We start from the raw sequence: 115343 nt of genomic DNA on the forward strand, positions 1-115343 counted from the left end.
CGGCACCGAGATGGGCGAGATCGTCATGCGCGGCAATACCGTGATGAAAGGTTATTACGACGACGAGGACGGGACGCGGAAGGCAACCGAGGGTGGCTGGTTCCACTCAGGTGATCTGGGCGTCATGCATCCCGACGGATACGTGCAACTTCTCGACCGTGCGAAGGACGTGGTGATCTCCGGGGGAGAGAATATTTCGACGATCGAGGTAGAGCAAGCAATTCTGTCGCATCCGGCGATACTCGAAGCCGCCGTCGTGGGGGTACCTGATGACAGGTGGGGCGAACGGCCAAAAGCGTTCGTGATGACTGCCAATGGAGCGCACATCGACGAGGCCGAGGTCATCGCACACGTGAAGTCGCGAATCGCGTCATACAAGGCACCCAGATCGGTCGAGTTCGTCGACGACCTTCCCAGAACGTCAACCGGAAAGATCCGCAAGAACGAACTGCGTGACGCGGAGTGGAGTTCACGGCCAACCATGATCAACGGCTGAGAACTGTCGAGCTGTTGCACTGGCGGCGGCGCCCGCCACCGCACCGGGGCATGTCCGGCGCCGGGCGGCTATTCCTCGGGCCGACCCGCGTTTGCACCCTGACTCGTTCGCAGAATGCCTGCACCAGAACACTTCCGGCGTCTATCGGAGAGCACAGTGATCACGTCGCCGCGCCGCGGAGATCGCCGAAAATGGTGATCGTGCTTGGGCATTGTGCTCGCCCCCATCGAGGTTGCAGGCGCACTGGTGCGCAGAATGCTGAAGTCTTGCGATGGGTGTTGCACAAAGTACCTGCCGATGCTGAACTTTAGGCGAGTTCTGCACACGGAACTTTCTATTAGCAAGCGGATTCACCGACCGCCACCGGCGGCTTCGGGCTCTCACCAGAGCCGCCGGCTGACATCACCGACCGACGCTCACGACCTGAGTCTGGCCGTGTTCAGTCGGTCCCACGAATTCATAGGCAAGGACGCAATCTTATGCAGGGCACGAACACAGTCGACACCGGCATCAACACCACTCCCTCCCCGACCCCCGAGGCGCTCGTGGAGATCGAGCGACGCGTGTTGTGGCTGTCGACCGCGATGATCCACCACGCGAACCGGGTTCGCCCCAATCCCACGGGGCTGAAGGTCGGTGGCCACCAGGCGTCGTGTGCGTCGATCGTGACCATTATGACCTCGCTCTGGTTCGAGCAGCTCCGTCCCGGTGACCGGGTGTCGGTCAAGCCGCATGCCTCTCCGGTGCTACACGGCATCAACTACCTGCTAGGCGAGCTGGACGAGAAGTATCTGACGACGTTGCGGGAGTTCGGTGGGTTGCAGTCGTACCCGAGCAGGTCGAAAGATCCTGATCCGGTGGACTACTCGACCGGGTCGGTCGGGATCGGGGCGACGGCGCCGATTTGGGGTGCCATCGCCCGCCGCTTCGTCGACACCCATCTCGGCGGCGCCGGGACGGGCCGGCAGTATTCGCTAGTCGGGGACGCGGAGTTGGATGAGGGCGCAGTGTGGGAGGCGATCCTCGATCACTCCGTCGCCGAACTCGGGGAGATCGTGTGGATCGTCGACCTGAACCGGCAGTCCCTGGACCGGGTGGTGCCCAACATCGCCGCCGGCCGGCTCGAGGCGATGTTCGCTGCCGCCGGCTGGCAGGTACTCACCGTGAAATTCGGGACCCTGCTCGAATCGCTGTTCAGCCGACCCGGCGGGTCGGCGCTGCGCACCCGAATCCTGGACATGCCCAATCCCGAGTACCAGAGGCTGCTGCGCTGCACGGCCGAGCAGGTGCGGGACCGGCTGCCCGGCCGCGATCCAGCTGCGAGGGAGATCGCCGCCCTGATCGCCGGTCTTGACGACGACACCGTCCTGCGCGCCATTCGCAATCTCGGTGGTCACGACCTGGACGCCCTGCGCGCGGCGTACGCGCAGATCGACGACACCCGCCCGACGGTGATCATCGCCTACACCATCAAGGGCCGCGGCCTGCCCACGCAGGGGCACCCGCAGAACCACTCCTCGCTGCTGACCGTCGAACAGTACGAACAACTCGCCACCGAACTGGGCATGGACTCGAAGAACCCATGGGCCCGGTTCGACACCGACAGCACCGCAGGCCGCGTCTGCGCCGCCTCCGCCGAATGGCTCACCCGCGATCCCGTCGAACTGGCAACCCCGCCCGCGGTGCCGGCCGACATCGGCCGCACGCCGTCCGGCACATCGACGACGCAGGCCGCACTCGGCCGGGCGTTGCTCGACCTGAGCCGCCAAGCCCCGGACGCCGCGAAGCGGGTCGTCACCGTCAGCCCCGATGTCAGCTCCACCACCAACCTGGCCGGCTGGCTGAACAAGGTGGGGGTGTGGTCGCCGAACGAGCGGCGCAACTGGTTCGACGACGACGCCGAGACGATCATGCACTGGCGGGAAAAGCCCACCGGGCAGCACATGGAACTCGGCATCGCCGAGACGAACCTGGTCGGGCTGATGGGCGAACTCGGCGCGACGTGGAGTCGGTGGGGGCAGCCGCTGTTCCCGATCGGGGTGATGTACGACCCGTTCGTCGAACGGGCCCTGGAGCCGTGGTCGTACGGGATCTACGCGGGCGGGCAGTCGATCCTGGTCGGCACCCCTTCTGGGGTGACCCTGGCCGCGGAGGGTGGGGCGCATCAGTCGATCAAGACCCCGTCGATCGGCCTCGAACAACCCGGCTGCGTCAGCTACGAGCCCGCCTTCGCGATCGACACCGAGTGGACTCTGCTCGACAGCATCTCCCGCCTCGGCCGCCCGGACGGTTCCTCGTCGTACCTGCGCCTGTCGACCCGCCCCGTCGATCAGACCCTCGCCGCCGTCCCCACCGATCCCGCTGCGCGGGAACGTCGCCGCCGTCAGGTCGTCGCCGGCGCCTACACCCTCCGCCACACCGGCAATCCGGCCGTCACCCTGGTCGGGATGGGCGCCGTAATCACCGAAACCCTCACCGCCGCCGACCGGTTGGCCGATCAGGGCATTGCCGCCGACGTCGTGTGCGTCACCAGCCCGGGACTGTTGTTCGAGGCGGTGCAGGCCCGCCACGGACTCGCCGACGGCCCGTCGTGGATCCTCGACCAAGTGTTCCCCGCCGACCGGGCGGCACCGATGGTAACCGTCCTCGACGGCCACCCGCACACCCTCGCATTCCTGACCGGGATCAACAACGTCCCCGGCGCGGCGCTCGGCGTCAGCAAGTTCGGGCAGGTCGGCTCCCTCGACGACGTCTACCGCTACCACGGCATCGACACCGACAACATCGTCCGCGCCGCCCTCGACCTCACCGACTGACCCAGAGAGACATCACGAATGACCACGACACAGACAGGCACCACCGTGGTGTTGCCGTCGCTCGGTGAGAACGTCACCGAAGCCACGATCACCCGCTGGCTCAAGACCCGAGGGGACCGAGTCGAGGCCGGAGAGCCGCTGCTCGAGGTGGCCACCGACAAAGTCGACACCGAGGTCCCCTCCCCTGCCGCCGGCACCCTCCTCGAAATTGTCGCCCCGGAAGACACTGTCGTCGAGGTCGGGGCGGCAATGGCCATCCTCGGCCCACAGTGCAGCGATCCCCAGGACACGCCGGCGCCCGCTGCCGCTCCCGCGGGGCCTGCACCCACATCCCTATCGAACCCGGCTCCCCCTCCAGCTTCACCGCCTTCCGCAGGTGACCGGGTGGAGAAGCTGCCCCGCATTCGGCGAACCATCGCAAAGCGCATGCTCGAATCCCTGCAGACATCAGCGCAATTGACCACGATCGTCGAAGTCGACGTCACCGGCATCGCACGTCTGCGTCTCCGGGAGAAAGATGCGTTCCTGCGCCGCACCGGGGTGAAGCTGTCTTTTCTGCCGTTCTTCGTCACCGCCGCCGTCGAAGCGCTCGCCGAGCATCCCGTGATCAATTCGTCCCTGAACGCCGACTGCACCGAGGTGACGTACCACGGGGCGGTGCACCTAGGCATGGCCGTCGACAGCGACAAGGGACTGATGGTTCCCGTCATCCGCGACGCAGGAGCATTGCGAATTCCTGAGCTCGCGAATGCAATCGCCGTCGTCGCGGACAGCGTGCGGGACGGGACGATCCGGCCCGACGACCTCTCCGGCGGCACGTTCACCATCACCAACACCGGCAGCCGCGGAGCCCTGTTCGACACCCCGATCATCAACCAGCCGCAATCGGCCATCCTCGGCATCGGAACCGTCGTCGAACGCGTCGTCCCCACGCGCGGCGAGGGCGGCGCACTCCAGATCAGCGTCCGGTCGATGGCGTACCTCTCACTGTCATACGACCACCGCATCGTCGACGGCGCCGACGCTGCCGGCTACCTCGCCGCCGTCCGTCGCATCCTCGAAGGCGGATTTCTCCCCTCGGACCTGCAGTGAATGCGCAAGCACACGTCCCAGGTTCTATGCCCGGACACCGCACCAGTGACGATCACCGACTCGTCGAATTCGCCCTACGGTGGACACCGATAGTTGCCCTCAACGACGATTTCCCCGACTTCGACGAGTACATCTTGCCGGAGTTCGGACTGCAGCCAACGATGTACTACCGGAGACTCCTCACACTCCTTCTGACGCCCCCGTGCCCGCGCCTGGATCCATCGGACCGGCAACACATCATCGCACTCTGCCAGCACAAGTTGGACGCCTCACGACCGACAATCTGCAGTTGAGCGGAGCGAGCACCGAGTTCTCGAAGCGATCATGTCCGAACAAACGAAATCGAATAGCCGTTCGGAGTATCCCGAACGCAGCACTACCACCGGAAACCACACGTCCATGTCCTCAGATTCCCTCACCGACCAGCTGAGCGCCTACCGCCGCCGGCGCCGCGCTCGAATGTCCGAGAAACTGCGTCGAGCGCGACACCGCCAGTTACCAGACGAAAGCGTTGATCTCATACGTTTCGCACAGGCATGGGCGCCCTACGGAAAGGTGCCCACGGAAGAGATTTTCGCCCGATACGGCATGACAGTGGCGCGATACCTCGAGGTTCTTGCCGATGCCCTCTCAAAGCCGGACTGCGACCCCCAGATCGCCACCACGCTCCGATCCACTTACTTCCCACATCGCACATCACGGTCTGATGGGACCAAGCGACGCCTAGCTAGCTGAGCTGATGGCCGGACTGGTCGCAGACCCGCGATGTCTCGACCGCTCAATGTGTGATGGAACCCGCCGCCGCCAAGATGTTCGTGCGTCGAGGGAGGAAGTCGTCCTTGGTTCGGCGATCGCGGAGTGCGCTGCCTCCGAGTCGAGGGAGTGGCCCGGGGCGAGAACCGCGTGGGCGAGACCATGGCGTGGAAGGTGTTATCTGTTGTCGCATGGTTACATTCACCCCGCGAGGTCCCCATGAACGAGTGTGGCCAAAACGCTCCCCGCTCCTCAGCCAGCGGCTAAGTTACCGGTGATTAACATCACCAGTCCTTATCAATTCCTACAAGTGGAGCCCTACATGCCTCGTCTTCTACTCTCGCGTCTGTTCGCCGCCGTCGGCCTGGCCGCGGTGTCGTTGCTGATCGCACCCTTGGCGCCCGCTCACGCGACCGGGCACGATCCCATCCTCTTCGTGCATGGATGGCAGGGCAGCTCTTCGCAGTGGAACACCATGATCGCGGCATTCAAGGCAGACGGATGGACCGACGCCGAGCTCTTCAACTGGTCGTACAACTCCAATCAATCCAATGTCACGACCGCCGCACAGGTGGAGGCGAAGGTCGACGACATTCTCCGCACCACCGGCGCCGCCAAGGTGGATGTCGTCACACACTCGATGGGCGGATTATCCACCCGGTATTACGCCAAGAACCTCAGCGGCGCCACGAAAATCGACGATTGGATCTCCCTCGCGGGCCCCAACCACGGCACCGACACCTCCAACGGCTGCTTCACCGCTTCCTGCACCGAAATGCGGATCGGCTCGGCGTATCTGACGAGTCTCAATTCCGGAGACGAGACGCCCGGTGCGCCCGCCTACGGAACGTGGTGGTCGCCCTGCGACACGGTGATCAACCCCGACTCCAGCGTTTCCCTTGCCGGTGCGACCAACACGCAGACAGGATGCCTCACCCACAACGGGATACTCGAGAACTCCACGATCTACGGTCAGGTCCGCGACTTCGTCCGGTAGCACGCCGGTGTGGACCGGAATCGCGTTCCGCGCTTTCGGTCCACAACTCCGGACTCCCCACTGCCCATCTGACCGGTCACCATCAGGTGGGCCCAATCCAACAGTCGGTAGTGGGCGGCACGCTGGTACGCCGGCGGACCTGGTGGCTCGTCGCCGCGGCCTTCGGTGGCGCCCTCATCGACCGCCGCGCGTACGAGAACCTGCTGCAATGAGTGTCGGCGCGCAGGATGAGCCGGACGCATATGTGGCAGAACGTTTTTGGCGTGGCGGTGCGATCCCTTCCGCGTCTCAGTCCCGGCAGTCCGGCTCCGATGGATTCATCAGGTGCCGAAGCAGTCGAAGCTGCTCGGGCTGGAAGACCCAGGTGTTCTCGCCGCTCCTGTAGATGTTCGGCGCGGCGCGCTCCGAGAGCGAGTCCTGCTCGGTGTTTCGTGTGCGCAAGGCCGAGGCGTAGGACGACGAACGCCAATGCTGTGGCGTAGGCAGCCCACGGGATCCACTGAAGTGGTCCCGGGTGCTGATCATGCTCGACAGTGAGGACTGCGCCCACGATTGCAGCGGAAAGGACGATGCCCGGCAAGGTTGCGAAATCGGCCTCAGCAATCAGGCGGAAGCCGAATGCCCACAGACACATCATCGGCACAGCAACAAAAGCCACGACGTGCGCGGCCACGACAACCGCGTACGGCGCCTGCCACGCGCCGGCGAAGACGGCAACCGTCACGGCCGCGAAGCCGAGTCCAGCGGCAATTGTGTAGCGCCGCATCGCGATGCCGTGCCGCTACGGGACATGTGCCGCGGGCCCAACCGGTTCGCCCACGCTTGTGTCTCAGCCTCAGGTGATGGTGTAGCCGAGCTGATAGGCCGCGCTGTCGATCGGTCCGGACAACCCGGGATGCGACAACGGCAGCGACAACGCCGGCAACGCAGGGAACGCGTCGGTGGCGCGTTCGGTGATCGCGATACACACACTGCCGGCGAACCGGCCGCGGTAGATGATCCCGTCGAGATCGTCGTGGGCCCGGTGAATGGTGCGGGCCCAGTGCTGGGTTCGCCCGTGTGCGGCGGAGTCGAGGGCGTGGTTGCCGCCGACCCGGGTCGCCCACGTCCCAGTACCGATGCCGGAAACATCGAGCAGTCTCAGCGGCCGGGTGAATCGCAGCCCGGTCAGATACGGATCGCCGCGGTGGCGGTCGATCACCCGGGCGCTCTGAAACGCCTCGGCCAACCCGCCGCGGGGACTGGATGCGCCGTACCAGATGCCGTAATCGGGATGTTCGACCCGCGGGGGCGGGTGGTGGTCGAACCGCAGGATCGGCCCGAACGTGCGCAGTCCATTCCACGGCAGCACATGGGTGCCGGTGGTGCGATGCACCCGCCACACCACCTCGGCCGGTTGCCAGTCGATCACTTCCTCGGGGCGCAGTCCCGCGTCGCGGAGGTCGGCGATGGTCGGTGGTGTGGGCAGCATCGACCCCATCTATGCCGATTCCCATTCGGCGGCGGTGATCACATCGTGGACCTGTTCGATATCGGCGGCGGCTCCGGCGCTGCCGGTCAACCACGCCACGATCGACACCGACCGGCCCTCCACGGTCAGCGACGGCTGCGGAAGGGTGAGCAACGCCTGCACGGTCAGCGGGTGCAGATCCTTCGTCAACAACGGCATCACCTGATCGAGGTGCGGCACCGCACCGGTATCGGTGAACTGAGCGGGCGGCAGCAACCGGTTCCGACCCGACGCGAATGCCCACAGGGTGCCCTCGCCGAGGCGTTGCCGGATCCGGGCCGCGGTCACCCCGAGCCGGTCCGCGGCCTGCGCGATGGACAGGGAGCTGCGGACCAGCTCCTGCATGCGAATGTCGCGGTCCACCCGTGCGGCCGTCGCCGCGGCCGGATCGTCGACGAACCCGGCTTGATCGAGCAGCGCTGCGTCGTGGTCGGACAGAGGCGGCGCCGCCGGATTCCGGTCGGACAGGCTGTGCAGGATCTGGGCGAAGAACTTCCGGCCGACATCGGTGCCGGTCACCTCCCGCAGCGCGTCCTCGAAACCGAGATCCCCGCGCAGATAGCGGGCTTCGGTGCTGATATCGGTGGCCTCATTCATCACACCCACCCCTCGCTTTCACTGATTATCGGGCACAAATCCATGATAGCCCGAAGTGTGAGAGGTCGCTACCGCGCACCTGCGGTGGTGGCACATCCATCCAGCGGTGCCAGGACCCTGGTGATTCCCGAGGCCGCGATGTGGTCGAGTGACGCATTCACCGCACACAGCCCGCCCGCGGATACATCACTTCGCCGATAGTCATCAAAACCATGCCATTCGGTCGGTTTTACTGCACGATTCACCCAGCACCACCCACCCCGACGAACAGGACCACCCCATGCGCATGACCGTCCGCACCACACTCCTCGCCGCCGCGACCATTCCACTCGCCGTCGCAGTCGCCGCCGCGCCGGCATCAGCGGCCGAAGCCAGCGACGTCACCTACGCCTTCAGCGTCACCGGATCAACCGTGACCAACACGATCACCAACAACACCGGCGCGTCCATCGGCTGCACCACCTCCCTCGCCGCCGCCCCCGACGGAGAACTTCCACCGGTTGACGACATCATGCGTACTGGTCAGTCCCTGTACCAGCAGGGCGACATACCGCCCGGCACCACCACCCAAACGGTCACCGATATCCCCGACGGCTCCTACGTCGCCCTCGCTTCCTGCGGACGCGAGGGCACCGACCCCGCCATGTGGGTCTCCGCCTACCCCGGGATCGAGCAATACCTGGTCCAGTTCCCGATGACCGCCTACACCGTGCAACAAGCCTCCACCGTCGTCACCGTCCCCAACTCCGACCCTAAACGGGAGGACATACCCGATCTCAGCGAGCCGGGCACCCTCTTCGGCAGCTAACCCACTGCAGCACAAGCTAACCCACACCCAGCTGTACCTGGCCCCGGGAATCAAACCCTCAACCCCCGAACCGTCCCCCGCCCACCTCGTGCCGGGGCACGGGACGGGTAGGGCAAAGGCGCATCGCAGGGAGTCGTCGACGGCGAGGATGGTTCCATGCCGATGCCGGAGTGGAACCAGGACAGCTTGGTGTGGCGTTTTGCCATGACCGACGACGGTCCGGACTTCCACGACACCCAGGGCTTCGAGCCACCGGACCCGTGGCTACCCGCGATCGCAGCCGTTGTCCGTGATCTGCGCTGCCTGCGATACGGACGCGACGTGCAGGTAAGCCGTCTGGTGTGGGAACTCGCCATCAGCGACCAGTACGCCGTCACCCTCGGCTGGCGCGGACCAGGGGTCGGTGGGTTCAACCTCTGCCACGGCATATCGATGGATGCGCCCTACCCGCAGGTCGCAGCATGGGTCGCCGAGACCGCGCAAGGCGAGCTGACCGGATACGAATTCATCCAGTGGCCATCGCGAGGACGGCACATCCTCAATCCCCGCCTCCGCCAGGAAGGACCGGTGTGGGTCGACCCACACACCGACACCGCGGTCGCCGCCATCGGTGAACTGTGCACGCAGCGCGCCGCCTGGGACGCCCTCGACCGGCGCCAGGAAGGTTGAAGGCGGCCAAAGGTTCCTGGGGATTCGACTCGCTGGGGCCCGCAGACGGCGTTTCGCACACACCGGCCTTACCGTGGGCCACGTGAGCGCAACCCCGGTCGCCATCGACGAGACCCATCCCGACGGCATCATCTCGCTCCTGACATACGCGGTCGGATCGGAAGATCGGGACCGCCTCGACGTGGCGCTCGTGCCCTACCGGACCGGCTCCACGGTCCTCGCCGTCGCCCGAACCCGTCGCCTGCCGGTCGGTGTGATCGGATACAGCGCCGCACCGCATCGGGTGACGCTGTTGCACCTCGCCACCAACCCCCACTACCGGCAACAAGGTACCGGCACCGTCCTCATCTACTGAGTACAATCCCGCCACCCCAGCACCGGATCGTCGCCGAAACCGACGCCGACCCAGTGCGCTTCTACGAGAAGACCGGCTTCACCAGCACCTCGCTCGGCGAGAAGTACCCCGGCGTCGAAAGGTTCCTCATCCGCAGGCGCCCGGCCCAGCTACTCGCATCACCGGTGATCACCACGGCCGGAACGATTTTCGAGTACTTGTGACACCACGAACGCTGGTGGAGGACGATCCAAGCCATGAACAGCCGGGTGGTCGTCCTTTCGGGGACTGGCTGCTCGGCGCACTCGCGCCCGCCCACCACGTCTTGGCTCAGCTGAAACGGCCGGATCGCGATGTACCACAGCCTCCTCGAATCGCTGATCGTCCGACAGCTGATGCTCGACCAGGGCGCCACCGTCGACTGCGCGATCACTGGCACCGTCGCACAGCGGTGGCAACAAATCGCCGAGGACCACGATGCCCGGCTCCACATCGTCGAATGCGTCTGCAGCGACGAACACGAACACCGCCGACGTATCGAAGGCCGGCACCGCAACATCCTCGGCTGGCACGAAGTCGACTGAAACCACGTGCAGCGCATGCGCGCCGAAACACCGCCACTGAGCGTGCCCATCTGACCGTGGACGCCATCTCCCCGCTGGAGGACAACCTCGATCGCATCCGCACCTGGACCAAGCAGCAGTGACCAGCCGGCCGGAGCTCTGAGGGCTGCCGAAATGGTCGCCGACGTGGATTTTCGGCCACCGACGCGGGCGGATCCGCCATTGAAGTCGATCAGGATCGGGTCCCCTGCATGCCGCGACCGGGGGCCAGTCAGACTTACTCCGAACTTGAGAATGGAGTGCTGATGGACCTGACCAACCCTGACTGAGGACGCACTGAAGTGGCCGCGTGAAGTCTTCGTCGAGCTGCGTCCTGTCTACCCTCCGCATGGCTCGCAAGAACGAGATCACCAAGTTGCGACGGAGGATCGTGCTGGATGAATCCGGAACCCTGCGGTACGCAGGGTTCCGGACGCCCAAGGAACGACCTGCTGTTCTGCAACTGGATCCACGCCTGTTTCGTCGTGGTCGAACTGAAGATAGGCCGGTTCGAACCCGAGCACGTCGGCAAAACTCGACTTCTGCGTGTTCTGGATCGACGAGAACATGCGCGATCACACCCAGCACAGACCCACCATGGGATCCTGCTAGGCGCCGGCCACAACGACAACGTCGCCCGCTACTCCCTTGCCGGGACCACCGCACCTACGGCGGCGTCCAGATCAGCCGACACGCCCCGCCCGCGGCACCAAAGCCGCCGGCGTTGGGGCGAGAAACAGTTGCTAAAGTCATGGGCGGGAGAGACTGGTCACGCGGCTACCCCGGGGGCGAATTCATCGCATGGCGAAGGATCAGAAAGGGTGTGGCTTGTGACCACCGACCAAGAAGTTGTGCAGCTTCTGGCGACGCGGCATCCGTTCCACGATCTCGACGCAATTGACGCCGGCCAGTTGAGCGACGACGAGGTCGGCACCATCCCCCGATGGTGGATCGACGCGCAAACCTCGAGCAATCCCGTCGACGTCGCGCTCCGGGCATGGGAGAACGCGGTCCCCGGGCAACTCCCGCGCGTCACACGGATCATCCGGGACGCCGCACCCACCCTCAGACTGTGCCGCGCGACCCTCTCCGAGGGTGGTCGGACCGCCGTGGTGCTGGCCTACATCTTCGGGGAAGCCCACCCATCATACTTTCAAGTCGCATACGGGCTAGCGCCGCTGCCGCAGAACGAAATTCCGTTGTTCGCTGCGGGGATCGATCACGGGCTCAAGACCTTCTATACGACCGTGCAGAACGGATTCTTCAACGAGGACCCCATCGGCCTGATGCCAGCTCAAGACATGCCGCGGATTTCGAACTTCGGGGAGGCAGCCGATTTCGAGTACGTCGGGCAATCACGGGACCCGGTGAGCAACGAACTCCGATTCGTGGAGATCGTGGAATCCGAACTACCCGACATCGACCAACTCGTCGGCGTCTGCCGCGACGCCTCCGACAACGCAGTCGCTCTGGATACACGCGACGACACCGGTCGAGTCTGGGAAATGTGGCACGGAGGCCTCGAACGCGTCGACAAAACCCTTTGGGAGGCAATCGACGAATGGGTAACACGCCTGTTCGGCATCGATGACAACCAGTGACAACTGGTTTCACCTCCACGTGACCGGCACACAGGAACAACGCCTGATGCGGCGGCCCGCTTCTTGTCCTCACAGGGCGTTGCGTCCTCGACTCGAAAACTGGGAACAACTCGCCGTTCCCATGAAGTCTCGCTTTCCTCGCGGGACCAGAAGACAGCGAACGGTGACCGGGTTTCCCGCATTCGCAAGCCGGAGTTGATCCGGTATCCATCCACCCCGCCCAGCTTCGTGGTCCCTGCAGTCAAGAGCTTCGGACACCATATACGCGTGCGGAGTGCGTATTCATCACGTAGTGAGAACGCGGGCGACGAATCCGTCGAGTCGATGGCATAGCTGTGCGATACGCGTCTGTGTGGGGAGGGCATGTTCGGGTTGATTGTCCGGCAACAATTTCAGGCCCCGGGCATAGAGCGAGCAGCAGAAATCGGTGCACAGGTAGGTGCCGATGCTGTTACCTGCCTTTCCCGACGCGCCGGCCTTACGCGCGGTGAAAAGAGCAGTCCCGCCGTGACGATGTACTGCGTGGCAGAGGTTGCACATGGCACTGCGTGGACGAGCACCCTCGGAGTTCGCCCTCCGGAGTTCGATGCCAGTCGCTCCGGACGCGTGCGTGGTGACCAAATACGCCCGTTGGGGGGAGCGTGGATCGACCCATCCGTAGAAGTCCAACTCCTCCCACTCCGTCTCATCGAAGCTCGGAGGAAAGGCCACTGTCTTGATTCGGCTCTGGGAGCTGTTGACGAAGGAGCGAAGAATCTCCTTCTTCGTCAGGCTGTGCATGTCAATCCCCTTTTTGTACTACGAGCGATTCATGAACCGATCGTAGTATAAAATTGCCGGCATGGGTCGATACAAGGATGCCGCCAGGTACCGAGAGTTGCTCGACGGATGTACTGCATATGCCGAGGAGCACGGCTTGTTCGACCTGACGCTGCGCCCACTCGCCGAAGATCTCGGAACGTCAACTCGCAATCTCCTTCACCATTTCGGTAGCCGTGAGCTGTTGGTCGAAGCTGTGGTGGACAGGGTGCGCGCGTCCTACCTGGACATGTCGCGCGAGTTGATTTTCCGAATCCGTTGCCTCGCAGAGGAATCGGAGCAGCGATCGGGACCCGAAGCAGTTGCGGACGTCATTGCCGAAGGATTGAACCTGGCATGGGCGGAGGCTTCGACTCCTTCCGGGCGACGTCGAATTGCTCTGTTCTTCGAAATCTATTCAGCAGCAGCGCGAGATCCAGGGTTGCGTGAGAGCTTTCTCCGGCCCGCCGTGGACGAGTGGCTTACCCCGATGGCCGATGCGATCGAAAGAGCGGGGGCATCGCCTGGAGCAGCTCGGTCGATCGCTGCGCGGATCGTTGCGGTGCATCGTGGATTGCTCTTGGAATACCTTGCGCTGGGCCCCAATGGGGATACACAGTCCGCGCACGACGACGCGGTCGTTGCAGCGCGTGCAGAGATCCTCGCCGGTACCCTACCTACCGTGTCCGATTTCGCGGCCGAGGCGAAATGACAATGTCGAAGACCGAGAGAAACGAGGCAGCGGGAGGGCGCGCAATCCTTGTCCGCGAAGTGCCTGCCCCGCTGGCAGTCCTCTCGGTGATCGCGGCACTGGGTGGTGCCGTTACCCGCTCCGCGTGTGTGATCGCGATCGTGCCGTTCGTCTCTTCGCTCCTGTGACCGGGTCTGTCGGTGTCAATGGAAAAGCCGCTGAGCCCTCGTCGAGATTGCGCCGGTTGTAGGCATGGCCCTCGTTGCCGGGACTCACAGGTATGGCACTGGTCGGTGAGCAGGACCTGCCCCACGGAGCGGCAGACTTTCGGGCACTCTCACCTAGCGGACGGACGGCTGCCGTTCCTCGCTGTCGTCGGGGTCGCTGCCATCGGGTCCGCTGATGGCATCACGCACTGGACCGGGTGTCGCGAGGCGCGGCCCGATCACCGAGAGCGCCTCCGGCGTCGTCATCGTCCAGTGCGTCGCGTCGACGGGGTGCTCGTGAATGTCGCCGCCGACGTGCGGATTCCAGCACGTCACCGGATCGACGTGGAATCCGTCGTCCAGGGCAGCGGTGAAGAATACGAGGTCGCCGTCGAACATCCGCGGCTGGTGCCGATCGATCAGCTCCGGCGCCCGCTGCGCGTTTGCGTAAATACGGGCGAGTTGCGGCGCGGTGAGGCTCGCCAGCGGTCCCCCGATCGCGCCGAGGAGCGCTGCAGCTCGCTCTGCGTCGAATATGCCGTCCGGCGCGAGCTCGTCGAATCCGCCCGTCGTGGGCAGTTCGAGACCGAAACCGCCCAAGAGGTCCGCCACGGTAGCGGGGTTCTCGGCGCTCGCACTGCGATCGAGCCCGACGTAACTGTCGAGCAGCCCGAGAAGTCGGACGCTCTCGCCCGCCTCCTGCAGCTGTACGGCCATTTCCTGGGCGATCACCCCACCGAGGGACCATCCGAGCAGGTGATAAGGGCCGTGGGGCTGAATTGAGCGGATCTCGCGCACATACCGCGCGGCGAACTCGGTGATCGACGCGAGCGGCGCCTCGTCCTCGGTGAGTGCCGGGGACTGCAGCCCGTAGATCGGCCGATCCTGGGTCAGGTGCCCACTCAACCCGGCGTAACTCCACGCGAGCCCGATGAAGGGGTGGACGCAGAACAGCGGTTCCGCCGCTCCGCGGGTGCGGATCGGCAGGAGGACGTCGAGCGACGCACCGGTGTCGAGGACGCCGTCCGCCGTCGACTTCGCGATCCGCTCCCCCAACGACTGCGGCGTGGGGTCGGTGAACATCCACTGAAGCGGAAAGTCGATTGCCAGTTCATCGGCGAGTGCGGAGGCGACACGGGTCGCGATCAGCGAGTTGCCGCCCAGATCGAAGAAGTTGTCCGTGCGGCCCACCCGTTCCAGGCCGAGCACTTCCTCGAAGACACGGGCAACCATTTTCTCGGCCGCGGTGCGAGGCGCCGCGTATTCGACGGCAGCCGAGGACAGCTCCGGTTCGGGCAGCGCGGCGCGGTCGAGTTTGCCGTTCGCCGACAGCGGGAGGGCGCCGAGCTCGACGACGTGCGCCGGGATCATGTACGACGGGAGCCGCGCGGACAGGTGGGCGCGCACGTCGGGTGAATTCGGTGAGTGCCCTCGCACCAGGTACGCGATCAGTGCCTCGTCCCCACGGGAGTCGCGGTGCACGACCACCACCGCCTGGCTGACATCCGGATGCGCTTCGAGGGCTGTTTCGATTTCGCCGAGTTCGATGCGCTGGCCGCGCAGCTTCACCTGGAAGTCGCTGCGGCCCAGATACTCCAGCGCTCCATCACCCCGGCGTCGCGCGAGGTCACCGGTCCGGTACATGCGAGCCCCCGGCGTGTAGGGGTTGGCGACGAAGCGGTCCGCCGACAGGTCCGGCCGCCGGAGATAGCCGCGCGCCAGCTGGTCTCCAGCCAGGTACAACTCCCCCACCACACCGTTGGGCACCGGATGCAACCGCGCATCGAGGACGTGGAGCTGGGTGTTCCACACCGGACGCCCGATGGGCACCGCGTGGAGGTCGGCGGCACTTGTGGCCCAGTAGGTTACGTCGACGGCCGCCTCCGTGGGGCCGTACAGATTGTGCAGGTCCGCCCCACTGACCGACCGGAACCGCTGCACCTGCTCCGGGGTGAGAGCCTCACCCGAACAGAACACCAACCGTAGCGACTCACACTGGGCGGCAGAGGGTTCGGCGAGGAAGACGGAGAGCATCGACGGCACGAAGTGAATGGTCGTCACCTGCCGTTCCCGGACGAGCCTGGACAGATACCGCGGATCGCGGTGCCCGTCGGGTGCGGCGATCACCAGGCCGGCGCCCACCTGCAGCGGCCAGAACAATTCCCACACCGACACGTCGAATGTGACCGGTGTCTTCTGCAGAACGACGTCTTCGGCGGTGAGTCCGTATTCGTGCTGCATCCAGAGCAGCCGGTTCACGATCGCACCGTGGGTGACGGCGACGCCCTTGGGCCGGCCGGTCGATCCTGACGTGAAGATGACGTACGCGGTGTTCGCCGACGACAGCGGCGCCAGCCGTTCCCGGTCGGTGACGGCGACCCGGCTGTATCCGGTGAAATCCTCGGCGGCGATGTCGATGACCGGCACCGCGGTGTCCACGGTCTCACCGTCGACGAGCACACACACCGGTGCCGCCGTCTCGAGGACCGAGGCCGTGCGTTCGGCCGGGTGATCGGGGTCGACGGGAAGGTATGCGCCGCCGGCCTTTCCGACGGCGTAGATCGACACCAGCAGTTCGAGGGAGCGGCGCATGGCCACTGCGACCACCGATTCGGGGCCCACCCCCTGCTCGATCAGTCGGCGCGCGAGCGCGTTCGCGCGCGCGTCGAACTCGGCGTACGTCAATTCCTCCCCGTCGAAGACCAGGGCGGTTCGGTCCGGGGTGGCGGCGACCTGCGCACCGAAGAGCGACGGCAACGTTCCCGCCAGGACGTCGTGCGACGTCGCGTTGGTGCCGACGATCTGCTTCCGTTCACCGGCGCCGAGGACGTCGATGTCGCCGACCGGAACACCCGGATCGTCGACGGCGGAGGCCAGCACTTGCAGGAAGCGCTCACCGAAGACGTGCACGGTCGATTCGTCGAAGAGATCGGAGGCGTAGGTGAGCCGGGCGGTGATCCCGTCCGCGCGGCCGTCGGCGTCGAAGCGTTCCGTCAGCGTCAGCTGCAGATCGAACTTGGCCAGGGCGACGTCGACGTCGACACCGCTCACCGCCAGCTCCCCCAGCTCGAGGGTTGCCTGGTCCAGGTTCTGGAAGGTGAGCATCACCTGGAACAGCGGGTGCCGCCCGGTGGACCGCGCGGGATTGATCACTTCGACGAGACGCTCGAAGGGGACATCCGCGTGGGCGAATGCGGCCAGGTCGGTGTCGCGGACGTCTGCCACGAAGTCGGCGAAGGTGCGTGCGCTGTCGACCTGCTGTCGCAAAACCAGGGTGTTGACGAACATGCCGATCAGGTCGTCGAGTGCGCGCTCGCCGCGGCCGGCGACCGGGGTGCCGATCGCGATGTCGCTCGTCCCGGCGAGCCGGCTCAGCAGCACCGCGAGGGCCGAATGCACCACCATGAACAGGGTGGCGTTCGCGTCCCGCGCCGTCCGGTGGAGGCCGTGGTGCAGGGCGGCCGGAACGAGGAAGTCGATGCTCCGACCCCGGTACGACGACACAGCCGGACGTGGCCGGTCGGTGGGCAGATTCAGCTGGTCGGGGGCGCCCGCCAGGGTGCGGGTCCAGAACGCCAATTGCTGCGCCGCCAGCGAGGTCGGATCCGATTCGTCGCCGAGCAGATCCCGCTGCCACAACGCGTAATCCGCGTACTGCACCGGCAGCGGCGACCACTGCGGTGCGGCACCTGCCGAGCGGGCCGCGTACGCAGTCATCACGTCCCGCACCATCGGTGCCATCGACCAACCGTCGCCGGAGATGTGGTGCACGACGAGCGCCAGCACATGCTCGGTGTCGGACAACCGGAAGATCCGCACTCGCAACGGGACCTCGGCGGTGACGTCGAACCCGGTCGTGGCCACTGCGGCGATCAGCCCGGCCAGCTCCGGTTCCTCGGCGCTGACCACGGACAGTTCACCCCCGACCCGGTCGACGGGGAGGATCATCTGGTGCGGCCCCTCCGGGGAATCCGGATACACCGTCCGCAGCGACTCGTGGCGACCGACGACGTCGGTGACCGCGTGTTGCAGCGCGTCGACATCGAGGGACCCGGACAGGCGCACCGCCACCGGAATGTTGTCGGCGGCCGAGTCCGGGTCGAGCCGGTTGAGGAACCACATCCGGCGCTGCGCCGACGACAGCGGGATGCGTGCGGGGCGTTCGGCCGGTGCGAGGCGCGGACGGTCGGCGTCGGCGTTCTCCGTCGACTCGAGCAGCGCAGCGAGGCCGGCCACCGTCGGGGCCTCGAACAGCGTGCGGATCTCTACCCGGCGTCCCAGGGTTTCGGACAGCCGCGCCACCACCCGGGTGGCGACCAGCGAGTTGCCGCCGAGTTCGAAGAAGCTCGCGTCGGCGCCGACGCGTTCGACCCCGAGCACGTCCCCGAATGCCGCGGCGACCGCGGCCTCCATATCCGTTTCCGGGGCCCGGTACTCGTCGTGCGCGGTCCCGAACTCCGGTACTGGCAGCGCCTTGCGGTCGAGTTTTCCGTTGGCGGTCAGGGGCAGGGCGTCCAGGACGACGAGCGCTGCGGGCACCATGTACCCCGGCACTCGACGGGCCGCGTCCGCCAGCACGTCTGCGACGACGAGGGTGGCGCCATCCTCGGGCACCGCGTATGCGACCAGAGCCGTTCCGGTCGTCGGATCCTGATGCGCGACGACGACGGCCTGCTGCACGCCGGGGCACCCGCTCAGCGCCGACTCGATCTCGCCGAGTTCGATCCGGAATCCGCGCACCTTCACCTGGAAGTCGGAACGCTCGAGGTAGTCGAGCACGCCCTCGGTCCCGCGCAGGCGCCAGCGAACCACGTCACCGGTCCGGTACAACCGGGAGCCTGGCGCGCCGAACGGGTTGGCGACGAAACGCTCCGCGGTGAGATCGGGCCGGGCGACATACCCGCGGGCCAGCTGGTCACCGGCGAGATACAGCTCGCCGGCTACCCCGAGCGGAACCGGCTGCAGGCGCCCATCCAGCACGAACGCCTGCGTGTTCCAGGCGGGGGTGCCGACGGGAACGCTGTCGCGGTCGTCGACGGTGTGCTGCCAGGAGGTGACCGACACCGCGGCCTCGGTCGGCCCGTACAGGTTGTGCAGTGCAACGGCCGATCCGAACGCGCTGCGGGAGCGGGCGGCGAGGTCGGGGGGCAGGGCCTCGCCGATGCACAGCACACGGCGCAGGGCAGGCTGCTGCGCCGCACCCGGTGTCGCGAGGAACGCCTCGAGCAGGGATGGCACGAAATGCGCTGCGGTGACCTGTTGTTCGCGCATGAGTTCGGCCAGGTACGCCGGATCACGGTGGCCGTCCGGTCGGGCGATCACCAATCGCGCCCCCGAGACGAGCGGCCAGAACAGTTCCCACACCGAGAGGTCGAAGGTGACCGGTGTCTTCTGGACCACGGCGTCGGCGGTGTCGAGGGGGTACTGGTGCTGTTTCCACAGCAGTTGGTTCACGATGGCGGCATGGGGTACTGCGACACCCTTGGGTCGGCCGGTGGAGCCGGAGGTGAAGATGAGGTAGGCGGTGTTCTCGGGTCGCGGCGCCGCGAGGTTCGGCGCGTCGAACGGCGCTCCCGGGATCGGCGTGTCGAGGAAGGACCCGTCGATTTCGATGGTGGGCACGCCGTCGGCGACGAAACCGTCCGAGGACGTCGTGAGAACGCAGACCGGTGCCGCGACGTCGAGAACGTAGGCGAGGCGGTCCGCGGGGTGGGTGAGGTCGATCGGCAGGTAGGCACCACCGGCGCGCAGGATGGCGTACATTCCGACCAGAAGTTCGATGGACCGGTTCATCGCCAGCCCCACCACCGATTCCGGGCCCACCCCACGGTCGGCGAGGTGCCGGGCGAGCACGCCGACGCGGCGGTCGAATTCCGCATAGGTGACGTCGACGCCGTCGAACGACAGCGCGACCGCGTCGGGGGTGCGCGTCACCTGCGCGGAGAACAGGTCGACCAGTGTGGCGGCCGGCAGTTCAGCGGCGGTGTCGTTGAATCCACCGAGGATTCGCACCTTCTCCGCGCCGTCGAGGAGGTCGATACCACCGACCACGACATCGGCATCCGCGGCGACCGATCCCAGAATCCGCAGGAACCGGTCCGCGAAGGACTGCACCGTCGACTCGTCGAACAGGTCGGTGGCATAGGTGAACTGCGCCTCGATCACGTCCGGGTTCCGATCGTGGTCGTAGCTTTCCGACAACGTCAGGTGCAGATCGAAGTTGGAGACGGCACTGGGTACGTCCAGGCCCTCGACGTGCAGTCCGGGGAGTTCGAGGGCGGTCCGAGCGAGGTTCTGGAACGAGAACGCCACCTGGAACAGCGGGTGGTGCGCCCGGGAGCGGGCGGGGTTCAGCACCTCGACGAGCCGTTCGAACGGAATGTCGGAGTGCGCGAAGGCGCCGAGGTCCGTTGCTCGCGCGGCAGCGAGATTGTCGGCGAACGAACCACCCAGCTCGACCGAGGTGCGCAGCACCAGTGTGTTGACGAACATCCCGACCAGCTCGTCGAGAAACTGGTCACCGCGCCCGGCGACGGGAGCGCCCACCGCGATGTCGGTGTCGTTGCTCAACCGCGCCAGCAGCACCGTGAGGGCGGTGTGCATGACCATGAACAGCGAGGCGTTCTGACGGCGCGCCACCGCGAGCAGCGCGGTGTGGGTGTCGGCATCGATCGTGAACGTGACGTGCGCGCCGCGGTTCGACGCCACCGCGGGCCGGGGGCGGTCGGTCGGCAGCGAGAGCCGGTCCGGTATCCCCGCCAGCGCGGACTTCCAGTACGTAATCTGTTCGTTGGCAAGAGATTCGGGGTCGGTCTCGTCACCGAGCAGTTCCCGTTGCCACAGACTGTAGTCGGCGTACTGCACCGGCAACGGCGACCACTGCGGCGCGTGCCCCTCGGCCCGTGCGGTGTAGGCCAGCATGACGTCCCGCGCGAGCGGTGCCAGCGACCATCCGTCACCGGAGATGTGATGAGCCACCATGACCAGGACGTGGTCCTCGGCGGCGACGCGGTAGATGCGGGCGCGCAGCGGCACCTCCGCGGTGACGTCGAATCCGGTCGTCACGAAGTCGATTACCCGCTCGAGGACGTCGTCGGGATGCTCGGAAATCGGGGTCAGATCGGGTACCGCGCCCGCGGCGTCGACGACAACCTGATGTGGACCGGAGTCCGAGTCGGGGTAGAGGGTGCGCAGCGATTCGTGCCGGCCGACCAGGTCGGCGACAGCGGCGCGCATCGCGGGGAGGTCGAACTCCCCCGTCAACCGCAGTGCGATCGGCAGGTTGTAGGCGGGCGACGCCGTGTCGAACTGGTTGATGAACCACATTCGCTGCTGGGCGAGTGACAGCGGAATGTGCTCGGGGCGGGGCCCGGCGACGAGCGGCGGGCGGCGCACACCGTGGCGGGCGGACTCGGTGAGACGGGCCGCGAGCGCCGCGACCGTCGGCGCTTCGAAGATTTCGCGGACGCCGACGTGCACGTCGAGAGCGGCGTTGATCCGCGACACCACCTGCGTGGCCAGCAGGGAGTTGCCGCCGAGGTCGAAGAATCCGTCGTGGATTCCCACTTCCGGCAGCGCCAGGACCTCCGCGAAGACACCCGCGACGATCACTTCGAGCGGGTTGCGGGGCTCCTCGAAGGGGCGGTCCGCGGCGGCGAACACCGGCTCGGGCAGTGCGGCGCGGTCCAGTTTGCCGGCGGGGGTGAGCGGTAGGGCGTCGAGGATCGTGATCGACGACGGAATCATGTACCCCGGCAGGGTTGCGCCGATGAACTTCGCCACCTCCACCCGGTCGACGTCCTCGCCGCTGAACGGCAGCACGTACGCGACGAGGGAAGTGTCCCCGTTGGGATGCTGGTGACCGATCGTGGTGGCGTACTCGAGCTGCGGGTGCGCGGTCAGCGCGGCGTCGATCTCACCGAGTTCGATTCGGAAGCCCCGAATTTTCACCTGGTGGTCGGTACGGCCGACGAAGTCGAGAACCCGATCCTCGCGCCACCGGACGAGGTCGCCGGTGCGGTACATCAGTGCCCCGGGTTCGCCGAAGGGGTCGGCCACGAACCGTTCGGCGGTGAGACCGGGGCGGCCGAGATAGCCGCGGGCCAGGCTCGGCCCGCTGACATACAGCTCGCCGGGCACGCCCACCGGCACCGGACGCAGCCGCCCGTCGAGCACGAGTGCCTGCACGCCGCGACTGGGCCCGCCGATCGTGACCGGTGCGCCCGCCCGGAGCGGTTCGGTGATCGACGACATGATCGTCGCCTCACTCGGCCCGTATGCGTTGATCATGCGACGCCCGGGAGCCCAGCGGGCCACCAACTCCGGCGGGCACACGTCGCCGGCCACCACCACGACAGCGAGGTCGTCGAGCCCGTGATGGTCGACGGAGGCGAGGGCCGCGGGCGTGGAGAACGCGTGGGTGACGTGTTCCGCGGCGAGAAGCTCCGCGAGTTCGGAGCCGCCGTAGATGGTCGGCGGCGCGACCACCAGGGCGGCGCCGGCGCTCAGCGCCATCAACATCTCGAACACCGAGGCGTCGAAGCTCGGGGACGCGAAGTGCAGGACGCGGGACCGGGACGTCACCGTGAGAAGCTCGCGTTCGTCGGTCACCAGGTTCACCAGGCCACGGTGGGTCACCGCGACCCCTTTGGGGCGGCCGGTGGACCCGGAGGTGTAGATCACGTACGCCACCTGGTCGGGCAGGATCGGCCGCATGCGGTCCCGATTGGTGAGGGGCAGCCGTGATTCGTGGGTGCAGCGCTGCTCGAGCGCCGTGTCGTCGAGCAACAGCCACCGGATCGAATCCGGGAGGAGGGGGCGTTCCGCGGACACGGTGATGCCGACCATCGCCTCCGAGTCCTGCACCATGTGCCGAATCCGGTCCTCGGGGTAGCGGGGATCGACCGGCACGAAGGCGGCACCGGACTTCGCCACCGCCCAGACGGCCATCACCGATTCGGACGAGCGCGGCAGTGCCAGCGCCACCCGCGTTTCGGGTCCTACCCCCCGATCGACCAGAAGCCGGGCCAGCTGGTTCGACCGTTCGTCCAGATCGCGGTACGACATGCTTCGGCCGTCGAAGACGACCGCGGGTTCGTCCGGAGCGGCGGCCACCGCATCCGCGAGAATCTCGGTGAGCATCTGCACCGGGCGGGCGTCGGCGCCCCGAACCGGCGTCAGCGCCTCGTATTCGTCGTTTCCGAGTACGGGGATGTCCCCGACAGCGCGCTGCGGATCGGCAACGACGGACTCGAAGATCCGCTGCAGCCGCAGCGTGTATTCCGCCGCGGTATCGGCATCGAAAATGTCTGTGGCATACACCAGTTCGCCGTCGATGCCGGCGGGCTCCGTAGAGCCGTCGACCCGTTCGACGAGGGTGAAGTGCAGGTCGAACTTGGCGATGTCCACGTCGACCGACAGCGGCGAGGCGGTGACGCCGTCGAGCTCGAGCCGGTCCACGGACGGGGTCTGAACGCCCAGCGCCACCTGGAACAGCGGGTGATGGGACGTGGAGCGGACGGGGCTCAGTACCTCGACCAGACGCTCGAACGGCAAGTCCGCGTGCGCGAACGCCTCCAGGTCGACGTCACGTACCTGCCCGAGTAGCGACACGAACGAAGCCGCGGGGTCGAGCTCGGTGCGCAGAACGAGAGTGTTGACGAACATGCCGATGATGTCGTCGAGTTCCCGGCGACCGCGCCCGGCGACAGCGGTGCCGACCTGGATGTCGTAGGTGGTGCTGACTCGGCTCAGCAGTACCGCGAGGGCGGCGTGCGCCACCATGAACAGACTCGCGCCGTGAGCCCGGGCCAGCCCTGCCAGTGCGCGATGGGTGTCCGGGGACAGTGAGAAACGCACGGCAGCACCGCGATGCGACGGAACCGCGGGCCGGGCCCGGTCGCGGGGCAGGAACAGCTGGTCGGGCACATTGTCCAGCGCACGGGTCCAGTAACGCACCTGTTCGGCGGCGAGGCTCCCCGGGTCCGAATCATCGCCGAGCATTTGTCGCTGCCACAACGCGTAGTCGGCATACTGCACGGGCAGGGGTGCCCACAGGGGTTCCGATCCGGCGGCGCGGCTCGCGTACGCCGTCATCACATCCCGGATCAGCGGGTCCATCGAGGCGCCGTCGGCGGAGATGTGGTGCACGACGAGCGCGAGGACGTGTTCGGAGGCGCCGAGCGAATACACCCGCACTCGCACCGGCACCGCGTGGGACACGTCGAAGCCGGTGAGCACGAACTCCGCGAGATCGTCGCGCAGGCCGGTGTCGGTCACGGCCACCGGGGTGAGGTCGTGGACGACGTCGCCGGGTTCGAGGATCACCTGATGCGGCCCGGCCGGCGAATCGGGGAACACGGTGCGCAGCGACTCGTGGCGGGCGATCAGGTCGTCGATCGCCGCCGCGAGCGCCGCCGTGTCCAGCGCCCCGCTCAACCGCACTGCCGCGGGCAGGTTGTACGCGGGTGAGGACGTGTCGAACTGGTTGAGGAACCACATCCGCTGCTGTGCCAGGGACAGCGGGATGCGGGCCGGGCGTTCCGTTGCGGTCAACGGCGCGGTGGCACCCGAGGGCACCTGCGCCGCGACCCGGCGGGCCAGCGCCTCCACCGTGGCGGCGTCGAACACGTCGCGGATGGCGATTCGCGTTCCGGTCGCCGCGCCCAGGCGGGTACTGAGCTTCGTAGCGGACAACGAGTTGCCGCCCAGTGCGAAGAAGTTGTCGTGCACCCCGACGCGCGGCACACCCAGTAGGTCGGCGACGATGTCGGCGACGAGCCGTTCGGTCTCCGTTCGTGGAGCCGTGTAGTCGGCGGCCACCGCGAACACCGGTGCGGGCAGAGCGTTCCGGTCCACCTTGCCGTTGGGGGTCAGCGGCAGCGTGGTCAGCGGAATCAGCAGCGACGGAACCATGTACGACGGCAGCGCCCCGGCGGCGTGGTCGCGGACCGCGTCGACGTCCAGGTCGATCCCGACGCGAGGCACCACGTATCCGACGAGGTGATCGCCGGTGTGCGGGTCGCTGTGCGACACCACGACGGCCTGAAGCACGTCCTCGTGGCGCAGCAGAGTGGACACCACCTCGGCCAGTTCGATGCGGAAACCGCGCACCTTCACCTGGAAGTCGGTGCGTCCGAGGTACTCGAGCCGGCCTTCCCGGTTCCAGCAAACCAGATCGCCGGTGCGATACAGCCGCTCCCCGGCCGCCGAATAGGGATCGGCGACAAAGCGATCGGCAGTCAGGTCGGGGCGTCCGAGGTACCCGCGCGCAAGCTGCGCCCCGCCGAGATACAGCTCACCCGGCACACCGATGGGCACCGGACGCAGACGCTCGTCGAGAACGAGTGTGCTGGTGTTCCACACGGGCGAACCGATCGGCACCGTGTCGCCGTTGTCGGACCGGGCGGCGAAAGAGGTGGTGGTCACCGCCGCCTCGGTGGGGCCGTACGTGTTGTCGATCTCCGCCGGGTGCGCGGCCCGGAAATCGTCGACGGCTTCCGGGGACACCGCTTCTCCCCCGACGAGCACGTATCGCAAGGACGGCAGGTCCGCGAGGCCCGGTCCACCGGCCACGGCCGCGAGCATGGCGGGCACGAAATGGATGACGCTGACTTCGTGCTGCCGGATGACCGCCGTGAGGTAATCGGGGTCGCGATGCCCGTCGGGTTCGGCGATGACGAGCCGGGCGCCGGCAGCCAGGGGGGCGAAGCACTCCCACACCGACACGTCGAACGTGATCGGCGTCTTGAGCAGCAGGGTGTCGCCGCCGCCGATCTCGTAGTGGGCGCACAACCAGTCGAGCTGCCCGCTGATCGCCGCATGACTGACGGCGACCCCCTTCGGGCGGCCGGTGGAACCGGAGGTGAAGAGGACGTAGGCGATGTTGTCGGGGCGGAGCGGCGCAATGCGCTCGTCCGGACGGACCGGCGCCGAGGCGAACTCGTGCGGGTCGAGGTGGTCCACGACGATCGCATCGATGCCGTACCGGCGTGCGGTGTCCCCGTCGTCGGAGAGTGCGCTCGTGGTCAGGAGCAGGCGGGCCCCGGACTGCTCGACGATGTCGTTGTTCCGCTGCGCCGGCTGGTCCGGGTCCAGTGGGGTGTACGCGCCGCCCGCCCTGATCACGGCGTGAATCGCGACGAGGAGATCCAGAGACCGCGGAATTTCCACCGCGACAACGCGATCCGGTACGACACCGGCGCCGATGAGCTTGCGGGCGAGCCGGTTCACCCGGGAATCGAAATCGCGGTAGGTCAGTGCCGAATCACGCCAGAGCACGGCCGGCGCCTCGGGTGTGGTGCGGGCCTGCTCCTCGAGAATGTCGACGAGCGTGCGGTGCCGGTGTTCCCGGGCGGGTCCGCGGGACCATTCGGTGAGGGCAACGCGTTGGTCGTCGCCGAGCAGGTCTAGGTCGCCGATCCGGGTGCGGGGACTGTGGGCCATCTCGGCGAGCACGCGGAGGAAGGCGGCGCCGATCCGGTGGGCCGTCTCCTCGTCGAAGAGGTCCCGCGCGTAGCCGAGCTCGAGGTCCAGACCGGCCGGCGTGCCGTCGTCGTCGTGCCGGGCAGCCAGAACGAAGTTGAGGTCGAATTTGGCGACGGGCGAGTCGATGTCGAATCCGGACACCTCGAGTCCCGGCAGTTCCAGTGTCGGGCGTTCGAGATTCTGCAGCGCGAGCGCCACCTGGAACAGCGGGTGGAATGCCGTCGATCGGGTCGGGTTGATCACCTCGACCAGTTGCTCGAAGGGCACGTCGACGTGGGAGAACGCCTCCAGATCGACGCTTCGGACCTGGCCCAGGAGTTCAGCGACCGTCGCATGCGGCCGCACCTCGGTGCGCAACACCAGGGTGTTGACGAACATGCCGACGAGGGCGTCGAGCGCCTGCTCGCCGCGTCCGGCCACCGAGGTGCCGATGGCGACGTCCGCGCCCGCACCGACCCGCGCCAGCACGGCGGCGAGGCCGGTGTGGATCGCCATGAACAGGCTGGCATTGTGGGCCCGGGCCAGATCCAGCAGAGCGCGGTGGCTGTCGCTGTCGAGGAACAACCGCACGGTGCCGCCTCGGTTCGACGGAACGGGCGGCCTGGGCCGATCGGTCGGCAGCGCCAGGTGATCGGGCAGCCCGGCGAGCGTCGTCGTCCAGTACGCGAGCTGTCCGGCTGCCAGCGACTGCGGGTCGGCCGCGTCCCCCAGCAGAGTCCGCTGCCACACCGCGTAGTCCGCATACTGCACGGGTAGCGGCCCCCACACCGGGGGCTGGCCCGCGGCGCGGGAGGCGTAGGCCGTCATGACGTCCGTGGCCAGAGGCACGAAAGACCAGCCGTCGGCGGAGATGTGGTGCACGACGAACAGGAGGATGTGCTCGGAGCGGCTCTCGCGGAAGAGGTGCACGCGCAGCGGCGGCTCCGCGGTGACGTCGAAGCCGGTCGAGGCGTACCGCAGGACGGCGGTGGTCAGATCTTCACCCGACAACCGCAGCGGGGTCAGGTCGAGCGGAATCGTGTCGACAGCGACGATGACCTGTTCCGCGCCGTCGTCGGTCGGCGGATACACGGTGCGGAGGGTCTCGTGACGGGCGAGGACGTCGGCGAGCGCCGCCCGCAGGGTGGCCACGTCGATTCGCCCGGACATGCGCAGGGCGAGGGGGATGTTGTACGCCGGGGAGGAGGGGTCGAACCGGTTGAGGAACCACATCCGCTGCTGCGCCGGTGACAACGGAATCTGCGCCGGCCGCTCCACCGCTACCAGAGCGGGGCGGTCGACGACGGCCCCGGACTCTGCGGCCGCTGCGAGCAGGCGCACGGTGGGGTTGTCGAACAGGGTACGGACCGCAATGCGGATGCCCAGCGCCGAGCCGACACGCGAGACCACCTGGGTGGCGGACAGCGAGTTACCGCCGAGGTCGAAGAAGTTGTCGTCCAGGCTGATCGACGGCTCCCCCACCACGTCGGCGAACACCGCGGCGACGGCCTGCTGCTGCGGGGTCTCGGGTGCAGCGAATTCGGCCCGTCGGGTGAAGACGGGTGCGGGCAACGCGGCGCGGTCCAGTTTCCCGGCCGGGGTCAACGGCAGCGACTCGAGAACGACGATCGCCGACGGCACCATGTATCCCGGCAGACTTCGTCCGGCGAACGCAGTCAGCACCGAGGGATCCACCACGGCGCGGGACGCCGGAAGCACATACGACACCAGCCGGGTCAGTCCTGCGCCGTCCTCGTGCCCGACGGTGTGCGCGAACTCCACCGCCTCGTGCCCCGACAGCACGGCGTCGATCTCGCCGAGCTCGATGCGGAACCCGCGAATCTTCACCTGGAAGTCGCTGCGCCCGAGGAATTCCAGAACATCGGTACCGGCCGTGTCGCGCACCCACCGCACCACGTCACCGGTGCGGTACATCCGCCCGCCCGATCCCGACGGATCGGCCACGAACCGCTCGGCCGTCAGCCCGGCGCGGCCCACATATCCGCGGGCGACGCTCGGTCCCGACACGTACAGCTCGCCCCGCACCCCCCGCGGCACCGGACGCAACCGCGCGTCGAGCACCAGTACGTCCACCCCCACGGTCGGCGAGCCGACCGTCACCGGCTCCCCCGCCGCCAACGGCGACGTCGCCGAGGACATGATCGTGGTCTCGCTCGGCCCGTAGGCGTTGACCATCCGCCGGCCAGGCGCCCACCGCGCCACCAGCTCCGGCGGACACACGTCCCCCGCCACCACCACCGTCTCGAGGTGGTCGAGGCCGCGATGATCCACCGACGCCAATGCCGCCGGTGTGCAGAACGCATGCGTGATCCGATGCTCGGCCAGGAACTCTGCCAGTTCCGCACCACCGAAGATCGTGGGCGGCGCCACAACCATCGTCGCCCCCGCACCGATGGCCATCATCCATTCGAACACCGAGGCGTCGAAACTGGGGGACGCGAAATGGAGAGTCCGCGACTGCGGGGTCACGGACAGCCGCTCACGCTCGTCCGCAACGAGATTGACGAGTCCGCGATGCGTGACCGCCACACCCTTCGGTCGTCCCGTCGACCCCGAGGTGTAGATCACGTACGCCGGATGGTCGACCGACAGCGCTGCCGCCCGGTCCGCATCCGTCACCGGCAGGCACGGATATCCCGCCAGCGCAGCCTGCACCTCGTCATCGTCGAGGACGATCCACTCCACACGGTCGGGCAGCGCCGCCCGCAGCGCCGTCGTGGTGATTCCTACCGGGGCGCCGCAGTCGTCGAGCATGTGCCCGATCCGCTCGGCCGGATAGCCCGGGTCCACCGGGACGAACGCCGCCCCGGTTTTGGCCACCGCCCAGACGCTCGACACCGATTCGAGCGAACGCGGCAGCGCCACCGCCACCGTCACCTCCGGGCCGACCTGAAGATCGATCAGCAGCCGCGCCAATTGTGTCGAGGATTCGTCCATTTCGCGGTATGACATTGCCGCCCACACACCGGCCACCGACGGCCCGGTCACCGCCACACCGTCCGGGTTGCTCCGCACCGCTGCGGTGAGCAACTGCGGCAACGGCACCGGATCGAAACCCGTCCTGCCCGAGGCGGGCGTCAGGGCGGCGTGCTCGCCCGCTTCGAGAATGTCGACGTCGCCGACGACGAGGTCCGGATCGGTGACGACTGCGGCGAGGATCTGCTGGAATCGCCGCGCGAAGCCACGCACCGTGTCGGCGTCGAACAGTTCGGTGGCGTAAAGGAATTCCGCGCGGATACCGCAGGGCGCCCCGTCCGCGTCGATGTTCTCACCCAAGGTCAGCTGAAGGTCGATCTTGGCGACCCCCGGGTCGATGTCTTCGACCCCGACTCGCAGTCCCGGCAGATCGACGGTTCCGGTGGGCGTCGGGCTCATCGACAGGGCGACCTGGTAGATCGGGTGATGGGCGGTGGTGCGGATGGGGGCGAGGACGTCGACGAGTCTCTCGAACGGGACGTCCGCCGAACCGAACGCCTCGAGGTCGGCATCCCGCACGCGGTCGAGATGTTCACGGAAAGTGTCACCACCGCGCAATGCAGTCCGCAGGACGAGGGTGTTGACGAACATCCCGACGAGGTCGTCGAGGGCCCGCTCGCCCCGGCCGGCGATCGGACTTCCGATGACGACGTCGTCGGTGGCGGACAAGCGTCCCAGCAGCAGCGCCAACGCAGCGTGCATCACCATGAAGGTGGTGGCACCGTCCCGGCGAGCCAACCGGTCGATGCCGCGGTGGACCGCGGGGTCGATCTCGAAGGCGACCGTCGCCCCGGCGAACGTGGGTTGCGGCGGACGAGGCCGGTCGAACGGAAGCCGGAGTTCATCGGGAGCGCCGGCGAGGGTGTTCGCCCAGTACGCGAGTTGGGTCGACATCAGCGAACTGGGGTCGTCGTCGGTGCCGAGAACCGCTCGCTGCCACAGGGTGAAGTCGGCATACTGCACCGCCAAAGACGCCCACTGCGGGACGACACCGGCCGTGCGCGCCGCGTAGGCGGTCACGACATCGCGGCTGAGCGGTCCGAACGACCAGCCGTCGGCCGCGATGTGGTGCAGGGACATGGCAAGTACGTGCTCGGTGGGTCCCGTGCGGACGAGGAGGGCACGAACAGGAGTCTCCACCGTCACATCGAATCCCCGCGAGGCGAAGGCGATGATCCGGGCGCCGAGTTCGCCCTCGGTCGCATCAATGGTCTCTACCGTAACGGCGGCATCGGCTGGCGCGAGCACCACCTGTGCGGGTCCGTCCGGGGTGTCCGGGAACACGGTGCGGAGGGCTTCGTGCCGAGCGACCACGTCGTCGACCGCGGACGCCAACGCCCGCGCGTCGAGGACCCCGGACAGGCGTACCGCGAAGGGCAGGTTGTAGGCGGGTGAGGTGGTGTCGAACTGGTTGAGGAACCACATCCGCTGCTGCGCAAGCGAAAGCGGAATGTGGTCGGGGCGAGTCACCGCGGTCAGTGCGGGGCGGGGCCCACTGGGCACCGGCTGCGCCAAGCGCAGTGCCAACGCGGCCACGGTGGGGGCGTCGAAGACATCCCGGACCGACAGTCTGTTGCCGGACAGTTCCGTGAGCCGCGCCGCCACCCGTGTAACGGACAACGAGTTGCCGCCGAGGTCGAAGAAGTTGTCGTGCGCCCCGACCCGGTCGGCCTGGAGCACCTCGGCGAAAACGGCGGCCACCTGCTGCTCACCCGGAGTACGCGGTGGGGTGTATTCGGTGCCGGTACTGGTGAATTCGGGTGCCGGAAGCGCTTTCCGGTCGAGCTTGCCGCTGGTATTGAGCGGGAACTCGTCCAGGACCACGAACGCGGACGGCACCATGTACGACGGCAACGCCCCCGACACATGAGCACGCACCACCGACACCTCGAGCGCGGACTCCGCCGTCACATACGCCACCAGATGATCACCGGTCACCGCGTCGGCATACACCGTCACCGCCGCACCGGTCACCGCCGGATACGCCCGCAACACCGACTCGATCTCCCCCAGCTCGATCCGCTGACCACGGAACTTGACCTGGAAATCGGTGCGCCCCACATACTCGAGCACCCCGTCCCGACGGCGACGCACCAGATCCCCCGTCCGATACATCCGCGCACCCGGCACCCCGAACGGATTGGCCAGGAACCGATCCGACGTCAGATCGGCCCGCCCCACATACCCGCGAGCCAACTGCACACCACCGAGATACAACTCCCCCGCCACCCCCGCCGGCACCGGATGCAACCGCGAATCGAGCACATACGCCTGCGTATTCCACTCCGGAACACCGATCGGCACCGACACCGTGTCGGCGACCCCACACTCCCAAAACGTCACCGACACCGCAGCCTCGGTCGGACCATACAAATTATGCAACCGGGCCGGCGTCACCGCCCGGAACCGGGCCACCGTCTCCGGCGGCAACGCCTCACCGATCGCGAACACATGCCGCAGACTCCGGCAGGAACCGGCCGGCACCGCAGCAACGAACACATCGAGCATCGACGGCACGAAATCGGTGACCGTCACCCCATGCTCATCGATCACCTGCGCCAGATACCCCGGATCCCGATGCCCGTCCGCGGTCGCCAACACCAACCTGGCACCGACCTGCAACGGCCAGAAATACCCCCACACCGACACATCGAACGTCGTTGCCGTCTTCTGCAACACCACATCCCGACCGGTCAACCCGTACTCGGCCTGCATCCACCGCAACTGATTCACGATGCCCGCATGCGGCACCGCCACACCCTTCGGCTTCCCCGTCGACCCCGACGTGAAGATCACATACGCCGGATTCTCCGGCCGCAGCGCAACCACCCGCTCCGCGTCCGTGACCGCCGCATCGGAGAAACCGGACACATCCACCTCGTCGATCGAGACCACCTCGACCCCCGCCGGCAACCCGACCCGATCCGCCGCCGTGCTCAACACACACACCGGGCCCGCGGAATCGAGCACATACCCGATCCGCTCGGCCGGATGATTCGGATCGACCGGCACATACGCACCACCCGCCCCGAGCACCGCATACATCCCCACCACCAAATCCAGAGACCGCCGCATCGCCAACACCACCCGCGACTCCGGCCCCACCCCCAACCCGATCAGATACCGGGCCAACCGATTCGCCCGCGCACCCAACTCGGCATACGTCAACGACACACCCTCGAACACCACCGCCACCGCACCCGCAGACCGCACCACCCGATCCCCGAACAACTCCGGCAACGTCCCGGCCGGAACGAAATGGTCAGTGGCATTCCAGGTCGTCAACGCGGAGCGTTCGGCGGTGTCGAGCAGCGGGATGTCACCGACGCGCACCGTCGGGTTCGCGGCGACGGCATCCAGGATCCTGCTGAAGCGTTCGGCGATTGCCGCGGCCGTCGACTCGTCGAACAGGTCGGTCGCATACATCAGCTGAGCGGAGATGCCGTCCGGCAGCCCGTGCTCGTCGAACTGTTCGACGAGCGTGAAGTGCAGGTCGAACTTCGCGACATCGAGGGTCGCGTCGAGGCCGCTCAGCGTGAGACCGTCGAGTTCGAGCGTGGTCTGCTCGAGGTTCTGGAAGGTGAGCATCACCTGGAACAGTGGGTGGCGGGCGGTACTGCGAGTGGGACTGAGTATCTCGACCAGCCGCTCGAACGGCACGTCCGTGTGGGAGAACGCTTGCAGGTCCGCGTCCCGCACCCGGCCCAGGAGTTCGCGGAAGGTCGCCCCGGGATCGACCTCCGTGCGGAGGACGATCGTGTTGACGAACATGCCGATCAGATCGTCCAGTTCACGTTCACCACGGCCTGCTACCGGGGTGCCGATCGTGACGACCGGCGTCGCACTCGCACGACTGAGCAGGATGCTGAGCGCGGAGTGCACCACCATGAACAGCGTTGCCCGCTCGGACTGTGCGAGCGACGCCAGCGCCCGGTGCACGGATGCGTCGAGTGCGACGTCGACGTGGCCTCCGCGGTAGGACTGCTCAGCCGGCCGGGGCCGGTCGACCGGAAGGTCCAGTTCCTCGGGCACCCCGGCGAGTGCGGTCGTCCAATAGTCCACCTGCTGTGCCGCGAGCGAGTCCGGGTCGGATTCGTCCCCGAGAAGTTCGCGTTGCCACAACGCGTAGTCGGCGTACTGCACCGGCAACGGTGACCAGGTGGGCTGTTTCCCTTGTGTGCGTGCCGCGTACGCGGTCATCGTGTCGCGCACCATGGGCGCCATCGACCAGCCGTCGCCGGAAATATGATGGACCACCAACGCGAGGACGTGCTCCTCGGCGTCGATCCGGAACAGGGCGACGCGGACAGGGAGCTCGGTCGTCACGTCGAAACCGGCACCGAGGAAGCCGGCAAGTTCGTTCTCGAGCCGCTTCTCGTCGACGACGGTGACCGGCAACTCGGGAGTTGCGGAGTCGGCGTCGAGGACGACCTGGTGCGGTCCGGTCTCCGAGTCCGGGAACACGGTGCGGAGGGTTTCGTGCCGCTCGATCAGATCAACGACCGCGGCGGTCAGGGCGCCGGTATCGAGTACACCGGACAGGCGTACCGCGACGGGCAGGTTGTAGGCGGGTGAGGTGGTGTCGAACTGGTCGAGGAACCACATCCGCTGCTGCGCCGGGGACAACGGAATCCGCTCCGGGCGTGGCCGGAGCATCAGCGCGGGACGGACCTCATCACCCGTCGTCCCCGACACCGTCGCCGCGAGTTCCGCCACGGTCGGCGCCTCGAAAAGGTCTCGCACACCCAACGGCACTCCGAGTTCGGCGCGGATCCGGGACACCAGCTTGGTCGCGATGAGCGAGTTGCCGCCGAGGTCGAAGAAGTTGTCGTGCGCCCCGACCCGGTCGGCCTGGAGCACCTCGGCGAAAACGGCGGCCACCTGCTGCTCACCCGGAGTACGCGGTGGGGTGTATTCGGTGCCGGTACTGGTGAATTCGGGTGCCGGAAGCGCTTTCCGGTCGAGCTTGCCGCTGGTATTGAGCGGGAACTCGTCCAGGACCACGAACGCGGACGGCACCATGTACGACGGCAACGCCCCCGACACATGAGCACGCACCACCGACACCTCGAGCGCGGACTCCGCCGTCACATACGCCACCAGATGATCACCGGTCACCGCGTCGGCATACACCGTCACCGCCGCACCGGTCACCGCCGGATACGCCCGCAACACCGACTCGATCTCCCCCAGCTCGATCCGCTGACCACGGAACTTGACCTGGAAATCGGTGCGCCCCACATACTCGAGCACCCCGTCCCGACGGCGACGCACCAGATCCCCCGTCCGATACATCCGCGCACCCGGCACCCCGAACGGATTGGCCAGGAACCGATCCGACGTCAGATCGGCCCGCCCCACATACCCGCGAGCCAACTGCACACCACCGAGATACAACTCCCCCGCCACCCCCGCCGGCACCGGATGCAACCGCGAATCGAGCACATACGCCTGCGTATTCCACTCCGGAACACCGATCGGCACCGACACCGTGTCGGCGACCCCACACTCCCAAAACGTCACCGACACCGCAGCCTCGGTCGGACCATACAAATTATGCAACCGGGCCGGCGTCACCGCCCGGAACCGGGCCACCGTCTCCGGCGGCAACGCCTCACCGATCGCGAACACATGCCGCAGACTCCGGCAGGAACCGGCCGGCACCGCAGCAACGAACACATCGAGCATCGACGGCACGAAATCGGTGACCGTCACCCCATGCTCATCGATCACCTGCGCCAGATACCCCGGATCCCGATGCCCGTCCGCGGTCGCCAACACCAACCTGGCACCGACCTGCAACGGCCAGAAATACCCCCACACCGACACATCGAACGTCGTTGCCGTCTTCTGCAACACCACATCCCGACCGGTCAACCCGTACTCGGCCTGCATCCACCGCAACTGATTCACGATGCCCGCATGCGGCACCGCCACACCCTTCGGCTTCCCCGTCGACCCCGACGTGAAGATCACATACGCCGGATTCTCCGGCCGCAGCGCAACCACCCGCTCCGCGTCCGTGACCGCCGCATCGGAGAAACCGGACACATCCACCTCGTCGATCGAGACCACCTCGACCCCCGCCGGCAACCCGACCCGATCCGCCGCCGTGCTCAACACACACACCGGGCCCGCGGAATCGAGCACATACCCGATCCGCTCGGCCGGATGATTCGGATCGACCGGCACATACGCACCACCCGCCCCGAGCACCGCATACATCCCCACCACCAAATCCAGAGACCGCCGCATCGCCAACACCACCCGCGACTCCGGCCCCACCCCCAACCCGATCAGATACCGGGCCAACCGATTCGCCCGCGCACCCAACTCGGCATACGTCAACGACACACCCTCGAACACCACCGCCACCGCACCCGCAGACCGCACCACCCGATCCCCGAACAACTCCGGCAACGTCCCGGCCGGAACGAAATGGTCAGTGGCATTCCAGGTCGTCAACTCCCGGGCGCGCACAGCCGGATCGGTGATCGCCACGTCGCCGACCGCCATGCCGGGTTCGGCGGTGACGGCATCCAGGATGCGCACGAACTGCGCCGCGAAGCCGTGAATCGTGGCGTCGTCGAAAAGATCTGCAGCGTAATTGAATTGCGCCCCGATCACACCGGGGCGGCCGCCGTCATGGGTTTCGGTGAGCACGAGCTGCAGATCGAATGCGGCGACATCGGGCACGATCGGCTCACTCGACACCGACAACCCCGGCAGTTCCAGATGCGCGGGCGCATGATTCTGGAAAAACAGCGCCACCTGGAACAATGGATGGTGTGCGGTGGTGCGGGTGGGATCGAGATGCTCCACCAGCCGCTCGAACGGCACCTCGGCGTGACCGAATGCTCCGAGGTCGACCTCACGCACGTGGTTCAGCAGGGCGGTAAACGACATCGCCGGGTCGACCTCGGTCCGCAGGACCAGGGTGTTGACGAACATGCCGACCAGGTCGTCCAATTCACGATCTCCGCGGCCTGCTACCGGGGTGCCGATCGCGATGTCGCGGGACGCGCTCAACCGGCTCAGCAGCAGCGCCAACGCCGAATGCGCCACCATGAACAGGGTCACGTTGTGTGTGCGGGCGAACGCCACAAGGCGTTCGTGCAGGTCGGCGGGAATGTTCCAGGCAAGCGTCGAACCACGCTGCGACGCGGCCGCGGGTCGGGGACGGTCGGTGGGCAGGTCGAGGCTGTCCGGCAGCCCGGCCAGCGCGGTGTCCCAGTACGTCAGTTGCTGCGCCGCCCGCGACTGCGGGTCGTCCTCGTCACCGAGCACTTCGCGCTGCCAGAGGGTGTAGTCGGCGTACTGCACCGATAGCGGCGACCACGGCACGTCGTGTCCGGCACTGTGCGCCGCGTAGGCGATCATCACATCGCGGGACAGTGGAGCGAACGACCAGCCGTCGGCGGCAATGTGATGGAGAACCAACGCGAGGACGTGCTCGCCGGCTCCCGTTCGGAAGAGCCGCGCCCGCACGGGGATGTCGGTAGTGACATCGAATCCGGTGAGAACGAACTGACGGATCGCGTGGTCGAGTCGGTCGACGTCCGCGTCGGTGACGGTCATCTCTACGTCGACCTCGCCGGGCGCGAGAACCCGCTGCCACGGTCCGGTGCCGGAATCGGGGAAGACGGTGCGCAGCGATTCGTGCCGCTCGACTACGTCGTACACGGCCCGACCGAGTGCAGCGACATCCAGGTCGCCGGAGAACCGCACGGCGAGAGGAAGATTGTGGACGGGGCTGCCGGTGTCGAACTGGTTGAGGAACCACACCCGCTGCTGAGCGGAAGACAACGGCACCCGCTCCGGCCGGGCCCGAGCGGACAGCATCGGGACATCGGCGTGGACCTGGCGATCGGCACCGTCGAATCGTTGTGCGAGCCCGCCGACGGTCGGCGCGTCGAAGACGTCGCGCAGCGACACCGGAAGATCCGCGGCGCTGCGGAGCCGGGACACCAGGCGGGTGGCGACGAGCGAGTTGCCACCGAGTTCGAAGAAGTTGTCGGTCAACCCCACCCGGCCGAGGTCGAGTACGTCGGCGACCGCCTCGGCGACTGCGATCTCGACGGCGGTCCGAGGTGCCACATATTCGGTGCTCACAGCCTCGATGACCGGGGCCGGCAGCGCGGCCCGGTCGAGTTTGCCGTTGGCCGACAGAGGAAGACCGTCGAGCGTTACCACGTAGGCCGGAATCATGTAGGACGGCAGCACAGCCGATACGTGCTCGCGCACTGCGGCGGGGTTCACCCCCTCCTCACCCACGACATACGCGACGAGGGACTCCTGACCGCGGTCGTCGCGGTGCACCGTCACCACTGCGCGTCGAATGTCCGGGTGCGATTCGTAGGCGCTCTCGATCTCGCCCAGTTCGATGCGCTGTCCACGCAGCTTCACCTGAAAGTCGGTGCGTCCCAGGTATTCCACGGCACCGTCCGGGCGGCGTCGCACCAGATCGCCCGTCCGGTACATCCGGGCACCTACCGCGAACGGATCCGCGATGAACCGGTCTGCCGTCAGATCGGCACGGCGGAGATAGCCACGGGCCAGCTGCGCGCCCGCGAGGTAGAGCTCACCGGCCACCCCGTCGGGCACCGGGTGTAACCGGGCGTCGAGCACGTGCAGTCGGGTGTTCCACACCGGTCTGCCGATGGGCACCGTAACGGTGTCTGCGGAGCTGGTGCGCCAGAAGGTGACGTCGACCGCGGCCTCGGTCGGCCCGTACAGGTTGTGCAGGTCGGCTGCGCTGATGGCCCGGAACTTCGCGGCCTGATCCGGTGTCAGCGCCTCACCCGAACAAATGACCATACGCAACGAATCGCAGTGCGCTGCGGACGGTTCGGCGGTGAAGACCGACAACATCGAGGGCACGAAATGCATGACGGTGACGCGGTGTCGGCGCACCAGCGTGGCGAGGTACTCGGGGTCACGGTGTCCGTCCGGTGCGGCGATCACCAATGTCGCGCCGACCTGGAGGGGCCAGAACAATTCCCACACCGACACGTCGAAGGTGACCGGCGTTTTCTGCAACACCGCATCGGTGGAAGTCAGGGCGTATTCATCCTGCGCCCACAACAACCGGTTCACGATCGCACCGTGGGTGACCACGACGCCCTTCGGTCGTCCCGTCGACCCCGACGTGAAGATGACATAAGCGGCGTGCTCGGGAGCCGGTGCCACCGGCAGCGCCCCGGATTCGCCGGTCGACAGGTCGAGAATGTCGACGTGCAGGACCGGTGCATCGGTGACCCACTCGACGCCTTCTGTGCTGCGGGTGAGGAGGCACACCGGCCGCGAAGTCTCCAGAACGTACGTGGTGCGGTTCACCGGATGGTCCGGGTCGACCGGTAGGTACGCGGCGCCGGCCTTCAGGATCGCGTAGATGGCGACCATGAGGTCGAGCGAGCGCCGCATGCCCACGGCGACCACCGATTCCGGTCCCACGCCTTCCGAAACCAGGTGGTGGGCAAGGCGGTTGCTACGCTCGTCGAACTCTGCGTAGGTGAGCCACTCGTCCTCGAATATCAGTGCCACGGCGTCGGGGGCGGCGGCGGCACCGGCTGCGAACAGCGACACCAACGTGTCGGGGGGCACGGGATGGTCGGTGGCATTGCGCGCGTCGAGGGCGGCCCGTTCCGGTGCCTCGAGCAGGTCGATGTCGCCGATAGTGACCGGGTCGTCGTCGAGTACGGCGTCGAGAATTCTGCGGAACCGTGCGCCCATCGCCACGATCGTGCGCTCGTCGAACAGGTCGGTCGCGTACGAGAGGTCCATCGACATGCCCGCGGCCCGGCCCTCGGCGTCGACGTGCTCGACGACGGTGAGCTGGAGGTCGAATTTGGCCATGTGGACGTCGATCTCGGCCGCCTCCACGGTGAGGCCGTCGAGTTCGACACGGGTGGTCGCGGTGTTCTGGAACGAGAGCATCACCTGGAACAGCGGGTGATACGCCGACGAGCGCTCCGGGCTGAGGACCTCCACGAGGCGCTCGAAGGGAACGTCGCCGTGCGAGAACGCGGCGAGGTCGGCGGTGCGGACACGGCCGAGGAGGTCGGCGAACGTGTCGTCCGGTTCCAGGGAGGTCCGCAGCACCAGGGTGTTGACGAACATGCCGACGAGGTGGTCGAGTTCTTCCTCACCGCGGCCGGCGATCGGGGTGCCGATCACGATGTCCGAGCCGGCACCGAGGCGGTGCAACAGCACGGCCAGGACCGCGTGCGTCACCATGAACGGCGTGGTGCCGGTGCGGTGGGCCAGCTGCGTCAGTTGCTCGTGCACGAGGGCCGGCACCGTGAAGTCGACTCGGCCGCCGCGATGCGACATCTGGGCCGGGCGTGGACGGTCGGTGGGCAAGTCGAGCACCTGCGGCAGACCGGTGAGTACGCCCTGCCAATGGCTCAGCTGCTGGGCGGCCACACTGTCCGGATCGGCTTCCGAGCCGAGCATGTCGCGCTGCCAGAGCGTGTAGTCGGCGTACTGCACGGGCAGCGGCGCCCAGGACGGGATCTGCCCGTGGGCACGCGCCGCGTAGGCGACCATCACGTCGGCGGCGAGGGGGGTCATCGACCACCCGTCGGCGGCGATGTGGTGAACCACCAGAACCAGCACGTGACGGTCGGTGGCCTCGCGGAAGAGCCCCACACGAAGCGGTGGATCGGTGGTCAGGTCGAAGCCGGTGCCCCCGAGCGACGCCACTGCGGCTGTGAGGGAATCGGCGTCCACCGCGACCGGCGCGCCCGGCGGCAGCACCGCGCCGGACGGCAGGATCACCTGGTGTGGTCCGTCCGTACTGTCCGGGAAGATCGTGCGCAGCGTTTCGTGACGTTCCGCGACATCGGTGAGTGCGCACCGGAGGGCGTCGTGGTCGAGGTCCCCGGTGAGCCGGAGGGCGATCGGCAGGTTGTACGCCGGAGACGCCGGGTCGAACTGGTTGAGGAACCACATCCGTTGCTGCGCAACAGACAACGGCACCCGATCCGGGCGCTCCCGCGGCCGCAGGACCGGTCGCGCGCGCGTGTGCGACGTCGACTCGGCCACGGCGACGGCCAGCTGGGCCACCGACGGCGACTCGAAGAGGTCACGGACACCGATCCGCACCTTCAGCGCGGCTCCGACCCGGGACACCACCTGGGTGGCCATCAACGAGTTGCCGCCCAGTTCGAAGAAGCTGGATTCGACGCTCAGGTAGTCGACGCCGAGGACGTCCCGGAAGATCCCGGCGAGCACCTCCTCGGTGCCGGATCGGGGTCCCACGATCGAGGCGGACCGCTCGGCGAAAACGGGGGCGGGCAGGGCGTTGCGGTCGAGTTTGCCTGCCGGCGTGAGCGGCAGCGAGTCGAGGACCATGATTGCGGACGGCACCATGTACGCGGGCAGGCTGCGCCCGGCGAACTCGGCCAGCTCGCGGGTGTCGACCACGGAATGCGGCGCGGGCAGCACATACGAGACGAGGCGTGTGGTTGCGGCGCCCTCGTGGCCGATCGTGTGGGCGAACTCCACCAGCGGATGCGCCGACAGGGCCGCGTCGATCTCGCCGAGTTCGATGCGGAACCCGCGGATCTTGACCTGATGGTCGCTGCGGCCGAGGAAGTCGAGCACCGGTGTCCCGTCGGCTGCGGACACCCAGCGGACCACGTCGCCGGTGCGATACATCCGTCCACCCGTTCCGAACGGGCAGGCCACGAACCGTTCCGCCGTCAGCCCGGCCCGGTGCACGTAACCCCGGGCCAGGCTCGCGCCGAGAACATACAGCTCGCCGCGAACCCCGGCGGGAACGGGCCGCAGCCGATGATCGAGGACCACGAGATCCACACCGACGGTGGGTGCTCCGATGCTCACCGGCTGTCCGGCCGTCAGAGCGGTGGTGGCGGAGGACATGATCGTCGTCTCGCTCGGCCCGTACGCATTGATCATCGTCCGCCCGGGTGCCCAGCGAGCGACCAGCTCGGGTGGGCACACGTCCCCCGCGACGACGATCGTCCGAAGGTCGTGCAGCGAACGGTGATCGAGCGACGCCAGGGCCGCAGGGGTACAGAAGGCGTGGGTGATGTGCTGCTCGGAGAGGAACTCGGCAAGCTCGTCGCCGCCGTAGACCGTGGTCGGCGCGATCACCAGCGCCGCACCCGCGCACACCGCCATCACCAGCTCGAACACCGAGGCGTCGAAGCTCGGGGAGGCGAAATGCAGTGCCCGCGAGTCCGGTGTGACTCCGAGCCGGTCGCGTTCGTCCGCGGCGAGGTTCACCAGACCGCGGTGTGTCACCGCCACACCCTTGGGCCGGCCCGTCGACCCGGAGGTGTAGATGACGTACGCAGGGTGGTCCAGCGACAGGGCCGCGGTGCGGTCGGCGTCGACGACGGCACCGGTCGGATAGGAGGCGAGTTCGGCCCGGAATTGGTTGTCGTCGAGGATGATCCAGTGTGTGCAGTCCGGCAGGTCGGCGCGCAGGTCTGCAGTCGTGATGCCGATCGGCGCCCCACAGTTTTGGAGCATGTGCAGGATCCGCTCGCGCGGATAGCGGGGATCCACCGGAACGAAGGCTGCCCCGGTTTTCGCCACCGCCCACACACTCGACACCGAGTCGAGCGAGCGGGGCAGCGCGAGGGCGACCGCGACCTCGGGGCCGACCTGCAGGTCGATCAGCAGTCGAGCCAGCTGGTTCGACGTCTCGTCCAGGGCGCGGTAGCTGAGGACGCCGGCGGGCGCTTCCGTTCCCGGTACGACCAGGGCGTCACCGTCCGGGTTGCTTCGGACGGCCCCGGCGAGCAGATCCGGCAGGGTGACCGGGGCGAACCCGGCACGGCCGGTCGCGGGCACCAGGCTGCGGTGTTCGTGCTCGTCGAGAATGCCGAGGTCGCCGATCCGACCGGGCCGAAGGGCATCAGAGGTGAGGAACTCGCCGAAGAATCGGGTGAACCGGAGGTGATGCGTGTCGAGCGCCGTCTCCGAGTAGAGGTCCGGGTTGGCCTCGAAATCGAGGTTGAGGCTCGTGCCGGCCACCCCGTGGTAGACGTTGACCGCCAAATCGCTGATCGGGCCGGTCGACAGCAATTCCAGTCTGCCGACGATGTCGCCGAGCGTGATCTCGTTGTGGAAGAGCATCACGTTGATCAGTGGTCCGTAGAAGCCCTGGTCGTCGGCGGCGGCGTCGCGGCGGATGTCGATGTGCGGATACCGCTGGTGGCGCAGCGCCGCCGTCACCTCGAGCCGGACCGCGGCGACGAGGTCGGCGCTCGTCATGTCCGGGCGGACCTGCAGTCGCAGGGGAACCACGTTCGACACCATGCCGCCGGAGCGGCGGAGCAGCGCGGTGGTTCGGGCCGTGACGGGCAAGCTGAGGGCCACGTCCTCGCGGCCTGTCATGCGTGCGAGGTAGGCGGCGAATGCCGCGATTACCTCGAACGCGACGGAGGAGGCATGCCGATCGACGGCGGCGTCGAGGTGGTCGACGAGGGTGCCGGGCAACTGGCTGCCCGTGGTACGACTGCGGGCGCGCGCCGGTGCGGTGCGGTCCACCAAACTGTGCGGCTCGCCGATGCGAGCGACGAGTTCCGACCAGTATCGGCGGTCAGCGTCGTAGCGGGCGGAGGTGCGGTAGTCGTGGTCGACGCCGGCGACCTCCGTCAAGTCTGCCGCCTTGGACGGCGCGGCGATCACCCCTCGGACGGTAGCCGTATAGAGCTCCGCCGCTCGGTCGACGAGCGTGACCGAGCCCATTCCGTCGAGGGCCACGTGATGAACCCGGCTGTACCAATAGTGGCGGTCGGGCGCGATTCGAAGCAGCGCGGAAAACACCAACCGGTCCCGGAACACGTCGATCGGGGCGGTGTACTCCTGCCGCATCCACTCCTTGGCGGCGGCCCGCGGGTCGGGTTCGTGCAGCAAATCGACGAAGCGGACCGAGGCTTCGAGGGTGGGATCGACCACCTGATACGGGACACCGTCGACCTCGATCAGGCGCAGGAACGCGGACCCGAGTTCGCGGCCGGCGGTGATCATCGACTCGGACAGCAGGGGCGCATCGAGCTCCCCGACCAGTTCGACACACTGAGCGATGTTGACCGGCACCGAGGGTTCGAGCTGCTGGGCGAACCACATTCCCTGCTGCGCGGAAGAAAGCGGGAAGGCATTCTCCGGGAGATCACCTGTCGGAGGCAGGGGCGGAACCGGCACAGCGTCGACCACCCGTCCACCCCTGTTTCTCATCTCGGCGGGCGGACGAACCACCCCGTCACCACCCGACAGTGACTGGCGACCCTGGGAATTTTCCAAACCTTACTCAGGAGTACGCCTCGGGTTCCCTATCGGGCATCCGGTTCGAAGCGTTTCACCCATTCCACATTCTGGAACGGCGCGCATTTTGCCTGATGGTGGGCGGGCGGATCGTCGGCGTGGCACCAGAGCGGCCACGACCGCAGCGGCGGCGGCGAGGCAGAGCAGGACCTCCGGCAGAGGCCCGAGGCGACTCGCCGGAGTCAGCTGGGTCCGCAGCGGCACCTCCGACACCAGGGCGGCGGGCACGAACAGTGACGTCTGTTCCACGGTGGAGCCGTCCGGCGCGATGATCGCACTGACACCGCTGGTGGCAGCGACCACCACCGCCCGCCCGTGCTCGACGGCCCGCACCTTCGACATGGCGAGTTGCTGATACGTCATCTCGGTATCGCCGAAGGTGGCGTTGTTCGTGGGAACGGCGAGCAGTTCCGCGCCGGCCCGCACCGATCCCTCGAAGGCGCGATCGAACGCCACTTCGTAGCAGGTGGCGACCCCGACGGGAACACCGTTCGCGTGGACGACGCCGTCGCCGTCGCCGGGTACGAAGTTGCCGGCCCGGTCGGCGTAGGAGGAGAAGTGCCGGAAGAAATCGCGGTAGGGCAGGTATTCGCCGAACGGTTGGATGATGCGTTTGTCGTGTCGTTCGCCCGGTCCCTCGTCGCCGTCCCAGACGATCACCGAATTGGTCGTGGTGCGGTCGCCGTTGACCAGCACCGCACCCACCAAAATCGGCGCGCCGATCGCTTCGGACGCGCGGGAGATGTCCGCGGCCGCGTCCGCGTTACGCAGCGGGTCGATATCGGACGCGTTCTCCGGCCAGACGACGACATCCGGTTGCGGCGCCGCCCCCGCGGCAACCTCGTCGGCCAGTTGGAGTGTGCGCCGCACGTGATTGTCGAGGACCCGTTTGCGTTGGTCGTTGAAGTCGAGCCCCAGTTTGGGCACGCTCCCCTGGATTGCCGCGACGGTAATCGTCCGGTCTCCCGACCCCATGTCGGCGAGCGCCGGCGCCAACGCCACCGAAAGCACCGTGGCAGCGAGGGCCGCGGCCAGACCGCCTGCAAGAGGTCGCTTCCAGTCCGCCGCGCCGTGCGCCCGAGCCCACACCGTCACGGCGACGGAGGCCAGTCCGGCGCCCGTCAAGGCCACCCCGAAGCTGAGCAGTGGGGCGCCGCCGAGACTCGCCAACGGCAGTAGCCATCCCTCTGACTGCCCGAAAGCGAGCCTGCCCCAAGGGAAACCGCCGAACGGGATGCTGGCACGCAACCATTCGGTGAGTGACCAGCCGGCCGCGATCCACAGGGGCGCCCAGCGCAACCGGGACACGAGGACAGCCACCACCCCGAACAGGCCCACGAACACCGCCTCGACGGCCGCGAGCGCCAGCCACGGCAGGGCGCCGACGAACACGCCGATCCACGGCAACAGCGGTACCAGGAAGCCCAGACCCGCCAGGTACCCGTAGCCGAAGCCGGCGCGGAGTCGCGGCGCCGGCCCACCGGCCCCGGTGAGAACCAGGACAAGCAGTGCGACACCGACCGGTGCCAGGAACCACAGCGGCCGGGGAGGAAACCCAGCGAAGATCAGAAACCCGGCGGCCACGGACACGAGGCCACGCGACACCAGCCCGCGAACGCCAGTCGACCGGCCGGGCACGGCCTCGTCAGCGCTCATGGACGACGCTCCCCCGTCTGCGCTCATGGACGACGCTCCGCCGTCAGCGCTCATGGACGATGCTCCCCCGATGCACCGAACGCAGCAGCACCGGCGTGGGTGCGTCTTCGTCGAGTCGCGGCAGGGCGGGCACCCGGGACCGCGGATCGGTCGACCACCGCTGGACGGAATCCTGGGGTGCGCTGACCACCAGCTCCCCGGCATCCCACACCGCATACGACGCCGGGGCGCCAGGGTTGAGGGTGCCCGCCAGCCCGTCCCGGACCCCGCCGGCCCGCCAGGCCCCACGAGTGGCAGCGGAGAACGCGGCACGCGGCGAGATGCCGCTCCCCGGAGTCCGGTGCTGGACTGCCGCACGGACCATCGCCCACGGTTCGACCGGGGTCACGGGAGCGTCGGAACTCAGCGCCAGCGACACTCCGGCGGACGCGGCCGCGGAGAACGGGTTCAAGGTGAGGGCCCGGTCGCGGCCGAGACGCTGTGCGTAGAGACCGTTCGTCCCACCCCACAGGGCGTCGAACGCGGGCTGCACGCTGGCGATCACACCCCACGTCGCGAGGCGGGCCGCGTCTTCGGTGCTCATCATCTCGGCGTGCTCGAGCCGGTGTCCGGCCGCGGCGACGGCGGGTCCGCCGAGTTCGTCGGCCACCAGCGCGAGGGCATCGACCGCGGCCCGGACTGCGGCGTCACCGATCACGTGGAAGCCCGCCTGAATGCCGGCGATCGTGCAGGCCCGAAGGTGGGCCGCGATCTCGTCGACGGTGAGGTAGCTCTTCCCGGTGGTGCCGGGCGCATCGGCGTAGGGTTCGCGGAGCCACGCGGTGTGCGACCCGATGGAGCCATCGATGAACAGGTCGCCGCCGAGAGCGTGAGCGCCCGTGTCCTGCAGGAGCTTCCGGGCCTCCTCGACGTCGGAGACTGCTTGCCCCCAGTAACCTCGCACCTCCACTGCGTGGGAGGTGGACAACAATTCGCGGAAGTCGTCCAGTCCGGCGATGTCCGGACCGCCACACTCGTGCACCGCGACGATTCCGCGGGCGGCAATGGCGTCGAGCGCTGCGGCGCGGGCGGCTGCCCGCTGCCGTTCCGTCAGCAGGGATCGGGCGACCGTGCGGGCGGCGTGGTGCGCCTCGAAGGTCAGCGGTCCGTCCGGGGAGTAGCCCGCGGTTCCGTTCACATCGGGGACCAGCTGCCGCAGCGCAGTGGAGCACACCGCGGAGTGGACATCGATCCGCGAAAGGTACACCGGGCGGCCCGGCGCGGCCTCGTCCAACTGCGCCGTGGTGGGGCCGGCGCCCTCCGGCCAGTTCGAGTCGTCCCAGCCGTGCCCCCAGATGACGGCGTCGTCGTGGGTGCGAGCAAAGGACTGCAACCGGTCGAGGCACTCGCGCAGCGAGCCGACACCGACGAGGTCGAGGCCCACGATGTTCAGCCCCAGGGCGGTCACGTGGACGTGGGTGTCGACGAACGCCGGAGTGACGAACGCGCCGTCCAGGTTCACGACCTCGGCGTCCGGGTGCAGTGCGCGGGCTGCGCGGTCGTCGCCGACCCACACGACGGTTCCGTCGGTCACTGCCATCGACGTGGCGTCTGGTGCAAAGGAACTGTAGATTCGGCCGCCGACCAGCAGTTGGGTAGTCACGGGCACCTAGTGTGCCTGCTAGGGCAGAAGGCGTGGATCACGGGTCGGGGTTCGAGGTTGCGGATCGACTACCTCACCGTCGAACACGTCGTGCACCACCTCACCTTCGATCACTTCACCGCGGCCTCGACGAGGGGTACGCGCGAAGGCCTCGGCGCCGGCCGCGACGACGGCGGCGCGCTTGCCGGCAACCAGCACCACCACGGGCCGCAGCAGCCATCGGGTGGGCGGGATCAACAGAAGCAGCCCGAGAAGTGATGTGACGAGTCCGGGCACCACCATCAGCGCCGAACCGACCGCCACGAGGGCGCCATCCGCTACCGCCGCGCCCGGCGACCCCTTGCCGCCTGCGGCTGCACGCAACCCCTGAATCACTCGACGCCACTGCGAGCGCATCAGCATCAGTCCGACGAGCGATCCACCGAGGAAGAGGCAGGCTGTCCAGAGCACGCCGATCGTGCCGCCCACCCAAATGAGTGCGGCGATCTCCGCCACCACGTAGAGCAGAAACATTGCGGCGTACATGACGCCCCCTTTCGAACGGCGGATACCGACACTCTGGCCGTCTGTCCGTTCAACGTTCGAGGACGCCAGATTTCTCCCGGCACAGATCTCGAACCGCTCACAATCTAACCCTAAAGTTGACATTGAGAGTTGTGCCGTGATGCAGTTCTCTCGGATGGGGGATCTTCCGATCCCGCGCACAACAAGGAGCCGCTATGTTCCGGTCCACCCTGTTCCGCCGTGCCACGACGGTATTGGCATCGGCCGCTGTCGCCTGCACGCTGTCGGCCGCACCCGCCTCGGCCCAGCCCCTACCCGATGCGGCTCGGGGCATCGGGGAACTGCAGGCGCTGGCCGCCGAGATGTCGCCGGTGGCGAGCAACGCGGTGAACCAACTCCTCGGCGCCAGCGTCTTCGTCCCGAAGGATGTGCTCGAACTCGGGCTCACCACGCCCCAGGACTTCATGTACCCGTCCCCCACCCTGGGATGCGGTGTCGCCGACGAGCCGGCGACCGTCACCCTCGCAAGCGCTCAGGCAGGACCGAATCTCTTTCCCCCGATCACCGCCGGCCAGCTGCGATTCCAGGCAATTCCCGCCTACGTGGCGATACCGCAGTCCTCCGACCTCAGTGTTGCCTGGATCAACCTGAACACCTTCCAGGGCGGGATCGTGAAACTCGACGACCGCCTGCCCATCATCAACACCCCGCTGCTGTCGAAGATCGTCGACACGGGTGCGGGCACGGTGCTCGGCACGATGTTCGGCACCGTGAGCTATCCCGGCAACGTCAACTGCACGGTGGTCCCGACCGTCGGCACGTTCACGTCCTGACCGTCACGGCGGCGGACGAGCCTACGAGCCGGGCCGCACCAGGCCCGTCTCGTAGGCCAGGACCACCGCCTGCACCCGGTCCCGCACATTCAATTTGGTGAGTATCCGGCCGATGTGCGATTTCACCGTCGACTCGGACAGGAACAGACTTTCCGCGATCTCCGTGTTCGACAATCCGGTGGCGACCAGCTGCAGCACTTCCCGCTCCCGCTCGGTCAGCACGTCCAGTACCGCCGGGTCGCGGCGCGGAGCCCGGCCTTCGTCGAGGAAACGGGCCAGCAGTCGCCGCGTCACCTTCGGCGACACCACAGCGTCTCCCGCCGCCACACTGCGGATGGCCGACACCAGGTCCTCCGAGGGGGTGTCCTTGAGCAGAAAGCCACTGGCCCCCGCCCGCAACGCCCCCATTGCGTGCTCGTCGAGGTCGAAGGTCGTCATGACGAGTACGCGGCTGGCGACCCCGGATTCGAGTATCTGCGCCGTCGCACTGACCCCGTCCACCACCGGCATGCGCACATCCATCAGCACGACATCGGGTTCAAGTTTACGGACCGCCGCCACCGCGGCCGCCCCGTCGCCCGCCTCGCCGACCACCACGATGTCGTCCTGCGCGTCGAGCACCATATTGAGGCCCATACGCATCAATTCCTGGTCGTCCACAAGTAGCACGGTGATCGGCACAGCGCCAACCTAGCACCGCCATGCCCCGCGTTGCGGATCCACAAAGGTGGCGCCTGTGGTCTTGGCCGGCGATTCCGACTGCCGCAACACCCAGCAGGCACCTGAGGCCGCGAGGGTGAGGTCCGGTCTCCCGGACCAAACCCGCCTCGGCGGAATAGGCTTGTAGCTGAGCGTCTATCACACGTCCGGACTCGAGCGGGAAGGGTGCTGATGCGCGAGGTACTGGCGGACCTGATGGCGGTGTGGACCGCGGGCGGGACGGCGGGTGTCGGAACCGTGGTCCGCACATTCCGATCCGCTCCGCGACCGCCGGGGGCATCGATGGTCGTGGCACCCGATGGGACTGCATCCGGTTCCGTGTCCGGTGGGTGTGTCGAGGGAGCGGTCTACGAACTTGCATGCGAGGTCACGGCGTCCGGCACGCCGGTGCTGCAGCGGTACGGGATCAGCGACGAGAACGCGTTCGAGGTGGGTCTCACCTGTGGTGGAATCATCGACATTTTCGTCGAACCGGTGTCGCGCAACACTTTCCCCGAGCTCGATGAGATCGCCCAGGACATCGACAATCACCTGCCGGTCGCCGTGGCCACCGTTGTCGCGCATCCCGATGCCGCGCGGGTGGGGCGACGTCTGGTCGTCCGGCCCGAGAACGTGAGCGGTTCACTCGGCTCCGACCGAGCCGATTCCGCGGTGACCGACGACGCCCGGGGGCTCCTCGCGGCGGGCGGCAGCACGGTGCTGACGTACGGCACCGACGGTCAGCGCCGCGGCGAGGGCATGGAGGTGTTCGTCGCCAGTTACGCGCCGAGGCCGCGCATGCTCGTGTTCGGGGCCATCGACTTCGCCGCCGCGGTGGCCCGGCAGGGCGCCTTCATGGGATACCGGGTGACGGTCTGCGACGCCCGTCCGGTGTTCGCGACGCACGCGCGGTTCCCGACGGCCGACGAAGTGGTGGTGGACTGGCCGCACCGGTATCTCGCTGCGCAGGCAGAGGCACAGGCCATCGACGGCCGGACCGTGATCTGCGTACTCACCCACGACCCCAAGTTCGACGTTCCCCTCCTCGAGACGGCACTACGCATCCCCGACGTCGCCTACATAGGCGCCATGGGATCACGCCGAACCGATCAGGACCGGCGCGAACGCCTCCGCGAGGCCGGTCTGACCGACACCGAGCTCGACCGGCTGTCGAGCCCCATCGGCCTGGACATCGGTGCCAGGACACCCGAGGAGACGGCGGTGTCCATCGCCGCCGAGATCATCGCCCGCCGGTGGGGTGGCACGGGGCGCCCACTAATGGAGTCGAGCGGCCGGATCCACCACGAGGAACCTGTCGATTTCTGCGTCGACTAGGGCGGTTTACCGGGGTTGACGGACCACCGGTTCTTGCGCAGGCTGAGAGGATCCACATTTGTGAGGTAGGTCACAATGCAAGTTCCAGGATCCTTCGAATACGAGCGTGCCACGGGCGTCGAGGACGCCATCGCCCTGCTCGACCGGCTGGGCGACGAAGCCCGCCTCGTCGCTGGCGGCCACAGCCTGCTCCCCATGATGAAACTTCGCCTCGCCAATCCCGAGTACCTCATCGACATCAACGACCTCGAGGGCGAACTCGGCTACATCACGACCGAGCGGTCGAGGCTGCGGATCGGTGCGATGACACGGCACCGCCGGCTACTCGAATCAGACGAACTCGCGGCGGCGTTCCCCCTCTTCCGCGACGCGGAGAAGGTGATCGCCGACCCGGTGGTCCGCAACCGCGGAACCATTGGCGGATCTCTGTGTCAGGCGGATCCGGCCGAGGATCTCACCACGGTCTGCTCTCTACTCGACGCCACGTGCGTGGTGCGCGGGCCCGGCGGACGTCGCGAGATCCCGATGTCCGAGTTCCTCGTCGGACCATACGAGACGGCGCTCGCACACAACGAAATGCTCATCGAGATCGTGATACCGGTTCACGGCCACAGTTCCAGTGCGTACGCCAAGATTGCACGGCGAACCGGAGATTGGGCGATCGCCGCGGCCGGCGCCGCAGTCACGGTGGAGGGCGGCGAGATAGCCCGGGCAGCCGTCGGCCTGACCGCCGTGAACCCGGATCCGTCCGGGCTCTCGGCCATTGCCGACTACCTGACCGGACGTCCCCCCTCCGAGGAGGCGTTCGCCCAAGCCGGACGGTTGGCCGCACAGGCCTGCGAGCCCGTCGGAGACGCCCGCGGCACCGTCGACTACAAGCGCCATCTCGCATCCGAACTCACGATCCGCACACTCCGCACAGCGGTCGACCGGGTGCTCCGCAGCGATGTGGAGCACGAGCCGACCGGAGAAGAGGCATAGCCATGCAGGTGAACATGACCGTCAACGGCGAGGCAGTGAGCGCCGAGGTGGAACCGCGCATGCTGCTGGTCCATTTCCTCCGCGACCAGCTCGGTCTGACCGGGACCCATTGGGGCTGCGACACCAGCAACTGCGGGACGTGTGTCGTCACCGTGGACGGCGATCCGGTGAAGTCGTGCACGATGCTCGCCGCGATGGCGAGCGGGCACGACGTCCGCACGGTCGAGGGTCTCGAACACGACGGCGAACTCGATCCCCTTCAGCAGGGCTTCATGCAGTGCCACGGACTGCAGTGCGGGTTCTGCACCCCCGGCATGATGATGACGGCGCGGGCACTGCTCGACCGGGAGGAGAGCCCCGACGAGGCCACCATCCGGGAAGCGATCTCCGGGCAGATCTGCCGCTGCACCGGATACACCACGATCGTGCGCTCGATCCAGTGGGCGGCGGACCATCGGGCGGGCGAGGCCGCCGAGCCGGAACCGGCCGGCGACTTCGACGCGGAGGTCCAGGAGGACAAGACGCGGGGCGCCGAGGGCGCACCGATGACAGTCGAGGAACACGCGACCACGGGAAGTAAGTCATGACCACCGTCGAATCGCGTCCGCCATCGGGCGACGCCGAAATTATCGACAACGACAAGAAGCCCTGTGGCCACGGCCGCATGCTCCGGAAGGAGGATCCCCGCTTCATCCGGGGGCTCGGGAATTACGTCGACGACATCACCCTCCCCGGCATGCTGCACCTGGCGATCCTGCGGTCGCCGGTCGCGCATGCACGGATCGTGAGCATCGATACCTCTGCGGCACAGGAACACCCGAAGGTGACCGCGGTAGTGACGGGCGCCGACCTCGCCGCGAAGAACCTCGCGTGGATGCCGACCCTGTCCAACGACGTGCAGGCCGTACTCGCCACCGACAAGGTGCGGTTCCAAGGTCAGGAAGTCGCATTCGTCATCGCTGAGGACCGCTATTCGGCTCGGGACGCGCTGGAGCTGATCGACGTCGAGTACGACATGCTCGATCCTGTCGTCGACGCCCGCAGGGCGCTCTCACCCGACGCACCGGTGATCCGTGACGATCTCGACGGCAAAACGGACAACCACTGCTTCGACTGGGAGACGGGCGACGCCGCCGCGACCGAGGCCGTGTTCGCGAGGGCGGACGTCGTGGTCAAGCAGGAGATCGTCTACCCGAGGGTGCATCCGGCGCCGATGGAGACGTGCGGTGCGATCGCCGACGTCGACAAGGTGTCCGGCAAGTTGACGCTGTACTCCACGTCGCAGGCCCCGCACGCGCACCGGACGGTCTACGCCCTGGTCTCGGGGATCCCGGAGCACAAGATTCGGGTGGTGTCCCCGGACATCGGCGGCGGATTCGGCAACAAGGTCCCGATCTACCCGGGATACGTGTGTGCCATCGTGGCGTCGCTGGTGACGGGCAAACCGGTGAAGTGGATGGAGGATCGCAGCGAGAACCTGATGAGCACGGGCTTCGCCCGCGACTACATCATGGTCGGCGAGATCGCTGCGACCAAAGAGGGCAAGATGCTCGCGATCCGCACGAAGGTGCTGGCCGACCACGGTGCGTTCAACGGCACTGCGGCCCCGGTGAAGTATCCGGCGGGTTTCTTCGGCGTCTTCACCGGCAGCTACGACATAGAGGCCGCGCACTGCGCGATGACGGCGGTCTACACGAACAAGGCGCCCGGCGGGGTGGCGTACGCGTGCTCGTTCCGCATCACCGAGGCCGTGTATCTGGTCGAGCGGCTCGTCGACTGCCTGGCGTTCGACCTGAAGATGGATCCGGCGGAGCTTCGGCTGAAGAACCTGCTGCGTCCCGACCAGTTCCCCTACACCAGCAAGACCGGCTGGGTGTACGACTCGGGCGACTACGAGACCACCCTGCGCAAAGCCATGGACCTGATCGGCTACCAGCAGTTGCGGGAGGAACAGAAGGAACGCCGCGAACGCGGTGAGCTGATGGGTATCGGCATGGCGTTCTTCACCGAGGCCGTCGGCGCCGGTCCGCGGAAGGACATGGACATTCTCGGCCTGGGCATGGCCGACGGGTGCGAACTGCGCGTCCACCCCACCGGAAAAGCCGTCCTCCGGTTGTCGGTGCAGACCCAGGGACAGGGGCACGAGACGACGTTCGCCCAAATCGTCGCGGAGGAACTCGGCATTCCACCGGACGACATCGACGTCGTGCACGGCGACACCGACAACACACCGTTCGGGCTCGGCACGTACGGCAGCCGGTCCACGCCGGTGTCGGGCGCGGCCGCGGCGCTGGTGGCCCGCAAGGTACGGGACAAGGCGAAGATCATCGCGTCCGGGATGCTCGAGGCCTCGGTCGCGGATCTGGAATGGGAGAAAGGCGAATTCCATGTGAAGGGTGATCCCTCAGCGAAGGTGACCATCCAGGACATCGCGATGCGGGCACACGGCGCCGGTGATCTGCCGGAGGGCATCGAGGGCGGACTCGACGCGCAGATCTGCTACAACCCGGAGAATCTGACGTACCCCTACGGCGCGTACTTCTGCGTCGTCGACATCGATCCCGGCACCGCGGTGGTGAAAGTGCGGCGGTTCCTCGCCGTCGACGACTGCGGCACCCGCATCAACCCGATGATCATCGAGGGCCAGGTGCACGGCGGCATCGTCGACGGCATCGGGATGGCGTTGATGGAGATCATCGAATTCGACGAGGACGGCAACTGCCTCGGCGGATCGCTGATGGACTACCTGATCCCCACGGCGCTGGAGGTGCCGAAGCTGGAGACCGGCTTCACCGTCACCCCGTCACCCCATCACCCGATCGGCGCCAAGGGCATCGGCGAGTCCGCGACGGTCGGGTCTCCGCCGGCCGTGGTGAACGCCGTCGTGGATGCGCTCGCCCCGTTCGGTGTGCGGCACGCCGACATGCCGCTCACCCCGTCCCGGGTGTGGGAGGCCATGCAGGGCCGCGCGACACCACCGATCTGAACGTTGCCCGGCTCTCGGCAGGAGGCCCGATGGATCTGAAAGAGCGTGCGGCGCAATTGGTGCGCGACCGCAGGCCGTTCGTCCACGCGACCGTGGTGCGAGCGCAGCCACCCACGTCCAGCCATACCGGTGACGAGGCGATTCTCCTGCAGGACGGGACCATCGAGGGTTTCGTCGGCGGCCAGTGCGCGCAGAACTCGGTGCGCACGGCAGCCCTGGGTGTGCTGAAGACCAACGAGAGCGTGCTGCTGCGGGTCCTTCCCGACGGGGCCGTGCAGTTCCCCGAGATGCCGGGCGCATCCGTCGTGGTGAATCCGTGCTTGTCCGGTGGCGCCATGGAGATCTTTCTCGAGCCGCAACTGCCACCGCCGGTGGTGCGGATCTACGGCACCACACCGATCGCGCAGGCGTTGACGCACATTTCGGAATTGCTGGAGTTCTCCGTCGAGCACGACGACGCCGGTCTCGAACAGTTCACGGGCACGACGGCCGTGGTGCTGGCCGGTCACGGCGGCCCCGAGGCGGACGTCATTCGCGCGGCGCTCGACGCCGGGGTCGGATACGTCGGGCTCGTCGCCAGCCGGACTCGGGGCGGCGCCATCCTCGACGCCCTGGGTCTCACCGAATCCGAGCGGGCCAGGGTACATACCCCGGTCGGCCTGAACATCGGGGCGCGGACGTCGGCGGAGATCGCGGTGTCGATCGCCGCAGAACTGGTGCACGAACTGCGCACCGCGGGACTACGTGCGCCCGAGGACGATACGCCTCCGCGGGAGGCGGTGACGGAAGCGGTCGATCCGGTGTGCGGGATGCGCGTCTCGGTCCGGCCGGATACTGTCCACCTGCGGCGCGGCGGTGACGACTTCTGGTTCTGCGGGCCGGGTTGCCGGACTTCGTTCGCGCAGGGAACGGAAGCGGTATGACGACACCCTTCGAGGATGTGGCGGAGGTGATCCGGCGCTTCGATGCCGAGGACTACCTCCTCGACTTCGGAACCGCGTCCGCTCTGTATCTCGCGGCGGCGCTGAGCCGTCCGCTCCTGCTCGAAGGCGAACCCGGAGTCGGTAAGACCACCGCGGCGAAGGCTCTCGCGGCCGTCCTCGGCGCCCCACTGATCCGCTTACAGTGCTACGAGGGCCTCACCGCGAACGAGGCCCTCTACGACTGGAACTACCAGCGGCAGTTGCTCACCATCCGGCTGGCCGAATCGCGGGGTGACGGTCTGACCGAGGACGATCTGTTCACCGAGGAATTCCTGCTCGAGCGTCCGATCCTCCATTGCGTGAGATATCGGGGACCGACCCCGCCCGTCCTGCTGATCGACGAAATAGACCGAGCCGACGACGAGTTCGAGGCACTCCTCCTCGAATTTCTGGGCGAGGCGTCGGTCACCGTACCCGAACTCGGAACGTTCACGGCCGAACATCACCCCGTCGTCGTGCTGACATCCAACCGGAGTCGCGACCTCCACGACGCGCTGCGCAGGCGGTGCCTCTACCACTGGATCGACTATCCGGAGCCGGCCCGGGCGGCCGCCATCGTGCGCCGCACGGTCCCCGTGGCGACGGCACCCCTCATCGAGCACGCCACCCGCTTCGTCGGCCGGGCCCGCGAACTCGATCTCGACAAGCCGCCCGGAATCGCCGAGACGATCGACTGGGTATCCGCACTCGCGGCCCTGGGTGTGGCGGATCTGGTTCGCGACGACGCAATTCAAAGCTTGAGTGCCCTCGCGAAGACCCCTGACGACCGCACAATAGTTCAAGACGCATTCACCGACTATGCGCACGTCCTGGCCACCGGATGAAAAGGCAACTGCCATGAAGATTGCCAACGAGTTCACCGTCAATGCACCGATCGAGCAGGCCTGGGAGGTACTCAGCGACCTCGAGGAGGTTGCCCCGCTGCTGCCCGGGGCACAGATGACCGGACGGGAAGGCGACGACTACCTGGGGAAGGTGAAGGTCAAGGTCGGCCCGGTGACGAGTGAATTCAAGGGCAAGGCCACGTTCGTGCAGCGTGACCCGCGGGAGCATCGCGCCGTGATCGACGCCCGCGGTCGGGACTCACGCGGTTCCGGTAACGCGTCCGCGACGATCATCGCGCAGTTGCACGAGACCGGTGCCGGCACCTGCGTCACCGTGGACACCGACATGAAGATCGTCGGCAAACTTGCGCAGTTCGGCAGCGGAATGATTCAGCAGGTGTCGGAGAAACTCATGGGTCAGTTCGCGGAGTCGCTGGAAGCGAAGCTCGCCGGAGGTCCCGGCGAGGAGTCCACGGCCGAGCCCGAGGCGGCCGGGACCACGAACCTCTCCGTGGCCCCGCCGGCCGCCGAACCGGCTCCGCTGGACCTCCTCGCGCTGTCCGGGGCGGGGGTGTGGAAGCGGTACGCGCCGATTCTCGCCGCCGTCCTCGCGGGAATCGTGGTCGTGCTCGTGGTGGGCCGCCGCAGGCGATGAGCGCGTCGGGCGTCCTGCGGGGCGTCGACCTCGCGGCGTTCGCGGTGGCACTCGTCGCCCGATTGCGCTCGCGTGGTGTCGTCGTCTCGGCGAGTGGCCCCGCGGTGTTCGTGCAGGCGCTGCACCTGTCGCCGCCGAATTCGCGGTCGCGGCTGTACTGGTCGGCGCGCCTGACGCTGGTCAACCGCGTCGACGACCTCGCGTCGTTCGACGCGGTGTTCTCCGCGGTCTTCGAGGACGCCGTGCTGTCCGTGGACCCGCACGCGCGCCGCGCCGCTGCCGGACGGGAGACTGCCCTCGCCGGGGTCCGCGAGGGTCGCGACCGGCCCGGTGACGCGCAGGACGTGGAGGGCGTGCCGTGGGTGACACGACCGATGATGACCGGCGGCGACGACAGCGGCGAGGACGACCTTCGCGACGCGCTCACCGCCGTGCCGGACACCCTGCCCAGCAGGCTCGTGGCCCGCGCCGACGAGCCCTTCGCCCGATTCGACGCCGGCGACCTCCGGCTCCTCGGATCCTGGCTGGAACAGGCCACCGCCGCTTGGCCGTCCCGCCGCACCCGGCGTCGCGAAGTGCACCGCCGCGGCCGGCGTATCGACCTGCGCGCCACCATGAACCTGTCGAGAGCCACGGGCTGGGAGCCGGTGGTTCTCGCGCGGAGCCGTGCCCGGAACCGTCCGCGGCGCATCGTGATGCTGTGCGACGTGAGCCGGTCGATGCAGCCCTACGCTGCGATCTATCTCCATCTCATGCGCGCGGCGGTGCAACGGCAGACCGCGGGCAGGCCGGAGGTGTTCGCGTTCTCCACGTCGCTGACGCGGCTCACCCCCGTCCTCGCCCACCGCAGCGCCGAGACCGCGGTCCGCAAGGCGAACGACAAGGTGGTCGACAGATTCGGCGGCACCCACATCGCGGGCAGCGTGAGCGAACTCTTGGCGTCCCCGCACGGCAACGCGCTGCGCGGGGCAGTCGTGATCATCGCGTCCGACGGTTGGGACAGCGACGACCCGAAGCGTCTGGCGCATGCCCTCACCAGGGTCCGTCGCCGCGCCCACCGACTGGTGTGGCTCAACCCCCGCGCCGGTGACCCCGACTTCCGGCCTCTCGCCGGATCGATGGCGGCCGCGCTGCCGTTCTGCGATGCCTTCCTCCCCGCGCATTCCGTGTCCGCGCTCCGTGACGTGCTGGACGTGATCGGCGGGACGAAATAGCTCCTCCACCGAACTTCGACGTCCTCGCCATCGCCGTCATCGGCGACCCATCCCGGCGGGCCTCACTGGCAGCGAGCACGCCGAACACGTTCGAGAGTGTCCGATGCCCCACCCCGCCCAACCGGCGGTGTTACCTTGAGCCCTGTGCGTGGTGTTCGGCAATTCTCGCGGCGGCGTTCGGCGCTGCTCGTCGTCACCGAATCGCTCACGCCCGGCGCGTTCGAAGCCGGAACGACGGGCACGGACCTGCCGGCGGATGAGATTCATCGGCAACTGGCTCTGACAGCATTGTCCGCGTCGCTGGCGGTCCTGATCAGCGCGCTCGCGCGGCGCCGCACCAAAGGGCAGCGCCTCGGGAGAGGGCTGTCCGTGCCGGCCGGTGCCCGAGCACCGGCCTCGACCGCGGCGGTATCTCCGATGTCCGTGCTCAGAACCACCTGCGTGCTTCAGGTGTGACGGGTCGCCGGCTGCCCTCCCGCGAGAGCTGACGCCTCGCCGCTCGTGTGGCTATCACGGTCAGGGCGCCACAGGTGTGTCATTCCCGCCCGTACTCTGCCCTTGGCCCGATAATCGTTCTTGCACCGTTTGATTCGCGTTCCGGTGCACCGTCCGAATGAGGTGCCGTATTGCATTCGAAGACTATTGCCAAACTCGCCGGCGCCACCACGGCCGCAGGGGTGCTGCTATCCGGAATCCTGTTTCCGGCCGCCGCCAGCGTCGGCTATCTGTCCAACCGGGCAGCCGACAGCGTCGGAAACAGCTCGGCGGAACTGGCCGACGGGGTGGTGCCCGCGGTGACGACGATGACCGACATCGCCGGCAACCCCATCGCCTGGCTCTACGATCAACGCCGCTTCGAAGTGCCCAGCGACCAGATTTCCAACGACATGAAACTGGCGATCCTCTCCATCGAGGACAAACGGTTCGGCCAGCATCAGGGCGTGGATTGGCAGGGCACGATGCGTGCGTTCTTCACCAACGCCTCGAGCGGCCAGATCGAGCAGGGTGCCTCGACCATCAATCAGCAATACGTGAAGAACTACCTGCTGCACGTCGTCGCCCAGACCGACGCCGAACGCCGCGCGGCGATCGAGACCACTCCGGTCCGCAAGATCCGGGAGATTCGGATGGCCCTGACCCTCGATCAGGAACTCTCCAAGGAGGAAATTCTCACCCGATATCTGAACCTGGTGCCGTTCGGCAACGGCTCCTTCGGGGTGCAGGACGCCGCCCGCACCTACTTCGGCATCGACGCCAAGGACCTGAACCTGGCGCAGTCGGCGATGCTCGCAGGCATGGTCCAGTCCAGTTCGGCGCTCAACCCCTACACCAACCCGGACGGGGTCATCGAACGCCGCAATGTGGTGCTGGACACCCTGATCGTGAACGTGCCGGATCGGGCTGACGAGATCCGCGCCCTGAAGGACACCCCGCTCGTGGTGCTGCCGAAGCCGAACAATTTGCCCCGCGGGTGCATCGCCGCCGGCGACCGCGGATTCTTCTGCGATTACGCGTTGCAGTACCTGCAGAACGCCGGCCTGTCCCGGGAGCAACTCGACAAGGGCGGCTATCTGATCCGCACGACCTTGGATCCTGCCGTGCAGGGATCGGTGAAGTCGGCGGTGTCGTCCTACGCCGATGCGAAACTTCCGGATGTCGCCAGCGTGATGAACGTCGTGCAGCCCGGGCAGGACCAGCACCGGGTCCTCGCGATGGCGGGTAGCCGCAACTACGGTTTGGACGCGGCCGCGGCCGAGACGGTGCAGGAGTTGCCCTACTCGCTGTCCGGGCACGGTGCCGGGTCGGTGTTCAAGGTCTTCACCACCGCCGCCGCGATGGAGAAAGGTTTGCGGCTGAACACGGTCCTGGATGTGCCCGGCCGATTCGATGCTCGTGGGATGGGCGACGGCGGTGCCCCCGGATGCCCGGCAGCGACCTACTGCGTGCAGAACGCCGCCCCGTATCCGCGGGCACTTTCGGTCACCGACGCCCTCGCCCAGTCCCCGAACACCGCCTTCGTGAAGCTGATCCAGACCACCGGGGTGGATGCGACGGTGGACATGGCGGTGCGCCTCGGCATGCGCTCCTACACCGAACCGGGCACCTCAGGGTTCGGGGACAAGAGCCTGGCCGACATGGTCAAGGATCAAAACCTGGGATCCTTCACCCTGGGCCCGATGTGGCTCAATCCGCTCGAGCTGTCGAATGTTGCCGCGACATTGGCCTCGCACGGCAAGTGGTGCCCACCGACCCCGATCGATTCCATCGTCGACCGGCAGGGGCGGCCGGTCCCGCTCACCCAGCAGGCCTGCGAGCAGGTTATCGACCCCGGCCTGGCCGACACCCTGTCCAACGCGCTCAGCAAGGACGACCTGCCCGGGGGCACCGCGTCGGCGGCAGCTGCCGGCGCCGGGTGGAAGCTGCCGATGTCCGGCAAGACTGGAACCACCGAGTCGCACATGTCGTCGGCGTTCCTCGGGTACACCAACAACCTGGCCGGCAGCGTCTACGTGTTCGGGGACTCACCCACCCCCGGTCAAATCTGCACCAGCCCGTTGCGCTCGTGCGGAGACGGCAACCTGTTCGGTGGCACCGAACCGGCCCGCACCTGGTTCAAGGCGATGATGCCGATCGTGAACAACTTCGGGCCCACCGTTCTGCCTCCGATCGATCAGCGCTACGCCCGCTGACCCCGGCAAGAACACGCCCACCCAGAAGACGCTATCTCGGGTGGGCGTGTCGGGGGTTGTCCCGGTGCGCGCCCGGATACGCCAGGGGAACTCAATCACCCCTTTTGACCGCTTGAAGCTTGTCCGTGGCGGGTAGTCAGGTTCAGGACGGTTCGCGCCGGCAGGGCCTCACTTCGGGTACGCCGGCCGGCCACCTCCGAGTCGCCCGGCCCCGACCAAAGATGGGCCGGGTGGAGGGAGTCGACGATGATGACCCGTGTGCAGGTCGCAGCAGCGGTGTTGGTGGGCTATTGGTTAGGCCGAGGGCACCGGAAGAAACTGGGAATCCTGCTCGCGGCTGCCGGGGCCGGCCGCCTCGCCGGGGGACCCCAGGAGATGGTTGACCGGGCCGCCAAGTTACTCCGGTCCTCGCCCGAATTCGCCGAGCTCAGTGAATCGGTGCGTGGCCAACTCCTCGACGCCGTGAAAGTTGCGGCCATGACCGCTACCACCGCCCGAATCGACGCCCTGAACAATCGGCTCCTCTCCGGAGACGATGCGGTACTCGAGACAGCCGAAGAGCTGGTCGAGGACACCGCGGACATCGCCGGAGACGTCACCGGCGATGCCGTGGGCACGGTGGGAGATGTCACCGGCGATGCCGTGGGCACGGTCGGGAAAGTCACCGGCGACGCGCTCGGCGCGCTGGGTTCGCTTGGGCGCAGGAAGCGGCCGAAGGGAGACGAGCCGGTCGAGCAGGCCGAGGAGCGACCGGCGCGACGGCGGCCCCGCAGACGGGGTGCTGAGTAGACCTCCGTTGGGCGACCGGGAAGGACGTAGTGATGACCACAGCGGGAGGGGGCCCGAGTTCGAGCAGCCTCGCCGACGTCGTCGACACCATCTCGACAAGGGCCTGGTCATCGACGCCAACGTGCGAGTCTCGCTGGTCGGAATCGAATTGCTCACCATCGATACACGCGTCGTGGTCGCCAGCGTCGACACCTACCTGCGCTTCGCGGAGGCGGTGAACCGACTCGAGTTCGGCAACGAACCCGAAGGCCTTGCCGACCTCGACTCCGATGTGAAGGGCAGCGACAGTGCGAAGGCGAAGACCAAGGGCGCGCTCGAGGCCGTGGGAGAGTCGCTCGGTGAGCTGCTCGGCGGATCGGGAACCGCACGCGAACCCGCACCCCGCCGCAAGCCTCATTGAACTCCGTTGACGACAGTGCCGGCGGCGTTGTTGAGTCCGTCTCCCCCGCCGAGCGCATACTGATCAGCGTCCACATCGGGTGGACAGCACGTGCCGAACCGAGGTTGACTTGCGCGAAAGAGCTTCGCGCTCAAGCATTTCGGGGTACGTCGAATCCCTTCACCCGCGGACTCGAGCACACCCTTGGTCTCGGCATCCCGCTCGGCGACGTCACTTGGCAGCGGCCCGCACTGCCGCAACCACCGCCGCGACAACGAGAGCCAGGAGGAGGACTACGAGCAGCACCGGCCCTAGCAGCAGTCCGAGAATGAGAAGAAGAACAATAATGATCTTGGTCTTGCCACTCAGTCGGGACACCAGCGCCTTGGTCGCCGCCCACACCGGATTCTTACCCGTCAGGACGGCGCGAAGTGCTTCGAGTCCGGCTAGCAGGCCCGCGTTGCCTTGTGCGGCGGGGTCGACGAGAGTGTCCATAAATTTTCGGAGTCTCTGCTGAATCTTCTGTGTCAGTGTGTCGCTGCGGTCCCGCGCCGCGTCCAGGAGCCTGTGAACTGTGTTCTTCAACCACTCGATGACTGCGTCGGTGAGCGGGCCGTGTTCCGTCCCTCGCGAGGCCGTGTCGAGCGGTCGAATACGGGCCGGCGTGGTGGACCGGGAATGGGCTTGTGCGTGGGCCCCTGCGCCTCGGGGGTGCTTCCGAGCCGTCGGCTTCGCGATGCCGGTCTTTTCCCGCGCACGTTCGGTGGAGGCGGTGCCGTCCGGATGTGACCGACGGGGCGCGCCCGCGGACGGTGCGGTGGTATCGGTTCGTGTCGGGCGTGACGTCGAAATTTTCTTCCGTGGAACGCTGCCACGGGACACGGTCGCGGTCTTGGCAGCCGGTTGCCTGGGGGGAAGCGGGCGCCTTCGTGGCAGTCGCCCCGATGCCGCTTCGGAAGGTGCAGTCCTGGATTTATGGGCAACTGCGCCGGCCCGCGCCGACGCCTGGCTGCCACTGCCGGTGGTAGTGCCACGAGAGCGAGTGCCTGCGCGGTCAGGCCCGGCCGGTGCGGTCCGGCCGTCGACCCTTTCTGGTGCACCCATACATCGCAATTACCCTTCGAGGTGACTCTCGAAACCGGATAGGAAAGGGCAAAACGCCTGGCGGTGGGCGGCACCCGACTCTTTCGTCGCCCGGTTCCTTCGGCCGTAATGTTCGTTCCGCATCACCCCCGTGGTCAGTGCAGATCTCGACGTCGAAAGCTCCACCAACCCACTGCCGCGCAGACTACGGAAACGGCAATCGGAACGAGGAAGGGCTCGAGCGCGATCCCCTGCGCAAGCATGTTGCGGCCCCCGTACCAATGCCAGGGCGAAGCGAAGCGCAAGATGTGCAAACTCTCGCTCGCCGCCGCGACGGCGTTGAGAAGATTGCCCACGACGGCCACGGTCGTGGGCGTGGCGATCGCCACCGACCGGTGACCCGTCCAGGCGCCGGCAGCAAACGCGATCGCACCATGCATGACGCCGAAAGCAGTCGCCGCGAACACCGCCGCGACGAGTCCGGGAATCGACACGCCCTCGAGCAGACCGAACGGCGGGGAGAACGCGAGAAGGCTTGCAGCAACGACGATCCCGAGACTGATCGAGAGTGCTACGACGGCGAAAAATCGTTCGATCAGGACACGTCCGCGGGTCACCGGGTTGGACAAGAGTAGTTCGAGGGTGCCGTCCTCCTCGCTCCCGCCGATCGCGTAGGCGCCGGCTCCCACGGCGAAGACCAATAGCAGGACGGGCAGGATGAGGCCGAACACACGTCCCTGTAGGTACCCCGCCGGGGAAGTGATGAGAATCTGGTCGCTCGAGCCGATCAGTGTCTTGAAGGTGTCCGGAAGGTTCTTGACGAGGTTCTCGATGCCGGCCGTGTTCTTGATCGTCGGATAGAACGCATTGTTGACCGCCACGTAGGCGGCCACGCCGCCCGACCACCACACCGTGGATCGGCGCCGGTCCTCGAGGAAACGCCCGAAGATCCTCACGGCTGATCCCGATACAGGTTGAGGAACACGTCCTCGAGGTCGGTTTCGTGCGTGACGATCCGCCGCACCGGCAGCGTCGCGGCGTGCTTCAGGACGTCGGCGACATTGCCTTCGATGACGAGCGCGATCACCGCTCCGGACGAGGTGGCGCTCAGGACTCCCGGGAGTTTCTCGAAGGGCTCGGCATTTGCTTCGCAGGCAAGGTAGAGGTCGATGTGCTGGCGGGCGTGGCGCTGGAGATCGTCGATTGCGGTGACCGTGACGAGCCTGCCCTTCTTCAGGATTGCGACGCGGTCAGCGAGAGCTTCCACCTCGGGCAAAACGTGTGAGGACAGGAACACGGTGGTGCCGTCGCGTTTCACGTCGCCGATCAGTTGGTGGAATTCGTGTTGCAGTAGTGGGTCGAGACCGGCCGTGGGTTCGTCCAGGATCAACAGTTCCGGCCGATGCATGAAGGCCTGCACGATTGCGGACTTGCGGCGGTTGCCCGTGGAGAGCTGTCCGATCGGCCGCACTGGGTCGAGGTCGAAACGTTCGAGGAGCTCATGGGCATAGGGCATGTCGACGCTACCGCGTAGCCGGCCGTAGAACGCGATCAGGTCTGCCGTCGTGTATTTGGGGTCGAATCGGAGCTCGCCGGGGATGTAGCCGAGCCGACGGCGGATCGCCGGGTCGGCCCCGCTGCCGCCGAGCACGGTATAGGTTCCGGCGGACGGACGGATGAAGTCGAACAGCATACGGATCGTCGTGCTCTTCCCCGACCCGTTGGGGCCGAGATAACCGAAGACCTCCCCCCGATGGACATCGAGATCGAGCGAATCGACGGCGACGAGATCACCGAAGCATTTCGACAATCCGCGCATTTCGATGACGCAGTCGGCTCCTTGCTGCCGGCCCGACGGTGCCGCGGCCTTCATGGTGGAATCACCATCACCACACACCGATGAGCGGCGCGACGATTTCCGGCACCGGACGTGATAGGAGATCCGATCACGAGAAGTACGTTACCGACCGGCGCTCGCACTCGTACACCAACGAATATCTCAGCCCATCAGTCGGGCACATCGGCCGTCCTGCACAAGTGCACACGCGGCCGTGTGGATTCCGTGCGGCCCCCACCCCGCGCTGATACCACATGCGGACGATGTGTCTAACCTCGAGGAATGCGCGCCACCGCCATCGTTCTCGGCCTCCTGACGTTCGCCTCGCTCACTTCCTGCGGCGGGGACGCGCCAACTGCGGCCCCGGACCCGGTGGGCCGCACCTTCGTCTCCACCTCCGTCGAGGGCGATCCCATTCCCGGCGGTGGTCCGCTCGTGCTGGGCTTCACCGACCCCGGACGCCTCTCCTTCGACGCCGGGTGCAATCAAGGCAGCGCCGACGTCGACCTGTCCGGCGGGAAGGTGGTGGCAGGTCCGCTCGCAATGACCCTGATGGCGTGTCCGGGAGAGGCCGCCGGCGCAGACGCTTGGGTGGCGGGACTACTGGACGCGCAGCCGAGCTGGACCCTCGGCGGCGACACACTGACCCTCACCAGGCCCATGGGGTCGGTAACTTTGACGGACGAGAAGGTCGTCCGGCCGGATCGGCCCGTCGTCGGGACCACCTGGACGGTCACCGCACTGATCAGCCCGGACGCGGTCACGACGACAGCGGCGCTGGAGCGAACGACACCGCAGTTGCTGATCGCCGGCGACGGTTCCGCTTCCGGTTTCACCGGCTGCAACCGGATGACCGGGACCGCAGACGTGCGACAGAGTTCGATCGAGTTCGGGCCCTGGGCGACCACCCGGATTGCGTGCCCCCCGGACGTGTCGGAGGTCGAACGTGCCGTACTCGCGGCGTTGACCGGCGAGACCAGTTACAGCGTCCATTCGGACTCGCTGCGACTGGTCAACGCCGACGGAATCGGGCTGACATTGCGGGCGAGCTAGATCTAGTTCCTGGGCGCTCGCATCATCGCCGGCCACGGCGCTATAGGTCAGTCGGCGACCAGCTGCGCACCCTCGAAGGACCGCCCGACGCCCTGTTCTCGCTGCCGTCCGATGACATACCGGCCAGGGGCGATGCCGGTGGCTCCGTGCTCGGGGTGGATGAGGTAGGCAGTAACGCGGGCGTCGAGGATACCGAGCGCAAGGCGCCGTGGATCGCTCACGGGCGTCGACCAGATGCACACCCCTTCGTCGGCGACCAGGCTGTGCGGGTTTCCGCCCGCAGCGCTACGCAGCAATTCCACTCCTGAGAGCGGTACCCTCTCCGATCGCGTCCACATGGTGGTGGTGACGATGTCGGCGACGAGCGAATGCGGGATCACCAGGAGATCGCCTTGCGCCTGTAGCCCGTCGATAACAGGTATGGACACTTCCTGGTCGAGATAGTCGAAGACATCGAGGCCCGAGAGGGCAGTGAGTGCGGACAAGGTCATGGTTACATCCATATCGATCACCTTCGAATGAGTGGTTTCGGGTTCAGGTTCGTCGAACGAGACGGGCGTAGTCGGTGCCGCTGATGCCGTAGGTCCACGCGGCGGCATCCAGTGCGGACGAGATCCAGGTGGGCACGTGCAGGCCGTATCGCCGACGGCGGCCGTCCCTTTCAGACGAACCGTTGACGGCGAGAAGGATTCGGTCGCGGCGCCCCCAACCGTCGGGTGTCACGTAGAGCTGCAGAGTGCAACCGGCATTGCCGGGATCGTCGGCTTGGTCGACCAGCGCGAGTCCGGCCGTGTCGATGTAGGTATCCCACCCGATGCGCTCGATCGCACATCGGCGAATCTCGACATTGCGTTCGCGTGCGATGCGTTCGACAGTCGGCTCGCGGACCACCCAGTCCGGGACAATGGTCCCGTGCTGAACGAACACTGCTCGACCGTCGGCGAATTCGAGTGCGGGAGCGCAAAAGTCGTGCAACCGACGTTCGTTGTGTACCCGGTCCGGTATGGGCTCGGTGCGAAGTGCAGTGGGCCGTTCTGCCATGACGCATACGTTGTCGAACGCCCACCACCACCCGGTTGCGCCGGTCAGCGCGATCTGGACGTCGAGTAGCTCGTCGTCGTCGGAGCGAAAGCGGGCAAGGCCGAACCGGCGGTACGTGTCGTAGTAGGCGACCCGGTGGGCTTCTTGCTGTCCATACCAGGTCACGCCGAGGGCAGCCGGGGTCGCAAGCGTCCGTATCGCAGCCGCGATTCCGCCGAAGAGAGTGGTACGCAGGGAATTCCAGAGGTTGGCTCGGATGATTCCATCCGGGCCGATGCCGAGCCGGGCAGCATCCTCGGGCGACCGGATTCGTCCGATCTCGACCGCCCGGCGTTCATACGGCCAGTCTGGTCTCCTCCGTCCGATACCCGCATCCATGCGTCTGCGCGATTCCGACACCAAGGTAGCGATACGAGCCGATGCACAGTGAATTCCGTTGTCGTCGAACGACATCGGCGTCGACAATCCTTCGGCAACGATCAGATCCGACCCGGCTGCGGGAGAGCGAACCCATACGAACTCCGGTTGCTGGGATCGTGCATGCCGATACAGTTGCGCCACAGCCGATTCTGCAGTGGCACGATCGGCGGGGCGTGTACACAGTCCGTGCCCGAGCCATGCATCGCGCACGGATTCGACGGCGAACATGAGCTCGGTCGAGGTACCGAGATTTTCGGGGAATGTCGTTCGGTGTCGAGACCCCGAACGAAACGGTGCGGCGCTCACGCGACGGTGGCGGGGTTCGCCTTTCCGATAGTCATAGTTCTAGAGCGTGACACGCGGACGTCGTGAGCGCAAGGCCTGGGACTGAGACCGCCACGCCCGCAGCAGCGGGTATCGATGGGCATGCCCGCACCAGGAGCGGGCGGCCACCGAGACCCTCCACGAAGACGCGTCCGGTTACTCAGCTTCCGGTGCCGGCGGCTCCTTCGGCTGATCCTCCTTCGGCTGATCGAGGACGCTGACGGTGACGCCGTAGGGAAGGAAGCGCACCGATCGCCGCGGATCGGTGTTGTGCTTGTGGGCGCGGAGGGCGTCGAGTTCGGTGGCGTACACCTCCTCGACGCGGGCGACGCCGCCGTCGTCGATGCTGTAGATTGCCCACACGCCGTCACCGGTGTCGCCGGTCGTTTCCGGCCGGGGTTCGGGACGCTTCGTTCTGGCGGCAATGTCGGCGAACAGGCCTGTCCAGGGAATCTGGGCGTCCGCCTCGACGAAGTGAACGATCTTGTCCTTGAAGCCGCGCAGCTCCTCACTCGCTTCCCGAATCACGCGGTCGAGGTCGTCGGGGTCGAATCCGAACGGTCTCTCGTTGGCCATAGCGGTCTCCTGACGGTTCGCCCCACCCAACGTCCTCGGGTGGGGTACCTCCTCCAGTGTGGGCACTGATCGACATCGGCGCCACTTCCACCACGGCGGCCGGTGCGATGCGCCCACCGTGCACTCCCCTACCGCTCGACCATTGCGGCCAGCTGCGCGATCACGGTGCCCCACCCGTCGGCGAAACCCATTTCCTCGTGCATATTCCGGTCGGCATTGTTCTTGTGCATCACATGGGCCACGTATTCGGTGCCCTGCGGATGGTCGGCGAGGGTGATGATCGCGCTCATGAACGGGTTTTCTGCGGGTCGCCATCCACCGACGAGGGAGTTGGTGAAGACGATCCGCTCGAGATGGTCGACCGCGAGGAAGCATCCGTTGATGTGGGGCGCGAATTCACCGCCGTCCTCGCTGATCTGGGTGGTGAATGCCCCGCCGGGGCGAAGGTCCATTTCCAGAACGCGGCACTTGGCGGGAGCCGGCACCCACCATTGCTCGAAGCTGGCGGGGTCGGTCCAGGCATTCCAGACAGCCGACCTCGGCGCCTCGATGACGCGCGATATCGTCAGGTCCAGCTCATGTGTCAGTGACGGATTCATTCCGATTGTCCTTTTCTCGAGTAGTGACGAACTGCGCGAGCCGATCGGTGCGGCCCTCCCACAGGGCGCGTTGTTCCGCCAGCCACGCCTGAGCGGTGACCATCGACGTCTCCTCCAGGACGCAGGTGCGAACGCGACCTTGCTTACGGGTCTGAATCCACCCACTGTCCTCGAGGAAGCGGATGTGCTTCATGAACGACGGCAATGCCATGTCGAACGGTTTCGCCAATTCGCCGACACTCGCCGGTCCTTCGCCGAGTCGGGTCAACACTGCCCTGCGGGTGGGGTCGGCGAGTGCCTGAAAAATGCCGTCCAACTGCTCCGAATACTGAGCCATAAGGCAAAGTATCACCGGTAGAACACTTAGGTCAAGGGCTAACTGATTCGCCGGGTTCAGTCCTCGAGCTGCAGCGGTAACTCCGCGGTCACCCGCCAGCTTCCGTCGGTCTGCCGACCTGCCTCGAGGGTGCCGTGCAGCACAGCAACCCGTTCCCGCATCCCGAGCAACCCGTTGCCCGAGCCGAGTGTGAATTTTTCGGTCGCGTTGCCGTTGTCGGTGATCTCGACGAGCACGTCGACTTCACGGCGGCGAACCCTGACCTTGGCCCGGGGACGCTCCCCCGCGTGGCGCAACACATTGGTCAACGACTCCTGCACCAACCGGTGAATGCCCAGGCTGACGGCGGGGCTGATGTCGTCCAGCTCCCCGGTCAGTTCGAGTTCGACCGGCAAACCAGCGCTACGCATCATGTCGACCACCCGGGCGAGACCAGCGGTACCGTGCTGGGGCATGTCGTCGACGGCGGGTTCGGTCCGCAGCAGCGACACCGTGCGCCGCAGTTCCGCAAGCGCCTCCCGCCCGGTGCTCGCAATGTTGGTCAGCGCCTGTTTCGCTACCGCCGGATTTTTCGTCATCGCATACGACGCACCATCCGCCTGAACGATCATCACACTCACGGCATGTGCCACCACATCGTGCAGTTCCCTCGCGATGCGCGTGCGCTCCGCGGCCACCGCGTCCTCGGCGCGGCGGTCGCGGTCGTAGTCGGCGACCGCCAACCGCGCCGCCACTTCCTCGTCGTAGGCCCGGCGGGCACCCAGGAATTCCGCGGTGATCCAGGACAATGCGTAGATCAACGCGGAATACAGACCGATCTCGATCACCCGCTGGTCGAGCAACCAGATGGAGAGAGCGGAGTCGACGAGCAGCCCGACCGCGTAGACAGCCGCCGTCTGCCGGTCGACATACGCAACAAGGGTGTAGAGGGCGACGGCGAGTGCGAGGAGGGCGGGATGCTCGGCGTCGACGTCACCGAGCGAATAACTGACGAAGGTGACGGTGATGGAGACCAGCAGGATGGCGCCGGCAGCCGCACGTGGATAGCGGCGGCGCCACACGATCGGCACGCACACCAGAAAACCCATGAACAACTGCACCCACGGCGGCCGGTCGTCGGACGCCGCGAACGCGAACACCTCGAGCGTGAACAGAATCGCCGCCAGCATGGAGTCCGCAACCGTCGGCTTGCCTCGCAGCCACAGGCTGAACCTTCGCATGACCACAGCGTAGGTAGTGCGGACCCACGAGGTGAGCACGTGCCACCGCCAGGGGACCTCACGTCCTGGATGATTGCCGGACTTCCGTCCCGGGTACTGCCCGAAGAATGAATGCCAACGGCGGCGAGAGTGACCGATCCTTCGATGTACTGATCGTCGGCGGCGGTAACGCCGGACTCAGTGCGGCAGGGCGGCTGATCCGCCGCGGCATCACCGACGTCGCAGTGGTGGAGCCGCAGCGCGTGCACACCTACCGCCCGCTGCTGTCCTACGTCGGCGGCGGACAGGCCTCCCTGCGGAGCGCAGAACGCACCCAACGATCGGTGACGCCGCACCGGTGCACCTGGCTTCAGGACACGGCCCTGGTCGTCGACGCGGCGGCGAAAACCGTGCGGTGCGCGTCCGGACGGACCTACGGGTACACCGACCTGGTGCTGGGGCCCGGCCTGGTGCCGGACACCGACGCCCTGCCGGGTATCGACGCGGCACTGCACACTTCCGCGGTGGCGAGCAACTATGTGGACCGCGCCGAGGAGACGTGGAAGCTGGTGCAGGCGATGCCGGCCGGAGGGCACGCGGTGTTCACCGTGCCGCGCCCACCGGTCAGCTGCACCGGAACCACTGTCAAACCGCTGTTCCTGGCCGCCGCGCACTGGAAGCACACCGGACGGCTGCCGGGTGTCGACATCACGCTGGTCATTGACCGCCCCCAACTGTTGGGTGTTCCGGACCTCGACGCCCGGCTCCTCGATCATCTCCGCGACCTCGGCGTTCGCGTGCGGCACGACACCACGGTCACCGAGCTGAAACCGGACGAGCGCGCGATCACCGTGACCGACTCCGACGGGACCCCCGAGCACCTGTCGTACGACATGCTCCACCTGGTGCCGCCCTTCCGGGGTCCGCGCTGGCTCGAGACGTCGAACCTGACCGGGGACGATCCGCACGGACTCGTCGACATCGATCCGCACACCTTCCGGCATCGCGCGCACCCGAACGTCTGGGCGGCGGGAGACGGAGCCGCCGTCGACACCGACCCGTCCGGTGGTGCTCTGCGACAGCAGATTTCGATTCTGGTGGACAATCTGCTCGCTACCAGGCAGGGACGAGCCCTCACCGACTACGACGGATATACCGTCGCCCCCATCACGATCAGCTCGCGGCGACTCATCGCCGGCGAGTACGACCGCACCGGTTCGGTGGCCTCGTCGCTTCCCTCGTTCCTCGACCCACTGAAGCCGCGCCGCACAGCCTGGGCGTTCGACCGCTACGCGCTGCCGCGGATCTACTGGAATCTCATCCTCGGCGGCCGCCTCTAGCGGCTCCGGAACACCGTGTCACTCAACTGCTTCAGCACTGCACCCCAAGGCCGAAACCCCAGTAGCTGTGCGGTCACAGCGCCCGAACGCAGGTAGGGACCGTGCCCACTCCTACTATGGTGAGCCGTGCCCCGACGATCGCTGGTCCGCAGAAGTTCGCCCACTCCGACCGCGGCAGCGACTCGGCAGTGACCGCCGGCGATTGGGGTCTGCTGCTGATCGCCGCGACAGCCGCTGGTTGGGTCGATGCCGTGGTCGGTGGCGGCGGGTTGATCCTCATCCCGGCGCTGTTCCTCGTCGCCCCGCACCTGACGCCCCAGGTCGCGTTGGGCACGAACAAACTGACCGCGGTGACCGGCACCTTCGCGGCCGTCGTGACCTTCGCACGACGTGTCCGGATGGCGTGGCGGCTACTGATCCCAGCAGGTCTCCTTGCTGCGGCGACGTCCGCGCTCGGCGCGGCCACGGTGACCCGCATCGACAAGGACGTCTTCATCCCGCTGATCATGGTGGTTCTCGTTGGTGTCGCCGTGTTCGTGACCGCACGGCCGCAACTCGGCATCACCCTGGCGAAGGATCCGCCGACGCAGCGGAAGATGGTCGCCGTCGTACTGCTGGCCGGCGGGTTGCTCGGGTTCTACGACGGGCTGTTCGGCCCCGGCACCGGAACCTTCCTCATCATCATCTTCGCGACGTTCCTCGGCACCGAGTTCGTGCGCAGCGCCGCGATGGCGAAGGTGATCAACCTCGGTTCCAACCTCGGTGCGCTGGCGTTCTTCGCGGCCAGTGGAAACGTGTTGTGGGCGCTGGGCCTCGGCATGGCGATGTGCAATGTGCTGGGCGCGGTCGTCGGTTCGCGCATGGCGTTGAGCAAGGGTGCCGGATTCGTCCGAATTACCCTGCTGGTGGTGGTCATCGGCATGGTGCTGCGGCTGGGTTGGCAACAGTTCGGTTGAGTTTCCGACTACGGTGGTCCCCGTGACGGCTCCACGACAGGTTGATCCGGAATTCCTCGCCCTCCCTCTGCGTGTGCTGGCGGACGCCTCACTCGGCGCCGCGCGCGCGGCCGGCGCCTCCCACGCCGATCTGCGGGTTCACCGACTGACCAGCCAGTCTCTTCGGCTGCGCGACGGCAAGGTTCAGGCGGCGGTCGACACCAACGAGGTGGGCTTCGCGGTCCGCGTGGTGGTGGAGGGCACGTGGGGGTTCGCCTCGCACGCCGAGCTCACCCCGGCCACCGCTGCGGCAACGGCGGAGCAGGCGGTCGCGGTGGCGAGGGCGTTGCGCGGACTGAACCGGGAACAGGTCGAACTCGCCGACGAACCGGTGTACGCCGAGGCCCAGTGGGTGTCGGAATACGAGGTGGACCCGTTCGAAGTGCCGACAGCAGAGAAGATTTCACTGCTCGGCGAGTATTCCCATCGCTTGCTCGCGACCGACGGTGTCGACCATGTCACCGCCGAGTGCCTGCAGGTGAAAGAACAGACGTTCTACGCCGACCTCGCCGGCTCCTCCATCGTGCAGCAGCGGGTTCGCCTGCACCCACAACTCGAGGCCACCACCGTGGATCAGTCGGCAGGGGTGTTCGAGACCATGCGCACGCTCGCGCCCCCGGTCGGCCGCGGCTGGGAATACCTCCGATCCGACAACACGTGGAACTGGACCACCGAACTCGCCGAACTCCCGGAACTACTGGCCGAGAAGGTGAAGGCCCCGACCGTGGTGGCCGGACCCACCGACCTGGTGATCGACCCGACCAACCTGTGGTTGACGATCCACGAATCCATCGGGCACGCCACCGAATACGACCGGGCGATCGGGTACGAGGCCGCGTACGCGGGCACCTCGTTCGCCACACCCGACAAGCTCGGCACCCTGCGGTACGGGACCCCGATCATGCACGTCACCGCGGACCGGACGGTACCCCACGGCCTGGCCACCGTCGGATACGACGACGAGGGCGTCGAAACGCAGTCCTGGGACCTCGTGACGGACGGTGTGCTGGTGGGCTACCAACTCGACCGGGCGTTCGCGCCACGACTGGGCCTCGACCGGTCCAACGGATGCTCCTACGCCGACTCGCCCCATCACGTGCCCATTCAGCGCATGGCCAACGTGTCGCTCCAGCCCGACCCGGACACCGATCGCAGCACCACGGACCTCATCTCCGGCGTGGAGGAAGGGATTTACATCGTCGGCGACAAGTCCTGGTCGATCGACATGCAACGGTACAACTTCCAGTTCACCGGCCAGCGGTTCTACCGCATCCGCGGGGGCAGGATCGACGGGCAGGTACGCGACGTCGCGTATCAGGCGACCACCACCGACTTCTGGGGGTCGCTGGAGGCCCTCGGGGGACGTTCCACCTGGCAACTGGGCGGCGCGTTCAACTGCGGCAAGGCGCAACCCGGTCAGGTCGCGGCTGTCAGCCACGGCTGCCCGTCCGCGTTGTTCCGCGGCGTCAACGTTTTGAACACCCGGACGGAAGGTGCCCGATGATCGCCCCGCAGCAACTCGTCGAGCAGGTCCTCGCCCGCGCCACGGTGGACGACACCATCGTCCTCGTCACCGACGCCAGCGAGGCCGCACTGCGGTGGGCCGGCAACTCGATGACCACCAACGGCCTCTCGACGTCACGCAGCTGGACGGTGGTCTCCATCGTCCGGGACGGTGACGAGGCGAAGGTCGGGATCGTCACCTCGGCCTCCGTGGACGCCGCGGACATCGACGGCGTCGTCCGTTCGGCCGAATCTGCCGCTCGCGCCGCCGGTCCCGCCTCCGACGCGATGCCGCTACTCGCCGCGACCGACACCGACCCGCAGTGGGACGAGACGGCCGCCGTCACCGAGATCGGCGCGTTCGAGCAACTCGCCCAGGACCTTGCGATGGGGTTCGACGGCAGCGATCAGCTCTACGGCTTCGCCCATCACCAACTGCACACCACCTGGCTCGGCACCTCCACCGGGATCCGGCGTCGATTCGTCCAGCCCACCGGGTCCGTCGAGATCAATGCCAAACGCGGTGACGCCAGCGCGTGGGTGGGCACGAGCACCAAGGACTTCACCGACGTCCCCGGCTCGAAGATGCTCGAGGAGTTGTCCACGCGCCTCGACTGGGCGAGCACCCGGGTGGAGCTACCCGCCGGCCGCTACGAAACTCTTCTTCCGCCGTCGGCCGTGGCAGATCTCATGATCTATCTCATGTGGACCATGGAGGGCAGGGCCGCGGAAGAAGGGCACTCCGCGCTGTCGGCGCCCGGCGGCACCCGAATCGGCGAACGCCTCTCCGCGCTCCCTCTCACGCTCACCTCCGATCCCGCCGCACTGGGCTTGGAATACGCCCCGTTCGTCGCGACCCGATCCTCCTCCGAGTCGGTGTCGGTGTTCGACAACGGCTTGGACGCCGGCCGCGTCGACTGGGTGCGGGAGGGCTCGGTCCATGCACTCGCTTATCCGCGTGCGGCGGCCCGGGAGTTCGGCGCCGAGGTCACCGTGCCTGGGGACAACCTAATTCTCGACGCGGGTGGTTCGCTGTCGCTCGATCAGATGGTGGCCGAGACCGAACGCGGGTTGCTGCTGACCACCCTGTGGTACATCCGCGAGGTCGACCCGGCGACCCTGTTGCTGACCGGGCTGACCCGCGACGGCGTCTACCTCGTCGAGAACGGGAAGGTGACGGGCGCCGTGAACAACTTCCGATTCAACGAAAGCCCCCTCGATCTGCTCCGAAGAGTCTCCCAGGCCGGGGCCACCGAACGCACGCTGCCGCGGGAATGGAAGGACTGGTTCACCCGAACAGCCATGCCGCCGTTGCGGATTCCCGACTTCCACATGTCCTCGGTGAGTCAGGCATCATAGTTCAGGCGTTCCCCGATGCGACCGTCCATTCACCGCTCTGCAAGCGGGCGTTGGCCTCCGGCCCCATCAGGAGCATTCCGCCGTCCACCACATAGGACGACCCGGTGACGTAACTCGCCTCGGGTGACGCGAGGAACGACACGACGGCGGCCACTTCCCGCGCGTCGCCGGGACGACGCCCGGGGACGCCCGGCCGATCCTTCGCACGGGGCTCCTCGTCCGTCTGTCCCGTCATAGGCGTAGATATTTCGCCAGGTGCCACCGAATTGGCCGTGATGCCGTACTGCGCCAGTTCCAGCGCCAGTACCTTCGTCAACCCGCCCAGCCCCGCTTTCGACGCGCAGTACGGGGCCGCCCCGAACTTGGGTGCGTGCTCGTGGACACTGGTGATGTTGATGATGCGGCCGCCGCGCCCGGCATCGATCATGTGCCGGACGGCGCGCTGCGTGCACAGGAAAGCGCCGTCCAGGTTGACCGACAGCACCTCGCGCCACGTCGCGAAGTCCATCTCCATGACCGGCACCGCGGTACCCGTGCCGGAACAGTTCACCAGCACGTCGACGCCGCCGAGCTCGGCGGCGAGTTCGTCGATGACGGCACTGGAGTGCGGCAGGTCGGTCAGGTCGAGGTGGCGGACGTACGCGTCTGCACCGTTGTCGCGGACCTCCCGGGCCGAGTCTTGTGCACCGTCGCGGTCGGTGTGATAGGTGATACCGACGTTCATCCCTGCTGCCGCGAGGGCCACCGCCACTGCGCGACCTATTCCTGAATCGGAGCCGGTGACGACCGCGGTGCGTGGGAAATTCATGTCGTGTCGGTACCCGCGGCGACGCACACCGAAACGGCGCCGCATCGTGCTGGACAATTGTCCAGGTGACATAAGGTGCCCGTGTGCGCTATAAAGGTCCAGGCGTCCCGTTTATGACATTTCTCACTCACCGAGGAAGTGGCGAGGGACGTCACATTTCGGTCTCCAGAGAAGGGGACCACAACTCAGGTGACTTTGCCGCGTATTCGGCGTGCGCCGAGTTATGTCCTTTTGCACTCTGCCCAGGAGGTTGTATGCACTCCAGTGCCCTCGATCGCGACACGCTCACCCCCGAGTCGCGCCGATCGATCGTCGCGGCGAAAGCCGACTTCGGGAATGTTGCCCTCGGTGGCTTCGTGTGCCTTGTCTCCGGTGTGGGCAGCGGCGTCCTTACCGACTCGCTGCTGGTGGGAGCGTCCGTGGGACTGATCGTTCTTCTGGCGACCGCCCTGTCCGTTGCCGCTGTATGAGCACTTCACTCCGTCTGTGTCCTTCCCCGGAAGGCACCACGTCGACGCACCCGCCCGGCCCCGGCGAGATTCTCGCCGCAGCGAAGCGCATTCTCATCGCCAGCCGCGGGTATGGCGACGCCGAAGCATTCGAGGAACTGCTGGATGTCTCCCGGCACCACCACGTGAGCGTGCAGCGCGCCGCACGAATGCTGGTCGTACTGGCCGATCGGCGACAGGCGGCGCCGCTGCCCGCCGGATCGAGTGCGATGGCGTTCGGCGACTGGGCCACCTCCCTGTCGCCGTCGGGTCGCCCACCTGCTCTGTCGGTGCCGACTGCGTGACGGGATCGCGTCCCTCGCGCTACCTGTTGCCCCGTGCTGACACCCCGCGACGACGCTGCCCGAGTACGTCGTCCCGTCGCCGAGCGCCGAGCGCCCGACTGGTGGCGGTGCGCACCTCCGCGAGGAGCCGCGGCTGATCGGAGACCGCCTTGTCGTACACCAAGGCCCCGATCAGAACTCCGTCGTGGATGAGAGTGGTCGCCTCCCGGGGATCGTTTCTTCGCGGAAGGATCTGGTGTCGTCCCTGTGCATCCACATATCCGTCGTAGGCGCGGGAGTACGACCAGAGCACCAGGCTGGGGTCGCGGAGTGCCTCACGCAGTGCGTCGACCACGCCCGCACCGAAGGGGGCGGCGCCGAGATCGATCGACAGGTTGCGCACCGCAGCCCGGGTGACTCGGTATCGCCACAGCCCCACCAACACGGCGAGTGGGATCAGCGCGGTCGACGGATACCGCAGAAGCAGGGTCCACGCCTGTTGTGGACCGTGCACCCAGACCGAGGCGAGCGGGGTCCACGCGGTGGCGGCGGTACCGAGCAGCGCGGCGAACCACAACGGTGCGACGGCGGCCCGGTATGCCCGCGTACCCGAACGCCACCGCGCGAGGAGGACACCGATCAGCACCAGACCGATCGCCATTCCCCCGACTCCGAAGACGATTTGCATCGCTGCGAAGACCGTCGGGTCGTCCCGTACCAGGAGAAGGTTCAACCCGGGTGGATGGGTGGAATCGACGCGGCGGGTGTCCAGGAAGGCCAGCTCGAAGACCACGGACACCGCGTAATACGCGTAACATCCGCCTAGGAACCGACGCTCCCACCGGTGGTGCAACCGCCCCCAGGGGAAACTGAACACCAGTTGGATCAGCACCGGTATATACATGTTGGTCAAGACCGCGCCGGTGGTGAATAGAACCGGAATCGACGACAGCCGAAGACCTTTCGTCATCCAGAGCAACCCGGCCGCCACCAGCAGGTGTCCCAGGGTGTCGGCCGGCCGGTGCCGGCCCGCGACCAGACCCGCCGCCACGAACACCCCACCGACCGTCAGAAACAACGCCAATTCCGTAGGGCCGAAGGTTGTTCGGCACATCCGCCACTCGACGGACGCCGTCACCGCGACAGCCAGCGCGACCGCCGAGAGGACGGCCGCGACCATCATCCGACGGCTCATCGGGTGCCGTCCTTCGGCTGGGCGGCGAGCAATCGGGCGGATCGGGACCTGACATGGCGCACAGGGTCGATCGTCGCGCTCAACGGGATCGGTGGCCACCACCCCGGAGTGGGTAAATCCAACACCTGGGTGGCCGCATCCCCACCCTGCCGCCGGGCGCGCCGTCGCCGGCTGCCCCTGTAAACCTGGACAAAGCTGTTGTAGGTTGCCCTCACACACGGGCCCGCGCGGGCGGAGGGAGGCCGGATGGACAGCGACGCAGTCACCGTGGACATCTACCGGAACCGGATCGGCGCGGCACTGCGCGCCTATGCCTGCGGTGACGCTCTCGGCGTTCCCTGCGAGGGCGCGCCGGCTGCGGAGATCGACCTTTCGGCGGCGGTGGCGTTGCCGGTGCGCCCGGGTTGGCCGCGCGGCTCGACGTCGGACGACACAGCGCTCACCCTTCTGGTGGCTGAGGTCCTGATCACCGCGGCGCACGCCGATCCGGCGGAGCACTTCCTGCGGTTGTTGAGCGAGCGCGCCGACCGCGTTCCCGGTATCGGCCCCTCGACACACGCGGCGATCCAGCACTACCGCGACCACGGCCGCCCACCTGAGGCGGGCGGAAACACGAACGGTGCGGTGATGAGAGCGCTGCCGGTGGGGTGGTTCGTCCCGGTCGACGACCCCGACGGTCGCCGGGCCCTCACCCACGCGCTGTCCCGCACTACGCACCCGTCGCCGAACGCCCAGGGCGCGGCGGTGGTGATGTCGGCCTGCGCGGCATGGGCACTCGACGGTGCAACCGGGCGTGAACTACTGGAGGTCGCCCGTGAGGAAGCCGCCGTCGCGGTCCACCTGTGCGGTGCGGATCGCCGCATCGAAAAACTCCTCGCCGCGGTCGCCGATGATCAGTGGGCGGCCGATGCGGCCGGCGTGTCACTCGATCCGTACGACACCCTCGCGGCCGTGCTGTTCTGCGCGGCTTCCGCCCGACCACTCCGAGAGGCCCTCGAGCAGGCCATCGGGCTCGGCGGCGACACCGACACCGTCGCCGCCCTGGTCGGTGGTCTCCTCGGGGCACAGTCGTCCGAGGCCACGGTGCGTGCACTCCCCTGGCACGCCGACGTCCTGCTTCCCGATCCCGCGGAGATCGCGCTGCTCGCCGACGGTCTCGCGTCGGCGCGGGTGGTCGCTACCGGTCGTCCGGGTTGACGGCGAGTCCGATGGTGCCCGTCCTACCTCGCCGAAGCAGGCTGAGCTTCATCGAAATCCACCCGAGAATCCCGTACTTGCGCGCGATGACCTCGCGCGCGCGATCGGTGCCCGCGGTATCGAGGACCACCGCCCGACCCGGGACCTCCGGCCCCTTCGGCTTTCCCCGGACATCGCACACCGCCACCGTGACCTCCGGATTGCGGCGGATTCGTTTCACCTTGTAGGAGTCGGTGACCGTCCACATCAGTAGCCGGTCCCCGTCGGGGGCCGCCCACAGTGGCGTCGCCACCGGGGAGCCGTCCTTGCGAAACGTGGTGAGCAGAACATACTTGGCGGCCGACACCCGATCGAATTCTGTGGTCACCCGGCCATGCTAGCCCGCGGGAACGCCGTCTCAGTCGCCCTCGAGTTCACCCTCGGTGTCGAGGTACACCTGACGGAGCCCATCGAGCGTGGCCTTCTCGGGGTGTTCCCACATGTCCCGCTCCGCGGCCTCGAGCAACCGCTCGGCGATTCCGTGCAGCGCCCACGGGTTCGACTTCTCCATGAACTTGCGGTTCTGCTCGTCCAGTACGTACGACTCGGCCAGCTTCTCGTACATCCAATCGGCGACGACGTTGGTGGTGGCGTCGTACCCGAACAGGTAGTCGACGGTGGCGGCCATCTCGAACGCCCCCTTGTACCCGTGCCGGCGCATCGCCTCGAGCCAGCGCGGGTTGACCACCCGGGCGCGGAACACGCGGGACGTCTCCTCCGACAAGGTGCGGGTCCGCACCGAGTCGGGTCGGGTGCTGTCACCGATGTACGCCTCCGGTGACGTCCCGGTGAGCGCGCGCACCGTCGCGACCATGCCACCGTGATACTGGAAGTAGTCGTCGGCATCGGCGATGTCGTGCTCGCGGGTGTCGGTGTTCTTGGCGGCCACGGTGATTCGCCGGTACGCTGCACGCATGTCGTCGGCGGCGGGGGCGCCGTCGAGTCCGCGTCCATAGGCGAAACCGCCCCAGGTGGTGTACACCTCGGCGAGATCGGCGTCGCCGCGCCAGCTCTTGGAGTCGATCAGCTGCAGCAGTCCGGCGCCGTAGGTTCCGGGTTTCGACCCGAAGATGCGAGTGGTCGCGCGCCGCTCGTCACCGTGGTCCGCCAGATCGGCCTGCGCGTGCGCGCGCACGAAGTTGCTCTCCGCCGGTTCGTCCAGCGCGGCGACGAGCCGGACCGCGTCGTCGAGCAGGGCCAGCACGTGCGGGAACGCGTCGCGGAAGAAGCCGCTGATCCGCACGGTCACATCGATGCGCGGGCGGCCCAGCTCGGCGAGGTCGATCACCTCGAGGCTCACCACCCGGCGGCTGGCCTCGTCCCACACCGGCCGCACACCGAGCAGCGCGAACACCTCCGCGATGTCGTCGCCGGAGGTGCGCATCGCGGACGTGCCCCACACCGACAACCCCACCGACCGCGGCCAATCCCCGTGGTCGGCTCGGTACCGCTCGAGAAGCGAGTCGGCCATCGCCTGCCCGGTTTCCCAGGCCAGCCGCGACGGCACGGCCTTCGGGTCGACGGAGTAGAAGTTGCGGCCCGTCGGAAGCACGTTGATGAGCCCGCGCAGCGGTGAACCGCTCGGCCCGGCGGCGATGAATCCACCGTCCAGGGCGTGCAGAACCTGCGCGATCTCGTTGTCGGTTTCCCGGAGTCGGGGCACCACCTCGGTCGCGGCGAAACGAAGGATCTTCGCGACCGTGGCGTCTTCGGTCAGCGAGTCGGCTGCTTCGGGCCGCCAATCGGCGTCGGCCATGCCCCGCACGAGCGCGTGGGCCTGGGCCTCGACGTCGTCCACGCGGGTGCGCGATTCGTCGCCGTCCTCGCTGAGTCCGAGTGCCTCCCGCAAACCGGGAACATTCTGCTCGCCGCCCCACATCTGCCGGGCGCGGAGCATGGCGAGAATCAACTCCACCTCGGCGTCGCCGCGGGGCGCCTGCCCCAGCACGTGCAGCCCGTCCCGGATCTGGACGTCCTTGATCTCGCACAGCCAGCCGTCGACGTGCAGCAGCATGTCGTCGAACACGTCTTCGTCGGGTCGTTCCTCGAGCCCGAGGTCGTGGTCCATCTTGGCGGCCCGCATCAGCGTCCAGATCTGCTGGCGGATGGCCGGCAGCTTCGACGGGTCGAGGGCGGAGATGTTGGAGTGCTCGTCCAGGAGCTGTTCGAGCCGGGAGATGTCGCCGTAGCTCTCGGCGCGGGCCATCGGCGGAATCAGGTGATCGACCAGGGTGGCGTGTGCACGCCGTTTGGCCTGGGTGCCCTCGCCGGGATCGTTGACCAGGAAAGGGTAGATGAGCGGGAGGTCGCCGAGGGCGGCGTCGGTGCCGCACGACGCCGACATGCCGAGGGTCTTACCGGGCAGCCATTCGAGGTTGCCGTGCTTGCCGAGGTGCACCACCGCGTCGGCGCCGAATCCACCGTCCGCGGTCTGCGCGGCGATCCAGCGGTAGGCGGCGAGGTAGTGGTGGCTCGGCGGCAGGTCGGGGTCGTGGTAGATGGCCACCGGCTTCTCCCCGAAACCGCGGGGCGGCTGCACCATGAGCACCAGGTTGCCGAACTGCATTGCGGCGATAACGATTTCACCGTCGGGGTCCTGGGAGCGGTCGACGTACAACTCGCCCGGTGCCGGGCCCCAGTGTTCCTCCACCCCGTCGCGCAGCTCCGCCGGCAACGCGGAGAACCATTCCCGGTAGCGGGCGGCGGAAATGCGGATCGGATTGCCCTCGAGCTGCTCGGCCGTCAACCAGTCGGGGTCCTGGCCGCCCGCGGCGATCAGGGCGTGGATGAGCGCGTCCCCGTCCTGCGCGGCGAGACCGGGCACCGCGTCCGGGCCGTCGGCCGGGCCGAGGTCGTACCCGGCCGCCCGCATGTCGGTGAGTAGGCGGATCGCGCTCGCCGGGGTGTCGAGACCGACCGCGTTGCCGATCCGCGCGTGCTTGGTGGGATACGCCGACAGCATCAGGGCGATGCGACGTTCGGACGCCGGAATATGGCGCAGGCGGGCGTGCCGGACGGCGATGCCGGCCACCCGGGATGCCCGTTCGGCGTCGGGCACATACGTGGACAGCCCGTCCGCGTCGATCTCCTTGAACGAGAACGGCACCGTGATGAGGCGTCCGTCGAACTCGGGCACCGCGACCTGAGTGGCGACGTCGAGCGGGGAGAGCCCGTCGTCGTTGGACTCCCACGACTCCCGGCTGCTCGTCAGGCACAGCCCCTGCAGGATCGGCACGTCCAGTGCGGCGAGCGCGGCGACATCCCACGCCTCGTCGTCGCCGCCGGCGGACGCACCGGCGGGCTTGGTGCCGCCTGCGGCGAGCACGGTGACCACCATGGCGTCGGCGCGGCGCAGCGTCTGCAGCAGCTCGGGCTCGGCGGTGCGCAGCGACGCGCAGTAGATCGGCAGCGGGTTGCCCCCGGCAGCATCGATCGCGGCGCACAGCGCCTCGATGTAGCGGGTGTTCCCGGCCAGGTGCTGGGCTCGGTAATAGAGCACGGCGATGGTGGGGCGCTGCGCTTCGGGCTCGACGGCGAACGGTGCGAGACCCCAGCTCGGCAGATGCACCGGCGCCTCGAAACCGTGACCGGTGAGCAGGACCGTGTCGGACAGGAAGTGGTGCAGTTGGGCGAGGTTGTCGGCTCCGCCCTCGGCCAGATAGTTGTGCGCCTCCGCGGCGACGCCGGCGGTCACGGTCGAGCACTCCATCAACTCGGCGTCGGGGGCGTGCTCACCGCCCAGGACCACCACCGGCAGGCCACTGGCCAGCACCGCGTCGAGCCCGTCCTCCCACGCCCGGCGGCCACCGAGAATCCGGACCACGACGAGGTCCACGCCCGCGAGCAGTCCCGGCAGGTCCTCCTCGACCAGTAACCGTGCCGGGTTGGCCCAGCGGTAGTCCGCCTTGCTGGCACGTGCGCTGAGCAGGTCGGTGTCGGAGGTGGAGAGCAGCAGGATCACAGGTGGAGCCTTCCTGGGGTGTCGCGCCCCGTGGCGGTGGTTGCCGAAAACCGGGTCGGTTTCGGAACCGTGGGTCAACAGGACGGCAGGTGAGGGTCTGGCTCGCCCACCGGGTTCGGCGAGCTCACAGTGGCGCGACCGCACCGGAATTGCACCGGCTTCCTCTCCTGCTGCCGCAAGTGCTCGTGATGCTACCGGGCGGCCGACGTAACCTGGGACCATGGTCGCCCCTCGTTCCCGCCCCGACGCCTGCCCGGGGGCGCTACAGGTCCATCAGGCCGCCGACGGTCCGCTCGCCCGCGTGCGGCTGCCCGGTGGTGTTCTCACGCCCGCGCAGCTGCAGGTGCTCGCCGAGTCGGCCCGCGACCTCGGGAACGGGGAGATCGAACTGACCTCCCGCGGCAACGTGCAGCTTCGCGCCGTCGGCGATCCCCCGGAGTTCGCGAGGCGGCTCGCAGACACCGGCCTGCTGCCCTCGCACACCCACGAACGGGTACGCAACATCCTCGCCTCGCCGTTGACGGGGCGCATCGGTGGCGTCGCCGACCTGCGGGACGTGGTCGACGAACTCGACCGGAGTTTGTGCGCCGACACCGCGCTGGCCGACCTCCCCGGCCGCGTCCTCTTCACCCTCGACGACGGCCGCGGTGACGTGTCCGCGCTCGGCGGCGATTTCGGGATACACGCGGTGAGCGAGACCGAGGTGGCGTTGGTGCTGGCCGGCCGCGACAGCGGGGCCCGGATTTCCGCGACCCAGTCGGTGCACGTGCTGCTCGACGCGGCCCGCACCTTCCTCGGCCTACGCGACGGGCAGTGGCGGCTGTCCGAGATCGACGACGGCGTCGAACGGACCCTTACCGCCCTTGCCCTTGCGCCCACCGCACAACCGGTGGCCGGGTTCGCCGAGCACCGGCCCCCGATCGGGTGGCTGGATCAGCCGGACGGCACCGTCACGCTCGGCGGCGGCCTCGCGTTCGGGGTCCTCGACTCGAGGATGGCGGAGTTCCTGGCCGCGGTGGAGAAACCGGTGATCGTCACCCCATGGAGGTCGGTGCTGCTGTGCGACCTCGACGAGTGGTCCGCCGAGCAGGTGGTCCGCGTCCTCGCACCGATGGGCCTGATCTTCGACGAGAACTCCCCCTGGTTGAACGTCACGGCCTGCACGGGCCGGCCGGGCTGCGACAAGGCGCTCGCCGACGTACGCACCGACGCCCGGGACGCCGTTCTCGGTGGCGAGCTCCCCTCCGACGGGAGGCAACACTGGTCGGGTTGCGACCGCTGCTGCGGGCGCCCCAAGGGTGAGGTGACCGATGTCGTTGCGACCGCAACCGGTTACCGGGTGGACCACCGCTGACAGCACTGCCTCTATCGTGAGGCCATGATCGAGTACATCCGAGACGGCGCGGAGATCTACCGCCAGTCCTTCGCCACGATTCGCGCCGAAGCAGATCTCAGCGCCTTCCCCGCGGACGTCTCGCAGGCCGTGGTCCGCATGATCCACGCGAGCGGCCAGGTCGATCTGGTGGACGACGTCGCATTCACCCCCGGTGTCGTCAAGGCCGCGCGGGAGGCCCTCGCGAACGGCGCCCCGATCTTCTGCGATGCGCAGATGGTGGCGGCCGGCGTCACCCGCAAGCGACTGCCCGCGGACAACGAAGTGCTGTGCACGCTCCGCGACCCCCGGGTACCCGTCCTGGCCGCGCAGATCGGGAACACCCGGTCGGCCGCCGCGTTGGAGTTGTGGGGCAGCAAACTCGAGGGTGCCGTTGTCGCGATCGGGAACGCCCCCACCGCCCTCTTCTACCTGCTCCACATGATCGAGTCGGGCGCGGCGCGTCCCGCCGCGGTGATCGGTGGTCCGGTCGGTTTCATCGGTGCGGCCGAATCGAAGGAAGCACTGATCGAGCATCGGAGCGGCCTCGACTACCTGGTGGTGCGCGGCAGACGGGGTGGCAGTGCCATCACGGCGGCGGCCCTGAACGCGATTGCGAGTGAAGTGGAATGAGCGCCGAGACGAGTGCGCACGGCAAACTGTGGGGAGTCGGAATCGGTCCGGGCGATCCGGAACTGGTGACGGTCAAGGCGGCGCGGGTCATCGCCGAGGCCGACGTGGTGGCGTTCCACAGCGCCCGGCACGGCAAAAGCATCTCCCGCGGTGTCGCGGCCCCATACATGCGTGAGGACCAGATCGAGGAGCACCTCGTCTACCCCGTCACCACCGAGACGATCGATCATCCCGGCGGCTATCAGGGGGCGATGGACGAGTTCTACGAGCACGCGTCGGGGCGGCTCGCCGCGCATCTCGAGGCCGGTCGTTCGGTCGCGCTGCTCGCCGCGGGTGACCCGCTGTTCTACAGCTCGTACATGCACATGCACAAAAGGTTGGCGCAGCGGTTCGACGCCGAGGTGATCCCCGGTGTGACTGCCGTGAGCGCCGCCTCGGCCGCCCTGGCCATGCCGCTGGTCGAGGGTGAGGAAGTGCTCACCGTCCTGCCCGGAACGTTGCCGCAGGCGGAATTGACCCGACGCCTCCGTGAGACCGACGCCGCCGCGATCCTCAAGCTCGGCCGCACCTATCCGGCGGTCCGCCAGGCGCTGAAAGATTCCGGCCGCATCGACGAGGCCTGGTATGTCGAGCGGGCCAGCACCGACCGGGAACGGATCGCCTCCGCGGACGAGGTATCCGACAGCGACGTGCCCTACTTCTCGATCGCCGTGATCCCGAGCCCGTCCAACAGCCGCGGGGACACCACAGCACCCACCGGCGAACTCGTCGTCGTCGGACTGGGTCCGGGCGATCACGCCTGGACCACCCCCGAAGTGCAGTACGAATTGTCCCTCGCCACCGACGTCGTCGGCTACGGTCCGTACATCGACAGGGTGCCCGAACGGCCCGGTCAGCGCCGGCATGCCAGCGACAACCGCGTCGAGGCCGAACGCGCGGCGATGGCGCTCGACCTGGCCAAGAACGGGGCCCGGGTGGCCGTGGTGTCCTCCGGTGACCCGGGGGTGTTCGCCATGGCCGCGGCCGTGCTCGAGGTGGCTGCCGAGGACCAGTGGCGTGACGTTCCCGTCCGCGTGCTCCCCGGCATGACCGCCGCCAACGCGGTGGCGAGCCGTGTCGGTGCTCCCCTCGGCCACGACTACGCCGTCCTGTCCCTGTCGGACCGGCTGAAGCCGTGGGACATCGTGGCGCAACGTATTTCGGCGGTGGCGAGCGCCGACATGGCGTTCGCCGTCTACAACCCGGCGTCGAAGTCACGTACCTGGCAGGTGGCCGCGATGCGCGACCTCGTGCTCGAGCACCGCTCCCCCGACACCCCCGTGATCATCGGACGCGATGTGGCCGGCGTGCAGGAATCGGTGCGGGTGGTCCGCCTCGCCGATCTCGACCCCGCCGAGATCGACATGCGGTGCCTGCTGATCGTCGGCTCCTCGATGACCACCGTCGTCGAGAACGAACACGGCATCCGGGTCTTCACTCCCCGCCGCTATCCCGGCTGAGCGGACGCAGCACATCGACACCGGGTCTCACTCGATGCGTCCGGACCGAAGTTCGGTCACCGCGATCTGGGCGGCGCGGCCGATCGCCTGATCCACCACGGGCAGAAGGGGATCCGCCCGCGCGGCCCGGGTGAACACGGCCACGGCCACCGGAATCTCACCCGGGAAGGTGACCACGGCCGCCTCGTTGCGGATCGCCCCGATGGTCCCGGTCTTCCCCGCCACGGTGACGTCGGCATAGGGAAATCCCGAGCGGATTCGGTGTTGCCACACCTGCGCAGCCATCACCTGCCGGATGAACTCGCCCTGCACCGGCGACACCGCCCGGTCCGTCCAGATCGCGTCGAGCAACGCCGTCATCTCACGCGGGGTGGTGGCACTCGCGTACGAGGGGTCGTAGGCCGACACCGTCCACGCATCGTCGTTGTCGGCGAGCGCGGCGAACGCTTCCGCAGTGGTGTGCGCGTGGGAGTCGATCACCAGTTTCCGATGCACGTCCGCTGTCCCGCCCACGATGCGGGTCCGTGTCAGACACAGGTCGGTGAGCACCCTGTCGACGGCGTCGAGACCGACTCCGCCGAGAACGAGATCAGCCGCGGCGTTGTCGGAGACGGTCATCATCGACAGCGCGAGATCCCGCCAGCTCATCACCACGGGATCGCGGAACATCGACACCCCGGTCGGCCCCGGTGTGCAGTCCGCCGGGTTGACACGCACCGTCGACGTCGGCGACAGTGTGCCCGCGTCGAAGGCGCGGCAGAGGGCGACCAGCAGCGGCAGTTTGTACACCGACGCGGTGACGACCAGGTCGTCACCGTCGACGGAGACGGCCGGAACGCCGTCATCGGTCGGGCCGACCCGGCGCGCGTGGAGCCAGCCGACGCACCCGGCGTCGGCGAAGACGTCACGGATCCGTTTCTCGGGCGACGAAGTCATCGCCCGCCCTTGAACAGCACTCGGTCGAGTGCGCCTGCGGAGACGGAGACGTCACTGCCCGACCGCCAGACGATGCGCACGCGCAAGGCCAGGTGGTGGCGTACCAGGTCGAGCCAGGCCACCCCCGGCATGTCCGCCGGCGAAGTCGTGGTCACCCCGAAACAGCCACCGGCCGCCACGTGGGCGAGCACCTCCCGTGGTCCCGGCGCGACGACGACGTCCGGGTCGAGGCCGCGGGCCCGCCACAGGTCGACGAACAGATCGTGCGCCGGTGGGTTGTCCGAGCGTGGGCCGGTCGACAGCGTCAACCCCCGCAACATTCGGACCTGAGGCTGTCGGGCGGTCGCTGCGGGGTGATCGTCCGGAACCACCACCCAGCGCCGGATCTTCAGGACAGGCCCACTGCCGAGCCCGGTGAGCAGCGCGGGATGTTCGATCACCGCCACGTCGAGACTGCCGCTGCGGACCTCTTCCACCAAGTCGGTCGTTGCCGCTGTTCGCGTCATCACCCTCGTCCGGTGGGCGCGGTCCGCGTCGCGGAGGGCACGAACACACCGCACCACGATATCGTCGCCCAACGCGGGCGTCACACCCCATCGCACCACCGCGTCGCTTCCACCTCCGAGGCGGCGCGCCTCGTCCTCGAACCGGGCGGCATCGTTCACGAGCAGCCGCGCCCGCGGCAACAGGTGCCGTCCCGCCTCCGTCAGCCCGACACCGCGCGCACTGCGGGAAACGAGTTCGGTGCCGAGTCGCTGTTCGAGCCGCCGGACTCCCTGCGACAGCGGCGGCTGTGTCATCCCCAGCCGGGTTGCGGCGTTTCCGAAGTGACCCTCTTCCGCAACGGCGACAAAGAAACTGAGATGGCGGAGAAGATCCATGCCCACTATTGAACCAGCGGCGAACAACGCGGCCGGGTGCGTCCACCAAAAAGGTCCTGTGCGGACGGGTGCCACGCTGCGGTGATATCGAAGACGACTCGGCGGGGCGACGTTCACGTCTTTGCGTTCGCGCCCCATCAGCCCGAGATTGTGTGCATGACCCGACTACGATCTCCTCGCCACGTCTACACCCTCGCGCTCGCACTGCCTCTGCTGCTCGGCGCCTGCACGGACGCCGCGGAATCCGTTCGACCCGTCACGTCGGCACCGGCCGTCGCGTCGGCGGTCTCGTCGGCGCAGGCGGCTTTCCTCGACTCACGCATCGCTGAGCTGGAGGCACAGTACTCGACCCGCATCGGTGTCACGGCAGTCGATCCCACCACCGGGGCCGTGTACCGGCATCGCGGCGCCGAAAGGTTCGCCCTGTGCTCGACGTTCAAGACGTACGCCGCCGCAGAGGTTCTCCGCCGTACGAGTGAAGGCACCTCGTCACTCGACAAGGCGATTCCCGTCGAAGCCTCTGCTCTGGTGGAGAATTCACCGGTCACCGCGGCGGCAGTGGGCACCTCGATGACGCTGGCGGAGCTCGCCGAAGCGGCCCTCACCCGCAGCGACAACACCGCCGGAAACCTACTGTTGACGGAAATCGGGGGTCCGCAGGCCATCACCTCACTCGCTCGCAGCATCGGTGACGACACCACCCGACTCGACCGCTGGGAGACCGAACTGAACACCGCCCTCCGCGGCGATCCCCGCGACACGTCCACGACCGACGGCCTCGCCGAGGGCTACCGGGCACTGCTCCTCGGCGACGAGCTCGAGCCCACCCACCGACGGCAGTTGCTCGACTGGCTGCGCGCCAGCACCACCTCCGACACGCGTATCCGGGCAGGGTTGCCGCCGGGGTGGTCCGCCGCCGACAAGACCGGAACCGGACGATTCGGAACCGCCAACGACGCCGGCGTGGTGTGGGATCGGGAGGGCAACCCCCTCGTGCTCGTCATCCTGACCGACAGTTCGACCAATCAGGAAGCGGCTCAACCGAACAGCGACGCCATTGCCGAGACGACAACCGCGGTCATCGGAGCGCTCGACGCCCCGTGAAGTGCGCGGATCGCCGCAAGATGTCATGGGCACGGGCGAGCTGAGGTCGGTGACCGCCATGGGTGGCGCGACTGCCGTCGGCGCCGAGACGGTCGATGATCGTCTCGGCCCAGACCACTTCGTCCGCATCCGGGGCCAACGCCGAATTGATCACCGGGACCTGCTCGCTCGACAAGGTCAGCTTGCCCGTCATACCCATGTCGAGAGCAAGCAGCGCATCGGACCGCGTCACCTCGGCGTCGAGCACGAGTGTCGGTCCGTCGACGGGCGCACCGATGCCCGCGGCGCGACTGGCGTTGACCAGCCGTGATCGCGCGTACGCGAGCGCCATCGGGCTGCGGCCCGCGCCGATGTCGCGGCAGTAGTCGCCGATCCCGAATGCCAGCCGCACCACCGGCGCAGTGCGGGCGATCTCGTCGGCGGCCACCACCGCGGCGGCTGATTCGATCAGGGCAACCACCGGCACACCGGGAAGTGCGGCGGCGGTGGCACGAATCTGTTCGGGCGAATCCGTTTTCGACAACATCACCCCCTGCAAGCCCCTCGACCCCCGGATCGACTCGAGGTCACGCTGCCAGTGGTCGGTGGTCGCGTCATTGAGACGTACCCAGCCGCGGTGACTGTCGAGCCATCCGGCAACGCAGGCACGTCCGTCGTCCTTTGCGGCCGAAGGCAGCCCGTCCTCCAGGTCGACGACGAGGCAGTCGGTTCCGGACTGGGCTGCGGCGGTGATTGTTTCGGAATCGACTGCGGGAACCAGGAACCAGCTGCGGGCCATCAGGACATCGACCGACGGGGTCCGGACCATGTCGATACTCATGTCGCTCTACGCTCTGCCATGCTCGACAGTCTGCTGAAGACCGGCACCCGGGCACACTCGCCGAAGTGGAGTGTGCCCGGCACACAAAGCTGCCGCTTCGTCAGGTGCGCCGACCCGACTCGTCACGGGTCAGATGTCGAAAGCCCAGTTGACCGGGTTGAACACCACCCGATACCACACGTCCGCCGCGGAATCGAAGGTGCAGGGGATGATGATGTAACCGGTGGTCTTCTCGAGCGCTGCTGCCTTGTTGCAGAAGTACTCGCCACCTTCACCGGACGTCTCGGCGCGGTAGACGGGGCCGACATGCCAGGGGTCGGCCCCGGCCGTGCCTGCCCCGACGGTGGATCCGAGAACGAGGGGTGCGGCCAGGAGGCCGACGAGTGCTGCGGTTCGCCGAACGGACTTCTTCTGCACGAAAGCTCCTTCACGTGGCGGGGACACGACAGTTCTGTGCCGTTAGGTCGTTCATCGCAGAACTATCGTTACCATCGCTTCACGACAGCGGTCCCGGATTTCCTGCGCACTCCCCCGCCGATCAGGCATCGTGGTGGTCATGCGCGATTTCCGGTTCTCCTTCAACATCCTCGATGTCGGTTCCCGCGACGCGCTGATCGATCGCTGTCGCCGCAGCGCGGAACTGGGCTACGACGTGGTGCTCGCCGCCGACCATCTCGGCGCACCGGCACCGTTTCCGCTGCTGGTGGCCATCGCCGACGCCACCCCGCAGCGGGTCGGCACCCTGGTACTCAATGCTCCGTTCTGGAACGCGGCCCTCCTCGCGCGGGAGATCGCGACCACCGACGTCCTCACCGACGGCCGGATCGAGATCGGTCTCGGCGCGGGGCACATGAAGTGGGAGTTCGACGCCGCCGACATCGAGTGGAAACCGTTCGGTGGGCGGGTCGAGCAGTTGGCGACCACGGTCGACGACCTGCACACGTTCTTCACCACCGATTTCGACGAGCTCCCCGAAGAACGGGACGCACCCCGACCACTCCAGCGGTCGGGCTTCGAAGGGTCGGGACCGCCCCTGCTGATCGGCGGCACCGGTGATCGTGTGTTGCGCATCGCTGCGGCACACGCGGACACCGTCGGGGTGGCGGGCACATTCCAGATTCCCGGTAAGCCGCCGGGAACGTTCCGGCTCGCCACAGCCGAAGAAACCGACGAACGAATCCGATTCGTGCGCAAGCACGCCGGAAGTCGGGCGGACGGCATCGAATGGCACCTGCTCGTGCAGATGGTCGTCGAGACAGACGACCGAAAGTCCGCGGCACAGCGCATCGCCGAACGGATGACCGGAAGCATGACAGCCGACGCCGTGCTCGATACGCCGTATCTGCTGTTGGGAACCGTCGACGAGATGGCCGAACAACTCGCGCGGCACCGCGAACGGTACGGCTTCTCCTACATCACCGTCCACGACCCCTACATGGAGGTATTCGCGCCCGTCATCGCCGCTCTCCGCAAGCGTGGGTGACCCGGACGGTCACCGTCCGGGCCACCGCTCACCGCTACGGCGTGGTGATGTACTCCTGAATGGCCTGCTGCGCCCTGGGATTTCCGTTACCGATACCCACGATGGCGCCCGTAATGGCGCCGATGGGGGTCCCGATCATGCAACCGGCGAGGCTACCGGGGAACATCGACACACACCCCACCCCGAGACCGATCAGGGCGCCGATCGCCGTCCCCGCCGCTCCGCCGTTGGCCCAGCCGACGCCGAGCTCGTTGAGCATGTTCTCGAGGGCTTTCTGCTTGTCGACCTCGTGCCGGAAGGGAGCAACCTGAGCGGGCACGATACCGCTCGGCTCCACCGGATCGGCGTGCGCCGTACCCGCTCCCATGGTCAACGCCCCCGCAACGAGAGCCGACGCTACTGACTTCTTCACCAAGTTCATCGTGATCCCACCCTGCTGACGAAGGAAAAACCGTTCCGACTCTAACCCGGTGTGGTGGGCGCGGGAGGCGAAAATGGGCCCGAAGTATCCGATCCCGAAACGGGCCCGTGGGTCACCCCGCCAACCGTAGGCTGGGGTGTTCGGGCACTTCCGTGCCCCGAGAGGTGGTGGCGATGTCCGTCAAACCGAGTCTGGCTGCGTTGTCCTGTGTAGCTCTGGCAGTGCTTCTTCCCTCCCCTGCGCAGGCCACTCCGTCGTCGGGCGTGACGGCGCAGATCCTGTTCGAAACCACCGTGCCCGCCATGACCGGTTCCGCGGAGACCGGTGCCACCGATCTCACCCTGCGCCGCATCGAAATCGCACCCGGCGGCAGCACGGGGTGGCACTACCACGACGGTCCTGTCTACGCGTTCGTCGAATCAGGGGTTCTCACAAGAACTCTGGACGATTGCACCACAGTGGTGACCGCCGCCGGGCAGGCGATCACCGAGAACTTCGGCAGCGACCACGTGCACATCGGTTCCAATCTGGGTGAGGTTCCACTGGTTCTGCTGGCGTTCTACACCGAACCGGCGGGCAAACCCCTGTCGGAGGACGCGCCCGCCGTCACGTGTTGACGCTGTGCCGGGACCTACCGGTCCGAGCGGATCCAGTCGAGTGCGCCCGCAACGTCGCCGACGATCGCGGCGGCGGAGGGTAATGGTGGGCGGTCGATCATCACCACGGGAAGCCCGAGGTCGCGCGCCGCATGCAGTTTCGCGGCGGTCTGTTCACCACCGCTGTTCTTGGTGACGAGTACGTCGATGCGGTGCTCCCGCATGAGGTCGATCTCTGCCGGCACGGTGAACGGCCCGCGGGCGAGAAGCAGAGTCGAGCGCGCGGGAAGGTCGACTTCCGGTGGATCGATCGCGCGCACGAGGAACCACAGTGCACGCAGGTCGGCGAATGCCCCGACCCCCTGCCGTCCCACGGTGAGGAAGATGCGCGTTCCGCGCCCGGGAAGGAGTGCGGCCGCTGCGGAGAGGTCCGGGACGCGGCGCCAGTCGTCACCCGGGACGGGTGACCACTCGGGCCGTCGCAGCACGACCAGGGGAATTCTGCAGCGCCGGGCCGCCTCGGCCGCGTTCTCGGTGATGCGTGCGGCGAACGGGTGGGTGGCATCGACGATCGCGTCGACGGGGTTGCCCCGCAACCAGTCCGCGAGGCCGTCCTCTCCGCCGAACCCGCCGATCCGGACGTCGCCGGCCGGGATCCGCGGATCCCGAACCCGGCCGGCGAGGGACGACACGGTGTCGATCGACGGATCATCCGCCAACGCCGCTGCCAGCGACCTCGCCTCCCCGGTACCTCCGAGGATCAGTATCCGCCGCACGGTCAGTGGGTGGTGCGCTCGCGGGCGGCCGAATACAGGTAGCTGTCCGGGAAGCCCTCGGCAGCAAGGACTTTGCCGACGATCACAACAGCCGTCTTCGTGACGCCGGCAGCTTTCACCTGGTCCGCGATGGTGGCGAGGGTGCCGCGCAACACGATCTCGTCGGGTCGGGAGGCGAAGGCGACGACGGCGGCCGGGCAGTCGCGACCGTAGTTCTCGGTCAGTTCCAGGGCGATCTGATCGATCCGGTGCGCCCCGAGATGCACCACGAGGGTGGCGCGACTGCGACCCAGCGACCGCAGATCCTCTCCCTCCGGCATGGCGGTGGACAACGTGGACACCCGGGTCAGCACGATCGACTGGGACACGCCGGGCACCGTCAGTTCCCGCCCGAGCGACGCTGCCGCAGCGGTGAACGCGGGAACTCCGGGCACCAGGGTGTACTCCACGCCCGCGGCGTCGAGTCTGCGCGCCTGCTCGGCGACCGCACTGAAGATCGACGGATCCCCCGAATGCAGCCGCGCCACATCCTGACCGGCGGCGTCGGCCTCGATCAGCAGGGCGACGATCTCGTCGAGACTCAGGCGGGCCGTGTCGATCACCCGTGCGCCGTCAGGGCATTCGGCGAGCAACTCTCGGGGAACCAGACTTCCCGCGTAGAGGCACACCGGGCTGGCCGCGATGATGCGCTGCGCCCGCACGGTGACGAGGTCGGCCGCTCCCGGACCGGCCCCGATGAAGTAGACCGTCATGCTGAATCACCTTTCGCCTGCTTCGTCACCGACCATTGCGCGACCGGCAATTGTGGACGCCAGGCGGTGAATCCGCCGAGCGGTTGGCCGCGATACACCTGGAACTTGCGAAGCTGCCCGCCGTGCACGGAGAACCACCGCAGCAGCAGCGCCTCCGACTCTGCCGTCACGGCGTTGGCCACCAATCGGCCGCCGTCACGGAGCCGGGACCAGCACCCGTCCAGAACACCGTCCTCGGTGAGGCCGCCTCCGACGAAGATGGCGTCCGGCACGCGTCCCTCCTGTTCCCGTACGGCACCGAACGCCGCGGGCGCGGCACCGTGGACGGTGAGGGCGGGCACCCCGAGTGCAGTTGCGTTTGCCTCGATCTGGGCAACGCGCGCGGGATCACGCTCGAACGCGACGGCCCGGCACCGGGGATGACTGCGCATCCATTCGATCGCGATCGTGCCCGACCCGCCGCCCACATCCCAGAGGACCTCTCCCGGAGCGGGCGCCAGGGCGCACAGCGTCAGTGCCCGGATCTCATGCTTGGTCATCTGGCCGTCACCCGAGTACGCCGCGTCGGCGAGGCCGGGAAGCCTGGTCAGCCGTGGGCTGTCTGCGCCCGCGCGGCACGCCACGGCGATTACGTTCAGCCGGGTCCCGGCGTCGTGGTTCCACGTCGACGCCGCCCCGTCGACCCGGGATTCCCCGGGCCCGCCCAGCTCCCCCAGCACGGTGAGGCGCGAGTCGCCGAACCCGTGACCTCGCAGCAGCGCGGCCACCGCGGCCGGGGTGTGTTCGTCGCGGCTGAGCACCAGAATGCGCGCCTGATCGTGCAGGGCGGGCAACAAAGTCTCGGGCGGCCGGCTCACCAGGCTCACCACGGGAGTGTCGTGCGCCGGCCAGCCCAACCGGGCGCAGGCCAGCGTCGCCGAAGACGGATGGCTGACAACGCGCACCCGTTCCGGACCCAGCAGCTCGACCAGTGTCACCCCGATGCCGTGGAACATCGGGTCGCCGCTCGCCAGCACGCACACCTTCCGGCCGGCATGAGCGTCCAACAGACCACCGAGCGCCGGCACCAGCGGCGACGGCCATGCAACCCGCAGCGCAGGAGATTCGGGGATCAGCGTGAGTTGCCTGCTCGAGCCCATCAGCACGTCGGCTTCCCGGATCTCCCGTTGCCCGCGCGGGGACAGCCCGTCCCAGCCGTCCGCGCCGATACCCACTACGGCGACGACATCACTCATCGCGGCATCCGGCGCCAGAGTGCCTGCGGCAGCAGCCGCAGAACGAAGAACACCGGGCGCAGCCGTCCCGGCACCCACACCCGGGCCGACCCCCGGCGCAGTCCGCGAACCACAGCGTCCGCGACCTGCCCGGGCGTACTCGACATCGGTGCCGCGGACATCCCCTCCGTCATCCGTCCGACGACGAAACCCGGCCGGACCAGCATGAGGGACACCCCGCTGCCGTGGAGGGCGTCCCCGAGTCCGGAGGCGAATCCGTCGAGCCCGGCCTTCGCGGACCCGTACACATAGTTGGCCCGCCGTACCCGCACTCCGGCGACGGACGAGAACACCACCAGGCGTCCCGACCCCTGGGCGCGGAGCAGGGTGGCCAGATGAGTCAGCACACTGATCTGTGCGACGTAATCGGTGTGCACCACCGCCACGGCGTGTCGTGCGTCCCGCTCGGCGCGCGCCTGATCGCCCACAATGCCGAACGCGAGGATCGCCACCGCCACCGGGCCGTGCGCGGTCACGACGGACCGAAGAAGGCCCTCGTGGCTGCCGAGGTCGTCGGCATCGAATTCCACGCACTCCACGGCCGACGCACCGGCGTCGAGCAACGCTTGCCGTTCAGCGGCGAGGTCGCCGCTTCGGCGCGCCGCCAGGACGATCGTGCGGCCGGGCGCCAGCCGGGTCGCGATCTCGAGACCGATCTCGCTGCGCCCGCCCAGCAGGAGTACCGCCCCGTCGTCCACATGCTGTCGGCTGTTCCTCTTCGATCCCAGGCTCACCGGTCCAGTGTCCTGGATTACCGTCGGGTCATGGACCGCACCCCCCAGGCACCGATTCGCCTCACCGATTCAGCTCTCACCTTCCTCGGTGAATATCACCTCGGCACCCTCACCACACTGCGCAAGAACGGCACCCCCCATGTGGTGGCCGTCGGCTTCACCTGGGATCAGGAGCACGGCATCGCACGGGTGATCACCAACGGTTCGTCCCAGAAGGCGCTCAACGCCGACCGTGGCGGGTACGCCGCGGTGAGCCAGGTCGACGGCCCGCGGTGGATGACCCTCGAGGGGCCGTCCCGGGTGCTCACCGACCCGGAGGCGGTGGCGGATGCGGTCGCGCGGTACGCGGCCCGCTACCGGCAGCCGCGCGAGAATCCGACCCGGGTGGTCGTCGAGATCGCGGTCAGCCGCGTGCTCGGTTCCGCTTCGCTGCGCGGCCACTGAACCGCAGTTTCCACGGCACCAGCGCCGACTCCATCTGCACACCCAGGCTCATCTTCGACACACCATCGGTGCGCTCCTCGAAACGGATGGGCACCTCGGCGATGCGCATGCCGCGCTGCACGGTCCGGTAGTTCATCTCGACCTGGAAGGCGTAGCCGTTGCTCTGCACCCCGTGGACGTCGATCGCCCGCAGAGTGTCGGCGTGCCAGGCCTTGAACCCGGCGGTGGCATCCTTCACCCGCAGCCGCAGAATCGCGTTGACATAGAAATTGGCCCACGCCGACAGCGCTTTACGGTGCCAGGGCCAGTCGCTGGCAACCGCACCGCCGGCCACGTAGCGAGAACCGAGCACCACCGCGGCATCCGTCTGCGTCAGTGTCTCGACCATGCGCGGGATCGCCTCGGCGGGATGCGACAGGTCGGCGTCCATCTGAATGACGATGTCGGCGCCCTCGTCGAGCGCCCGTGTCATCCCGGCCACGTAGGCGCGCCCGAGCCCGTCCTTGACGGTGCGGTGCAGGACGCCCACCGGGATGGGCGCGTCGATCGCGAGCTTCTCGGCGACGTCGCCGGTACCGTCCGGCGAGTTGTCGTCGACCACGAGCACGTGCATGTTCGCGATCTGCAACGCGTCGAGAAATTCGACGAGCTTGGGCAGGTTGTCGCGTTCGTTGTACGTCGGTACGACGACGGTTACCTTCGGGGCGACGCTCTCCATGACACCTTCGGTTGATCTGTGATCCCGACCCGCCGCCGACGGGCGGCGGCGAGTGCGGTCGCGAACAAAGGTTAGATGTTACTACCCGTGGCGGCAGGCCCTGCCGCACGTCCGGATCGGCCGAGCCGGATCAGCCGGGAAGGACCGTCAACCCGTGCGGCCGGGTGTTGAGGGATTCGCAGCCGTCGGCGGTGACGACGACGATGTCCTCGATGCGAGCCCCCCACTGCCCGGGGAAGTAGATTCCCGGTTCCACACTGAACGCCATCCCCTCCGTCAGCTCGATCGCGTTGCCGGACACGATGTACGGCTCCTCGTGTACGGAAAGACCGATGCCATGACCGGTGCGGTGGACGAAGGCGTCGGCCAGGCCCTCCGCCGCCAGCAGGTCCCGCGCGGCCGCATCGACGGCCTCCGCCGCCACCCCGGGACGAACGAGGTCGACGGCCGCCGCCTGCGCCGCCTCGAGGACGGCCACCCGGGCCGCCACCGCCGGATCCGGTTCGCCCATGCAGTAGGTGCGGGTGGAGTCGGAGTTATACCCCGGGTCCACGGGGCCGCCGATGTCGATGACCACCACGTCACCCGATTCGATTACCCGGTCCGACACCTCGTGATGAGGATCGGCGCCGTGCGGGCCCGATCCGACGATCACGAAGGCGGCTTCCGTGTGCCCCTCGTCGAGTATGGCGGCGGTGATGTCCGCGGCGACCTCGGCTTCGGTGCGGCCGACCGTCAAGAACTCGCCCATCCGCGCATGCACCCGGTCGATCGCCCGACCTGCCCGGCGAAGGGCGTCGATCTCGGCCTCGTCCTTGACCATCCGCAACTCGCGCAGCACTCCGGTTGCAAGAACGGGCAGCGCGCCGAGCTCCTGGGCCAGGGGCAGCAGATGCAACGCCGGCATGGCGTCGGTGACGGCGGTTCGCGCCGGCGCCGGTAGCGCTCCGGCGACCAGGGCATACGGGTCGACCCCGTCGACCCAGTCGAGCACCCTCACGCCGAGTTCGGACGCCGCCGACTCGGTGAGCGATGCCAATTCGAGGCGCGGCACGACCACCGAGGCGGTCTCACCGGTCGCCGGAATCACCAGGCAGGTGAGCCTTTCGAACGATTCGGCGCGGGAACCGAGCAGATACCGCAGATCGGGACCGGGTGTGATGAGCAGGCCGTCGAGTCCGGACTCGCGGGCGAGCGCGCCGGCCCGGGCAATCCGGTCGGCGTAACTGGCTGCGGGGAAGCGGGACGTGGACGCTCCGAGGGAACTCATGCGCTCAGGTTAATGCCGTTTGGCAGTATGTGAGCCATGAGTAAGCCCCTGCTTCTCCTCGACGGTGCCAGCCTGTGGTTTCGCGCCTACTACGCGCTGCCCGATTCCATCACGTCCCCGGACGGCCGACCGGTCAACGCCGTACGCGGATTCACCGACATGATGGCCGCGCTGATCACCACCCACCGGCCCTCCCGGCTCGCCGTGTGCCTCGACCTCGATTGGCGGCCGGCGTTCCGGGTGGCCGCAGTGCCCACCTACAAGACGCACCGGGTCGCCGAGGAGAGCGACGGGGCAGAGGAAGAGGTGCCCGACACGCTGTCTCCTCAAGTGCCGATGATCCTCGAGGTCCTCGCCGCCGCCGGGATCGCAACGGCCGGTGCCGAGGGTCTCGAGGCGGACGACGTGCTCGGCACCCTCGCCGCCACCGAGACCCGCGACCCGACCATCGTGGTCAGCGGAGACCGCGACCTCCTGCAGGTGGTGGCCGACGAACCGGTGCCGGTCCGCGTCCTGTACGTCGTGCGCGGCCTGGCGAAGGCCGAACTTCTGGGTCCGGCGGAGGTGGCCGCCAAATACGGGGTGCCGGCGGACCGGGCCGGCGACGCCTACGCCGAACTCGCCCTGCTGCGCGGCGACTCCTCGGACGGGTTGCCCGGGGTGAAGGGCATCGGTGAGAAGACCGCATCGAGCCTGATCATGCAATACGGATCGCTCGCGAATCTGCGGGCCGCCGCACTCGATCCGGAATCGGACATGGCGAAGGGGGCGCGCGCGAAATTCGCTGCGGCAGCGGACTATCTCGACGCCGCCCTGCCGGTGGTACGGGTGGTACGCGACGCCGACGTCGTGTTGTCCCGTGAAGACACGTTGCCCGCCGAACCGGTCGATGCGGACCGGCTCGGCGGACTGGCGGAAGAACTCGGAATCGGCAGTTCCGTTGCCCGCCTCACGGCGGCGATGCAGTCGGTGGCCGCCGCGCAGGTCCCGTAGGGACCGACCGCGGCGGACTACCGGATCTAACTGGGACGACTGACCTCGTAGGTGCCCTTGTCGTCGGTGAAGGTCAGGGTGACTCGCTTCTTCTCACCATCGACGGTGAGCGTGCACTCGAAGCTGTTGCCCTCCTTCACTTCCTGGTCAGCCGGGCAGGACACGCCGGACACGTTCTCGGCACCGTACGATTCGGTGACGATGCGCTCGACACCCTCCTCGGCGGCCTTCTGGTCGAGGGTGTCCGTGCCGAACACGGTGAACGCGAGGGCCAGTGCCACGCCCACGACCACCAGCAGCGCCACCACACCACCGATGATCCACGGCACCTTTGACTTGCCGGACGACGCCGGCGGCTGACCCCACTGCTGCTGACCGGGAGCCTGTCCCCACTGCTGAGGTTGCCCGGGCTGCTGACCCCACTGGGGCTGGCCGGGCTGTTGACCCCATTGCTGCTGACCCGGTTGACCGAGCTGGCCGGGTTGCGGCTGTTGACCCCACTGCGGTTGGCCGGGCTGCTGCGGTTGCTGACCCCACTGCGGTTGCCCCGGCTGACCCCCCGGTGCCGGTTGCCCCCACGGCTGGGCAGGTGGTTGCTGACCGTACTGGGGCGACCCGTACTGGCCGCCGGTCTGGTCAGGGTTACCCTGACCCGGGCCCCACTGTCCGTTCGGGTCGTTCGGTCCGTAAGGGCCGCTCATCGTCGCCTCCCGCTCACGTGTCACTTGTCGTCATACCGTAGCGCCCCGCACCCGCATTCGGGTCGTCGGACGGCGTGCGAATCGAACCACACAGTCGCCGGGTCACGCTGCATCCACCGCGACGACACCACGACGGATCGCGGACACCGCCCGGCCGGCCGCCCTGCTCACCCCGGGGTCCGGCGACGTCGAGCGGACCTGCTCGAGCAGATCGATCACCTGTCGGCACCAGCGGACGAAGTCACCCGCCGAGAGAGCGCGCCCCTGATCGCCGGCGGCGATCAACGCGTCGACCAGCGAATTCTCGCTCGCCCATTGGAAAATGGCCGAGGCGAACCCCAAGTCGGGTTCACGCGTCGGCGGCAGTTTGTACCGGATCTCCTCGGCCCGCAGATCCCGCCACACCCGCACCGTCTCGTCGAGCGCGTACCGCAACGCCCCGGGGCCACCCTGTTCGATGGTGTCGCCTTCGCGCCGCGATTCGAAGACGACGGACGAGACGACGGCGGCGAGCTCGGCGGGGCCCAGCCCCTTCCACACGCCCTGGCGCAGGCACTCGGCGACGAGAAGGTCACTCTCCGAATAGATTCGACTCAGTCGGGCACCGTCCTCGGTGGCCTCCGGATGCTCACCCGCAGTGACATACCCACGTTCGGTCAGCAGCGCCAGGATGCGGTCGAAGGTGCGGGCTAACGAGTTGGTCGTGGCGGCCACCTTCTGCCGCATGGTCTCGGTCTCGCGGGCCAGCCGGTTATACCGCTCACCGATCCGACTCAACTGCTCACGGTCGGGCCAGGAGTGGCAGGGATGCTGACGGATCGCCCGCCGTAGCCGCGCGATCTCCGCGTCGTCGGCGGCGCCCGCCTTCTTCTTCTTGCGGCGTCCCGGCACGACAATGCCGGTGCTGCGCAACGCCGAAGCCAGATCGCGGCGAACCCGGGCGGTGTGATGGTCGACTCGGCGGGGCATCCGCATCGAGCCCAGCGACCGTGCGGGCTCGGGGAAGTCGCCGGCCGACACCCGGCCCGCCCACTTCCCTTCCGTCAGGATCAGAGGCTTCGGATCGGTCGGGTCCCGGTCTGGTTCCAGGACGACGGCCAGACCTGAATGCCTGCCCACCGGAATCGCGATCACGTCACCGCGCCGCAACGAGGTGAGGGACTCGACGGCGGCGTCGCGGCGCTCGCTGCGGCCCTGTCGCTCGAGGGCCCGCTCTCTGCTGCTCAGTTCTTCCCGCAGCCGCGCGTATTCGAAGTACTCGCCGTCTTCTCCGCCGAGGCGCTCCCGCAGGGTGGCCATCGCCGCCTCGTTGCGCTCGATACCCCGCGTCAGCCCGACCACGGAACGGTCGGCCTGGAACTGAGCGAACGACCTCTCCAACAGGGCCCGCGATTCGGGAGCACCCATCCGGTCGATCAGGTTGATCGTCATGTTGTAGCCGGGACGGAACGAACTGCGCAGCGGGAAGGTACGGGTGGAGGCCAGGCCCGCGACGTCCACCGGCTCCACCCCGGGCTGCCACAGCACCACCGCGTGCCCCTCGACGTCGATGCCGCGGCGACCGGCGCGGCCGGTGAGCTGGGTGTACTCCCCCGGCGTCAATTCGGCGTGCGCTTCGCCGTTGTACTTCACGAGCCGTTCCAGGACCACCGTGCGGGCGGGCATGTTGATGCCGAGCGCCAATGTCTCCGTGGCGAAGACCGCGCGGACCAGCCCTTTGACGAACAACTCCTCGACGGTCTGACGGAACGCGGGCAGCATGCCGGCGTGGTGCGCGGCGAGTCCCCGCTCGAGCGCCTTCCGCCACTCCCAGTAGCCGAGCACTTCGAGATCCGCCTTCGGTAGGTCACCGGTGTGGGCGTCGATGATCGTGCGGATCTCGGCTACCTGCTCGGCACTCGTCAGGTCGAGCCGCGACCGCAGGCACTGCGCCAGGGCGGCGTCGCAGCCGGCCCTGCTGAAGATGAAGGTGATGGCCGGCAGCAGCCCCTCGTCGTCGAGGCGGGCAATGACCTCCGGACGCGGCAGCGGGCGGAAGTCGCTCGGAACCCCACCTCGGCCTCCTCGCCGCCCACGTTCACGCGACTCCCAAGGGTCGACCCGCTCGAGTGCCTGCCGCTGCTTGACGTGCCGGACCAGGTCCTGGTCGACCACCAGGTCGCGGCGGCCGTCCGTGGTGCGGGCCCGGGTGTCGAAGAGGTCGAACAGTCGACGGCCGACCATGATGTGCTGCCACAGCGGGATCGGGCGGGTTTCGTCGACGACCACGGTGGTGTCACCCCGGACGGTTTCCATCCAGGCACCGAATTCCTCGGCGTTGCTCACCGTCGCCGACAGGCTCACCAGCCGCACGTCCTCGGACAGGTGCAGGATCACCTCCTCCCACACCGCGCCGCGGAACCGATCCGCCAAAAAGTGCACCTCATCCATCACCACATGGGACAGACCGCGCAACGCCGGCGAGTCGGCGTACAGCATGTTGCGCAGGACCTCGGTGGTCATCACCACCACGGGGGCGTCGGAGTTGATGCTCGAATCGCCGGTCAGCAAACCCACCGAATTCTTGCCGTACCTGCGCACCAACTCGGCGTACTTCTGGTTGCTCAGCGCCTTGATGGGCGTGGTGTAGAAGCATTTGCGCCCCGACGCGAGGGCGAGGTGCACGGCGAACTCACCGACCACTGTCTTGCCTGCACCGGTCGGTGCGCACACGAGGACACCGTGCCCGGCCTCGAGCGCGCGGCAAGCATTGATCTGGAAGGGGTCGAGGACGAAACCGAGCAGTTCCGAGAACACGTCGAGCTCGGTGCCGCCGGTTGCCTCGCCTGTTGTTACAGCCACCCCGTCAGATTGTCACAGGGTGTCGGAAAAGTCCTGACCCGGTGTGTTGGGGCCGGTCGTGGTGGCGCCGTCACCCTGGAGCGCTGAACCGGACCGGCCGGATTTGCGGCCACGCCGGAAGCGGCCGGCGGGCTCGGGAACCGGTGTCGGCGCGGCGTCGAAGGCCTCGTCCAGGTCCTTCGGGGCGGCGATCGGCGACGCTTCGTCGTCGTCCAGCGCCCCCCATTCCTGTTCGCTGCGCCGCGCCTTCCTTCGGTCGTTGAGGCGGGCGATCTGCACGGCGATTTCGAACAGCACCGTCAGGGCCAGCGCGAGCGCCAGCATCGAGAACGGGTCCTGCCCGGGCGTGGCGATCGCGGCGAAGACGAACAACGCGAAGATCAACCCGCGCCGCCATGCCTTGAGCTTGGCGTACGGCAAGATGCCGACGAAGTTCAGCGCGACGATGAGCAACGGAATCTCGAAACTGACACCGAAGATGATCAGGAGATTGACGATGAACCCGAAGTACTCGGCACCACCGAGCGCCGTGATCTGAACGTTGTCGCCGATCGTCAAGAGGAAGTGCAACGCCTTGGCGACCACCACGTACGCCAGCACCGCTCCGGCGACGAACAGCAGCGCCCCCGACACCACGAAGCCGATGGCGTAGCGGCGTTCCTTCGCGTACAGGCCGGGCGTGATGAAGGCCCACAGCTCGTACAGCCAGATCGGGCACGCCAGAACGATGCCCGCGGTGAAAGCCACCTTGAACCGCAACATGAACTGCTCGAACGGTCCGGTGGCGAGCAGCCGGCACGCGCCGTCGCTACTGAGATCCGCCCGGCTCGAGTCGGGCAGTGAACAGTACGGCCCGCGCAGCAGCTCACCCAGGCTCTCGATGCCGAGAAGCTGATGGGAATACCAGAAGAAGCCGACCGCGGTAGTGACGAGGATCGCCAGCACGGACAGGAGCAGTCGCGTGCGCAACTCGTACAGGTGATCGACCAACGACATGGTGCCGTCGGGATTGGTCCTCCGCTTGCTGTGTCGCGGATCGAACGGAATACGCACTATGGGCCCTAGTCTTGATCAGCAGGCGAACCGGTCTCGGTCAGCAAGCGACCGGGGTGACGAGGTCACCCCGGTTGCCAGACGGCTCGGACTACGCCGACTTGTGCTCGGGGTGCTGCGGCTGCACCGGAGCGGGAGGCGTGACGGGCGTGGTGGTGGTATCCGCCACGGGCAGTTCGGCGGGCGCGCTCTGCTGCGCGGTGGGCGCCGGAGCGTTGTTGTCGTTCTGCATCTCCTTGACCTCGCTCTTGAAGATGCGAAGCGAGCGGCCGAGTCCACGAGCTGCGTCGGGCAGCTTCTTGGAACCGAAAAGGATGACAACGACCAACGCAACGATGGCCCAGTGCCAGGGGCTCATGGCTCCCATGATGAAACCTCCAAAAGATCAGGTGACCCCGATGCTACCGGACCGGCCCCGGACCAGCCGCGTCGAAACCGGCTAGTCACGCTGCGATTCGACTGTCGGTTTCCTCACCGAACGCGGTGAACGCACATCGGCGAGCAGTCCTCGACGCTGACTCAGACGTCCACGGCCTCATACGCCGCGAGGGCCTCGACCGCGCGGCGCCGCACCTCCTCGACGAGCTCGACCGGTTCGAGGACGGTGATGCCACCACCGAAGCCGAGGAGGAGCCGCGCCATCCACTCGAGTGCCCCGTAGCTCATGCTCGCCTCGACGGCACCGTCCGCACCCACGGCCAGCACATCCATCGGGTAGTAGTCGAGCACCCACACGCACTCGGCGCTGATGTGCAGCCGGGCATGCGGTAGGGAGGGGTCGCCACTGAACAGTTCCAGATTCGAATCCCGCACCAGCGCCTGCGCCGGCGGTGTGGAGGGCTCCTCCAATTCGGTGGCGGCGTCGATGCGGTCGAGCCGGAAGAGACGCACCCCTTCGGCCTGACGGCACCACGCCTGCAGGTAGCTGTGGTTGTCGACCAGCACGATGCGGACCGGATCCACCGTGCGCTCACTCACCCGGTCCCGCGAAGCGGAATAGTAGGTGAGGTCGAGTGCGCGGCGATGATGGAGGGCGGCGCGCACCGTTGCGGCGATGGGGTCTTCTTCCACGTCCTCGGCAGTCTCCCGGCCTGGCGACACCGTTGCCGGGGTACGCGCCGCGGCCGTGCCGGCGGCATCCTCGATCTTCGCGATCGCGCTGTGCGCCGCCGAAGGGTCAACCATGCCGGGCATCTCGACCAGCGAACGCAGAGCAATCAGCAGCGCGGTCGCCTCGGTGGACGTCAACCGCAGCGGACGGTCGATGCCCGCCGAGAACGTCACCTCGATGCTCTCCTCGGAGAACGAGAGGTCGATCAAGTCGCCGGGGCCGTACCCCGGCAACCCGCACACCCACAACTGATTGAGGTCGGTCATCAACTGGGTGGTCGTCACCCCGAGTTCGGCGGCGGCTTCCGCCGCGCTCATTCCCGGATTCGCGATGAAGTACGGCACCAAATTGAGTAGCCGCGAAAGTCTCGACGACAATCTGTTACTCACTCCGCGCCCCCTGTCCCGCCGCGTCCCGTAACTTGGCCAGCACGTCGTCGCGCAGTTCCGGTGGGTCGAGGACCAATGCATCCGCCCCGTGTCCGGCAACCAGCCGGGCGATCCAGTCCCGCGACCGCACCGGAATCTGCAGAACACTTCCGCTGCGCTGGGCCACTTGCCGTTCCCCGGTGGTGGTGCCCAGTCGGCGCAACTCCTGGGCTCGCCCTTCGGCTACCCACACCGTTGCGGTGCCGGTGACCGCACCCGATCCGGTGACCCGATCCACGATTGCACGAAGATCGACGTCGGCCGGCTTGTGCACCACACCGGCCGGGCCGAACGCCGTCACCTCGTCACCGATCCGCGAGAGCCGGAACGTCCGCACGGCGCCACGGTCGACGTCGTGGCCGACGAGATACCAGCGACCGTGCGCTGTGACGACACCCCACGGCTCCACGGTGCGTTCGGTGTACGGCTCGTTGAGCGCCCCCCGGTGGGGAAAGTGCACGGCACGACCGGCATCGATCGCGGCCAGCAGCTTGCCCAGCGCCGGTTCCGACCCTCGTGTGCGTGCCGGGGCGGCGGTAACGGGGGTGGCCGCAGAGTCGGGATCCACCTGCACCCCCGCCGCCCGCAATTTCAGCAACGCACCCTGTGCTGCCGAGGTCAGCTCCGGCGACTCCCACAACTGCACCGCCACCGCCACGGCCGCCGATTCCTCCTGGGTGAGGTCGATGTCGGGAAGTTCGTACGCGTTGCGGTTGATGCGGTAGCCCTCGACCGTGGAAAAACGCGACGCCTGCCCGGTCTCGAGGGGCACACCGAGGTCACGGAGTTCGTTCTTGTCGCGCTCGAACATGCGACTGAAGGCCTCGTCGCTGGCGGAGTCGGCGTATCCGGCTACGCTCTCGCGAATCTTCTCGGCCGTGAGGAACTGCCTGGTGGACAGCAGACAGATCACCAGGTTCATCAAGCGCTCGATCTTGGATGTCGGCACGCCCGGAAGCCTAGTGGGTGGGTTGGTTCCGAACTTCCGCAGCGCGGCTACATCGAGGCAATCAACCGCTCCACCCGTTCGTCGACCGACCTGAACGGGTCCTTGCACAGGACGGTCCGCTGCGCCTGATCGTTGAGCTTGAGATGCACCCAGTCGACGGTGAAGTCGCGGCCGGCCTCCTGAGCTGCGGTGATGAACTCACCGCGCAGCTTCGCGCGGGTCGTCTGCGGCGGTGTGTCCACGGCAGCCTCGATCGTCTCGTCCTCGGTGATCCGCTTCACCAGCCCCTTGCGCTGGAGCAGGTCGAACACACCGCGACCACGTTTGATGTCGTGGTATGCCAGGTCGAGTTGCGCGATCTTCGGGTCGGCAAGCTCGAACCCGTCACGGTCCTGGTAGCGCTGGAACAGCTTGCGCTTGATCACCCAGTCGATCTCCGTGTCCACCTTGGCGAAGTCCTGCGACTCCACCGCATCGAGCATCCGGCCCCACAGATCCACCACCTGGCTGACCTGTGCGTCGGGTTCGCGGTTCTGCAGGTGTTCCACCGCGCGCGCGTGGTACTCGCGCTGAATGTCCAGTGCACTGGCCTGCCGGCCGCCGGCCAACCGCACCGGGCGACGTCCGGTGACGTCATGACTGACCTCGCGGATGGCGCGGATCGGGTTGTCGAGCGCGAAATCGCGGAACGCGACCCCGGCCTCGATCATCTCCAGGACGAGGGCCGCGGTTCCCACCTTGAGCATGGTGGTCGACTCCGACATGTTGGAGTCGCCGACGATCACGTGGAGGCGACGGTACTTCTCGGCGTCGGCGTGCGGTTCGTCGCGCGTATTGATGATGGGCCGCGACCGGGTAGTCGCCGAGGACACCCCCTCCCAGATGTGCTCCGCCCGCTGAGACAGGCAGAAGGTGGCCGCCTTGGGAGTTTGCAGGACCTTGCCGGCACCGCAGATCAGCTGCCGCGTCACCAGGAACGGCAACAGAACGTCGGAGATCCGGGAGAACTCCCCGGCCCGCGCCACCAGGAAGTTCTCGTGGCAGCCGTACGAGTTACCGGCGGAGTCGGTGTTGTTCTTGAACAGGTAGATGTCGCCGCCGATGCCTTCTTCGGCGAGCCGCTGCTCCGCGTCGATGAGCAGTTCCTCGAGAACCCGCTCCCCCGCCCGGTCGTGATTGACCAACTGGATCAGGTTGTCGCACTCCGCCGTCGCGTACTCGGGGTGCGAGCCGACGTCCAGATACAGGCGGGCACCGTTCCGGAGGAACACGTTGGAACTACGGCCCCACGACACCACCCGCCGGAACAGGTAGCGCGCAACCTCGTCGGGGCTCAGTCGCCTGTGACCATGGAAGGTGCAGGTCACACCGAACTCAGTCTCAATACCCATGATTCGTCGCTGCACACCTCGACAGTACAACGCGGATCACGCGGCGGAGCGAGAAAACCGTCGGCGACACCGCACGCATACTCTGAGGTCGTGAAGCCACCGTTACACCGGATCCACCGAGCCGACGAGTTCGTGTTCGACCGCAGCGCCAATCTACGTCCGTCCGAGGCCGACAGGGTGATGCGTTTCCTCAGCCGTGCCGCCGACAAGGGGGTGCTGTGGTGGGCAGCCGCGGCAGTACTCACCGCCGTCGGCGGGCGGGCGCGGCGCGGCGGTGTCCGCGGTCTGCTGTCCCTCGCCCTGGCCAGCATGCTGGCCAACGGGATCCTGAAACCGCTGTTCCCTCGGCGGCGGCCCACCGCCCGGCAATGGGCCAGCGTACTGCGGGGGGTGCGCATTCCGCTGTCGTCGTCGTTCCCGTCCGGGCACGCCGCATCCGCGGCGGCCTTCACCACCGGGGTCGCCCTCGAGTCGCCGGTCACCGGCGCCGTGCTGGCACCGCTCGCGGCGGCAGTCGCCTACTCCCGCGTCCACAACGGAGTCCACTGGCCGAGTGACGTGCTTGTCGGGCTCGCGTTCGGTGGTGTCGTGGCCTCGAGCACCCGACGCTGGTGGGCGGTCCGCTCGGAGGACCCGGCCGACCTCGGTTCCGCGGCCGACGTTCCCGCACTACCCGGTGGCGAAGGCCTACTCGTGGTGGTCAATCCCGGATCCGGACCCGGCGACGATGCGCCGACCGACGAGATCGGCGCCGCCTTGCCGAATGCACTGGTGCGCACCCTCGACATGGACCAGGATTTCGCCGAGCAGCTCGACACCTGGATCGGCGGGACCCAACCGCAGGCGCTCGGGGTCTGCGGCGGCGACGGCACGGTGGTCGCGGTGGCAGCGGCAGCGGTCCGCCACACGCTGCCGCTGGCGGTATTTCCCGGGGGCACCCTCAATCACTTCGCCCGCGACGCGGGCGTCACCGACATCGCCGGAACGGCGAAGGCTGTCGAGGAGGGGCGCGCCCGGCACGTCGACAAGGCCGTCGTCGGCACCGACGTCGCAGCGCCGGCCCCGTTCCTCAACACCGCCAGCCTGGGTGGATACCCGGACGCCGTGCGACTACGGGAAAAGTGGCAGCCGCGGCTCGGGAAATGGCCGGCCGCCTGCGCCGCAATGATCCGGATCCTGTCCGCCGCCGCACCCCTCGCCGTCACCATCGACGGGGAACCGGTGCTGATCTGGATGCTGTTCGTCGGAAACGGCCGGTACTCGCCGGCCGATCAGGTTCCGATGTCACGCCCGGCGATCACCGGCGGAATGCTCGATGTGCGATATGTGCGGGCAGACCGCCGCGCCTCACGATCCCGGCTGCTGTTCGCCGCGGCGACCGGCACCCTCGGCACCACACCGGTGTACGTCCGGTCGCTGGTGCCGAGGCTGACCGTGCAGGTCGACGGATCACCGGTCGCTCTGGCGACCGACGGCGAAGTAGTCGCCGACGCCCGCACCTTCGACTTCCGGGCCGAGCCCGAAGCGCTCGCGGTGTACCGCCCTCAGCCCTGAGATTCGGTCGACGTCGTCCCGTTGTCCGGAGTCGGCTCTGCGGCCGATTCCGACGGGGCGGCGGGCGGCTCCGGAAGCAGCCCCTCGAGCGCACTCCCGACGATCCGCCGGAACGCGCGCCGGGGACGGGTCTGATCGAGCACCGCCACCTCGAGAGCCGACACATCGACGTTGCGGCGTTCACCGTCGCCCGCACCGCCCTGCCGCAATGCGTTGACCGCGACCCCGACCGCGTCCTCGAGGCCCAGATCGGCGCGATAGGACTCACGCATGGCAGTAGCGATCGGTTCCGTCGTGCCACCCATCACCACGAAGTCCTGCTCGTCGACGATGGATCCGTCGTAGGTGATGCGGTACAACTGCGGCGCCTTGGGGCTTCCCACCCGCCCCACCTCGGCGACGCAAATTTCCACCTCGTAGGGCTTGGGCTGCTCGGTGAAGATCGTGCCCAGCGTCTGCGCATAGGCGTTGGCCAGCGACCGACCCGTCACATCGCGGCGGTCGTAGGAGTAACCGCGCATGTCGGCGTGCACGATGCCGGCCCGCCGCAAGTTCTCGAACTCGTTGTATTTCCCCACCGCCGCGAACCCGAGGCGGTCATACAGCTCGCTCACCTTGTGCAGGGCGGTCGACGGATTCTCCGCGACGAACAGCACACCGTCGTGGAAGGTGAGCACCACGACGCTGCGCCCCCGGGCGATGCCTTTGCGCGCCAGCTCCGAGCGATCCCGCATGATCTGCTCGGCTGATGCGTAGTACGGCATGGTCATCGCGCCGACCCCCCTTCTTCGGTCCGCTCGGCGACGATGCGCCGCGCCAACTCCGACGTCGTGTCCTCGGACACGTGCACCGCCCCGGCCTGCGTGATCGTCACCGCGGTCGGGTAGATACCCCTGGTCACATCCGGGCCGCCGGTGGCCGAGTCGTCGTCGGCGGCGTCGTACAGCGACTCGATGGCCGCGCGCAACGCGGTCTCCTCGTCACTCTCCGGCGTATACAGCTTCTTCAGCGACGACTTCGCGAACAACGAACCCGAACCGACCGCGTGGTATCCGGAGCGTTCCTCGTAGCGACCGCCGACCACGTCGTAGGACACGATCCGGCCCGCCCGCGCGTCGTCGTCCGCGTCGAGGTCGTAGCCGACGAGGAGCGGCACCACGGCGAGGCCCTGCATCGCGGCCCCGAGATTGCCGCGCACCATCGACGCCAGGCGATTCGCCTTGCCGTCGAACGTGAGCTGAACGCCCTCGATCTTCTCGTAGTGCTCGAGCTCGACAGCGAAGAGCCGCACCAACTCGATCGCGATACCGGCGGTACCTGCGATTCCGGCAGCAGAGTATTCGTCGGTGATGTACACCTTTTCCACGTCGCGACTGGCGATCAGGTTTCCCTGTGTCGCTCGCCGGTCACCGGCAATGAGCACCCCACCCTTGTAGGTGAGCGCCACGATCGTCGTTCCGTGCGGTGCGAGATCACCGCTGTCCATCCCGTCACCACCCCGTGCGGTCGAGTGCGAGCGAAGGCCGATCCGATTCTCCGGCAACAATTCTGGTGCATGACCACGCAGATACTCGGTGAACGAGGACAGGTTCGAACCGAAGCTGAGCCTCGTGTCACCGTTGTGTATCCGCAGTGCCGGTCGATCCGCCGTCACTGGCCGCCCTTCTGGACATAGGCCCGGACGAAGTCCTCGGCATTCTCCTCGAGCACGTCGTCGATCTCGTCGAGGAGGTCGTCGGTGTCTTCTGCCAGCTTTTCACGACGTTCCTGACCTGCAGCTCCGTCACCGCCGGGGGTGTCGTCCTCATCGCCGCCACCAGTACGTTTGGTCTGCTCCTGTGCCATCGCCGCCGACCTCCTTGTGTAAAGGGAGCTCTTCTTCCGAGCGTCCTGTTCTGCCAAGCAGTCTGACTGATCATCCGCTCGGACCTTCACCCTACCGAGCGCCGACGCCCCACGTGTGCCGACGCGGCGGTGAGTTCCCCGGCGGGACCTACCGCGGCCGGCCCGAGGGCTCAGTTCGTGAGCTCGTCGACGAGCTCCTTCGCGGTGGTCACCGACTCCAGCAACGCTCCGACGTGGGCTTTGCTGCCCCGCAGCGGCTCGAGTGTCGGGATCCGGACCAGGGAGTCTCCACCCAGGTCGAAGATCACCGAATCCCAGCTCGCAGCCGCAATGTCGGCACCGAACCTGCGCAGGCACTCGCCGCGGAAGTACGCGCGGGTGTCGATGGGCGGTGCATCGACGGCGTCCAGGACCTGCTGCTCGGTGACGAGCCGTTCCATCGACCCGCGCGACACCAGGAGGTTGTACAGCCCCTTGTCGAGACGCACGTCGGAGTACTGGAGGTCGATCAGGTGCAATTTGGGGGCGGCCCATCCGAGGCCTTCCCGGCTGCGCGCACCCTCCAGAAGACGCAGCTTCGCCGGCCAGTCCAGTAGGTGTGAGCACTCCAACGGATCACGCTCGAGCAGGTCGAGCACCATGGCCCATTTTTCGAGCAGGTCGGTGACGCGGGGGTCGTCGTTGCCCTCGGCGGAGACGAATTTCGCAACCCGGTCGTGATAGATCCGCTGCAGGGCAAGCCCCGTCAGCTCCCGGCCGTCGGCCAACGCCACAGTGGCCCGCAAGGTGGGGTCGTGACTGATGTGGTGCACGGCGGTGACCGGGCGTGCGAGCTGGAGGTCGGTGAGATCGACGCCGGCCTCGATGAGATCGAGAACCAGGGCGGTGGTGCCGACTTTGAGGTACGTCGACATCTCGGCCAGATTGGCGTCACCGATGATGACGTGGAGCCGGCGGTACTTGTCCGCATCGGCATGGGGTTCGTCGCGGGTGTTGATGATCCCGCGCTTGAGCGTCGTCTCGAGGCCGACCTCCACCTCGATGTAGTCCGCACGCTGCGACAACTGGAAACCGGCCTCGTCGCCGGACTGACCGATGCCCACCCGCCCGGACCCGGTGATCACCTGACGGGACGCGAAGAACGGGGTGAGGCCGTTGATCACCGCGGAGAACGGGGTAGCCCGCGACATGAGGTAATTCTCGTGGGTGCCGTAGGAGGCGCCCTTGCCGTCCACGTTGTTCTTGTACAGCTGCAGTCGCGGTGCACCGGGCACACTCGACGCGTACCGGGCGGCGGCTTCCATCACCCGCTCACCCGCCTTGTCCCAGATCACCGCGTCGAGCGGGTCGGTGACCTCGGGGGCGGAATACTCCGGATGGGCGTGGTCGACGTACAGGCGCGCGCCGTTGGTGAGGATCATGTTGGCGGCACCGACCTCGTCGGCGTCGATGACCGGTGCGGGGCCGCTGAGCCGGCCGAGGTCGAATCCGCGGGCGTCGCGCAGGGGCGACTCCACCTCGTAGTCCCACCGCGTCCGCTTGGCCCGGGGCACCCCGGCCGCTGCCGCATAGGCGAGCACCGCCTGGGTCGAGGTCAGAATCGGATTGGCCGACGGCTCGCTGGGCGAGGAGATTCCGTACTCGACTTCGACACCGATGATCCGCTGCATGCTGCGAGCCTATGCGATCACCGGTTCCCGAGACGGTCAGGCCTGCGCGCACTCCCGATTGCGGTCGACGGAACCTGCCACGGCTCGGGCCGAAATCGAGCGACCGGCCGTGGCACGGCCATGAGTACCCCGACGCCGACGGGACGGGGACGGCGTCACCATGCTGGTGGCAGGATCGGACGCATGGATTCCGCGCCGGACACTTCACGACAGGCACACGAAGTGGTGGCGGTGTTCGACGACGCAGGCCACCCTGTCGGGTCCGCCGAACGATCACGGGTCTATGACGAGGGGCTGTGGCATGCCAGCGCCGGAGTGCTCGTGCGGTCGGGCGACGGAAAACGTCTCTACGTGCACCGGCGGTCCGACACCAAGAGGGTGTTCGCCGGTCATCACGACTGCCTGGCTGGCGGTGTGCTCGATCCCGGCGAGACCCCCGAACAGGCCGCCGGCCGGGAATTGGCCGAGGAGCTGGGGATCACCGGTGCCGTGCTCACCCCGATCGCCCGGGTGTCCTGGAACGGCCGGTGGCAGGGGCTGCGCCTGCGCTGCCACCTCTACGCCTACGAAACCCATTGGGATGGCCCGATCATTCACCAGGAGAGTGAAATCGCGGCCGGCTGGTGGTGGACCCCCGAAGAGCTGCTCACGCACCTCCGCGACCCGGCTTGGCCGTTCGCCCCCGACACCCGCGCACTGCTCGGAAACCGTGTCGCCCCGGACGTGAACCGGCCCGGAGAACAGACCGGCACGGCGGGAAACGAATGACGTTCCCGCCGTGCCGGTATGGGCAAACCGCTACAGGTACTGGCCGGTGTTGGATTCGGTGTCGATGGCGCGGCTCGCGCTGGCGTTCTTGCCGGTGACCAACGTGCGGATGTAGACGATCCGCTCGCCCTTCTTGCCCGAAATGCGTGCCCAGTCGTCCGGGTTCGTGGTGTTCGGCAGGTCCTCGTTCTCCGAGAACTCGTCGACGATCGAATCGAACAGGTGCTGGACCCGCAGGCCGGGGGCCCCGGTGTCGAGCACCGACTTGATCGCGTACTTCTTGGCCCGGTCGACGATGTTCTGGATCATCGCACCCGAGTTGAAGTCCTTGAAGTACAGCACCTCCTTGTCACCGTTGGCATAGGTGACCTCGAGGAAGCGGTTCTCCTCACTCTCGGCGTACATGCGGTCGACGACCCGCTCGATCATCGCCCGGATGCAGGCGGTGCGGTCCCCACCGAACTCGGCCAGGTCGTCGGCGTGGACGGGCAGCGTCTCGGTCAGGTACTTGGAGAAGATGTCCTGTGCCGATTCCGCGTCGGGACGCTCGATCTTGATCTTCACGTCCAGGCGGCCCGGACGCAGGATTGCGGGGTCGATCATGTCCTCGCGGTTGGAGGCGCCGATCACGATGACGTTCTCGAGCCCCTCGACACCGTCGATCTCGCTGAGCAACTGCGGGACGACGGTGGTCTCGACGTCGGACGAGACACCCGATCCGCGGGTACGGAAGATCGAGTCCATCTCGTCGAAGAACACGATGACGGGAGTACCCTCCGAGGCCT

Annotated in this window: 87 protein-coding genes, 2 pseudogenes and 1 riboswitch (2 of these 90 cut by a window edge); of the genes and pseudogenes, 45 read left to right on the forward strand and 44 right to left on the reverse strand. The window is 67.6% G+C overall.

Annotated elements, in window-relative coordinates; translation table 11 throughout:
• The 5 genes from R4P95_RS23785 to R4P95_RS23805 form a co-directional block, all read left to right on the forward strand.
• A protein-coding gene (locus R4P95_RS23785) for an AMP-binding protein (RefSeq protein WP_317744761.1) crosses the window boundary here: on the forward strand, nt 1-496 show its 3' portion. Its footprint begins 1127 nt before the window's first position; only the last 496 of its 1623 coding nucleotides appear in the window; its start codon lies beyond the left edge, outside the window; it ends in the stop codon at nt 494-496.
• Between the two features lie 479 nt (nt 497-975).
• Nucleotides 976-3312: a transketolase-like TK C-terminal-containing protein gene (locus tag R4P95_RS23790; RefSeq protein ID WP_317756811.1), complete on the forward strand. Its 2337-nt coding sequence runs from the start codon at nt 976-978 to the stop codon at nt 3310-3312.
• A gap of 18 nt (nt 3313-3330) precedes the next feature.
• Nucleotides 3331-4404: a 2-oxo acid dehydrogenase subunit E2 gene (locus tag R4P95_RS23795; RefSeq protein WP_213572209.1), complete on the forward strand. Its 1074-nt coding sequence runs from the start codon at nt 3331-3333 to the stop codon at nt 4402-4404.
• A gap of 1075 nt (nt 4405-5479) precedes the next feature.
• Nucleotides 5480-6154: a triacylglycerol lipase gene (locus tag R4P95_RS23800; RefSeq protein ID WP_317744758.1), complete on the forward strand. Its 675-nt coding sequence runs from the start codon at nt 5480-5482 to the stop codon at nt 6152-6154.
• 86 nt (nt 6155-6240) lie between these two features.
• On the forward strand, nt 6241-6366 hold the full coding sequence (locus R4P95_RS23805) for a hypothetical protein (RefSeq protein ID WP_317744756.1): 126 nt from the start codon (nt 6241-6243) through the stop codon (nt 6364-6366).
• A gap of 623 nt (nt 6367-6989) precedes the next feature.
• On the opposite strand, the gene R4P95_RS23810 is transcribed toward R4P95_RS23805, so the two are convergent.
• Both R4P95_RS23810 and R4P95_RS23815 read right to left on the reverse strand, forming a co-directional pair.
• Nucleotides 6990-7634 carry an RES family NAD+ phosphorylase gene (locus R4P95_RS23810; RefSeq protein WP_213572211.1) on the reverse strand — a complete coding sequence of 215 codons (645 nt, stop codon included), beginning with the start codon at nt 7632-7634 and terminating at the stop codon, nt 6990-6992.
• Nucleotides 7635-8261: a hypothetical protein gene (locus R4P95_RS23815; RefSeq protein WP_249353788.1), complete on the reverse strand. Its 627-nt coding sequence runs from the start codon at nt 8259-8261 to the stop codon at nt 7635-7637.
• Between the two features lie 280 nt (nt 8262-8541).
• Here R4P95_RS23815 and R4P95_RS23820 point away from each other — a divergent pair, with 280 nt between their 5' ends.
• From R4P95_RS23820 to R4P95_RS23845, 7 genes and pseudogenes are all read left to right on the forward strand, one after another.
• A complete protein-coding gene (locus R4P95_RS23820) occupies nt 8542-9069 on the forward strand; it encodes a hypothetical protein (protein WP_317744755.1) in 528 nt (175 codons plus the stop codon).
• A 156-nt stretch (nt 9070-9225) separates the two neighbouring features.
• Entirely contained in the window at nt 9226-9738 is a 513-nt protein-coding gene (locus R4P95_RS23825) for a hypothetical protein (protein ID WP_213572214.1), read from the forward strand.
• Nucleotides 9739-9820: 82 nt separating this feature from the next.
• A complete protein-coding gene (locus R4P95_RS23830) occupies nt 9821-10093 on the forward strand; it encodes a hypothetical protein (RefSeq protein ID WP_249353790.1) in 273 nt (90 codons plus the stop codon).
• 53 nt (nt 10094-10146) lie between these two features.
• Entirely contained in the window at nt 10147-10296 is a 150-nt protein-coding gene (locus tag R4P95_RS23835) for a hypothetical protein (RefSeq protein WP_249353792.1), read from the forward strand.
• A 129-nt stretch (nt 10297-10425) separates the two neighbouring features.
• On the forward strand, nt 10426-10656 hold the full coding sequence (locus tag R4P95_RS23840; protein ID WP_213572215.1) for a hypothetical protein: 231 nt from the start codon (nt 10426-10428) through the stop codon (nt 10654-10656).
• Between the two features lie 416 nt (nt 10657-11072).
• Nucleotides 11073-11345: pseudogene (locus R4P95_RS33655) on the forward strand (PDDEXK nuclease domain-containing protein); the annotation flags it as partial.
• Nucleotides 11346-11504: 159 nt separating this feature from the next.
• Nucleotides 11505-12275, forward strand: a complete 771-nt coding sequence (locus tag R4P95_RS23845; RefSeq protein ID WP_317744754.1) for a hypothetical protein — start codon at nt 11505-11507, stop codon at nt 12273-12275.
• Nucleotides 12276-12560: 285 nt separating this feature from the next.
• Here R4P95_RS23845 and R4P95_RS23850 read toward each other — a convergent pair whose 3' ends face one another.
• Complete coding sequence (locus R4P95_RS23850; protein WP_317744753.1) at nt 12561-13055, reverse strand: FBP domain-containing protein; 495 nt, start codon at nt 13053-13055, stop codon at nt 12561-12563.
• A gap of 61 nt (nt 13056-13116) precedes the next feature.
• On the opposite strand from R4P95_RS23850, the gene R4P95_RS23855 reads away from it, so the two are divergent.
• Nucleotides 13117-13785: a TetR/AcrR family transcriptional regulator gene (locus R4P95_RS23855; protein WP_317744751.1), complete on the forward strand. Its 669-nt coding sequence runs from the start codon at nt 13117-13119 to the stop codon at nt 13783-13785.
• A 2-nt stretch (nt 13786-13787) separates the two neighbouring features.
• On the forward strand, nt 13788-13952 hold the full coding sequence (locus R4P95_RS23860; protein WP_213572219.1) for a hypothetical protein: 165 nt from the start codon (nt 13788-13790) through the stop codon (nt 13950-13952).
• A 153-nt stretch (nt 13953-14105) separates the two neighbouring features.
• Here R4P95_RS23860 and R4P95_RS23865 read toward each other — a convergent pair whose 3' ends face one another.
• The 4 genes from R4P95_RS23865 to R4P95_RS23880 form a co-directional block, all read right to left on the reverse strand.
• Nucleotides 14106-43646, reverse strand: a complete 29541-nt coding sequence (locus tag R4P95_RS23865) for a non-ribosomal peptide synthase/polyketide synthase (protein WP_397517649.1) — start codon at nt 43644-43646, stop codon at nt 14106-14108.
• A 69-nt stretch (nt 43647-43715) separates the two neighbouring features.
• Complete coding sequence (lnt, locus tag R4P95_RS23870) at nt 43716-45389, reverse strand: apolipoprotein N-acyltransferase (RefSeq protein ID WP_317745116.1); 1674 nt, start codon at nt 45387-45389, stop codon at nt 43716-43718.
• A 43-nt stretch (nt 45390-45432) separates the two neighbouring features.
• Complete coding sequence (locus R4P95_RS23875; RefSeq protein WP_317744748.1) at nt 45433-47037, reverse strand: amidohydrolase; 1605 nt, start codon at nt 47035-47037, stop codon at nt 45433-45435.
• Between the two features lie 12 nt (nt 47038-47049).
• On the reverse strand, nt 47050-47556 hold the full coding sequence (locus tag R4P95_RS23880) for an FxsA family protein (RefSeq protein WP_317744746.1): 507 nt from the start codon (nt 47554-47556) through the stop codon (nt 47050-47052).
• Nucleotides 47557-47750: 194 nt separating this feature from the next.
• On the opposite strand from R4P95_RS23880, the gene R4P95_RS23885 reads away from it, so the two are divergent.
• Complete coding sequence (locus R4P95_RS23885) at nt 47751-48368, forward strand: hypothetical protein (protein WP_213572222.1); 618 nt, start codon at nt 47751-47753, stop codon at nt 48366-48368.
• A gap of 21 nt (nt 48369-48389) precedes the next feature.
• Here the strand turns inward: R4P95_RS23885 and R4P95_RS23890 are convergent, their stop codons facing one another.
• Entirely contained in the window at nt 48390-49049 is a 660-nt protein-coding gene (locus R4P95_RS23890; RefSeq protein WP_317744744.1) for a response regulator transcription factor, read from the reverse strand.
• Between the two features lie 210 nt (nt 49050-49259).
• On the opposite strand from R4P95_RS23890, the gene R4P95_RS23895 reads away from it, so the two are divergent.
• The 12 genes and pseudogenes from R4P95_RS23895 (at nt 49260) to gvpJ (ending at nt 61924) form a co-directional block, all read left to right on the forward strand.
• On the forward strand, nt 49260-50402 hold the full coding sequence (locus R4P95_RS23895; RefSeq protein WP_213572224.1) for an XdhC family protein: 1143 nt from the start codon (nt 49260-49262) through the stop codon (nt 50400-50402).
• 75 nt (nt 50403-50477) lie between these two features.
• Entirely contained in the window at nt 50478-51383 is a 906-nt protein-coding gene (locus R4P95_RS23900) for a xanthine dehydrogenase family protein subunit M (RefSeq protein ID WP_317744743.1), read from the forward strand.
• Between the two features lie 2 nt (nt 51384-51385).
• Nucleotides 51386-51970 carry a (2Fe-2S)-binding protein gene (locus tag R4P95_RS23905; RefSeq protein WP_317744741.1) on the forward strand — a complete coding sequence of 195 codons (585 nt, stop codon included), beginning with the start codon at nt 51386-51388 and terminating at the stop codon, nt 51968-51970.
• The gene (locus R4P95_RS23910) at nt 51967-54369 is read left to right on the forward strand and encodes an aerobic carbon-monoxide dehydrogenase large subunit (RefSeq protein ID WP_317744739.1); all 2403 of its coding nucleotides are present in this window, start codon (nt 51967-51969) and stop codon (nt 54367-54369) included. The genes R4P95_RS23905 and R4P95_RS23910 overlap by 4 nt, the downstream gene beginning before the upstream one ends.
• Nucleotides 54370-54398: 29 nt before the next feature.
• Nucleotides 54399-55292, forward strand: coding sequence for an XdhC family protein (locus tag R4P95_RS23915; RefSeq protein WP_213572228.1), 894 nt, complete (start codon nt 54399-54401; stop codon nt 55290-55292).
• Nucleotides 55289-56176, forward strand: a complete 888-nt coding sequence (locus tag R4P95_RS23920) for a MoxR family ATPase (RefSeq protein WP_317744737.1) — start codon at nt 55289-55291, stop codon at nt 56174-56176. Before R4P95_RS23915 ends, R4P95_RS23920 begins: the two co-directional genes overlap by 4 nt.
• 13 nt (nt 56177-56189) lie before the next feature.
• Complete coding sequence (locus R4P95_RS23925; RefSeq protein WP_317744735.1) at nt 56190-56831, forward strand: SRPBCC family protein; 642 nt, start codon at nt 56190-56192, stop codon at nt 56829-56831.
• Nucleotides 56828-58045 carry a vWA domain-containing protein gene (locus R4P95_RS23930; RefSeq protein WP_213572231.1) on the forward strand — a complete coding sequence of 406 codons (1218 nt, stop codon included), beginning with the start codon at nt 56828-56830 and terminating at the stop codon, nt 58043-58045. The genes R4P95_RS23925 and R4P95_RS23930 overlap by 4 nt, the downstream gene beginning before the upstream one ends.
• 144 nt (nt 58046-58189) lie before the next feature.
• The gene (locus R4P95_RS23935) at nt 58190-58501 is read left to right on the forward strand and encodes a hypothetical protein (RefSeq protein ID WP_317744733.1); all 312 of its coding nucleotides are present in this window, start codon (nt 58190-58192) and stop codon (nt 58499-58501) included.
• 170 nt (nt 58502-58671) lie between these two features.
• Nucleotides 58672-60735 carry a transglycosylase domain-containing protein gene (locus R4P95_RS23940; protein ID WP_317744732.1) on the forward strand — a complete coding sequence of 688 codons (2064 nt, stop codon included), beginning with the start codon at nt 58672-58674 and terminating at the stop codon, nt 60733-60735.
• A gap of 249 nt (nt 60736-60984) precedes the next feature.
• Nucleotides 60985-61524: a hypothetical protein gene (locus tag R4P95_RS23945; protein WP_317745115.1), complete on the forward strand. Its 540-nt coding sequence runs from the start codon at nt 60985-60987 to the stop codon at nt 61522-61524.
• A 32-nt stretch (nt 61525-61556) separates the two neighbouring features.
• Nucleotides 61557-61924: pseudogene (gene gvpJ / locus R4P95_RS23950) on the forward strand (gas vesicle protein GvpJ).
• A 210-nt stretch (nt 61925-62134) separates the two neighbouring features.
• On the opposite strand, the gene R4P95_RS23955 reads toward gvpJ, so the two are convergent.
• From R4P95_RS23955 to R4P95_RS23965, 3 genes are all read right to left on the reverse strand, one after another.
• Nucleotides 62135-62398: a hypothetical protein gene (locus tag R4P95_RS23955; protein ID WP_249353798.1), complete on the reverse strand. Its 264-nt coding sequence runs from the start codon at nt 62396-62398 to the stop codon at nt 62135-62137.
• A 743-nt stretch (nt 62399-63141) separates the two neighbouring features.
• Nucleotides 63142-63942 carry an ABC transporter permease subunit gene (locus R4P95_RS23960; protein ID WP_317744730.1) on the reverse strand — a complete coding sequence of 267 codons (801 nt, stop codon included), beginning with the start codon at nt 63940-63942 and terminating at the stop codon, nt 63142-63144.
• On the reverse strand, nt 63939-64859 hold the full coding sequence (locus R4P95_RS23965; protein ID WP_213572234.1) for an ABC transporter ATP-binding protein: 921 nt from the start codon (nt 64857-64859) through the stop codon (nt 63939-63941). The genes R4P95_RS23960 and R4P95_RS23965 overlap by 4 nt, the downstream gene beginning before the upstream one ends.
• 246 nt (nt 64860-65105) lie before the next feature.
• On the opposite strand from R4P95_RS23965, the gene R4P95_RS23970 reads away from it, so the two are divergent.
• Nucleotides 65106-65876, forward strand: a complete 771-nt coding sequence (locus tag R4P95_RS23970; protein ID WP_213572235.1) for an META domain-containing protein — start codon at nt 65106-65108, stop codon at nt 65874-65876.
• A 47-nt stretch (nt 65877-65923) separates the two neighbouring features.
• Here R4P95_RS23970 and R4P95_RS23975 read toward each other — a convergent pair whose 3' ends face one another.
• The 6 genes from R4P95_RS23975 to R4P95_RS24000 form a co-directional block, all read right to left on the reverse strand.
• Nucleotides 65924-66379, reverse strand: coding sequence for a hypothetical protein (locus R4P95_RS23975; RefSeq protein WP_317744729.1), 456 nt, complete (start codon nt 66377-66379; stop codon nt 65924-65926).
• 31 nt (nt 66380-66410) lie between these two features.
• Nucleotides 66411-67643: a DUF6745 domain-containing protein gene (locus tag R4P95_RS23980; protein WP_317744727.1), complete on the reverse strand. Its 1233-nt coding sequence runs from the start codon at nt 67641-67643 to the stop codon at nt 66411-66413.
• Nucleotides 67644-67817: 174 nt separating this feature from the next.
• Nucleotides 67818-68237 (reverse strand): hypothetical protein, encoded by a 420-nt coding sequence (locus R4P95_RS23985; protein WP_317744725.1) that lies wholly within the window; start codon nt 68235-68237, stop codon nt 67818-67820.
• 128 nt (nt 68238-68365) lie between these two features.
• A complete protein-coding gene (locus R4P95_RS23990; RefSeq protein WP_317744723.1) occupies nt 68366-68836 on the reverse strand; it encodes an SRPBCC family protein in 471 nt (156 codons plus the stop codon).
• Nucleotides 68814-69173, reverse strand: coding sequence for a metalloregulator ArsR/SmtB family transcription factor (locus R4P95_RS23995; protein ID WP_317744721.1), 360 nt, complete (start codon nt 69171-69173; stop codon nt 68814-68816). The genes R4P95_RS23990 and R4P95_RS23995 overlap by 23 nt, the downstream gene beginning before the upstream one ends.
• Before the next feature lie 56 nt (nt 69174-69229).
• Nucleotides 69230-70393 carry a sensor histidine kinase gene (locus R4P95_RS24000; protein WP_213572240.1) on the reverse strand — a complete coding sequence of 388 codons (1164 nt, stop codon included), beginning with the start codon at nt 70391-70393 and terminating at the stop codon, nt 69230-69232.
• Nucleotides 70394-70500: 107 nt separating this feature from the next.
• Between R4P95_RS24000 and R4P95_RS24005 the strand changes: the two genes are divergently transcribed.
• From R4P95_RS24005 to R4P95_RS24020, 4 genes are all read left to right on the forward strand, one after another.
• Nucleotides 70501-71712, forward strand: a complete 1212-nt coding sequence (locus R4P95_RS24005) for an NAD(P)/FAD-dependent oxidoreductase (RefSeq protein ID WP_317744719.1) — start codon at nt 70501-70503, stop codon at nt 71710-71712.
• 188 nt (nt 71713-71900) lie between these two features.
• Nucleotides 71901-72668, forward strand: a complete 768-nt coding sequence (locus tag R4P95_RS24010) for a TSUP family transporter (RefSeq protein ID WP_317745114.1) — start codon at nt 71901-71903, stop codon at nt 72666-72668.
• Between the two features lie 22 nt (nt 72669-72690).
• Nucleotides 72691-74211: a TldD/PmbA family protein gene (locus tag R4P95_RS24015; RefSeq protein WP_317744718.1), complete on the forward strand. Its 1521-nt coding sequence runs from the start codon at nt 72691-72693 to the stop codon at nt 74209-74211.
• Nucleotides 74208-75569, forward strand: a complete 1362-nt coding sequence (locus R4P95_RS24020; protein ID WP_317744715.1) for a metallopeptidase TldD-related protein — start codon at nt 74208-74210, stop codon at nt 75567-75569. The genes R4P95_RS24015 and R4P95_RS24020 overlap by 4 nt, the downstream gene beginning before the upstream one ends.
• A gap of 1 nt (nt 75570) precedes the next feature.
• On the opposite strand, the gene R4P95_RS24025 is transcribed toward R4P95_RS24020, so the two are convergent.
• The gene (locus R4P95_RS24025) at nt 75571-76377 is read right to left on the reverse strand and encodes an SDR family oxidoreductase (RefSeq protein WP_317744712.1); all 807 of its coding nucleotides are present in this window, start codon (nt 76375-76377) and stop codon (nt 75571-75573) included.
• 254 nt (nt 76378-76631) lie between these two features.
• On the opposite strand from R4P95_RS24025, the gene R4P95_RS24030 reads away from it, so the two are divergent.
• The gene (locus tag R4P95_RS24030; RefSeq protein ID WP_213572245.1) at nt 76632-76847 is read left to right on the forward strand and encodes a hypothetical protein; all 216 of its coding nucleotides are present in this window, start codon (nt 76632-76634) and stop codon (nt 76845-76847) included.
• Nucleotides 76844-77170 (forward strand): ANTAR domain-containing protein, encoded by a 327-nt coding sequence (locus R4P95_RS24035; protein ID WP_213572246.1) that lies wholly within the window; start codon nt 76844-76846, stop codon nt 77168-77170. Before R4P95_RS24030 ends, R4P95_RS24035 begins: the two co-directional genes overlap by 4 nt.
• 19 nt (nt 77171-77189) lie before the next feature.
• On the opposite strand, the gene R4P95_RS24040 is transcribed toward R4P95_RS24035, so the two are convergent.
• Nucleotides 77190-78344, reverse strand: coding sequence for a hypothetical protein (locus R4P95_RS24040; protein ID WP_317744710.1), 1155 nt, complete (start codon nt 78342-78344; stop codon nt 77190-77192).
• A gap of 246 nt (nt 78345-78590) precedes the next feature.
• On the opposite strand from R4P95_RS24040, the gene R4P95_RS24045 reads away from it, so the two are divergent.
• Complete coding sequence (locus R4P95_RS24045; RefSeq protein WP_213572248.1) at nt 78591-79541, forward strand: ADP-ribosylglycohydrolase family protein; 951 nt, start codon at nt 78591-78593, stop codon at nt 79539-79541.
• Here R4P95_RS24045 and R4P95_RS24050 read toward each other — a convergent pair.
• Complete coding sequence (locus R4P95_RS24050; RefSeq protein ID WP_213572249.1) at nt 79522-79908, reverse strand: PPOX class F420-dependent oxidoreductase; 387 nt, start codon at nt 79906-79908, stop codon at nt 79522-79524. The genes R4P95_RS24045 and R4P95_RS24050 overlap by 20 nt on opposite strands.
• 30 nt (nt 79909-79938) lie before the next feature.
• Nucleotides 79939-83541 (reverse strand): cobaltochelatase subunit CobN, encoded by a 3603-nt coding sequence (gene cobN / locus R4P95_RS24055; protein ID WP_317744708.1) that lies wholly within the window; start codon nt 83539-83541, stop codon nt 79939-79941.
• Nucleotides 83542-83611: 70 nt separating this feature from the next.
• Nucleotides 83612-83755: riboswitch (cobalamin riboswitch) on the reverse strand.
• Between the two features lie 6 nt (nt 83756-83761).
• Here cobN and cobG point away from each other — a divergent pair.
• From cobG to R4P95_RS24070, 3 genes are read left to right on the forward strand one after another with little or no spacing between them, the layout of a single operon-like run.
• Complete coding sequence (gene cobG / locus R4P95_RS24060) at nt 83762-84895, forward strand: precorrin-3B synthase (RefSeq protein WP_317744707.1); 1134 nt, start codon at nt 83762-83764, stop codon at nt 84893-84895.
• A 24-nt stretch (nt 84896-84919) separates the two neighbouring features.
• Nucleotides 84920-85546 (forward strand): precorrin-8X methylmutase, encoded by a 627-nt coding sequence (locus R4P95_RS24065; RefSeq protein ID WP_317744705.1) that lies wholly within the window; start codon nt 84920-84922, stop codon nt 85544-85546.
• Nucleotides 85543-87045 carry a precorrin-2 C(20)-methyltransferase gene (locus R4P95_RS24070; protein WP_317744702.1) on the forward strand — a complete coding sequence of 501 codons (1503 nt, stop codon included), beginning with the start codon at nt 85543-85545 and terminating at the stop codon, nt 87043-87045. The genes R4P95_RS24065 and R4P95_RS24070 overlap by 4 nt, the downstream gene beginning before the upstream one ends.
• A 27-nt stretch (nt 87046-87072) precedes the next feature.
• On the opposite strand, the gene R4P95_RS24075 is transcribed toward R4P95_RS24070, so the two are convergent.
• Entirely contained in the window at nt 87073-87981 is a 909-nt protein-coding gene (locus R4P95_RS24075) for a serine hydrolase (RefSeq protein WP_317744701.1), read from the reverse strand.
• Complete coding sequence (locus tag R4P95_RS24080) at nt 87978-88871, reverse strand: LysR family transcriptional regulator (protein ID WP_317745113.1); 894 nt, start codon at nt 88869-88871, stop codon at nt 87978-87980. Before R4P95_RS24080 ends, R4P95_RS24075 begins: the two co-directional genes overlap by 4 nt.
• A gap of 147 nt (nt 88872-89018) precedes the next feature.
• Between R4P95_RS24080 and bla the strand changes: the two genes are divergently transcribed.
• The gene (gene bla, locus R4P95_RS24085) at nt 89019-89966 is read left to right on the forward strand and encodes a class A beta-lactamase (RefSeq protein WP_317744700.1); all 948 of its coding nucleotides are present in this window, start codon (nt 89019-89021) and stop codon (nt 89964-89966) included.
• Here bla and R4P95_RS24090 read toward each other — a convergent pair.
• Both R4P95_RS24090 and R4P95_RS24095 read right to left on the reverse strand, forming a co-directional pair.
• The gene (locus tag R4P95_RS24090; protein WP_317744699.1) at nt 89941-90786 is read right to left on the reverse strand and encodes an HpcH/HpaI aldolase/citrate lyase family protein; all 846 of its coding nucleotides are present in this window, start codon (nt 90784-90786) and stop codon (nt 89941-89943) included. The two genes, bla and R4P95_RS24090, sit on opposite strands and share 26 nt — an antisense overlap.
• Before the next feature lie 129 nt (nt 90787-90915).
• Nucleotides 90916-91203, reverse strand: coding sequence for a hypothetical protein (locus R4P95_RS24095; protein WP_159922067.1), 288 nt, complete (start codon nt 91201-91203; stop codon nt 90916-90918).
• A gap of 139 nt (nt 91204-91342) precedes the next feature.
• Between R4P95_RS24095 and R4P95_RS24100 the strand changes: the two genes are divergently transcribed.
• Entirely contained in the window at nt 91343-92269 is a 927-nt protein-coding gene (locus R4P95_RS24100; protein WP_317744698.1) for an LLM class F420-dependent oxidoreductase, read from the forward strand.
• Between the two features lie 34 nt (nt 92270-92303).
• Here R4P95_RS24100 and R4P95_RS24105 read toward each other — a convergent pair whose 3' ends face one another.
• Nucleotides 92304-92690 carry a hypothetical protein gene (locus tag R4P95_RS24105; RefSeq protein ID WP_213572257.1) on the reverse strand — a complete coding sequence of 129 codons (387 nt, stop codon included), beginning with the start codon at nt 92688-92690 and terminating at the stop codon, nt 92304-92306.
• Between the two features lie 173 nt (nt 92691-92863).
• Between R4P95_RS24105 and R4P95_RS24110 the strand changes: the two genes are divergently transcribed.
• Complete coding sequence (locus tag R4P95_RS24110; RefSeq protein WP_317744697.1) at nt 92864-93307, forward strand: cupin domain-containing protein; 444 nt, start codon at nt 92864-92866, stop codon at nt 93305-93307.
• 14 nt (nt 93308-93321) lie between these two features.
• Here R4P95_RS24110 and R4P95_RS24115 read toward each other — a convergent pair whose 3' ends face one another.
• From R4P95_RS24115 to R4P95_RS24130, 4 genes are read right to left on the reverse strand one after another with little or no spacing between them, the layout of a single operon-like run.
• Nucleotides 93322-94062 carry a cobalt-precorrin-6A reductase gene (locus R4P95_RS24115; protein ID WP_317744695.1) on the reverse strand — a complete coding sequence of 247 codons (741 nt, stop codon included), beginning with the start codon at nt 94060-94062 and terminating at the stop codon, nt 93322-93324.
• 2 nt (nt 94063-94064) lie between these two features.
• Nucleotides 94065-94814 carry a precorrin-4 C(11)-methyltransferase gene (gene cobM, locus R4P95_RS24120; RefSeq protein ID WP_317744694.1) on the reverse strand — a complete coding sequence of 250 codons (750 nt, stop codon included), beginning with the start codon at nt 94812-94814 and terminating at the stop codon, nt 94065-94067.
• Entirely contained in the window at nt 94811-96049 is a 1239-nt protein-coding gene (gene cbiE, locus R4P95_RS24125) for a precorrin-6y C5,15-methyltransferase (decarboxylating) subunit CbiE (RefSeq protein WP_317744692.1), read from the reverse strand. Before cbiE ends, cobM begins: the two co-directional genes overlap by 4 nt.
• The gene (locus R4P95_RS24130; protein ID WP_317744690.1) at nt 96046-96822 is read right to left on the reverse strand and encodes an SDR family NAD(P)-dependent oxidoreductase; all 777 of its coding nucleotides are present in this window, start codon (nt 96820-96822) and stop codon (nt 96046-96048) included. Before R4P95_RS24130 ends, cbiE begins: the two co-directional genes overlap by 4 nt.
• A 30-nt stretch (nt 96823-96852) precedes the next feature.
• Between R4P95_RS24130 and R4P95_RS24135 the strand changes: the two genes are divergently transcribed.
• Entirely contained in the window at nt 96853-97266 is a 414-nt protein-coding gene (locus R4P95_RS24135) for a TIGR03618 family F420-dependent PPOX class oxidoreductase (protein WP_159922051.1), read from the forward strand.
• On the opposite strand, the gene R4P95_RS24140 is transcribed toward R4P95_RS24135, so the two are convergent.
• Together R4P95_RS24140 and R4P95_RS24145 are read right to left on the reverse strand one after the other, a co-directional pair.
• Complete coding sequence (locus R4P95_RS24140; protein WP_159922049.1) at nt 97226-97984, reverse strand: polyprenol monophosphomannose synthase; 759 nt, start codon at nt 97982-97984, stop codon at nt 97226-97228. The genes R4P95_RS24135 and R4P95_RS24140 overlap by 41 nt on opposite strands.
• A gap of 130 nt (nt 97985-98114) precedes the next feature.
• Entirely contained in the window at nt 98115-99254 is a 1140-nt protein-coding gene (locus R4P95_RS24145) for a Xaa-Pro peptidase family protein (protein ID WP_317744689.1), read from the reverse strand.
• A 36-nt stretch (nt 99255-99290) separates the two neighbouring features.
• On the opposite strand from R4P95_RS24145, the gene R4P95_RS24150 reads away from it, so the two are divergent.
• A complete protein-coding gene (locus R4P95_RS24150) occupies nt 99291-100247 on the forward strand; it encodes a 5'-3' exonuclease (protein WP_213572263.1) in 957 nt (318 codons plus the stop codon).
• Nucleotides 100248-100273: 26 nt separating this feature from the next.
• On the opposite strand, the gene R4P95_RS24155 is transcribed toward R4P95_RS24150, so the two are convergent.
• From R4P95_RS24155 to pafA, 7 genes are all read right to left on the reverse strand, one after another.
• Nucleotides 100274-100948 (reverse strand): DUF4333 domain-containing protein, encoded by a 675-nt coding sequence (locus R4P95_RS24155; RefSeq protein ID WP_109335067.1) that lies wholly within the window; start codon nt 100946-100948, stop codon nt 100274-100276.
• 102 nt (nt 100949-101050) lie between these two features.
• Complete coding sequence (locus R4P95_RS24160; protein WP_317744688.1) at nt 101051-103789, reverse strand: DEAD/DEAH box helicase; 2739 nt, start codon at nt 103787-103789, stop codon at nt 101051-101053.
• A gap of 12 nt (nt 103790-103801) precedes the next feature.
• Nucleotides 103802-104842, reverse strand: coding sequence for a twin-arginine translocase subunit TatC (gene tatC / locus R4P95_RS24165; protein WP_213572265.1), 1041 nt, complete (start codon nt 104840-104842; stop codon nt 103802-103804).
• Between the two features lie 91 nt (nt 104843-104933).
• Nucleotides 104934-105209, reverse strand: coding sequence for a Sec-independent protein translocase subunit TatA (tatA, locus tag R4P95_RS24170; protein ID WP_159922037.1), 276 nt, complete (start codon nt 105207-105209; stop codon nt 104934-104936).
• A 152-nt stretch (nt 105210-105361) separates the two neighbouring features.
• A complete protein-coding gene (locus R4P95_RS24175) occupies nt 105362-106342 on the reverse strand; it encodes a YafY family protein (protein ID WP_317744687.1) in 981 nt (326 codons plus the stop codon).
• Nucleotides 106335-107330, reverse strand: coding sequence for a helix-turn-helix transcriptional regulator (locus tag R4P95_RS24180; protein ID WP_213572267.1), 996 nt, complete (start codon nt 107328-107330; stop codon nt 106335-106337). The genes R4P95_RS24175 and R4P95_RS24180 overlap by 8 nt, the downstream gene beginning before the upstream one ends.
• Before the next feature lie 47 nt (nt 107331-107377).
• Entirely contained in the window at nt 107378-108736 is a 1359-nt protein-coding gene (gene pafA / locus R4P95_RS24185; RefSeq protein WP_213572268.1) for a Pup--protein ligase, read from the reverse strand.
• A gap of 165 nt (nt 108737-108901) precedes the next feature.
• Between pafA and R4P95_RS24190 the strand changes: the two genes are divergently transcribed.
• The gene (locus R4P95_RS24190; RefSeq protein WP_397517648.1) at nt 108902-110275 is read left to right on the forward strand and encodes a bifunctional phosphatase PAP2/diacylglycerol kinase family protein; all 1374 of its coding nucleotides are present in this window, start codon (nt 108902-108904) and stop codon (nt 110273-110275) included.
• Here the strand turns inward: R4P95_RS24190 and prcA are convergent.
• The 4 genes from prcA to dop form a co-directional block, all read right to left on the reverse strand.
• Nucleotides 110266-111045: a proteasome subunit alpha gene (prcA, locus tag R4P95_RS24195; RefSeq protein WP_109329571.1), complete on the reverse strand. Its 780-nt coding sequence runs from the start codon at nt 111043-111045 to the stop codon at nt 110266-110268. The two genes, R4P95_RS24190 and prcA, sit on opposite strands and share 10 nt — an antisense overlap.
• Nucleotides 111042-111929, reverse strand: coding sequence for a proteasome subunit beta (prcB, locus tag R4P95_RS24200; RefSeq protein ID WP_159922031.1), 888 nt, complete (start codon nt 111927-111929; stop codon nt 111042-111044). The genes prcA and prcB overlap by 4 nt, the downstream gene beginning before the upstream one ends.
• On the reverse strand, nt 111926-112120 hold the full coding sequence (locus R4P95_RS24205) for a ubiquitin-like protein Pup (RefSeq protein ID WP_005242990.1): 195 nt from the start codon (nt 112118-112120) through the stop codon (nt 111926-111928). The genes prcB and R4P95_RS24205 overlap by 4 nt, the downstream gene beginning before the upstream one ends.
• Before the next feature lie 170 nt (nt 112121-112290).
• The gene (dop, locus tag R4P95_RS24210; protein WP_213572270.1) at nt 112291-113790 is read right to left on the reverse strand and encodes a depupylase/deamidase Dop; all 1500 of its coding nucleotides are present in this window, start codon (nt 113788-113790) and stop codon (nt 112291-112293) included.
• A gap of 183 nt (nt 113791-113973) precedes the next feature.
• Here dop and R4P95_RS24215 point away from each other — a divergent pair, with 183 nt between their 5' ends.
• Nucleotides 113974-114558 (forward strand): NUDIX hydrolase, encoded by a 585-nt coding sequence (locus tag R4P95_RS24215; RefSeq protein WP_317744685.1) that lies wholly within the window; start codon nt 113974-113976, stop codon nt 114556-114558.
• Between the two features lie 30 nt (nt 114559-114588).
• On the opposite strand, the gene arc is transcribed toward R4P95_RS24215, so the two are convergent.
• Nucleotides 114589-115343, reverse strand: partial view of a proteasome ATPase gene (gene arc / locus R4P95_RS24220; RefSeq protein ID WP_159922025.1) — the 3' end only. It continues 1021 nt past the right edge of the window; only the last 755 of its 1776 coding nucleotides appear in the window; the start codon falls outside the window, past its right edge; it ends in the stop codon at nt 114589-114591.

The organism is Rhodococcus sp. IEGM 27, assembly GCF_033142305.1.
GTDB classification, from domain to species: domain Bacteria; phylum Actinomycetota; class Actinomycetes; order Mycobacteriales; family Mycobacteriaceae; genus Rhodococcus_F; species Rhodococcus_F oxybenzonivorans.

Bases quoted from the DNA above. Each gene is read 5' to 3' on its own strand.
- R4P95_RS24150 (WP_213572263.1), top strand. From the start codon at position 99,291: ATGAGTAAGCCCCTGCTTCTCCTCGACGGTGCCAGCCTGTGGTTTCGC.
- R4P95_RS24025 (WP_317744712.1), bottom strand. From the start codon at position 76,377: ATGAATTTCCCACGCACCGCGGTCGTCACCGGCTCCGATTCAGGAATA.
- R4P95_RS24005 (WP_317744719.1), top strand. From the start codon at position 70,501: ATGAATGCCAACGGCGGCGAGAGTGACCGATCCTTCGATGTACTGATC.
- R4P95_RS23930 (WP_213572231.1), top strand. From the start codon at position 56,828: ATGAGCGCGTCGGGCGTCCTGCGGGGCGTCGACCTCGCGGCGTTCGCG.
- R4P95_RS23985 (WP_317744725.1), bottom strand. From the start codon at position 68,237: ATGGCCAACGAGAGACCGTTCGGATTCGACCCCGACGACCTCGACCGC.
- R4P95_RS23860 (WP_213572219.1), top strand. From the start codon at position 13,788: ATGTCGAAGACCGAGAGAAACGAGGCAGCGGGAGGGCGCGCAATCCTT.
- R4P95_RS24000 (WP_213572240.1), bottom strand. From the start codon at position 70,393: ATGCGAAGGTTCAGCCTGTGGCTGCGAGGCAAGCCGACGGTTGCGGAC.
- R4P95_RS23810 (WP_213572211.1), bottom strand. From the start codon at position 7,634: ATGGGGTCGATGCTGCCCACACCACCGACCATCGCCGACCTCCGCGAC.
- R4P95_RS23855 (WP_317744751.1), top strand. From the start codon at position 13,117: ATGGGTCGATACAAGGATGCCGCCAGGTACCGAGAGTTGCTCGACGGA.
- R4P95_RS23865 (WP_397517649.1), bottom strand. From the start codon at position 43,646: ATGAGAAACAGGGGTGGACGGGTGGTCGACGCTGTGCCGGTTCCGCCC.
- cobM (WP_317744694.1), bottom strand. From the start codon at position 94,814: ATGACGGTCTACTTCATCGGGGCCGGTCCGGGAGCGGCCGACCTCGTC.
- R4P95_RS23920 (WP_317744737.1), top strand. From the start codon at position 55,289: ATGACGACACCCTTCGAGGATGTGGCGGAGGTGATCCGGCGCTTCGAT.
- R4P95_RS23840 (WP_213572215.1), top strand. From the start codon at position 10,426: ATGTACCACAGCCTCCTCGAATCGCTGATCGTCCGACAGCTGATGCTC.
- bla (WP_317744700.1), top strand. From the start codon at position 89,019: ATGACCCGACTACGATCTCCTCGCCACGTCTACACCCTCGCGCTCGCA.
- R4P95_RS24215 (WP_317744685.1), top strand. From the start codon at position 113,974: ATGGATTCCGCGCCGGACACTTCACGACAGGCACACGAAGTGGTGGCG.
- R4P95_RS24040 (WP_317744710.1), bottom strand. From the start codon at position 78,344: ATGAGCCGTCGGATGATGGTCGCGGCCGTCCTCTCGGCGGTCGCGCTG.
- R4P95_RS23995 (WP_317744721.1), bottom strand. From the start codon at position 69,173: ATGGCTCAGTATTCGGAGCAGTTGGACGGCATTTTTCAGGCACTCGCC.
- R4P95_RS23790 (WP_317756811.1), top strand. From the start codon at position 976: ATGCAGGGCACGAACACAGTCGACACCGGCATCAACACCACTCCCTCC.
- R4P95_RS23955 (WP_249353798.1), bottom strand. From the start codon at position 62,398: ATGGACACTCTCGTCGACCCCGCCGCACAAGGCAACGCGGGCCTGCTA.
- R4P95_RS24100 (WP_317744698.1), top strand. From the start codon at position 91,343: ATGCGCGATTTCCGGTTCTCCTTCAACATCCTCGATGTCGGTTCCCGC.
- lnt (WP_317745116.1), bottom strand. From the start codon at position 45,389: ATGAGCGCTGACGAGGCCGTGCCCGGCCGGTCGACTGGCGTTCGCGGG.
- R4P95_RS23970 (WP_213572235.1), top strand. From the start codon at position 65,106: ATGCGCGCCACCGCCATCGTTCTCGGCCTCCTGACGTTCGCCTCGCTC.
- R4P95_RS24145 (WP_317744689.1), bottom strand. From the start codon at position 99,254: ATGAGTTCCCTCGGAGCGTCCACGTCCCGCTTCCCCGCAGCCAGTTAC.
- R4P95_RS24140 (WP_159922049.1), bottom strand. From the start codon at position 97,984: ATGGAGAGCGTCGCCCCGAAGGTAACCGTCGTCGTACCGACGTACAAC.
- R4P95_RS24030 (WP_213572245.1), top strand. From the start codon at position 76,632: ATGCACTCCAGTGCCCTCGATCGCGACACGCTCACCCCCGAGTCGCGC.
- R4P95_RS24065 (WP_317744705.1), top strand. From the start codon at position 84,920: ATGATCGAGTACATCCGAGACGGCGCGGAGATCTACCGCCAGTCCTTC.
- R4P95_RS23820 (WP_317744755.1), top strand. From the start codon at position 8,542: ATGCGCATGACCGTCCGCACCACACTCCTCGCCGCCGCGACCATTCCA.
- R4P95_RS23945 (WP_317745115.1), top strand. From the start codon at position 60,985: ATGACCCGTGTGCAGGTCGCAGCAGCGGTGTTGGTGGGCTATTGGTTA.
- R4P95_RS24035 (WP_213572246.1), top strand. From the start codon at position 76,844: ATGAGCACTTCACTCCGTCTGTGTCCTTCCCCGGAAGGCACCACGTCG.
- R4P95_RS23965 (WP_213572234.1), bottom strand. From the start codon at position 64,859: ATGAAGGCCGCGGCACCGTCGGGCCGGCAGCAAGGAGCCGACTGCGTC.
- R4P95_RS24070 (WP_317744702.1), top strand. From the start codon at position 85,543: ATGAGCGCCGAGACGAGTGCGCACGGCAAACTGTGGGGAGTCGGAATC.
- R4P95_RS23850 (WP_317744753.1), bottom strand. From the start codon at position 13,055: ATGCACAGCCTGACGAAGAAGGAGATTCTTCGCTCCTTCGTCAACAGC.
- R4P95_RS23795 (WP_213572209.1), top strand. From the start codon at position 3,331: ATGACCACGACACAGACAGGCACCACCGTGGTGTTGCCGTCGCTCGGT.
- dop (WP_213572270.1), bottom strand. From the start codon at position 113,790: ATGCAGCGGATCATCGGTGTCGAAGTCGAGTACGGAATCTCCTCGCCC.
- R4P95_RS23925 (WP_317744735.1), top strand. From the start codon at position 56,190: ATGAAGATTGCCAACGAGTTCACCGTCAATGCACCGATCGAGCAGGCC.
- R4P95_RS23885 (WP_213572222.1), top strand. From the start codon at position 47,751: ATGTTCCGGTCCACCCTGTTCCGCCGTGCCACGACGGTATTGGCATCG.
- R4P95_RS24090 (WP_317744699.1), bottom strand. From the start codon at position 90,786: ATGAGTATCGACATGGTCCGGACCCCGTCGGTCGATGTCCTGATGGCC.
- R4P95_RS24155 (WP_109335067.1), bottom strand. From the start codon at position 100,948: ATGAGCGGCCCTTACGGACCGAACGACCCGAACGGACAGTGGGGCCCG.
- R4P95_RS23900 (WP_317744743.1), top strand. From the start codon at position 50,478: ATGCAAGTTCCAGGATCCTTCGAATACGAGCGTGCCACGGGCGTCGAG.
- R4P95_RS24190 (WP_397517648.1), top strand. From the start codon at position 108,902: ATGCGTTTCCTCAGCCGTGCCGCCGACAAGGGGGTGCTGTGGTGGGCA.
- tatA (WP_159922037.1), bottom strand. From the start codon at position 105,209: ATGGGAGCCATGAGCCCCTGGCACTGGGCCATCGTTGCGTTGGTCGTT.
- R4P95_RS23895 (WP_213572224.1), top strand. From the start codon at position 49,260: ATGCGCGAGGTACTGGCGGACCTGATGGCGGTGTGGACCGCGGGCGGG.
- R4P95_RS23915 (WP_213572228.1), top strand. From the start codon at position 54,399: ATGGATCTGAAAGAGCGTGCGGCGCAATTGGTGCGCGACCGCAGGCCG.
- R4P95_RS23910 (WP_317744739.1), top strand. From the start codon at position 51,967: ATGACCACCGTCGAATCGCGTCCGCCATCGGGCGACGCCGAAATTATC.
- R4P95_RS24105 (WP_213572257.1), bottom strand. From the start codon at position 92,690: ATGAACTTGGTGAAGAAGTCAGTAGCGTCGGCTCTCGTTGCGGGGGCG.
- R4P95_RS23990 (WP_317744723.1), bottom strand. From the start codon at position 68,836: ATGAATCCGTCACTGACACATGAGCTGGACCTGACGATATCGCGCGTC.
- R4P95_RS23800 (WP_317744758.1), top strand. From the start codon at position 5,480: ATGCCTCGTCTTCTACTCTCGCGTCTGTTCGCCGCCGTCGGCCTGGCC.
- R4P95_RS24020 (WP_317744715.1), top strand. From the start codon at position 74,208: ATGATCGCCCCGCAGCAACTCGTCGAGCAGGTCCTCGCCCGCGCCACG.
- prcA (WP_109329571.1), bottom strand. From the start codon at position 111,045: ATGACCATGCCGTACTACGCATCAGCCGAGCAGATCATGCGGGATCGC.
- R4P95_RS24205 (WP_005242990.1), bottom strand. From the start codon at position 112,120: ATGGCACAGGAGCAGACCAAACGTACTGGTGGCGGCGATGAGGACGAC.
- R4P95_RS23815 (WP_249353788.1), bottom strand. From the start codon at position 8,261: ATGAATGAGGCCACCGATATCAGCACCGAAGCCCGCTATCTGCGCGGG.
- R4P95_RS24135 (WP_159922051.1), top strand. From the start codon at position 96,853: ATGGACCGCACCCCCCAGGCACCGATTCGCCTCACCGATTCAGCTCTC.
- R4P95_RS24110 (WP_317744697.1), top strand. From the start codon at position 92,864: ATGTCCGTCAAACCGAGTCTGGCTGCGTTGTCCTGTGTAGCTCTGGCA.
- R4P95_RS23975 (WP_317744729.1), bottom strand. From the start codon at position 66,379: ATGGATGTAACCATGACCTTGTCCGCACTCACTGCCCTCTCGGGCCTC.
- R4P95_RS24045 (WP_213572248.1), top strand. From the start codon at position 78,591: ATGGACAGCGACGCAGTCACCGTGGACATCTACCGGAACCGGATCGGC.
- cbiE (WP_317744692.1), bottom strand. From the start codon at position 96,049: ATGAGTGATGTCGTCGCCGTAGTGGGTATCGGCGCGGACGGCTGGGAC.
- R4P95_RS24075 (WP_317744701.1), bottom strand. From the start codon at position 87,981: ATGACTTCGTCGCCCGAGAAACGGATCCGTGACGTCTTCGCCGACGCC.
- cobG (WP_317744707.1), top strand. From the start codon at position 83,762: ATGGTCGCCCCTCGTTCCCGCCCCGACGCCTGCCCGGGGGCGCTACAG.
- R4P95_RS23825 (WP_213572214.1), top strand. From the start codon at position 9,226: ATGCCGATGCCGGAGTGGAACCAGGACAGCTTGGTGTGGCGTTTTGCC.
- R4P95_RS23880 (WP_317744746.1), bottom strand. From the start codon at position 47,556: ATGTACGCCGCAATGTTTCTGCTCTACGTGGTGGCGGAGATCGCCGCA.
- R4P95_RS23905 (WP_317744741.1), top strand. From the start codon at position 51,386: ATGCAGGTGAACATGACCGTCAACGGCGAGGCAGTGAGCGCCGAGGTG.